Origin of the sequence: Pseudescherichia sp. (genome assembly GCF_031987975.1) — a bacterium.
Lineage (GTDB): Bacteria > Pseudomonadota > Gammaproteobacteria > Enterobacterales > Enterobacteriaceae > Pseudescherichia.
This window is the reverse complement of sequence record NZ_DALZYX010000005.1, coordinates 229,721-342,067: the sequence shown is the minus strand read 5'-3', so window position 1 is coordinate 342,067 and position 112,347 is coordinate 229,721. Positions and strand designations below refer to the sequence as shown.

Here is a 112,347-nt window from a genome sequence, read left to right as displayed (position 1 = left end):
TGATTACATCAACGGTCACCAGGCGTAAGTGAACATCTCCAGGCGGTCATTCGACCGCCTGAGTTTTATCTTTTTCTCCCACGAATCTCTTTTTTATCCCTCCCTGGAGGACAAACGTGTCTAAGCGTCGTGTAGTTGTGACCGGACTTGGCATGTTGTCTCCTGTCGGCAATACCGTAGAGTCTACCTGGAGTGCTCTCCTTGCCGGTCAGAGTGGCATCAGCCTGATCGACCATTTCGATACTAGCGCCTATGCAACGAAATTTGCTGGCTTAGTAAAGGATTTTAACTGTGATGACATTATCTCGCGCAAAGAGCAGCGCAAGATGGATGCCTTCATTCAATATGGAATTGTTGCGGGCTGGCAGGCCATGCAGGATTCTGGCCTTGAGGTTACCGCAGAGAATGCGCATCGTATCGGAGCGGCTATTGGCTCAGGTATCGGCGGTCTTGGCCTGATCGAAGAGAACCACACGTCGTTGACCAACGGCGGTCCGCGTAAGATCAGCCCATTCTTTGTGCCATCTACCATCGTTAATATGGTAGCCGGTCACCTGACGATTATGTTTGGTCTGCAGGGACCGAGCATCTCTATCGCCACGGCCTGTACCTCCGGCGTGCATAACATCGGTCATGCGGCACGTATCATTGCCTACGGCGATGCCGACGCAATGGTCGCTGGCGGCGCTGAGAAAGCCAGTACTCCGCTTGGCGTGGGCGGCTTCGGTGCAGCGCGTGCGCTCTCTACCCGCAACGATAATCCGCAGGCAGCAAGCCGTCCATGGGATAAAGATCGTGACGGCTTTGTGCTGGGCGACGGCGCAGGTATGGTCGTGCTGGAAGAGTACGAGCATGCGAAAAAACGCGGCGCGAAAATCTATGCTGAGCTGGTCGGCTTTGGTATGAGCAGCGATGCGTACCACATGACCTCACCGCCAGAAAACGGTGCGGGTGCGGCGCTGGCTATGGTTAACGCACTGCGTGATGCCCAGCTGGATCCGGCGAAGATTGGCTACGTTAACGCCCACGGCACCTCAACGCCGGCTGGCGATAAAGCCGAATCCCAGGCGGTTAAGTCCGTATTTGGCGAAGCGGCAAGCCGCGTGATGGTTAGCTCCACTAAATCCATGACCGGTCACCTGCTGGGCGCGGCGGGTGCAGTAGAGTCTATCTACTCGATCCTTGCCCTGCGCGATCAGGCGATTCCGCCGACCATCAACCTGGATAACCCGGATGAGGGTTGCGATCTGGACTATGTTCCGCATGTCGCACGCCAGGTAAGCAATCTGGAATACACCCTGTGTAACTCCTTTGGCTTCGGTGGTACCAACGGCTCACTGATCTTCAAACGGATCTAACGCCGTATGGCCGGGTAGCCTCTGCGCTGCCCGGTCTGCTCCGCACGTTTTCCCTTTCAATTCAGCTTTCTCCGCTTGTCCTGCGCTACGCATCCTGCCAGACTACCCGGTCACTGACACAGGAGCCGCTATGTTCTTGATAAATGGCTGCCAACAGCTGACGCTGGCGGCAAACGACAGGGCAGTACAGTTCGGCGACGGCTGTTTCACTACCGCCCGGATCCAGACCGGCCAGGTTCAGCTGCTTCCGGCTCATCTTGCACGCCTGCGTAAGGCCTGTGAGCGTCTGCTGCTGCCGTTTAGCGACTGGACTCTCCTTGAGCAGGAGATGGTTACCCTGGCAAGTCACCAACAGGAGGGCGTGCTAAAGGTGATTATCAGCCGGGGCGCAGGCGGACGTGGCTACAGCGCTAAAGGTTGCGAGACGCCAACGCGGATCTTAAGCCTGTCAGCCCTGCCTGCGCACTATGCCCGCTGGCGGCAGGAGGGGATTACCCTTGCGCTCAGTCCTGTCCGGCTAGGACGTAATTCCCACCTCGCGGGAATAAAGCATCTCAATCGCCTTGAGCAGGTGCTGATCCGTACTCATCTTGAGCAGACGGCAAGCGACGAGGCGCTGGTTCTTGACAGCGATGGGTTGCTTACGGAATGCTGTGCCGCGAATTTATTCTGGCGGAAAGGCAAGACGGTATTTACGCCGTGTCTTAACCATGCAGGCGTGAAGGGCATTATGCGGCAGTTTATTATCGATCGCCTGGCCGACGCTGAGTTTGCGTTTGCCGAAGTGGCCGCACGGCCAAAGGCGCTGGCTGACGCCGATGAGGTGCTGATCAGCAATGCGCTGATGCCGATTGTCCCGGTTAATGCCTGTGAAGAGTGGTGCTGGACCTCCCGCGAGTTGTATACCTTTTTATCCCCCCTTTGTGAGCATGCGAAGTCGTCATGAAGAAAATGTTTCGTTTTGTTTTACTCCTGCTAGTGGTGCTGGGCATTGCTGCGGGTGCAGGTTACTGGAAGGTTCGCCAGCTGGCGGACAGCAAGCTGCTGATCAAGGCAGAGACTATCTTTACCCTCAAAGCAGGCACGGGCAGGCAGGCGCTGGGAACCCAGCTCTATAGCGAGAAGATTATCAATCGACCCCGCGTATTCCAGTGGCTGCTGCGCGTAGAGCCGGACCTCTCCCACTTCAAGGCCGGTACCTATCGCTTTACGCCGGATATGACGGTGCGCGATATGCTGCGGCTGCTGGAGAGCGGCAAAGAAGCACAGTTCCCACTGCGGCTGGTAGAGGGGATGCGTCTTAGCGACTACCTGAAGCAGCTTCGGGACGCGCCCTATATTCAGCACACCCTGAAGGATGACAGCTACGCCACGGTGGCGGAGGTGCTCAAGTTTGACCATCCCGAATGGATCGAGGGATGGTTCTGGCCCGATACCTGGCTCTACACGGCGAACACCACCGATGTGGCCATGCTCAAGCGTGCCCACGACAAAATGGTCGCCGCGGTAAACAATGCCTGGGAAGGGCGGACAGAGGGTCTACCGTATAAGGATCAAAATCAGCTGGTCACTATGGCCTCGATCGTTGAAAAAGAGACGGCGGTTGCCAGCGAGCGGGATCAGGTTGCCTCGGTCTTTATTAACCGCCTGCGTATCGGGATGCGTCTGCAAACCGACCCCACCGTTATTTACGGGATGGGGGAGAGCTACAGCGGTAAAATCAGCCGTAGCGATCTGGAGACGCCAACGGCGTATAATACCTACACCATTAGCGGCCTGCCGCCGGGACCGATTGCCATCCCGAGCGATGCCTCGCTGCGTGCTGCCGCCCATCCGGCAAAGACGCCGTATCTCTATTTTGTTGCTGATGGCAAAGGGGGGCATACCTTTACCACCAACCTCGTCAGCCACAACCGCGCGGTGCAGGACTATCTGAAAGTGCTTAAGGAAAAAAATGGCCAGTAAATATATCGTTATCGAAGGGCTGGAAGGGGCCGGAAAGACCACCGCCCGCGATACCGTCGTGGAGACGCTGACCCAGCTCGGCGTAAACGAGATGATCTTTACCCGTGAGCCAGGCGGCACGCAGCTCGCTGAGAAGTTGCGCAGCCTGGTGCTGGATATCAAATCCGTAGGCGATGAGGTGATTACCGACAAAGCTGAAGTGTTGATGTTCTACGCTGCCCGCGTTCAGCTCGTGGAGACCGTTATCAAGCCCGCGCTGGCCCGAGGCTGCTGGGTGATTGGCGATCGCCACGATCTCTCCACTCAGGCCTATCAGGGCGGCGGACGCGGCATTGATGCGCATATGCTGGCCACCCTGCGCGACACCGTATTAGGCGATTTCCGCCCGGACCTGACGCTCTATCTCGACGTGGAGCCGGAAGTTGGCCTGAAACGCGCCCGCGCCCGGGGCGAGCTGGACCGCATTGAGCAGGAGTCCTATGACTTCTTCCATCGCGCGCGCGCCCGTTATCTGGAGCTTGCCGTGGCCGATCCGCGGATCAAAACCATCGACGCCACCCGTTCCCTCGAGGAGGTGATGAGCGATATCCGCCAGACGGTCACCGCCTGGGTGCAGGAGCAGAGCGCATGAAATGGTATCCATGGTTACGCCCCGACTTTGAACGTCTGGTTGCCAGTTACCAGGCCGGACGCGGACACCATGCGCTACTGATCCACGCTCTGCCTGGGATGGGTGACGAGGCGTTAATCTATGCCCTGACGCGCTACCTGCTCTGCCAGCAGCCCGACGGACATAAAAGCTGCGGTCGCTGTCGCGGCTGTCAACTAATGCAGGCGGGAACCCACCCCGACTACTATATGCTGGAGCCAGAGAAGGGTAAAAGCACGCTCGGCATCGATGCGGTGCGCGAGGTTAGCGAGAAGCTTTACGAGCACGCTCGCCTGAACGGCGCGAAGGTAGTATGGGTTAGCGATGCGGCCCGGCTGACCGAGGCTGCCGCTAACGCCCTGCTTAAAACGCTGGAGGAGCCGCCGGCTAACACCTGGTTCTTCCTCGCCTGTCGCGAACCCGCCCGCCTGCTGGCCACCTTACGCAGCCGCTGTCGCCTGCATCACCTTGCGCCACCGGATGAGCGCTACGCCTGCGCCTGGCTGTCGCGGGAGGTTCAGATCTCGCCCGAGGCGATCCTCACGGCTTTGCGCCTCTGCGGCGGCGCGCCGGGCGCAGCGCAAACCCTGCTCTCTACCGATGCCTGGGCGCAGCGCCAGGCGCTGTGTACCGCTGTCGATGCAGCGCTGACCAGCAGCGACTGGCTCTCACTGCTGCCTGCGCTGAACCATGACAGCGTGGCCGAGCGCCTGCACTGGCTGGCTTCGCTCTATCTCGATGCGATGAAAATTCAGCAGGGAGCCACGCTGCTTAGCAACGCCGATGCGCATTCGCTGGTGGTCCGACTGGCTAAAATTATTGCGCCTGCCCGGTTGCGCGTTATCTTAGCGGCGATCTTTACCTGCCGGGAGCAGCTGCTAACCGTGACCGGCGTCAATCGTGAACTGCTATTAACCGATTTACTCCTGAGCCAGGAGCACTGGCTGCAACCCGACGCCGTGCTGCCTGTATCCCATCTTTAAGAGAGACATTATGTTTTTAGTCGACTCCCACTGCCATCTTGATGGCCTTGATTACCAATCTCTGCATAAGAACGTGGACGACGTGCTCGCTAAAGCCGCCGCTCGCGACGTTAAGTTCTGCCTCGCCGTCGCCACCACGCTGCCGGGCTACCGCGCCATGCGTGAGCTGGTGGGCAATCGTGACAACGTTGCCTTCTCCTGCGGCGTGCATCCGCTGAACCAGGACGAGGCGTATGACGTCGAGGATCTGCGTATTCTGGCGGCAGAGGAGGGCGTGGTGGCGATGGGTGAAACCGGGTTGGATTACTTCTATACGCCGGAAACCAAACCCATCCAACAGGAGTCGTTCCGCAACCATATCCGCATTGGTCGCGAGCTGAATAAGCCGGTGATTGTCCATACCCGCGATGCCCGCGAAGACACGTTGGCGATTCTGGCCGAGGAAAAGGTGACGGATTGCGGTGGCGTACTACACTGTTTCACAGAAGACAGAGAAACGGCAGGTAAGCTGCTGGATATGGGCTTCTATATTTCGTTTTCTGGCATTGTTACGTTCCGTAACGCTGAACAGCTGCGCGACGCTGCACGCTACGTACCGCTGGACAGAATGCTGGTAGAGACGGACTCACCCTATCTGGCACCGGTGCCGCACCGGGGCAAAGAGAACCAGCCTGCAATGACCCGCGACGTGGCGGAGTACATGGCAGTGCTGAAGGGCGTATCGTTGGAAACGCTGGCGCAGCAGACCACGCAGAACTTCGCCACGCTGTTCCATATTGACCCCGCACGCCTGCAATCCCGCTGATAAGTCTGTTTTTTTAAAGCTCGTAATTAATTTGCAATGCGAGTAAAGTTCACCGCCGTAAACGGGGCGGTGAACGCCATTTTTCACGCGTCCTGGCACCTTTTTTGTAAATATGTGAAAGTTTTGCGGCGGCTGCGTTTTGAAACGTGATAGCGGTCAAACAAACTTGGGACGATTTATTTTACTCTGTGTAATAAATAAAGGGCACTTAGATGCTCTGACCAGGGCGCGGTTCTCCCCCCGCGCCAATGCGTGAAAACGTACAAAAAAGCACAAATACTCAGGAGCACTCTCAATTATGTTTAAGAATGCATTTGCTAACCTGCAAAAGGTCGGTAAATCACTGATGCTGCCCGTTTCCGTACTGCCCATTGCAGGTATCCTGCTTGGCGTCGGTTCGGCAAACTTTACCTGGCTACCAGAAGTGGTTTCCCACGTTATGGCAGAAGCGGGCGGTTCCGTTTTTGCTAACATGCCTCTGATTTTCGCTATCGGTGTTGCGCTTGGCTTTACCAATAACGACGGCGTGTCTGCGCTGGCTGCAGTGGTTGCCTATGGCATCATGGTGAAAACCATGGCCGTGGTTGCGCCGCTGGTGCTGCATCTGCCTGCGGAAGAGATCGCGGCGAAACACCTGGCGGATACCGGTGTTCTCGGCGGGATCATCGCGGGTGCGATTGCCGCCTACATGTTCAACCGCTTCTACCGCATCAAGCTTCCTGAGTATCTGGGCTTCTTCGCCGGTAAGCGTTTCGTGCCGATCATCTCTGGTCTGGCAGCGATCTTCATGGGCGTAATCCTCTCCTTCATTTGGCCACCGATCGGTACGGCTATCCAGACCTTCTCCCAGTGGGCTGCTTACCAGAACCCGGTTGTGGCGTTTGGTATCTACGGCTTCATTGAACGCTGCCTGGTACCGTTCGGTCTGCACCACATCTGGAACGTTCCTTTCCAGATGCAGATTGGTGAATACACCAACGCGGCAGGCCAGGTCTTCCACGGCGATATCCCGCGCTACATGGCAGGCGACCCGACCGCAGGTAAACTCTCCGGTGGCTTCCTGTTCAAAATGTACGGCCTGCCGGCTGCTGCGATTGCCATCTGGCACTCTGCAAAACCGGAAAACCGTGCCAAAGTGGGCGGTATCATGATCTCCGCCGCGCTGACCTCGTTCCTGACCGGTATCACCGAGCCGATCGAGTTCTCCTTCATGTTCGTTGCGCCGATCCTCTACGCAATCCATGCGGTGCTGGCAGGTCTGGCCTTCCCGATCTGTATCCTGCTGGGTATGCGTGACGGGACCTCCTTCTCACACGGTCTGATCGACTTCATCGTGCTGAGCGGTAACGGCAGCAAACTGTGGCTGTTCCCGATTGTTGGCCTGTGCTACGCGGCAATCTACTACACCGTGTTCCGCGTGCTGATCAAAGCGCTGGATCTGAAGACCCCGGGTCGTGAAGACGCAACCGAAGATTCTAAAGCTGGCGCAACCAGCGAGATGGCTCCGGCACTGGTCTCCGCCTTCGGTGGTAAAGAGAACATCACTAACCTCGACGCCTGTATTACTCGTCTGCGCGTGAGCGTGGCCGACGTGGCGAAGGTTGACCAGGCTGGCCTGAAGAAACTGGGTGCAGCGGGTGTGGTGGTTGCAGGTTCGGGCGTTCAGGCCATTTTCGGTACCAAATCCGATAACCTGAAAACCGAAATGGATGAGTACATCCGCAACAGCTAATTTGCAGTCTGGGGAGACTGAGGGAGCCGCAAGGCTCCCTTTTTTATTGCTTACCCTTTGGTAATTCATGCCCTTAAAGCGTAATCACTATGATAAGTAACGAATGGAGGCTAAGATTTTCATACCTGTCCAATGCTGAAACAGAGAGTATTTGTATGTCTAATCCCACGCTATTTACACCGCTACGCATCAGAAATCTGGAGATTGAAAACCGGATCGTCATCGCGCCTATGTGCCAGTATTCGGCTGAAGAGGGATGCATGACTGACTGGCACGCTATGCATCTGGGGCAGCTTGCGCAATCGGGTGCAGGTTTGCTTACCATTGAAGCGACAGCGGTCTCTCCTGAAGGACGCATCACTTTTGCTGACGTCGGTCTCTATGATGATAAAACTGAGGCTGCAATGGCCCGGGTTCTTGATTCCATACGTAAATGGTCGGATATGCCCATTGCGATCCAGCTGGCTCACGCAGGACGGAAAGCATCGACCTACAAACCGTGGGATAAACAGGGCCAGATACCGCCTGACCAGCAAAACGGCTGGCAAACGTTAGCGCCTTCCGCCGTTCCTTACAGCTCGGGCTATACGCCTCCTACCGCTCTGGACAGTGCCGGGCTAGACGAGATCCGCACCCAGTTTGCCAATGCCGCGAAACGCGCTGCCAAACTAAATATCGATCTGATTCAAATTCACGCCGCGCATGGCTATCTGCTGCATCAGTTCCTGTCGCCGCTATCAAACCAGCGTACTGATGAATACGGCGGCTCGCTGGAGAACCGCGCCAGATTCCCGCTGGAAATTTTTGACGTGGTTCGTGAAGCCTTCCCGGCAGAAAAAGCGATCAGCGTGCGCATTTCAGCGACCGACTGGGTTGAGGGCGGATTCGATATTGCCGAGGCTGTGGAGTTTGCCAAAATGCTTGAGGCACGCGGTGTCGATGTAATCCATGTATCCAGCGGTGGTCTTCACCCCGATCAAAAAATCGATGTCTATCCAGGGTATCAGGTCCCGCTAGCAAGAGCGGTAAAATCCGCTGTAAGCATTCCTGTTGTTGCGGTGGGATTAATCACCGAACCACAACACGCCGAGGCAATCGTCTCGAGCGGCGATGCAGATATTATCGGGATTGCACGCACGGCGCTGTACGATCCGCGTTGGCCATGGCATGCCGCTGCGACGCTTGGCGCCCAGGTGCGGGCAGCCAGCCAGTACCTGCGTTGCCAGCCGCATACGCTCAAAAATCTCTTTAAGTCCTGACCCTGCGAGGCTCGCCGCAACAGGCAGAGAACAGAAGTAGTAGAATAGCCATGGCGCTTGAGGCTTTTTGCCTCATGCAGTCGGTAGAGATGTTGGTTTGCGGAGAGGTAAAAAGCAGAAAGCCCCGTAGTTAATTTTCATTAATCCACGAGGCCACCTGTATGCCTAGACAACATCAGAGTAGCCGTTTACCCGCCGCAAGGCAAGGAGAAGAAGGCTATGAAGCTGCCACGGAACGCTCTCATCTGGTGCCTATTAATCGTGTGTTTAACACTGTTGATATTCACCTGGCTGACGCGAAAATCACTGTGTGAAATTCGCTACAGAGACGGGAGCAGGGAGGTGGCTGCTTCAATGGCTTACGAATCCGGTAAGTAGCCACCTGGGGCGGGGCAACCCCGCCTTTTCAGGACTGGTGTTGCCGGGCATATGCGTATCACGAGCGCCTTTATAAGGGTTGCTGGCTCAGGCCAGTGGCCCTTTTCTATAAGGGTGGAAAGCCATTGATTATGCTTCTCTTTTTGACTTCATTAATGATAGTGTAATACGCTAACGTTAAGAGGAGATAAATCATGATCGTCCGTACATGGCACGGCTGCGTTCCACTGAAACACGCTGAAGGCTTTGCAGAACATCTCAATAAAACGGGCGTCGAACACTCAAAAAGCGTACCGGGAAATCGTGGGGCGTTTGTTCGCAGAGAGACGCAAGGCGACTGGGAGCATTATTTCCTCGCTACCTATTGGGATGATTTATCGGCGGTGAAAGCATTTGCAGGGGAGGATTATCATGTGGCTGTGACTTACCCGGATGACGAGCAGTTTGAGTTGCTCTCCGATCCCTATGTTTTCCAGCATACGGTAGCTACGGTGTCGCCGCTTGAATAAATTGAAATGTTATCTGCCAGGGTTGCGTCTATTTTTTCTGAATATTCCACGGCATGACTGCCAATAATTTCGCCATTCCACACCAGCCCGTTGCGCCAGCAAATATCAGGCCGGCCCCTACCAATCCGGGTATAATATAAAAGGTTGAAGCTAGCGTTGCCCCAGCGAGTGTTCCCCCGAGAACCAATGCGCCAGCAGTCATCTGTACCTGTCGCATTAAAGGTAAGGGCTGAAAGCGATCGGTAGTGACAGGATAACCAGCTGCCTTCCAGGCATTTAATCCTCCTTGCATAATCAGTGCCTTAGCCGGGTAAACCGATGCGATAAGCTTTTCTGCAGATTTTTCTGTCCGCATACCACTCTGGCAGTGAAATATCACCGTATCAATTTGGCTCAGTGATCTATCACTTAAACAACCCGGTTTTATATCTTCAAGAGGCAGAGAGTGAGCGTCAGAGATATGTTCCCGACGCCATTCATCATGCCCTCTGATATCGATGATAACATGGCTATCAGATAGCGAATTGACTTCAGCTGGCGTCACAAAAATAGCCGACATATTACTCTCCCGAACAGTAGATGTTTTTTAGTGTTTTTACCACGTCCAAAACTGCTTCGTTCTTTATGTGGTAGCGTATAAATTTGGCCTCTCGCACCCCTTCAATCAGCCCTTCAGATTTCATTCGTGATAAATGCTGAGAGGCTGCAGATGCGCTAAGACCGCTTATCCTGCTTAATTCCCCAGCTTCTGTCCCGGGTTTTTCAATCAGCACACATAAAATGAGTAAGCGCTGGGGATGGCTTAATGTTTTAAGCAAAGCGGCAGCTCGCTCTGCTTGAATTTGCAATTCGGTTAAGTCAGTCATACTACTCATTTTAGGGTTTTCTAAATTTAGATTTTCCTAAACTGATAAAGGTATGTCAAGCTGCTTAAGAAGCATTCAAGCTATGTCTGAAAAGCACCGCTAACTACGCTGTGCAACCCGTTTCTAAGCTAATGGGACTCTCTTTTTTTCGTACTGCATGCGTGCCACTCGCTTATTGTAAAAGGCCAGTCCGGCAAGCGGAACCATCAGAAACAAGGCCCAGGGCAGGAGCAGAACATTCATTTTCTCCCAGCCAAATGTGCTAAGAATCTTTCCCGCGGCAAGTGAGCAAAGCAGTGTAAACACAAAAATACTCATGTCATTGATAGCCTGGGCAAATCCTTTTTCAGCCAGTGCAAACGATGTCGCCAGGAGGCTGGTCCCGCCAATATAAAGAAAATTCCAGCCCAGCCCCACGAGAAAAAGTGCGCCTGCAAACTGGATAAAGCCTGTGCCCGATACCGCCAGCAGAATATACAGAACCAGCGCACCTGCGCCTGACATCATGACGGTAATGATACCAAACCGCTCAATCAGTCGGCCTGTAAAAAAGGAGGGAAGAAACATACCCAGAACGTGGATCTGGATAACCGTGGCGCTCTGAGTCAGAGAGTAGTGATGATGCTTCATGGCCAGCGGGGTGGCCGTCATTGCCAGGACCATTATTCCAAATGCAGATGCGGCAGAGAACAGTGCCACAACATATGCCGGCTGGGTAATGACCTTCAGCCAGTGACGAGAACTGGACTCACTGGCCCCGTATGTTTCCGCTGCCGGCATCTGCAGACGACTCAGTAATGCCAGCCCTGACAGTGCCATTATACCCATTAGCAAAAAAGAACCCAGGAAAGGGACAGAAAACAGATGACTTCCCGCATTTGCCAGTAAGGGACCTATCAGTGCTGCCACGATCCCTCCGGCCATGACGAGTGAAATAGCTCGGGTACGGTACGATTTCTTCGCCGCCTCGCCTGCGGCAAAGCGATAAAACTGAGCAAAAGCCTGATAGATACCGACCATAAACGTGGCCACACATAACAGCGTGAAAGAATGAATGCTCAGGGCAATGACGGCAAGGATGCTGGCGACTACGCCCGCGCTCGCGCCAGTGCAGAATCCTCTCTTACTGCCAGCCCGACTCATCCATATAGATGCAGGAAATGTAGCCAGCACAGTACCCAGACTGACAGCAGCAATCGGCAGGGTCACAAGTGCCGGTCAGTATAAGGAGGCTTGAACCCTGGCGTGAGAAGCCCGCTAGCCAATAAACAATGAAATCGGGTCAAACCGTCCTTTATTAACTCGAAGGTATTGTATTTGCCTGAATACGTCTCTTAGCGGGAAAGCCCAAAGCCTAATGCATACAAAGGCGCTTGCAAATCATTTGGCACAGACGGATCCTGTTTGTTCACCGCATCTGTTGAAGCAGGCAAAGCAAAGGGCAGTCGGCCTGAATAAGGTGCATCCGACGTCAGGCGTGAAAATAGCACTTCATCACTCAGACCAAAGTTAGCAATAAACGCCTGAGTTTTATCAGTTACGTTTGCCAGTATGGCGGGTCTCTCCATATACATCGTCATTACCACTGGCACTTTATGCGAGACGTTGTTAAGAACATTCATGACTTCACTATCCGCTTTATACTCCAGTGAGCCTTCGTGATGGCGACGACCGAAAAAGTAATTGTAATGGGGCTGTTCAAAAGGTGCTGATGTGCGCATTACCGCTACCTGTGCATCTTCAGGACGATCAACCACTGTCAATCCCGCTTTTTTTGCCTCTGTTGCTTCGGCACCATAAAGCCAGACACGGGTACCCGGTTGGAGCGGAAGGATATGCTTGTTCTGCAGCAGGACAAGGGAGTGCATCTGCGCTTGATTGGCTTCTTTCTGAGTTTCCTCACGACCAACAATCTCTTCAGCATGCGGAGCATTCACATAGGGCTGTTCAAACAGGCCCAGCTCAAATTTTTGGATTAGGATACGTTTAGCGGATTCATCGACACGGTTTTCCGTTATGAGTCCCTTTTTAACGGCCCCCGTAATGATATCTGAATCTGTGACGCCGCCGAACTGATCGATACCCGCATGTATAGCCTTAACGAACCGCTGCTCTTTAGTTAACGATTCAACACCCCACGGCATGCCGCCGGTTACCGGTTTTTTGCCCTCTGGTGCGCCGTTAATACATTCATCATCACAGTCGTTAGTAATTAACCAGTCACTGATAATAACGCCTTTGAAATTGTACCGATCTCTTAACAAATCAGTTAAAAGAAAATGGCTGTATCCGGCCGCTACCGGCTCTGGGGATTTGCCCTTCCAGACCACGCCTTTTAGCACTGAATAGGTAGGCATAACGGCTGCAACTTGAGATTCAAAAGCGCCTTTAAAAGGAACGATATGCTGCTCAAGATTATTCGTTTTGAAAACGACATTTTTACCATACGCATTATGACCATCCAAACCGTTCTCGGCGGCGCCATAACCCACCCAGTGTTTGACCACGGCCGCCACCCCGTGCGGGTTCAGTCCTTGACTACCGTTCTGCATACCGGTGATATAACCCCGTACCAGTTTTTTGGCTAACTCAGGATCTTCACCGAAGGTTCCGCTAATGCGCGCCCAGCGCGGTTCAGTAGCGATATCGGCCTGGGGCGAGAGAGCTTCGGTGATCCCTACTGCACGGTATTCCTGACCAATTCTGCTGGCAAACTGCCTGGCGAGACGCTCGCTACCGGCAGCGCCAATCCCAATAGGTTCAGGCCACTGGCTAAATTTACCTGCTGGATTACTGATACCAGCGAGTGCCTGGTAAGAATTTCGCGGGTCGGTACTGACAGTCACAGGAATACCCAAGCGGGCGCTTTCAGCAATTTCCTGTAAGTGATTGTTCTGTTCAGCAAGACGGCGGGGTTCCTTACCGCCGAGACGCGTAAGAATGCTATTGATATGGGCATCAACGATCATTTTCCTGGCGGCACTCAAGTCGTAGAGATCACCATTGCCAAAATTATTTCCGCTTACCGGTCCCGTGCCATGCATCATAAGCCCGGCTTTTTCTTGAAGCGTCATTCGCCGTGTTAAATCTTCTGCTCGTTGCGCAGGAGACAAACGCCAGTCTTCATACTGATTAAGCTTTCCATCACGATTAAGATCTTTGAACTGATAGCCATCCTGCGACAATATTGGGGCACTGGTATGACCGAGTTCAGGCTGAATGATCTCTTGCGCATTCGCTGCTAACGCCAATGGCGTACATAACACCGCTAATAGTTTATATCTGATGAAAAGTTTGTCGTTTTGCATATACCCTGCACACATAATTTTAAGTGAAAATGATGGCCATTCGGCTGCGGTTACTACCTTATATCGAAAAGATTCTGCATTTATTTCGGAGGCTGAAACAATTCACAAAAGTTGGGTTTGTGATTGTAATCACTTTTTGAAAGGTATAATAACAATATTGACCCGATATTAACGATTTTTGGCCCGGATATTTATTACTATTTTTATTGGGTATTTTAATAAGACATTGAATTGCCTTAATCCATAAGCGGGTATTTGACATATGACAGCATAACGAGACTAAAAAAACGGCTCTCTGGTTACAGACCAAAAGCCGTATGATGATTACCGCTTATTGCCGCTTCAATCGCTAATTCTTTAAGACTGTTCGTTAATTGGAACTTAATTCAACTGCACAATTATCCGGCAAACCTGCTATTCACATTTCGCGAGAAAGCCTAAGGCGGCCGGGGAGCGTGGCATTTAGCCCGCGGGTAAAAGCGCCTCTGAATGGGGGATGAAGCAGAAACTTTGTTTTATAAGAACTGGCCTGATAACGATTCCTTTACAAATTGCCGCTTGCCCAAATACGCGTCGCTCTCTATTCTCATTGCCCATGAACATCCTGACGTATCCGACTCAACATCCCGTGGCTGTCTATCAGTATTGTGCCCGGCGTGGCGCGCTGGTTGCCTAAGCCTGGGCCGTGGATGGGAAAACTACGCCTTGCGCTGGTTCTCCTGATGCTGGGATCCTGTCTCTGGCTCATGTCGCTACTGGTTAAAGAGTGGGGGGCACGTTATGTGCTTATCGGCGGGGGAATCATGGTAGCCCTTTTTCTTTACCGATGCGCCGTATCCATGCCCCAGCACAAAGAAAATTTGCGGACGCTGGTTTTTGGCGTCCTGTTTGGTGCGGGATTGTATGCCTTTCTTGCGCCTCATCCGCAAGCAGAGAAAAGTTCTCTTCTTAACTGGCGGCCTCTTAGCCAGGCTGCGCTTAGTGAGGCGCTGGAAGCCAAAAAGAGCGTGCTTGTAGATATTACCGCTGACTGGTGCCTGAACTGCCGGGTTAATGAGGTGCCGGTATTGCATCGCCCTGAGGTGGTTGCTGCGTTAAACCGGGATGATATTGTGCTGTTGCAGGGAAACTGGAGCAAGCCGTCCGCTGAGATTGAGCAATTCCTGAGCCGCTACGGTGCCAGTGGTATTCCATTTAATGCCATTTTTGGCCCTTCAACGCCCCAGGGACATGTCCTCCCGTCACTTCTGAGTAAAGATGAGCTGCTGACCGCGCTGACAAAGGCATATTTGGCGACTTCACCTGCGTTTATTAAGGAAAAAAATGAAAAAGATTTTATCCCTGTTAACCCTGTTTGTGAGCTGCGCGACTCAGGCCCAATCCTCTGAATTACCCGAGGCTATTAAGCAAATAGAAAAGCAGGGTGTTGAAATTATTAAACCGTTCAGCGCCCCCGGGGGGGTTGAGGGGTGGTTAGGTAAGTATCAGGACATGGGAGTAACGCTTTACCTTACCCCTGATAAGAAACACGTTATTTCGGGATATATGTATGATGCGCAGGGAAATAACCTGAGCGAAAAAGTCATTAACGATGAGGTTTATGTCCCGGCCGGGCGCGAAATGTGGAAGACGCTTACTGCAGCGCAGGGGATCGTAGAAGGCAGTAAGGAGGCTAAATGTCAGGTAGTCGTGTTTGCAGATCCCTTCTGCCCCTACTGCAATAAGTTTTGGCACCAGGCCCAGCCTTTTATCAAGAATAAAAGTATCAGCACGAAAACGTTGCTGGTGGGTGTGATCCGTCCCGACAGCGGTCAGTATGCAGCGGCGATCCTCTCCGCCCAGCATCCAGAAAAAGTCTGGTATGACCTTGAAAGTTCTGACGGAAAAAATAAACCTGAACTGAAAGGGAGCACTGCGCCTGCCATATTTAAGCAGATTCAGCATAATCAGCAGCTTATGGAGAGTTTAGGGGCCAGTGGTACACCCGCTATTTACTACCTCAATAAGGATCGTGCCTTACAACAAATCCTCGGCTTGCCTAATGCTGAGCAAATGGCTAACCTGGTTGCCTGTAAATAAAATCCTCGGCCATTCGCAAGAATGGCCTTAATAGATACACGATATTGTTGCGCCGTAGGTTCTGGTAACAATTTCCACGAGCTTCAGCTCTATCATTATATTGGTTTTTCATCTGAGAGGTTTATGTGCCTGCGGTTCGCATTGTAGTGCTGGCTTATGAAGGCGTCAGCTTGTTTCAGCTTTCCGTGCCTGCAGTCGCCTTTGGCGTTGTAAACAAGCCTACTGGCTTTCCGGCCTACGATGTGCAGTATTGTGCGCAGTCCCCAGGGCTAATCATTAGCGATCAAGGGCTGCCTATTACTGTTTCATCTGGCCTTGAGGCGATGCAGGGTGCTGACATTATTATCGTTCCCGCCTGGAAAGATCCTGAAGAGGAAGTGCCTCACGACATCACTGACGCGCTTAAAGCAGCAGACGCAGAGGGTAAGCTGATCGTCGGTTTTTGCCTCGGGGCGTTTGTACTTGGCGCCGCCGGGTTGCTTGCCGGACGAGAGGCAACGACTCACTGGGTAGCTCGCGATATTTTTGCACGCCGTTTTCCTGACGCGAAGTTCCGTCCAGACGTTCTATATGTAACGGATGGAAATATTGTCACTTCCGCAGGCACCGTTGCGGCATTTGATTGCTGTCTTGAAATGATCCGACAACAGCATGGTTCTGATATGGCTAACCGGATAGCCAGGCAACTGGTCACCCCACCACACCGACAGGGGGGACAGGCGCAATATATCGAGCAACCGGTTCCGCAATTGTCCTGTGTCGGTCGTCTGGTGGAAGTGCTTGAGTGGGCCAGGGAGCATTTATCCGAACCTATAACTCTCGATATGCTGGCGAGCGTAGCAAAAATGAGTCGCCGCACGTTTACTCGTCGTTTTCGGGACACGACTGGCACAACCGTCACGAAATGGCTAAATGCCGAACGGGTTGCGCGGGCACAGCAGCTACTGGAAATTACCGAACTGCCGGTAGAGTGCATCGCTTCAGAAGTAGGTTTCGGCACTCCCATGTCGTTACGCCTGCAATTTACGGCTCATCTTGGCACCTCGCCTTCAGAATACCGGCGCACCTTCTGCCAGATGCGTAATCCATCGCCCGATCGAGAATGAGCAATTGGCCCAATAGTTTCTGATATTGTCATTCAGGTCAATTGTGCACTGTCGTTACTATCGCCAAAGGTGATAAACCGACCAATATGCATATTGTACATACCGTGCATCTTGAGTTCTCCGAGGAAGCACAACCAGAACAGAAGCAGAATGCTCAAAGTTTGCTCGAAAAGGCGGATAAGGCCTGCATGATAGGTAACCTTATAAAAAGAGTCCGGGGTTAAAATTACTATTACAGACAAAATAACAGCCTAAATATACAAGGTAGGTAAAGTTCGCTACAGAGACCGGAGCGAGCAGGGGCATCACTTATTAATACCTTTTAGACTGTAGACGCATTTATTGCTGCTCGTAATACAGGTTAATATATGTAAGGCAGGCATTGGCGTAATTGCCAGCTCACGCTAGCGCTCACTCGAATAGCGAATTTTGTATCGGAATTTACTGGAAAATCGTTTTCATAAAACGTTGAATAAACACCATATTAGGTAGTTGTCGCACTATAAACGAAGGGGTTACTATTGCCCTTGTTGTAGGAGGGCAAGTGAAAGAAATAATAATTTTTATGGTTTTATTTGTGCTGGCAATGGCTGTAGGGGTAATCGGAGATTACTTTGCCATCAACCGTTTTATTAAGTATGCCTTGATGATCGTTGCGATTATTTTCGGGCAGAAATTAATGCGAAAAGGGTGTAATTAAGCCAGCAGGTCAAAAATAGTGTTAATTTAGTAAAGGAGATTGATTATGCGTAATTTAACAGAAAAAGAATATGCCTGGATCAGCGGCGCTGGGGAGAATGGCAGCAGTTTAGGTGTATCCAAGGAGACGCTTGGCGGAGCCATTGGTGGAGCAATCGGTGGAACGTACGGTGGTATACCGGGCGCAGCGGTTGGCACGATAGTTGGAGCGGCGATCGCTAATGGTACGCGTGGTACCGGCACCGTTGGATCTACGGGTATACCGTACGGCGCATCAAACGGAGGCGGTGTGATGTGGGGTCCCAGCGCTGGCCCGAGTGCAGGTTCCAGCGCCGGTGCCGGAAACTAATAAAACGTCTCTGCACGAGCAGGTAAAAAAGGGAGCCTTTCGGCTCCCTCAGTCGTTCAGGCGCTATCAGAAACTGTAGTTAGCGCTGACGGAGAAGTTACGCGGCTCGCCATAGACAACAGTGCGGCTGTCGATGTCGGTCTCGTAGGATTTGTCGAACAGGTTGTCGACGTTCGCCTGCAGGGAGAACGCTTTGGTGACCTGGTAACGGGCAAACAGGTCCACCAGGGCGTAGCTGCCCTGTTCAGCGCGCAGGGTGCCGTCTGCGACAGCAACGTTAGACCAGACGCGGTTCTGCCAGTTGACGCCGCCGCCAACGGTCAGATCCTGAATGGCTGGCAGGCGGTAGCTGGTAAACATCTTCACGCTGGTACGCGGCAGGTTCGGGTTAACCGCGTCGCCTTCACCGTCGTTCGCTACGTAGCGGGTAGCGCCAAAGGTCATCTGCCAGTTATCTGTCAGCGCACCGTTGATCTCAAACTCAACGCCTTTGCTCACTGTGCCATCCGCTTCGCGATAGGCGGTCTCGCCGTTGCTGCCAGGAATGACCAGACCGGTAGACTGGGCCAGGTGATCCTGCTCAATGCGGAACACCGCAAGAGAGGTGGTCAGACGGCTGTTCATCCAGTCGGCCTTCACGCCAGCTTCATAGTTGTTACCGGTGATCGGTGACAGGTACTTACGCTGTGCGTCGCGCTCGGTCTGCGGCTTGAAGATCGAGGTATAGCTGGCGTAGGTAGACCAGCTGTCGTTGATATCAAACACCACCCCTGCGTAAGGAGAGGTGTTGTTCTTCTCCATCTGCTGGTTCAGCGTATCCAGGTTGTACTTGGTATAGCGCGCACCGAGGATCACGTGCAGCGGATCGGCCAGGGAGATACGGGTCGCTGCGTAAACGGATTTCTGGTGGACGGTGTCATCCTGGGCCAGGCTCAGCGGGTTCCAGTTGGTCTGCGGGAAGTTGCCGTTGTAGTCGGCGTAGTTACCCAGCTGAGTATCGCCGATGTTCTCCCATGAGCTGTAATAGATGTTGTTCTGGCGCGAGTAGTTCGTACCGATCATCAGCTCGTGCTGACGGCCAAACAGATCGTAAGAGCCGTTAGCGAAGGTATCGATAGCGTCTACTTTACGCTTGCCGGTGTTGTAGCCGGTGCCGCCCACGTAAGGGTAGGATGCGCCATACGGGCTAACCATCAAGCCGGTAGTGCGGTCAACCTGGCCATCCAGATAGAGCTGCTTGCTGTCCAGCTCCTGTTCGGTATGGGTACCGTTGACGGTCAGCTGCCAGTTGTCGCCCAGCTTCTGCTTCAGGGTCGCGAAGGTACGCTCGGACTTTTTATCGACATAGGCCCACTCCGGCGCGGTACTGAAGCTGCGGTCCGGGTTGACGCGGCCGCCATCGGTATACCAGCGCGGAATGCCGCCCCAGGTTGGGCTGTTAGAGTTGGTCTCCTGATAGTCATAGCCGACGGAGAAGGTGGTCGCGTCGGTCAGATCAACATCCAGCACGCCGTAAAAGAATTTTTTCTCCTGGCTGTAGCGGTCCAGCCAGCTGTCATTGTGCTGGTAGCCCGATACCATGCGGCCACGGATGCGACCGTCGTCGGTCAGCGGAGTAGAGAGGTCAGCCACGTAGCGCTGTTTGTTCCAGCTGCCGTACTCGGCGGAGACGTTGCCGACAAATTCACGGCTGTCGGCGTGCTTGCGCACCATGTTAATGGCGGCCGAGGGGTTACCGGAGCCGGTGGTCAGGCCGTTGGCACCGCGAACCACTTCAATACGTTCATAGAGGGCGGTATCGGAGAGGGCGTCGCCCATATTCCAGCGGGTCTCAAACAGGGTCGGAATACCGTCGACCATAAAGTTATCGATCTCAAAACCGCGGGAGTAAAAGTTGGTGCGCTCAGAGTCCGTCGCGCTTTGGGTAATACCGGTGGTGTTTTTCAGCACGTCGCCGAGGGACTCCAGCTTCTGATCCTGCATGCGCTGTTTGCTGATGATGCTCACGGACTGCGGGATATCACGCGGAACCAGCAGCATTTTGGTGCCGGAGGTGGTGGTTTTAACGCTGTAGTCCTGGCTCTCTTCATCGGCATAGCTGCTGGCGGCGGAGCCATCAACGATAACAGTATCGCCGCTGGTGGCGTCCGGCGTGGCGGCAAAGCCTGTAGCTGGCGCAAGTGCAAAGGCAATACAGACTGCCAGCAGTGACGGAGCGGCGGCAGGACATTGTCCATCCCTGGCGTGAACGGTGAAAGACATGGTGAACCCTTTTCGCAAGTTTAATTGTGCGCTCTGATCGATACGTTGCCGATGCCGAGCATGCTGTGTTTGTTCTCATGGTGCAATTGCGCATGAAAATGCAAATGCGAAATATACGCATTCATCTTAGCGCTGTAAACAGATGTAATATTTATTAAGTAAATTAGCGGAACGCCACTAACGGTGAAAAATCAGGCGTAACGGCGGCGCTTAATCCTAATGCGTGAAGAAAAGCGGCGTAATAGTTGAAACATCAGGAGATTCTCGATCATACTCTCTTGTTGAGTCCCGCAGTTATTCATTAAGGAAGACGTCATGGCCGAAGAAACGATTTTCAGTAAAATTATCCGCCGCGAAATTCCGTCGGATATCGTCTGGCAGGATGAGCTGGTCACGGCATTCCGTGATATCTCGCCGCAAGCGCCGACGCATATCCTCATTGTGCCTAACCTGCTGATCCCAACGCTAAACGACGTCTCCGAGGCGCATGAACAGGCGCTGGGGCGTATGCTCACCGTGGCCGCGAAGCTCGCAGCGCAGGAGGGGATTGCCGAAGATGGCTACCGGGTGATCATGAACTGCAACCGCCACGGCGGCCAGGAGGTGTACCATATCCACCTGCATCTGCTGGGTGGCCGTGCACTGGGTCCGATGCTGACACATAAAGGTTAAGCCAATGCTGAGAGGAGGCATAGCCGCGCTGCTGGCGCTGGCTGTATTGACCGGCTGTAGCTCACGTCCGGCGATCCCGGTGAGCGACGATCAAACGCTGGTAATGGAAGCAACCGTGCTGGCGGCAGGCATAAGCGCAGAAAAACCGGTGCTAAATAACGCTGAGATCCAGCCCTCCGCGTCCTCAACGCTCTATAACGAACGGGGCGAAACCGCCACCGTAAACTACCGTTTTTTCTGGTATGACGCCAGAGGTCTCGAGATGCATCCGCTGGAAGCGCCCCGGCGCATCACTATTCCTGCGTATTCATCGGTAACGCTCTACGGCAGCGCCAACTATCTGGGCGCACGTAAGGTGAGACTCTATCTCTATCTGTAAGGGGTGAATCTTGATTAATAAATTGGGTCGGTATGCGCTACTCACGACCGTAGCGATGATCCTTTCGGGATGTATTATGCGGGGCGAGCAGCAGCCAGCGCCGGTAGAAGAAGCCAAACCGCAGCCGCAGCAGCCGGTTGAGCAGCCACAGCCGCAGCCGGTTCCTGAAGTGCCCTCCGTGCCGACGGTTCCCGCTCAGCCGGGTCCTATTGAGCACCAGGATGAAACCGCGCAGCCTGCACCGCGTGAACGTCATTTTGACTGGAGTGGCGCGGTCTCACCAATGGTCAGCAAGATGCTACAGGCTAGCGGAGCGGGTGGCGGTAGCGTGCTGCTGGTTGATAGCGTTAATAACCGTACCAACGGCTCGTTAAATACCGCTGAAGCCACGGAGGTACTCCGCGGTGCGCTGGCTAACAACGGGAAGTTTACGCTGGTCTCTGCCCAGCAGCTCTCCATGGCCAAGCAGCAGCTGGGCCTGTCGCCGCAGGACAGCCTCGGTACACGCAGTAAAGCGATCGGTATCGCTCGCAACGTTGGGGCGCAGTATGTGCTCTACACCAGCGCCTCCGGCAACGTCAATTCCCCCGCGCTACAGATGCAGCTGATGCTGGTGCAGACGGGCGAGATCGTCTGGTCAGGTAAAGGTGCGGTTCAGCAACAGTAATCCTGAGCGTGACGAGATCCTGTCACGCTTTTTCCCCCACGCGGCGCTCGTCGCCAGCCCGGAACATAACGGGCTGAGCGGCGGGAGCTGCGTTATTGCCCACGGTCGGCAGCGCCTGGTGCTGCGCCAGCAGCACACGGCCACCACGCCAGCACCCTTTCTCCGTCAGTACCGCGCCCTGAAGCGGCTTCCGCTGAGCCTTGCGCCGCGGCCTCGGTGGCTTGGCCAGGGCTGGATGGCCGTGGACTATCTTGCGGGAGAGGTCAAAACCACGCTCCCGGATCCTCATCCTCTTGCTGAGTTGCTGTATCATCTGCACCAGCAGCCCCGTTTTGGCTGGCGCATTACCCTGCTGCCGTTGCTGGAGCGCTACTGGCAGACGTGCGATCCCGGACGCCGTGCGCCACGCTGGCTGGCATGGTTAAAGCGCCTGAGACGTGAGGGCGAGCCGGGCGTTATCAGACTGGCACCGTTACATATGGACGTGCATGCAGGTAATCTGGTGCACACCGCTTCGGGCCTGCGGCTGATCGACTGGGAGTATGCTGGCGATGGTGATATCGCCCTTGAGCTGGCTTCGGTCTGGACAGCGGATGAGGCCGAGCGCCAGCGCCTTGTTTGTACCTACGCCCGGATGGCAAACATAGAGTATGTGCTGCTGGCGCGACAGGTGCAGCGCTGGCGGCCCTGGGTGCTGATGCTGATGGCAGGTTGGTACGAGTGCCGCTGGCAGCAGACCGGGGAGCAACAATTTATTATGTTGGCAAATGAAACATGGTGTCAGCTAGAGACAAAAGGATAAGAGAGGTCATTGTGGGTCCGGTAATGTTAGATGTGGCAGGCTATGAGCTGGATGCGGAGGAGCGCGAGATTCTGGCGCATCCGCTGGTGGGGGGCCTAATCCTCTTTACCCGAAATTATCACGATCCGGCGCAGCTGCGCGAGCTGGTGCGGCAGATCCGTGCCGCCTCGCACCATCGGTTGGTGGTGGCGGTGGATCAGGAGGGGGGCCGGGTGCAGCGTTTTCGCGACGGCTTTACGCGTCTGCCTGCGGCCCAGTCGTTTGCCGCACTGCTCGGTATGGAAGAGGGTGGCGATCTGGCTGAGAAAGCGGGCTGGCTGATGGCCTGCGAGATGATCGCCATGGATATTGATATCAGCTTTGCCCCGGTGCTGGACGTTGGTCACATCAGCGCCGCTATCGGCGAGCGCTCATACCATGCCGATCCGCACAAGGCGCTGGCGATCGCCACCCGCGTGATAGACGGGATGCACCGGGCGGGCATGAAGGCCACCGGCAAGCATTTCCCGGGCCACGGGGCGGTAACGGCGGACTCCCATAAAGAGACGCCGCGCGATCCGCGTCCGGAGGGGCTGATCCGCGAGCACGATATGGCGATCTTTAGCTCGCTGATCCGCGACGGCAAGCTGGACGCGATTATGCCCGCGCACGTCATCTATAGCGAGGTGGATTCGCGCCCGGCCAGCGGCTCTCCTCACTGGTTGAAAACGGTGCTGCGCGGCGAGCTGGGTTTTGACGGCGTGATCTTCTCTGACGATCTCTCCATGGAGGGGGCGGCGATCATGGGCAGCTATGCCGAACGCGCCCAGGCCTCGCTGGATGCCGGCTGCGATATGATTCTGGTCTGCAATAATCGTCAGGGCGCGGTGAGCGTGCTGGATAACCTGTCGCCGATCAATGCAGAGCGTGTTACAGAGTTGTATCATAGAGGTTCGTTTACGCGTCAGGAGCTGGTTGCATCCGCCGAATGGAAAGCGGTAAGCAGCAAACTGGAACAGCTCCAGGCCCGCTGGCTGGAGTGGTCAGCGGCCCATTAACCCTCCCTGAAAGGGAGAGAGCACAGGGTGAGGACAGATGATCATCTACTTACACGGTTTTGATTCAAACAGTCCGGGCAATCACGAAAAGGTGCTGCAGCTGCAGTTTATCGATCCCGACGTACGCCTGCTGAGCTACAGCACGCGCCATCCGAAGCACGATATGCAGCATCTGCTGAAAGAGGTCGATAAGATGCTACAGCTCAACGTCGATGAGCGACCGCTGATTTGTGGCGTAGGTCTGGGCGGATACTGGGCCGAGCGGATCGGTTTTCTCTGCGACATCCGGCAGGTGATTTTTAATCCTAATCTCTTTCCGCAAGAGAATATGGAGGGCAAAATCGACAGGCCGGAGGAGTACACGGATATCGCTACCAAGTGCGTGACTAACTTCCGTGAGAAGAACCGCGACCGCTGCCTGGCGATCCTCTCCCGCCACGATGAGGCGTTAAACAGCCAGCGTACCGCCGAGGTACTGCACAGCTTTTATGAGATTGTCTGGGATGAAGAGCAGACGCATAAGTTTAAGAATATCTCCCCTCATCTGCAGCGCATCAAGGCCTTTAAAACCCTTGGCTAAACCCCTCTCTTATAAACCAGCCATTTTAATGGCTGGTTTTTTTTCGCCCTTCGGCTGAAACCTGGTTATCTTTTATGCATCAAAACTTGATATATATCAATTTTGGTATGACCAATGCACCGTTCATGTTATTCTCAGGGTGTATTTGAAAATTTGTGTCGCTAACTTGTTGTTAATTAAAAGCTATTTACATAACTTTTAGTTAACAATTGGTTAATATTTTAGGGGGTCGTGTTGACTACACCATTGAAAAAGATTGTGATTGTTGGCGGTGGAGCTGGCGGACTGGAGCTGGCAACCCAGCTGGGTAAGAAGCTGGGCCGGGGTAAAAAAGCCAAAATTACCCTCGTCGATCGCAACCACAGCCACCTGTGGAAGCCGCTGCTGCATGAAGTCGCCACCGGCTCGCTGGATGAGGGCGTGGACGCGCTGAGCTACCTGGCACACGCGCGCAATCACGATTTCCAGTTCCAGCTTGGCTCGGTGGTGGATATCAACCGCGAAGGCAAAACCATCACCCTGGCGGAGCTGCGGGATGAGAAAGGTGAGCTGCTGGTGCCTGAGCGCAAGCTGCCCTATGACACGCTGGTGATGGCGCTGGGGAGCACCTCCAACGACTTCAACACGCCGGGCGTGAAAGAGCACTGCATTTTCCTCGATAACCCGCATCAGGCGCGCCGTTTCCATCAGGAGATGCTGAACCTGTTCCTGAAATACTCTGCTAACCTGGGTGCCAGCGGCAAGGTCAACATTGCTATCGTTGGCGGCGGTGCGACCGGCGTAGAGCTGTCGGCCGAGCTGCACAACGCGGTGAAGCAGCTGCACAGTTACGGCTATAAGGGTCTCACCAACGAGGCGCTGAACGTGACGCTGGTAGAGGCGGGCGAACGTATTCTGCCTGCGCTGCCGCCGCGTATCTCCGGGGCGGCTCATAGCGAGCTGACCAAGATGGGCGTGCGCGTGTTGACTCAGACCATGGTTACCAGCGCAGACGAGGGCGGCCTGCACACTAAAGAGGGCGAATATATCCAGGCGGACCTGATGGTATGGGCGGCGGGGATCAAAGCGCCTGATTTTATGAAAGAGATTGGCGGCCTTGAGACTAACCGTATCAATCAGCTGGTGGTGGAGCCAACGCTGCAGACGACTCGCGATGCGGATATCTACGCCATTGGTGACTGCGCCTCCTGCGCCCGTCCGGAAGGGGGCTTCGTACCGCCGCGCGCTCAGGCTGCGCACCAGATGGCCACCTGCGCGCTGCACAACATTCTCGCGCAGATCAAAGGCAAATCGCTGAAGGCCTACGTCTATAAAGACCACGGCTCGCTGGTATCGCTGTCTAACTTCTCTACCGTGGGTAGCCTGATGGGTAACCTGATGCGTGGTTCGATGATGGTCGAGGGGCGTCTGGCACGCTTCGTCTACATCTCGCTCTATCGTATGCACCAGGTCGCCCTGCACGGCTACTTCAAGACCGGTCTGATGATGCTGGTTGGCAGCATCAACCGCGTGATCCGTCCGCGCCTGAAGCTGCACTAAGTTCGCTGCCCCGTTTCCCGACGGGGCATGTAGCATATCCTTCTGTTGATTTCTCTCAGGTGGCTCGGATTTCTCTGAATCACCTCGTTTTGCCACATAACTCCCCGTAATTTACCGCCTTTCTGATTGGCTTCTGTCGTCGCTGATTGCAGAATTATGACTATCAGAGCCAACCAGGGGGACTATTCAATGAATAAATCCATGTTAGCGGGTATCGGTATTGGTGTGGCCGCTGCACTGGGCGTTGCTGCGGTGGCGGGCTTAGACGTTTTCAATCGCGGCCCTCAGTATGCACAGGTGGTTTCTGCTACACCCATCAAGGAGACGGTGAAAACGCCGCGCAAAGAGTGCCGCAACGTGACGGTGACCCATCGTCGTCCGGTCCAGGATGAGAACCGTCTAACCGGTTCAGTGCTGGGTGCGGTTGCGGGCGGGGTGATTGGCCACCAGTTCGGCGGCGGGCGCGGTAAAGATGTCGCTACGGTCGTTGGGGCGCTGGGCGGCGGCTACGCCGGTAACCAGGTGCAAGGGGCCATGCAGGAGCGTGATACTTATACCAGTACCCAGCAGCGCTGCAAAACCGTTTACGACAAATCGGAAAAGATGCTCGGCTATGACGTGACCTACAAAATTGGCGATCAGCAGGGAAAAATTCGTATGGAGAACGATCCCGGCACCCAGATCCCGTTGGACAGTAACGGGCAGCTGGTTTTGAATAACAAAGCATAAAAAAGCAGTACCCCCGATTTGGCTCCTCATTCGCTCAGGCTGGGGAGCCTTTTTTATAAGCATAAAAAAGCCCTGCTTACGCAAGGCTTTTATTATCGCTCAGTATCAAATCATACTCTGCTGGCGGATCAGCAAACATCCCGTAATCAGCACAGAGATGAAAGCAAACAGGATCGAACCACCACATACTACCCAGAGACTAAATAACAATGTTATTACTATTAACACTTTGAATAAAGGTAATAGCAAAATCATGATCGTTATCCTTCCGCATGTGAATAGCCGTAAAACGTTCCTGAAAAACCTGCTAATCATTAGCAGGAGAATAATCACTTATTAAGCGTAGCAGAGGGTAAGACAAAAGTGTGAGAAAGATTTGGCCTATCGTTAAAATAGGCCAAGGCAAAATCAGGATTTGATGAGTTCTGGCCAGAGAGCAAGCGTCGTACGGGTAATTTGCAGCAGTTTCTCCTGCGATGCGCCTTCACGGGCGCTGACCGACATCCCCTGGATCACGCAGTTAAGAAATTGCGCCACCGAACGTAGCGAAGTCGTGTCAGGGATTTCACCGCGCTGCTGGCGCTGCTCGAGAAAGCGCAGCAGTGCCGCCTCCTGCATAGCATGGCGCGATTTGAGCGTCTGGGCAATCTCATTTGACGATGCCGCCAGCGCCGCTGAAGTACTGATCAAGAAGCAGCCTGAAGGTGTCTCTTTGCTGGTAAAGCAGTTAGCGACGGCAGTAAAGTAGTCCAGCAGCGCCTGTTCAACGCGCTTCTCATCGCAAAACAGCTCCGCCTGATACTTAGTCGCAAACTGCGAAATATAGCGGTCAAGAACGGCACGGAACAGCCCCTCTTTATTGGTGAACTCCGCGTAAAGGGTCGGCGCTTTCGCGCCCGTAGCCTCGACAAGATGGGACAGCGACGTGGCCTCGTAGCCATGCTGCCAGAAGAGGGTCATGGCTTTATCAAGCGCCGCTTCCCTGTCGAAAACTTTTGGTCGGCCACGGCTTTTTTTTGTGCAGCTGCTGACGTCGGTGGTCATAGTGGCTCCTCACCTGATGTTTAATTATTGAGCAATCATTATAAAAATAATTGCTCCCGAAGGCCAGCAGGGAATGGTTAAAAATAATTATGTTATATCCTAATGATTTTTAACGCTTTAACACCTACAGCGATTGCACGGCTGCCGCCTCATGCTGCGTGACGTCCACCGGCATGCCCGAGCGCACCGCCATGACCTCATCCATCAGCGGGGCATTAGTCTCGGCAGCGGATTTAAAGGTTTCCATGCTCGCGTTGAGTACCAGCGGCTGCGTTTTCGGATCGTCATTGATGGATTTAGAGAGCGGCTGATGAACCTCAACCAACCGCGTGCCATCCGGCTCCACCGACGCTTTTACCGGTGTGTTGATGATGTTCACTGGCGTCCCGGCGGTGACCTGGCGGAACAGCGTCGCAATGTCATTATCACGCAGGCGAATACAGCCCGAGCTGACGCGCATCCCAATGCCAAAATCGGCGTTGGTGCCATGAATCAGGTAGACGCCACCGTGAGCAGCCAGGCGGATCGCATGGTGGCCCATCGGATTATTTGGCCCGGCGGGCACCACGGCAGGGAGATCGATACCCTGCGCCTTGTAGCGCGCACGAATATTGGCTGTCGGGGTCCAGGTCGGGTTGGCGCGTTTATCGGATACCCGGGTTACCATTGTTGGCGTCAGGGTATCACCCCCCAGTTGGCCTATGCCTATGGGGTAGATCGTGACCTCGTTTCTGCCCGGCGGGTACCAGTAGAGGCGCAGCTCAGAGAGGTTAATAACGATCCCCTGACGAGGGGCATCCGGCAGCAACGTCTGGAGCGGGATGGTCAGGACGCTACCAGCGCGAGGCACATAGGGATCAACGCCGGGATTAGCCTGCAACAGTGCTAAAAAGCCGACGTTATACTTCTTCGCGATAGCCTCCAGCGAGCCGCCGTCGTTTTCAACGAGATGAAAACGGTTTTCGCCTACCAGGCGGCTGCCGTTAGCAGGAAGCGGCCAGGTATTGGCCTGAGCGGGGAGGGCAAAGAGGGCCGTCCCCGCAAGAGCCAGCAGCATGAGCCAGCGAGCGATGCGCATCTGTTTTATCATAAGACCACCGTGCTTTCAGGTTATTGTTATTTAATAGCAAATAGGAAGTATGGACGGAAGGTGTGTCTGGATGTTTCGTGAAATGCAAGGATTTGTAAAGAATAGCGCACGCCGCCATCGCAGCGTGCGCTTCGGGATCAGGCGATAGCGTTCTCTGCCAGCTCCTTCATAAAGTTACTTACCCACTCCATGCGGATTTTGCGCTCGCTTAGCTCCTGCATAAACTTCAGCCGGGTAGGGCCGTCGAGGCGGAAGTTCTGCGGCTGCTTCTGCAGCAGGCCGATAAGCCAGGCCGGATTGACATGGTTCTTTTCAGCAAACTCGATCGCGCCGCCCTTATCGTTGCTCTCCAGCTTGCGGATGCCCAGTTTCTGCGCCTGCTGACGCAGTCGGGCCACCTCGAGCAGCGTGCGGGCAGGATCGGGAAGCAGGCCAAAGCGATCGATTAGCTCAACCTTGATCTCCTCCAGCTCGCTGCTGCTCTTCGCGCTGGCAACGCGCTTGTAGAATGACAGGCGAGTGTTAACGTCCGGAATGTAATCATCCGGCAGCAGGGCGGGCATCCTTAGCTCCACCTCGGTCTGCTGACTGGTGAGATCCTCCAGCGACGGTTCACGCCCGGCTTTCAGCGCATCAACGGCGTTCTCCAGCAACTCCATATAGAGCGAGAAGCCGATGGTCTCCATGGAGCCGCTCTGATCTTCCCCGAGCAACTCGCCAGCGCCACGGATCTCAAGATCGTGGGTGGCCAGCGCAAAGCCTGCTCCCAGATCCTCCAGCGAGGCGATGGCTTCCAGTCGTTTCTGTGCATCGGTGGTCATCGCTTTCGGATGCGGTGTCAGCAGCCAGGCGTAGGCCTGGTGATGAGAACGCCCGACGCGGCCACGCAGCTGATGCAGCTGGGCGAGGCCAAAGTGATCAGCCCGCTCGATGATAATGGTGTTGGCGGTGGGAATATCGATCCCCGTTTCGATAATGGTGGTACAGACCAGCACGTTAAAGCGCTGGTGATGGAAATCATTCATTACCCGCTCCAGTTCGCGCTCGCGCATCTGGCCGTGGCCGATGGCGATCCGCGCCTCCGGCACCAGCTCCGCCAGCCGCTGAGCCGCCTTCTGGATGTTCTCTACGTCGTTGTAAAGGTAGTAGACCTGGCCACCGCGCAGGATCTCACGCAGCATCGCCTCACGCACCACCAGGCTATCGTACTCGCGCACGAACGTTTTTACTGCCAGACGACGGGCGGGCGGGGTAGCGATAATCGACAGATCGCGCATGCCGCTCATCGCCATGTTCAGGGTACGCGGGATCGGCGTGGCAGTCAGCGTCAGGATATCAACGTCGGCACGCATCGCCTTAATGCGCTCTTTGTGGCGCACCCCGAAGCGGTGCTCCTCATCGACGATCAGCAGGCCGAGATCGCGCCACTTCAGATCGCTTTGCAGCAGCTTATGGGTGCCGATCAGAATATCAACCTTGCCCTCCGCCGCATCGGCCAGCACCTGGGTCTGCTCTTTGGCGCTACGGAAGCGTGACAGCAGCTCGATACGTACCGGCCAGTTGGCGAAGCGATCGCGGAAGTTGTCGTAGTGCTGCTGGGCCAGCAGGGTGGTTGGCACCAGCACCGCAACCTGCTTATGGTTCTCCACTGCGAGGAAGGCGGCGCGCATCGCCACTTCGGTTTTACCGAAGCCCACGTCGCCGCACACCAGGCGGTCCATCGCCAGCGGCTGGCACATGTCGCTCAGCACGGCGTTGATCGCCTGGGCCTGATCCGGCGTAGTTTCAAATGGGAAGGCATCGCAGAAAAGCTGATACTGCTCCTTGTCATGCTTAAAGGCGAAGCCGGTTTTGGCTGCGCGCTGGGCATAGACGTCCAGCAGCTCGGCGGCCACGTCACGCACTTTTTCCGCCGCCTTCTGCCGCGCGCGCGTCCAGGCATCGCTACCAAGCTTATGCAGGGGAGCATTCTCCTCCGCGCCACCTGCGTAGCGGCTAATCAGATGCAGGGACGACACCGGCACGTAGAGTTTGGCATCGTTGGCATAGGTCAGCATCAGGTACTCACCTTTGATGCCGCCCGCCTCCAGGGTAGTCATGCCCGCGTAGCGGCCGACGCCGTGCTCCAGATGCACCACCGGCTGGCCAGGATGTAGCTCGGCCAGGTTGCGGATCAGCGTATCCGGATTAATGGTCCGGCGGTTGTCCTGACGGCGGCGTGCGACACGTTCGCCCAGCAGATCGCTCTCGCAGATCAACGCCCGGTTGCGCAGGGTATCAATGAACCCGCGCTCGGCCGAGCCGATCAGCAGGTAGCGTCCGCTGGCGGTGGCCTCGTCAAGGCGCAGGATCCGCTTCGGTGCGACTTTAATACGCGCCAGCAGCTCACCCAGCGCCTCACGGCGGCCCTCGCTCTCAACGGAGAAGACCACCGGGCCGGTGAAGGATTCGAGGAACTTACGCAGGCTATCGAGGGGCGCTTTCTGCTGCGCCTGCACGGCCAGATCCGGCAGCGTCTGGTAGCCAAGATTGGTATTAGCGGCTTTCTCCGCCAGCTGCTCGGTTTTCAGCTGGATGCGCGGCCAGCGCTTCAGCTCAGCAAACAGCTCGTCGCTGCGCAGCCACAGGGACTCAGGCGGCAGCAGGGGACGCATCGGATCGACGCCGCGGTTCTCGTAGCGGGCCTGGGTTTCACTCTGGAAACGCACCGCGCTGGCATCGAGATCGCCGGTGTTAATTACCAGCGTGTTGGCCGGGAAGTAGCTAAACAGCGGCGGCAGCGGCTCGCTGAAGAAGAGCGGCTGCCAGTACTCGATCCCGGCTGGCAGGGTACCTTTGCTCACCTGCTGATAGATGTGCTCGGCGTCGCGCTTCACCTCAAACGTATCGCGCCACTGGCTGCGGAACAGCTCAATGGCCGCCTTGTCGGTAGGGAACTCGTGGGCAGGCAGGAGGTTAATCGCCTCCACCTCTTCCAGCGTGCGCTGGGTATCGGGATCGAACAGCCGCAGGCTGTCGATCTCGTCATCAAAGAAGTCGATGCGGTAGGGCTGGGTGCTGCCCATCGGATAGAGATCCAGCAGCGCGCCGCGAGTGGCATATTCGCCGTGCTCCATGACCTGGTCAACGTGGCGGTAGCCAGCGGTGTCCAGCTGGGCGCGCAGGGCATCGCGGGAGAGGCGCTGCCCCTTTTTCATTACCAGCGCGTGGCCGTGCAGATAGCTGTGCGGACAGACGCGCTGCATCAGCGTATTCACCGGCATGATCAGCACGCCGCGCTGCATAGAGGGCAGCTGATAGAGCGTTGAGAGCCGGGAGGAGATAATCTCCTGGTGCGGCGAGAAGCTGTCGTAGGGCAGCGTCTCCCAGTCCGCGAGGTTCATCACCAGACTGTCGGTAAACTGTCGGATCTCATCATGCAGGCGCAGGGCATTTTGCATATCGGGTGCAATCAGCACTACCGGGCCGGCGTGACGCTCAACGATTTCTGCCACTTCTGTGGCACAGGCGCTGCCTGTAAGCTCACCCAGTTGGCGCTGGTCGCCCGCTTTCGCGGGAAGGGAGTAACGGTATTGTTCAGGCATAGCGAATATCGGGATCTCATGGGTTTATGCCCCCTGATATGGGGGCATATCACTGATACACAATGCAGTTTATTATCCTAGATCTTTCAATAGTAGCAAAGTTGCGCCGTTAGCGGTGGGCGGGGACAAGCTGCAGCTTCTCCGGCGGCGAAAAAAGCACGTCGCCAAACAAATGGACGGAGAGGCGGCGGATGCCCAGCCCGGCCAGAGTGCAGACCAGCAGGCTGAGGAGGGGGTAGACTAGCAGCAGGCCCAGTTCCAGCGTCGGCGAGAGCGCGCCCTGGCGAAAGAGCGGCAGCAGGGCGAGGCTGCTGCCTTCGATCAAAATGCGGTGGGTGGTGTAGATGGCGATAGTATTAGAGCCAATCACGTTCAGGAGCCTGTCTTCTCCAGGGGTAAAACGCTGCTCCAGCCGCCAGAAGAGGGACATAATCAGCCACGCCGAGAGCAGAGAGAGCAGCACCGGCACGTTGCAGAACCAGAGCGCCACCGCCACCAGCAGGGCAGGCATGAGGGGTAAAATTTGGCGACGCAGGGGAATGCTTTGCAGCCAGCCCATTATGGTCGCGCCGCACCAGGCCCCGAGGGCGTAGTAGATGATGTTCCGCACCACGCTGTTCATCCCCCACCAGGGGAGAGGAAGAAAGTTAATCGCCACCGAGGCCAGCAGCATCAGCGCCAGCGCGGGACGCTGCCAGCGGCTCAGTAGTTTGCAGACTACGAAGTAGATCAGCAGAGCATAGAGGTACCACAGGCTGGTGCTGGCGGTCAGCATCCCGTGCAGAAACTCACTCAACGAATCGGCGTAGGCCGCGTTAGCCGACTGGCTCAGGTCGCGATCCGGGGCCAGCCAGCGGTTGAGGAAGCCGATCCCCTGCCACTGTAAAACACCCCACAGCGCCAGCACGTAGAAGATTGACCATAGCCGCTTGTCGATACAGCTTTTCCACTCGACATCATTGATATAGCGGCGGATCAGGTAGCCAGAGATAAAGAAAAAGACCGGCATTCGGAAAGGGGCAAGGTAAAGATTCATATAGAGCCAGCATTTGGCGAGCAGGCCGGAGAGAGGGTGTTGCAGCCCTTCCAGGTGGGGATAAAAAGTGATCACAGAGTGATAGATGACGACCAGACAAATGCATAACCCCTTGATCTGGTTAATCCACAATGCTTTTTGCTTCATTGTTAATACGCCCATGTTGCAATAAATTTCGGCGTCTATAGTGGTCAGGCGGGGTGGAGCTGTAACGGGTAACGCTCTGGATTTACCGCGTTATCGGAAGTTTTCGGAAAAAGGCGAGGCCCGTTATGGGAGGCGTGGCCGATAAACTCTGCTTTAGCAAGTTGATTTTGAACAATTTTTTACCTTAATCCCCGACAATTCTTAGCGCATAAGCGATTTACCATCCCCGGTTTCGCTTATATACTCGTGAGTCTGCTAATCGCAACCAGACGGATGTTATGTATCAACCTGTCGCACTATTCATAGGCCTGCGCTATATGCGCGGGCGCGCAGCGGACCGCTTCGGTCGCTTTGTCTCCTGGCTCTCCACCATCGGTATTACGCTCGGCGTGATGGCGCTGGTAACCGTGCTCTCGGTGATGAACGGCTTCGAGCGCGAGCTGCAAAACAACATTCTGGGGCTGATGCCGCAGGCGGTACTCTCTTCTGCCAGCGGTTCGCTGAACCCGCAGCAGCTGCCGGCCAGCGCCGCGAAGCTGCAGGGCGTCAGCCGCGTCGCGCCGCTGACCACCGGTGACGTGGTGTTACAGAGCGCGCGCAGCGTCTCGGTGGGCGTGATGCTCGGCATCGATCCCGCGCAAAAGGATCCGCTTACTCCGTACCTCGTTAACGTCAAGCAGACCGATCTGCAACCTGGCAAATATAACGTGATTCTTGGCGAGCAGCTGGCCGGGCAGCTCGGCGTTAATCGTGGCGACCAGCTACGGGTGATGGTGCCCTCCGCCAGCCAGTTTACGCCAATGGGCCGCCTGCCGAGCCAGCGTCTCTTTACCGTGATCGGCACCTTTGCTGCTAACAGCGAAGTGGATGGCTACCAGATGCTGGTGAACATTCAGGACGCGTCGCGCCTGATGCGCTACCCGGCGGGTAACATCACTGGCTGGCGGCTGTGGCTGAACGAGCCGCTGAAGGTGGACGAGCTGAGCCAGCAGGCGCTGCCGGACGGCACCAAATGGCAGGACTGGCGCGATCGCAAAGGCGAGCTGTTCCAGGCCGTGCGCATGGAGAAAAACATGATGGGTCTGCTGCTGAGCCTCATCGTCGCCGTGGCCGCTTTCAACATCATCACCTCGCTGGGGCTGATGGTGATGGAGAAGCAGGGCGAAGTGGCGATCCTGCAAACCCAGGGGCTGACGCCACGCCAGATCATGGCGGTCTTTATGGTGCAGGGGGCCAGCGCGGGGATTATTGGCGCGCTGCTCGGTGCTGTACTGGGGGCGCTGCTGGCCAGCCAGCTTAACAATCTGATGCCGATCATTGGCGCGCTGCTGGACGGTGCCGCGCTGCCGGTGGCCATTGAGCCGTTACAGGTCATTATTATTGCGCTGGTGGCGATGGCCATCGCGCTGCTCTCTACGCTCTATCCCTCATGGCGCGCCGCCGCCACCCAACCCGCTGAGGCTTTACGTTATGAATAAGATCCTGTTGCAATGCGACAACCTGTGCAAACGCTATCAGGAAGGGAACGTGCAGACCGACGTGCTGCACGATGTCAGCTTTAGCGTGAACGAAGGCGAAACCGTGGCGATTGTCGGCAGCTCTGGCTCCGGTAAGAGTACGCTGCTGCACCTGCTGGGAGGGCTGGATACGCCCACCTCCGGCGACGTGATTTTTGGCGATCGCCATCTGAGCCAGCTCTCCTCAACGGCGAAAGCCGAGCTGCGCAACCGCGAGCTGGGCTTTATCTACCAGTTCCACCACCTGCTGCCGGACTTTACCGCCCAGGAGAACGTCGCCATGCCGCTGCTGATTGGCAAGCATAAACCGGCGGAGATTACCCAGCGGGCGCGAGATATGCTCCAGGCGGTAGGGCTGCTGCACCGGGCGAATCACCGTCCGTCAGAGCTTTCCGGTGGTGAGCGCCAGCGCGTGGCGATTGCCCGGGCGCTGGTGAACAATCCACGCCTGGTGTTGGCGGATGAACCAACCGGTAACCTTGATGCGCGCAACGCCGACGCGATCTTTGCCCTGCTCGGCGAGCTGAATGCCTCTCAGGGGACGGCGTTTCTGGTGGTCACCCACGATCTGCAGCTGGCGAAACGCATGAGCCGTCAAATGGAGATGCGTGACGGCCACCTGAGCGCGGAGATGACGCTAATGGGGGCGCAGTAATGGCTTCACCTTTGTCGTTACTTATTGCCCTGCGCTTTAGCCGTGGCCGTCGGCGCGGCGGCATGGTGTCGCTGATCTCGGTGATCTCCACCATCGGTATTGCGCTGGGGGTAGCGGTGCTAATCGTTGGCCTGAGCGCCATGAATGGCTTTGAGCGCGAGCTGAATAACCGCATCCTGGCGGTGGTTCCCCACGGTGAGATCGAGCCGGTCAACCAGCCGTGGAGCAACTGGCGCGAGGCGCTGAGCAAGGTTGAGAAAGTGGCGGGGATTGAAGCCGCCGCGCCCTATATCAACTTCACCGGCTTGGTAGAGAGCGGGGTCAACCTGCGCGCTATTCAGGTGAAAGGGGTCGATCCGCAGCAGGAGACGCGTCTGAGCGCGCTGCCGCACTATGTGCAGAATAACGCCTGGGCCAGCTTCAAGGCGGGCGAGCAGCAGGTGATCCTCGGTAAAGGTGTAGCCGATGCGCTGAAGGTTAAGCAGGGCGACTGGGTTTCGATAATGATCCCTAACGCCAGCGCTGACCATAAGCTACAGCAGCCGAAGCGCGTCAGGCTCCACGTCAGCGGAATTTTACAGCTTAGCGGCCAGCTCGATCATAGTTTTGCCATGATCCCGATGCAGGATGCTCAGCAGTATCTGGAGATGAACGACGGCGTGACCGGGATTGCCATCAAGGTCAACGACGTCTTTAATGCTAACAAGCTGGTGCGCGATGCCGGCAGCGTGACCGACAGCTACGTCTACATCAAGAGCTGGATTGGCACCTACGGCTACATGTATCGCGATATTCAGATGATCCGCGCCATTATGTATCTGGCGATGGTGCTGGTGATCGGCGTCGCCTGTTTCAACATTGTCTCTACTCTGGTAATGGCGGTGAAGGACAAGAGCGGCGACATTGCTGTGCTGCGCACCCTTGGGGCGAAAGATGGACTTATCCGTGCGGTCTTCGTCTGGTATGGTCTGCTGGCCGGGCTGTTCGGCAGCGTGGCGGGGGTAGTCATTGGCGTCGTAGTTGCTCTCCAGCTTACGCCGATTATCAACGGCCTCGAAACGCTGATCGGCCATCAGTTCCTGTCCGGGGACATCTACTTTATCGATTTCCTGCCGTCAGAGCTGCACGCGCTCGATGTGGTCTACGTGCTGGTAACGGCCTTAGCGCTGAGCCTGCTGGCGAGCTGGTATCCCGCCAGACGCGCCAGCAATATCGATCCGGCCCGGGTTCTTAGCGGACAATAGTTAAGCGGTCAATAGCTTAAGCGGGCAGTAACAAGGAGGGGCGATGTATTACGGGCTGGACATTGGCGGAAGTAAAATTGCGCTGGGCGTCTTTGATAGCGACAAAAAGCGACAGTGGGAGCGGCGCATTGCCACACCCCATGCAAGCTACAGCGCCTTTTTAGACGCCATCGCCGGGCTGGTGCACGACGCCGATGCCCGCACGGGTGAAAAAGGCTCGGTGGGCATTGGCATTCCTGGCATGCCCGTTACCGCCGACGGGACGCTCTACGCGGCAAATCTCCCCGCTGCCAGCGGCAGGGCGTTACGGGCCGACCTTTGCGCCCTGCTGGGACGCGAGGTGCGTCTCGACAACGACGCCAACTGCTTTGCCCTCTCGGAAGCCTGGGACGATGAGTTCGCCCGCTATCCGCTGGTGATGGGGCTGATCCTCGGCACCGGCGTGGGCGGTGGGCTGGTATTCAACGGCAGGTCCATTCCCGGCCACAGCTATATTACCGGCGAGTTTGGCCATATTCGGCTGCCCCTTGATGCCCTTGAGATCCTCGGGCGCGATATCCCCCTGATCCGCTGCGGCTGTGGCCAGCTGGGCTGCATTGAGAACTATCTTTCAGGCCACGGCTTTGCATGGCTCTACAATCACTTCTACGATCAATCTCTGAACGCACCTGAAATAATCGCTCTATGGGAACAAGGTGATGAGAGGGCGCTGGCGCACGTGGCTCGCTACGTTGAGCTGCTGGCTGCCTGCCTCGGGACGATTTTGACCATCGTAGATCCGGATCTGCTGGTGATCGGCGGCGGGCTGTCAAACTTCGCCGCGCTGACCACGCTGTTGTCCGATCGTTTGCCGTCGCGTCTGCTGCCGGTTGCCCGGGTACCGCGCATTGAACGCGCCCGGCACGGCGACGCGGGCGGCATGCGTGGCGCAGCCTTCCTCCATCTCACCGATTAAGCACAAGAGGCCGATATGCAGTCGCGTCGTTTTAGCCGACTAAGCCGTTTTCGCCGCAATAAACGCCGTTTGCGCGAGCGTCTACGCCAGCGCATCTTTTTCAGAGACAGAGTGGTACCCGACGTGATGGAAAAACCAAGAGTGGTCGTGTTGACCGGGGCGGGGATCTCCGCCGAATCGGGCATTCGTACCTTCCGCGCCGCCGACGGTCTGTGGGAGGAGCACCATGTAGAGGACGTTGCCACGCCGGAGGGGTTTGCCCGTAATCCGGAGCTGGTGCAGTCGTTCTATAATGCCCGCCGTCGCCAGCTTCAGCAGCCGGAGATTGCGCCTAACGCCGCGCATCTGGCTCTGGCGAAGCTGGAGGAGGCGCTGGGGGATCGCTTTCTGCTGATCACCCAGAACATTGATAATCTGCACGAGCGGGCAGGTAATAACAACGTGCTGCATATGCACGGCGAGCTGCTGAAGGTGCGCTGCGCCTCTAGCGGCCAGGTGCTGGAGTGGACGGGTGATGTTACGCTGGAGGACAAGTGTCACTGCTGCCAGTTCCCGGCGGTGCTGCGTCCGCACGTGGTCTGGTTTGGTGAAATGCCGTTGGGCATGGATGAGATCTACAGTGCCCTGGCGCTGGCGGATGTGTTTATCGCCATTGGTACCTCCGGACATGTCTATCCCGCCGCCGGTTTTGTACATGAGGCGAAGCTACAGGGAGCGCACACCGTCGAGCTTAATCTCGAACCGAGCCAGGTAGGCAGCGAGTTCGAAGAGAAACACTACGGGCTGGCGAGCCAGGTGGTACCGGAGTTTGTTGACCGACTGCTGAAAGGCCTGTGATCCCGTATGGGATCGCAGCCTTGCACCTTTTACAGCGCTTTTTGCAGGTTGATCACCGTGCGGGCGTTTGAAGCGCTGGTCGCCAGCACATCAATCACCCCGGTGCGCAGCGCCCCGAGGATAGCCGTCGCCTTGGTACTTTCCGAGGCAATGGCTATCACGCAGGGGATAGCCCGCAGCTGCTCCAGGCTCAGGCCAATGACCCGGTCGTTCATCACCGTATCTACCGGCATGCCCTGAATGTTGAAGAAGCTGTAGCCTGCCAGATCGCCCACCACTCCCTGCTGCTGACGGGCGGTAACGATCTCCTGCGGCGTAAACCACCCCAGCTGCACCATAAAGCTGTTTTCGTTCATATCGCCAAGACCAATCAGCGCCACGTCGGCTTTGCTGGCCTGCTCGAGGGTAGCTTTGATCAGCCGGTTCTGCATAAATGCGGCCCGCAGCTCCGGCGTCTCGACGTAGGCCGGGGCATAGAGCGTCTCCGCGAAGCCGTTAAACTTGCGCGCCAGATTACGGCTAATGTGGTCGGCGTCAATCAGCTGCCCGTCACGCTTGGTGCCGCCGATGCCGCAGATAAAACGGCACTGGCGTTCGGGAAAGATCCCTACGTGGTTAGCGACGGCGGCAACGTTGCGTCCCTGGCCAACGGTAACGGTCATATCGTTTTTCAGGATGCTGGCCAGATAGTTGCTGACCAGGGCCGCAACCTGCTGGCGCTGTTCGTCTTCATCATGATGATCGAGCGCGACAAGCGCCCGCTTAATGCCAAAGTGCTGGATGAACTGCTGTTCAATTTGTGAACTGAAGACCGGATGGTACTTAACATTAATCTCAACGATGCCTTCCAGACGTGCTCTCTTCAGCAGCCGGCCCACTTTAATGCGCGAAATACCAAAGCGCTGGGCGATCTCCTCCTGGGTCTGCTCCTGCTCGTAATACGCTACGGCAATCTCAGTCAGGAGTTCGTAATCAGAGTCTTGCTCAACCATCGCGTTCTGTTTCCTTTGCCTTAACCTCGCTAATACTACTGCGCTTTTATCACAAAATCCTGCACAACGCGTTGAACAATTGCACAATATCCTGCGGCGTCCCAGGCGGCGCGGCCAATAAAAAGGCCGTCAATGTCCGGCTGCGACAGCAGCGGCACGGCATTGTTGAGGTTCACGCTGCCGCCATAGAGCAGCACGATCTGCTGCCCGACCTCTTCGCCAAACATTCCGCACAGGGCGCGGCGCAGCAGATGGTGAATAACGGCTGCCTCCTCCGGTGAAGCGGGAGTACCGTGCTCGCCAATGGCCCATACCGGCTCATAGGCCACGATGGTGCGTCGCGCCTCTTCCGGCGTCAGCCCATACAGGGCAATCTTCATCTGCCGGATCACCGTCTCGGCGGAGACCTGCCAGCGTTTTTCATCAGCGCTGTCGCCGATGCAAACCAGCGGACGCAGACCGTGATGCAGCGCGGCGTGTACCTTGTTATTAATGGCCCCGTCGGTTTCGTTAAACGCTGCCCGCCGTTCTGAGTGTCCCAGCTCTACCAGCGATGCCCCGGTTTCCACAATCATGCTGGCGGAGATCTCTCCTGTCCATGCCCCGCACGTTTGTTCATGCATATTCTGCGCTCCGGTTAAGCAAGGCAGACTATTTTTGCGGAAAAATTCGGTTACCGGCTGGATGGCGGTAAAGGGTGGGATAAAAAATGGCTGGATTACCGGGTGTAACACCGATGGCAGCTGGGTTGCCAGGGTATCGCAGTAGGCCATTGCGTCCGACAGCGGCTTATTCATTTTCCAACTGGTACCGATCATGATGGGTTGAGCGGGCATGGGCTATCTCCTTTTTAATCAGCGGGATACCTACAATGTTATGCGCCTTTATGCTGCAAATGAACATATATTCATTGTATGAACATATGTTAGATCACACTTCTGCGCAGATTAATCGCTCAAAAAATTATCTGTGACGGACATCACTATTAATTTCCGAAACATCAGTTAACGTTATGTTCATATGATTTGCACATGAACATATGAACGATAACCGTCTCACCTGATATGCGAGGTCAAAGATGTCCGTAGAGAAAAAACCTGTTGTTGCCGTTACCATTGGCGATCCTGCCGGGATTGGTCCGGAAATCACCGTTGCGACACTGATGGATAAGGGCCTCTATGAAGAGTGCAAACCTTTTCTGATCGGCTCGGTACCCATTATCGAGCGCGCTATGAAGATCCAGGGCTGCGACTTCCCGATCAACAGGATCTCGCATCCAGACCAGGCTAAGTTCCAGTGGGGCACCCTCGACGTGCTGGAGATCGGCGACTACGACTACGATAGCATCGAGTGGGGCAAGGTACAGAAGCTGGCTGGCCAGATGTCGCTGGATTACGTAATGAAATCCATCGAGCTGGGCATGGCCGGAGCCATTGATGTGGTCTCTACTGCACCGATCCACAAAGAGGCTATCAAGCTGGCGGGCTGCAAGCTGCCAGGCCATACCGAGATCTATCAGGTTGAGACCCGCTCTGACTATGGCCTGACCATGTTCCACGTGCAGAAGCTGCGCGTCTTCTTTGTTAGCCGTCATATGGCCCTGAAAGATGCCTGCGACTATGCCAATAAAGAGCGTGTGCTGGCCTGCGTTCAGCAAATCCACCACGAGTTTAATGCCCTGAACATTAAAAACCCGCTTATTGCCGTGGCCGCTCTCAACCCGCACGGCTCAGACAACGGTCTGTTTGGCCATGAAGAGGCCGACAACCTGATCCCGGCAGTGAAAGCAGCCCAGGAGATGGGCATTAACGCCGTAGGACCAGTTCCTGCCGACTCCGTTTTCCACCTCGGCAAGCAGGGTAAATATGACGCGATTCTCTCCCTCTACCACGATCAGGGCCATATCGCCTGTAAGACGCTCGACTTTGAACGCTCAATTACCATCACCTTCGGCCTGCCGTTTATGCGCAGCTCCGTTGACCACGGCACGGCGTTTGATATCGCCGGCACCGGTAAAGCCGGGACGGTGAGTATGCTCGAATCCACGGTGGTCGCCGCGCGTTACTGGAAAATGAAACAACAGTAAACCTCCGGGCAACCGGGCAACGAGAGGCAGAGAGATGGATAAACATCTGTTAATCAGCAAAGGCAGTAAGGGGTGGGGTGGTCCGCTTACCGTCGAGATTTCGCAGCCGAAGAAGATTGCCTATATCACCGGGGGGATCCGTCCCCCGGTTGTTGACAGGCTGAGCGAGCTGACCGGCTGGCCGTCGGTGGATGTCTTTAAGCACGGCGAGCCGGCAGAAGATGAGATCGGCATTATGGTCATCGACTGCGGCGGCACGCTGCGCTGCGGGCTGTATCCGAAGCGCGGCATTCCCACCATCAACCTGCACCCGACGGGTAAAAGCGGGCCGCTGGCGGAGTACATACACGAGGCGATCTACGTCTCCGGTGTGACTCCAGCCTGTATTGAGGTGGTCTACCCGGCAGGCGAGGGCGGCAAGCTGGGGATCGTCGCCGACGACCTCACTGGGGCGACCACGGTCGGCGTCCTGCTGGCCCGCAGCGGCCTGAAGACGGCGGCCTTCTTTGACACCGACTCCTTTGCGCGCAACGACGTTGAGTATCCGGCAATGGTGGTGAGCAGCGACAGCCGTCCGCTGCCGAAAGCAGAGGCGCAGCAGCGCGTCAGCGCCGCGATGACGGAACTAAAAGCCCGGGGCGCGCAATACTTTACCAAACGCATCGATACCACTTTGCGCGGCGGGATCGGCTATGAGATCGATGCCATGCTCGATCTGCTGCCCCAGAAGACAGTAGCGATAGTGGTCCCGGCGATGCCGCAGTCCCGCCGCATTCTGGTGGGTGGCTACTCGGTGATCGACTCGGTGGCGCTCTCCTGTACCGACGTGGCCCGCGACGTGCGTACGCCAGTGACCGAGTCCTGGGTTCCCGGCCTGCTGGCTGCGCAGACTCGCCACCAGGTGGGGCATATCGATCTGGCCCAGGTGATGAAAGGCGATGCTTCCATTCAGCAGGCGTTACAGACCAGGGAGCAGGAAGGTTCCAGAGCGATCGTGGTTGACGCCATTACCCTCGATGACGTCGATGCCATTGCCCGGGCGGTAGTCTCCCTGAACTGGAACGTGCTGGCAGTCGATCCCGGTCCCTTTACCGAACGGCTGGCGGTGCATCGTGGCCTGATGCGCGAGCAGAAGCGCGTCTCCCAGCGCCCGTTAACCCGCGAAGAGCAGCAGGGTTCGATCGTGATTGTTGCAGGCAGCGCCACACCGGTGACGAAGAAGCAACTCGGTCACCTGATCGCCAATGACGATCGCGTTTGCCATATTCCCGTCGATGCCGAACTGCTGGTCGATCGGCAGAACGCGGCGGAGATTGAGGTAAGCCGTATTGTGCGCCAGGCCAGAGAGTGCGTTACCGGCCACCGCAACGCGCTGTTCGTTTTTGAATCTGCTCTCACCGGCAGGCTGCTGGATCTCAAGGAGGAGGAGAGGCGCTTCGATCTTCCTCACGGCCAGGCGGCAGAGAATATCAACTGCGGGCTGGGCAGCGTGGTGAAGGAGGTGCTCACCTGCGCGCCGCAGGAGATTAAAGGCCTTTACATGACCGGCGGCGATACCATGGTCAACGTTCTGAAAGAGCTGGGGGCAACGGGGATCGAGATGATCGATTACGTTATTCCGCAGACTGATATGGTGAGAATTATCGGCGGCGATTATGCGGGTCTGGTATGTGTCGGTAAAGGCGGCTTAACCGGCCCGGAAGATATTATTAGCACCATCGTTGAGCATATTTATAAAGAAGCATTACAAAAATAATAAAAAGATAGCAAGGCACGACGTAATGGGTTGGCCAGTACCGTTGCGTCGTAATATATAAACCTTCTGTATCCGTGTGCGAGTAACCCTATGAATATTAATATTCTTGAAAAGATGAATAAGGTCCCCGGCGGACTCATTATTATTCCGCTCGTTGCCGCTATTTTACTGAATACTTTTGTCCCACAGGCGTTAACTATCGGTGGGCCGACCACGGCGCTGTTTAAAGTTGGATCCAGCGCAATGATGGGTATATTTCTGCTGATCTGCGGCACCTCAATTAATATTCGCCAGGCCGGACTGCCGCTCTATAAGGGCGCAGTGCTGCTGATCCTTAAATGCATCGCCGGGGCGTTGGCCGTATGGGTAATGGGATCGTGGTTTGGCCCCGCAGGCTTCCTCGGCATTTCTACCCTGGCGTTTGTTGCCTGCCTCACCAGCTCCAACAGCTCGCTCTATATTGCTCTGTGCAGCAACTACGGCGACGCCAGCGATGCCGGGGCCATCTCGGTATTCTGCATTAAAGATGGTCCCTTTGTCACCATGATGGTACTGGGAGTCAGCGGCCTGGCGAACATTCCGTTTGCCGCCCTGATGTCGATGCTCATTCCGCTGCTGATCGGCATGCTGTGGGGCAACCTGGACGAGCGGTTTAAGCAGCTTTGCGCTGCCGCCCAGCCGCTGATTATCATCATTATGTCGTTCGCCATCGGCGCTAACTCCAGCATTAATACCGTGTTTACCGCCGGTCTGTCCGGGATTGTGCTCGGCGTTATCTCTGCCGTGACCGGGATTATCTTCTACTTCCTCTACAACCTGTTCCTGAAGAAGAAAACCGCGCTGGGAGCCGCACTGGGCACCACCGCCGCCAGCTCGGCGCTGACCCCGGCGATGGTCGCCCAGGCCGATCCCTCTCTGGCCGTCTATGTCGATGCAGCCACCGCCCAACTGGCAACCGCCAGCATCATTACCATGCTTACCGCACCGGTGCTGGTGGCGTGGTTCGACAAACGCCTGAAGGCCCGCACGCCGCAGCCGGAAGCCGTGCCGGAGAGCAAAGAGGCCGCGCTACCGCTCGCTTCTCAGGTGACGAAGGGACATAAATAAGATGTCATTACCGTTATATCAGCTCGAGGTAGTGTCGGTGGGCAAATTTGTCGCCGGGTATCTGCAAGAGAATAAGCTGATTTTATTTGCTGAACCGGTACCCGACGATATTGCCGACTATTGCGCCGTGCATCGGCCAGGTAAATTTAATGGTGTCCTGCTCACCGGCCAGACGGTGAGCATAAATGATGTTGAATATCGTATTAGTGCCGTTGGCAGCGTCGCAACGGCAAATTTAAAACAGCTTGGTCATATTACATTAAGTTTTGATAGCGCAGAGAGTGCGGAACTCCCCGGTACGGTCCATCTTTGTGGTGCTCGGCCACAGGTTATTTGCGTTGGAGATCGCCTCTTTTTTTACAGTTAACGTCAGCTTCTCTTTTTAATATCGCAATTAAAGGAAACCGTTATGAAAACTATCGCTATTGGTGCGGATGATGCCGCCTATGCATTTCGCGACGCCATCGTAAATTATTTAGCCGAGCAGGGCGTAACCGTTGCAGATTACAGCAGCGATAAACGCCAGGATGCCGACTATTATCCGGACGTTGCTCATCAGGTGGCAATGGCGGTGAAACAGGGTGAACACGACCGCGCTATCTTAATTTGCGGCACCGGGATTGGCATGAGCATTGTGGCTAATAAGGTTCCTGGCGTACGTGCGGCCCAGTGTCATGATACGTTCTCCGCCGAGCGCGCCCGCAAAAGTAATAACGCTCAGGTCATTACCCTTGGGGCGCGAGTGATTGGCCCGGAGCTGGGTAAAAAAATCGTTCAGGCCTGGCTGGATTCGGAATATGAAGGAGGCGGCTCGGCTGCGAAAGTGGAACGCATCGACTATTACCAGAACCAGCACGCCAGAGACTGACCTGTTGCGCCATATTGGGGAAAAGGTATGAACCAGCTAGAAGCTTTAAAACAGTTTACCGTTGTCGTAGCGGATACCGGCGACATCGACTCGATTAAAGAATTTGCCCCGCAGGATGCGACCACAAACCCGTCGCTGGTGTTGAAAGCGGCGCAGCTGCCTCAGTATCAAGGGCTGATTGCCGATGCCATCGGGAAAGCACGCCGTCAGGGCGGTAACAGCGACACCCAGCTAATTAACGCCTGCGACCAGGTTGCGGTGGATATCGGCACCGAGGTACTGCGTCACGTGCCGGGGCGCATCTCCACCGAAGTGGACGCACGCTTTGCCTGGGATCGCGGAATGTGCGTCTCCCGGGCACGCAAGCTTATCCAGCTCTATCAGCAGAACGGCGTCGATCCGTCGCGTATTCTGATTAAGCTGGCGGCGACTTGGGAGGGGATCCGCGCCGCCGAGGAGCTGGAGAGAACCGGCATCAACTGTAACCTGACGCTGCTCTTCTCTTTCGCCCAGGCGCGGGCCTGCGCGGAGGCGGGCGTCTATCTGATCTCACCGTTCGTGGGTCGCATCTATGACTGGTATCAGCAGCATCAGCCGCAGAGTGAGTATGCCGCGCAAAGCGATCCGGGGGTGAAGTCGGTGCAGGCCATCTACCAGCACTATAAAGCCCATGGCTACGAGACGGTGGTGATGGGGGCCAGCTTCCGCCGTATTGAGCAGATCCAGGCCCTGGCGGGTTGCGATCGCCTGACTATATCTCCGGCACTGCTGGATGAGCTGGCAGCCTGCGACGCGCCGCTTGACCGGGCGCTGGAGCCGGGTTGCGTCAGCGAAACGCGTCCTAGTCCGATGACCCAGGCCGAGTTCCTGTGGCAGCACCATCAGGATCCGATGGCGGTTGATAAGCTGGCCGAGGGGATCCGCCTCTTTGCCAGGGATCAGATTGCGTTAGAAAACCAGATCCGTCAGATGCTGTAATACGATAAAGCCCGACACCTGTTACGTGTCGGGCATTTCAGGCTTAACGACCGGCTTTTAGCTTCTGGTAGTAGCTTTCATAGATAGCGCTGGCATCGCCAACGTCATTCTGCCATTCGCCTTTGCTGATGGTCTCGGCATCCGGATAGAGCGACTTATCGTTAGCAACCGCCGGGGTGAGCAGTTTGCGCGCCGCCAGGTTAGGTGTCGGATAGCCGATGGTCTCAGCAACCTGTTTTGCCACCTCCGGGCGCAGCAGGAAGTTGATCAGCTTGAGCGCACCGTCAACGTTCTTCGCATTGGCCGGGATCGCAAGGCTATCCATCCAGAAGATGCCGCCCTCTTTAGGCCAGACCACCGTCAGCGGCGTACCGCTCTGGCGCGCCACGTAGGCAGAACCGTTCCAGACCATCCCCAGGTTCACTTCACCTTCCATATAGGGGTTCGCCGGGTTGTCGGAGTTGAAGGCCGCGACGTTTGGCATCAGCTTCTGCAGCTCGTGATAGGCCGCCTCAATCTCTTTTGGATCGGTAGTGTTACCGGAGTAGCCCAGCTTGCGCAGCGCCATCTGGAATACCTCCCGGGCGTCGTCGGTCAGCACCAGGCTGCTCTTATACTCCGGCTTCCACAGATCGGCCCAGCTGGTAACGCTCTTCGGATCGATAGCTTCGCTGTTGACCCCAATAGCCGTCGCGCCCCAGATATAGGGGATAGAGTAGTCGTTGCTGGGATCGAACGGCTTGTTCAATACCTCAGGGTCGAGATTGCTAAAGTTAGTCAGCTTGCTCTTATCGATCTTTTGGATCATCCCCTCTTTGCGCATCTTATCGACAAAGTAAGTAGAGGGCACAACCAGGTCGTAAGCGCCATCTTTATAGGTCTTGAGCTTGGCATACATGGTTTCGTTCGACTCATAGGTCGAATAGATCACCTTGATGCCCGTCTCCTTGGTGAACTGCTCCAGCAGGCCTGGCGGCACATACTCGGTCCAGTTATAGAAGTAGAGGGTCTTATTATCCTCGGCATGGGCGGCGCTCACGCTGAGCGCCAGTGCCCCTGCGGCGAGCAGGTGGCGTGACCAGTTTTTCATTTTAACGTCCCCTGATTGCGGAGCCGGTCTTCAGGCCCCTGGTTTTATCGCGTCCAATAAGCTGGCTGGCAATCACCAGCACCAGCGAGAGTACCAACAGAATGGTCGCCAGCGCGTTCACCTCCGGTGAGACGCCGACCTTCACCATTGAGTAGATCTTCAACGGTAGAATTTCATACCCTGGTCCGGTGACGAAGGACGAAACCACCACGTCATCCATCGACAGGGTAAAGCTCAGTAGCCAGCCAGCAGCCACGGCGGGCATCGCCAGCGGCAGAATGATCTTGCGCAGAATAGTGATTTCGCTGGCCCCCAGATCCTTCGCCGCCTCCAGCATCCGCACGTCAAAACCCTTCAGGCGCGAATAGACCGTTACGACCACAAACGGCAGGCAGAAGGTGATGTGCGAGAAGAGCAGCGACCAGAAGCCGAGCTGGATGCCGAGCAGCATAAACAGCACCAGCAGTGAGATCGCCATAACAATGTCCGGGGACATCATCACCACAAATAGCATCCCGCTGACGAATGGCTTGCCGCGAAAGCGGTAGCGGTAAAGTGCCACTGCGGTCAGAGAGCCAATCAGCGTCGCAAACGTTGCCGACAGCACCGCCATGGTCAGCGAGTGCTGGGCCGCCTGCAGCAGGCTGTCGTTGTTCATCAGCAGGCTGTACCAGCTGGTGGTAAAGCCCTGCCAGTTGATGCCAAAGCGCGCCTGGTTAAAGGAGTTCACGATCAAAATAACGATCGGAATATAGAGGTAAGCGTAAATAGCGGTCATAAAACCGCCGCGCAGCAGTCGGCCCATCAATCCAGCTCCACCTTTTTGTTCAGCAGGCGCATCGCACGCCAGTAGACCAGCAGCATCAGACCCATCACCACCGTCAGGGTGATGCTGGTGGCTGCGCCGAACGGCCAGTCGCGAATATTGAGGAACTGGCTTTTAATCACGTTGCCAATCAGCAGGTTCTTCGCGCCGCCCATCAGATCCGAGACGTAAAACAGCCCCATCGCCGGCAGCATCACCAGCAGGCAGCCAGCGATAATGCCCGGCATGGTCAGCGGTATAATGATGCGAATAAAGGTTTGCAGCTTGCTGGCGCCCAGATCCCGCGCCGCCTCCAGCAGCGGCTTATCCAGCTTCTCAATGCTGGAATAGAGCGGCATCACCATAAAGGGCAGCAGAATATAGACCAGACCAATGATTACCGCGCTGGGGGTAAACATGATGCGCAGCGGCGTATCAATGATCCCCAGCTCCAGAAGAAAGGCGTTGAGATAGCCTTTCGTGCTGAGGAAAAGCTTCAGGCCGTAGATGCGGATCAACGAGTTGGTCCAGAACGGCACGATCAGCAGGAAGAGCAGCAGCGGGCGCACCTTTTGCGGCAGCTTCGCCAGGAACCAGGCGAACGGATAGCCCAGCGCAAGGCAGGCAAGGGTAGCGATCAGCGCCATATTAAGCGAGTGCAGCAGCACCTCAAAATAGAGCGGGTCGAGCAGGCGCGTGTAGTTGTCCAGCGTAAAGACCAGCTTAACGAAGGAGACATCGTCGCGGGTCAAAAAGCTGGTTGCCACGATCATCAGGTTGGGCAGAAAGACAAACAGCACAAGCCAACCGACGACAGTGGCAATCACCACGTTCTGGAATTTACTTGTGCTCTTCATCAGCCAGTACGACCTCCCAGCTCTCTACCCAGTTGATCGCCATCTTTTGATCCAGCGAATGATCGAAGTCGGGGTCATCTTCGTTAAAGAACTCGCTGACCATCACAATCTTGCCGTTTTCCAGCTCGACCACCGACTCCAGGGTCATGCCCTTGTAGTTACGCTCGCGCACGTAGCCAATCAGGCCTTCAATGTGATTGTCGTCATTGATCTCATCGACGCGCAGATCTTCCGGGCGAAGCAGCACGTTCAGTTTCTGGCCTGGCGTGACGGCAAAGTTGACGTAGATATTGCACTCACGGCCTTCGACGCTGGCCCGCACACGCTGTTCATCCAGGCGCTCGATCACCGTCGCGTTAAAGATGTTAATTTCGCCGATGAAGCTGGCGACAAAGAGGTTTTTTGGCTCCTCGTAGATCTCTCGCGGGGTGCCGTCCTGCTCAATCTTGCCATTCTGCATCACCACGATCCGGTCGGACATGGTCAGCGCCTCCTCCTGATCGTGGGTGACGAAGACAAAGGTGATGCCGAGCTTGCGCTGCAGCGCCTTCAGCTCGTTCTGCATCTGCTTGCGCAGCTTGTAGTCGAGGGCCGAGAGGGATTCGTCCAGCAGCAGCATCCGCGGCTTGTTAACCACCGCCCGGGCGATGGCAACGCGCTGCTGCTGGCCCCCGGAGAGCTGGTGCGGCTTTCGCTGGGCAAACTCTTCCAGCTGGACCATGCGCAGGGCATCGGTAACGCGCGGGGTAATGTGATCCGCCGGGGTCTTCTGCATCCGTAGGCCAAAGGCGACGTTTTCGAACACCGTCATGTGCGGGAAGAGGGCGTAGCTTTGAAAGACGGTGTTAACATGGCGATGCTCTGCCGGAACGTTCGTTATATCATCGCTGTCGAGGGTGATACGGCCGGTATCGACGCTCTCCAGGCCTGCAATCAGGCGCAGGACGGTGGTCTTACCGCAGCCAGAGGGACCAAGCAGCGTCAGAAATTCGCCGTTATTGATGGTCAGGTTAAGATCGGAGATAACGGTTTTACCATCAAAACTTTTTCGAATCCCCGCCATTTGTACCAGCGGTGAAAGCGAACGTGATTGTGTATTCAATTTTTGACTCTGTCCCATGTAGACGCAACGGATGGCTTACCGATGCGGGGTTTGTGAGTAACCACCTTGGGTTTTGGCACATTAATAAGGCCTGGCATTCTACGGCAAACCACTGAAATCGCCAAACCTTGTTCTGATTTCTTACCCAGCCAGGTAATTTCTCAGCCACTATTAAGGGTGTAATAAAATACAGGGTTTACAAGTTAAAAGTGACCTGACGCAATACATATCTTGTCGCGCTTCTTGATAATGTTGTGACAAAAAGTGAGGGTGGCCGCATGGAAAAATTACTTGAGCGTTTTTTACACTACGTTTCATTGGATACGCAGTCGAAACCGGGTGTCAGACAGGTTCCAAGCACAGAGGGGCAGTGGAAGCTTTTAGAGCTTCTTCGCGATCAGCTGAATGAGATGGGCCTCGTCAACGTGACGCTAAGTGACAAAGGCACGGTGATGGCGACGCTTCCCGCCAACGTAGAGGGCGATATTCCCACCATCGGGTTCATCTCCCATGTCGATACCTCTCCGGACTTTACCGGTAAAAACGTCAATCCGCAGATCGTCGAGAACTACCGCGGGGGCGATATCGCCCTTGGCGTAGGGGATGAGATCCTCTCGCCAGTAATGTTCCCAGTGCTGCACCAGCTGCTGGGGCAGACGCTGATCACCACTGACGGCAAGACCCTGCTCGGCGCGGACGATAAAGCTGGCGTGGCGGAGATCATGACCGCGCTGGCGGTGCTGATTAAGCACAACGTGCCTCACGGCGAGATCCGCGTGGCCTTTACCCCGGATGAAGAGGTAGGCAAAGGGGCGAAGCACTTTGACGTCCTGGCGTTTGGCGCACAGTGGGCCTATACCGTGGACGGCGGCGGGGTAGGCGAGCTGGAGTTTGAGAACTTTAATGCTGCCTCGGTGACGATTAAAATCGTCGGTAATAACGTGCATCCCGGCACGGCAAAAGGGGTGATGGTCAACGCGTTAACCCTTGCGACGCGCATTCATGCGCTGGTTCCCGCCGATGAAAGCCCGGAGACCACCGAAGGCTATGAGGGCTTTTATCACCTCGCCAGCATCAAGGGGGCGGTCGATCGCGCAGAGATGCACTACATCATTCGTGATTTTGACCGCAAAAACTTTGAAGCGCGCAAACGCAAGATCATGGAGATTGCCAAAAAGGTCGGCAAAGGGCTGCATCCTGACTGCTATATCGAACTGACGATCGAGGACAGCTACTACAACATGCACGAAAAGGTGGCTGAGCATCCGCATATAATCGATATCGCCCAGCAGGCGATGCGCGACTGCGATATCGAGCCACAGCTCAAGCCGATTCGCGGCGGTACGGATGGTGCTCAGCTCTCCTTTATGCGGCTGCCGTGCCCGAATATCTTTACCGGCGGCTATAACTACCACGGCAAGCATGAGTTTGTGACCCTGGAAGGGATGGAGAAAGCGGTGCGGGTAATCGTGCGGATTGCGGAGCTGACCGCAAAACGGGGTTGATGGCTTAGGGTAAAGGCAGGCCCGGCAACTGTGCGCCGCCGGGCGTTATCGAGAGTTAATCCTCGAAGAACCAGTAGCCGCTGTTGACCAGCGCGGCGAGCATGGCGAGGAACGACGGGTCGTCCAGCGCGTCACCTAGCGTGTCGGCGGTCACCACAATGTGATTTGCCAGCGCGGCAAGGGCCGGGCGATGCGGAGAATCGACCTTCTCGCCGTTAACAAACACCTCTTCACCGATGCGCAGCACGCGCAGGCCGCCGAGGCGTACCAGCTTGTCACCCTGTTGCAGCGCGTCGTAGATCTCATCCGGCTGATAGGGCGGCTCCGGCGGGGAAACGTCCAGCTCGTGGCGCGACTGGGAGATAAACTCACCAAACCACTGCTGGAACTGCGCCGGCTGGTTAATCAGCTCAAGCATCATCCCGCGCAGCTTATCTAACTCCTGGGGCAGGATATCCGCCGGGTGCTCCCGCGACGGCACGTCCGGATCGCTATAGCGATGACTGCCCAGCTCACGCTGCAACACATAGTCCGCAAAGCCGCTGATCATCTCCCGACCGCTTGGCGCACGGAAGCCAACCGAGTAGTTCATTGAGTTCTCGAGGGAGTAGCCCTCGTGCGGGAAGGCTGGCGGAATATAGAGGATATCACCAGGCTCCAGCTCTTCATCAATGATCGCCTCAAAAGGATCGACCTGTAAGAGATCCGGATGCGGGCAGTGCTGCTTCATTGGCACCTTATCGCCCACGCGCCAGCGGCGACGACCGGTACCCTGAATGATAAACACGTCGTACTGATCGAGATGCGGACCTACGCCGCCCCCCGGTACCGAGAAAGAGATCATCAGATCGTCAATACGCCAGTCCGGCAGCGCCCGGAAGGGACGCATCAGCGCGGCGCTCTGCTCGTGCCAGTGATCCACCGCCTGTACCAGCAGCGACCAGTTGGTTTCGCCCAGGTGATCGTAGCTCTCAAAGGGACCGTGGCTGACGTTCCATTTACCATCCTGATGACTGACCAGGCGGCTATCGACTTCGCTCTCCATCGCCAGTCCAGCCAGCTCATCTGGCGAGAGAGGATCGATAAAGTTGGCTATGCCCCGCTTCAGCACTACCGGGCGTTTTTGCCAGTAACGCTGAATAAAATCGGCCCAGTCGAGTGTTAATTGATATTCCATATTAGTTTCCCGGTCTCGTGTCTGACTCGGATTATAACGGATGGCAACACGCCTGGGTGCTAAATTCGTTAATTATCCCCAGCGCTCTCCTGCTGACGGGCGAAAATTGCTTCCATTCGTGCACCTCCGAGCGGGCTTTCGCCAGCTACAATTTCGCCGCCGTACTGCTCGACAATTTCCCGGGCAACGGCCAGACCCACGCCCTGGCCAGGGCGCAGCGTATCGGCCCGCTGACCACGGTCGAAAATGGTCTCCCGCAGGCTGACCGGAATACCGGGACCGTCATCGTCAATGATAATATGCAGCCGATCGTCGGACTGTCGGGCAGACACCTCAACAAACTCCAGGCAGTATTTACAGGCGTTGTCCAGCAGGTTGCCCATCACCTCCATCAGGTCATTTTTTTCACCGACGAAGCTGATTTCCGGGGAGATATCGAGGGTAATAGCCACCCCTTTACGCTGGTAGACCTTATTCAACGCTGAGGTGAGACTGTCCAACAGCGCCGCGACAGGATGCAGCTCCCGGCTGAGCATGATATTGCCGCCGCGCATGCTGGCTCGGTGCAGGTAGTAGCCAATCTGCTGGGAGATACGGCTGATCTGCTCCAGCATCACCGGCTCGGCGTCGCTGACGCTCAACCTGTTGCTGCGTAGCGAGCGCAGCGTGCTCTGCAGCACCGCCAGCGGGGTTTTCAGGCTGTGGGTCAGATCGGTGAGGGTGGTACGATACTTGTCGTAGCGCTCGCGTTCGCTTTTCACCAGACGATTGAGGTTGCGCACCAGGCTGACCAGCTCACGGGAGGTCTCCGGATTCAGGCGTTCGCGATGGTGCTCTTCCAGCTCGCGCACCTCTTTAGCCAGCGCCTCTATGGGACGCAGGCTCCAGCGCGCCGCCATCCACAGCAGAGGAATAACCAGCAGCAGGTTGGCGATGACTACGTAGATAAACCAGTTCCACACCTGGTGCGCCTGCTTGAGTTCGTCGGGCACGGTGTCAATCACCACGATGGTCATTGGTGGCATATGCGCCGTTGCGGGGTAGTAGTTCACCGCCACCGAGTGGGTGGTTTCGCTATCGTGATCGTCGGCACGTAGATCGCTGAGGGCTTTTTGCGCTGAAGGATCGCCGCTGATTAAGACGCTGGTGGCGTCGGCATCGGCCTCAATCTCATGGAATCCATCGACTTTTAGCCATTCAGGGCGGATGCGCTGCACCAGCCATGGCACGCTGCGCTGGGCCCACAGTAGCTGCCCCTGCTGGTCATAGATCAGCGCCACGGTAGGGCCTTGCAGATTCAGATTTTCAGGCAGCTCAATGCTGAAGCGCTGGTTATCCCACCGCGACAGAGTGTAGAAAAGGTTGCTCTCTCCGCGCAGCAGGCGAAAAGTGGTCTTATCGAAGCTGACGCTGTAGCCCACCAGCGCTACCAGCCCGTAAGAGAGGGATAGCACCAGCACCACGGCAGCCGTGGCGAGCAGAAAGCGGACCCGCAAGGAGAGCGGCAGCAGATGCCGCCGAAGCTTCTTCATGAATGCAGTTCGAACAGGTAGCCCTGGCCGCGTACGGTATTAATCACGTCATGAGGATACTGCGCCTGGATCTTTTTCCGCAGACGACCCATTAGCACGTCGATGGTATGGCTTTCGCGTAGCTCGGCGTCGGGGTAGAGCTGCAGCATCAGAGCATCTTTACTGACCACTTTACCGCTGTTGCGGATCAGCGTTTCCATAATAGTGTATTCGAAGGCGGTCAGCTTGATTACCTCGTCATTGATGGACAGCTCCCGACGCGAAAGATCGACCTGAAACGGCGGCATAGAGATGACCTGCGAGGCGTGACCACCGTTGCGGCGCATTAGGGCCTGCATGCGGGCGGCCACCTCTTCAATATGAAACGGCTTGGTGACGTAATCATCAGCCCCGGCGCTCAGCACCTCGACCTTATCCTGCCACCCTTCGCGGGCGGTAAGCACCAGCACGGGGAGGGTAACATCATGGCTGCGCCAGCGGCGGATCAGCGACAGTCCGTCCTCATCCGGCAGGCCGAGATCGACAATAGCGATATCGGGAAGGTGCTCATTCAAGTAATAGTCCGCTTCCTTTGCATCTTCGGCGGCGTCAACCTGATGCCCCAGCTCCTGAAGCTGCACTTTCAGGTGATGGCGCAGCAAAGGGTTGTCCTCTACGACGAGTACGCGCATTGTCCGAACTCCCATATATTCTTGTTGTGAATAGTTTAACGCGAATTAGTGATTATGAGGCGATCGGAATCAACAGAGAGTAAACCAGCGGGGAAACAGCCCGCTCCCCAAATGAGAGCGGGCTAAAACAAGCAGAAGATTATTTCAGCTCATCAACCATAGTGATGGCCCGACCAATGTAGTTGGCAGGGGTCATGGCTTTAAGACGGGTTTTCTCCTCTTCCGGCAGCGCCAGGCCGTCGATAAACTGCTTCATACCTTCGGCGTCGACGCGCTTGCCGCGAGTCAGCTCTTTTAATTTTTCGTACGGCTTTTCGATACCGTAGCGGCGCATTACCGTCTGGATCGGCTCCGCCAGCACTTCCCAGTTGTGATCCAGCTCGTCGAGTAGACGATCGCGGTTCACTTCCAGCTTGCTCACGCCTTTCAGCGTCGATTGGTAGGCGATCAGCGCGTAGCCGATGCCGACGCCAAGGTTACGCAGCACCGTGGAGTCGGTGAGGTCGCGCTGCCAGCGGGAGACCGGCAGCTTAGCCGCCAGGTGCTGCAGCACCGCGTTAGAGAGGCCCAGGTTGCCTTCGGAGTTTTCGAAGTCGATCGGGTTAACCTTGTGCGGCATGGTTGAGGAGCCGATTTCACCGGCGATGGTCTTCTGCTTGAAGTGGTTCAGGGCAATGTAGCCCCAGACGTCGCGGTCAAAGTCAATCAGGATAGTGTTGAAGCGCGCCATGCAGTCAAACAGCTCGGCGATATAGTCATGCGGCTCGATCTGGGTGGTGTACGGGTTCCACTGGATCCCCAAAGAGGTGACAAACTCCTCGCTAAACTGGTGCCAGTCCACTTCCGGGTAGGCCGCGATGTGGGCGTTATAGTTACCCACCGCGCCGTTAATCTTCCCAAGGATCTCCACCTGGGCGAGCTGACGGAACTGACGCTCCATGCGGTAGGCCACGTTGGCCATCTCTTTACCCATGGTTGACGGCGTGGCCGGCTGACCGTGGGTGCGGGAGAGCAGGGGGATATCGCGATACTGCACCGCCAGATCTTTTACCGCATCGATAAGCTTGCGCCAGTAGGGCAGAACCACCTCTTCGCGAGCGGTATGCAGCATCAGGGCGTGGGAGAGGTTATTGATATCTTCTGAGGTGCAGGCGAAGTGGATGAACTCAGAGACCGCGTGCAGGGCTGGAACGTCGGCCACTTTCTCTTTCAGAAAATACTCTACTGCTTTCACATCATGGTTAGTGGTGCGCTCAATTGTTTTGATACGTGCGGCGTCTTCTTCGCTAAATTCCGCAACAATCTTATCGAGGTAACCGTTTGCGTCGGCAGCAAAAGCAGGAACTTCCTTGATAGCTGCATGTGCCGCCAGCTTTTGCAGCCAGCGTACTTCTACCTGAACACGAAACTTCAGCAGGCCGTATTCGCTGAAGATCTCGCGTAGCGCGCTGACTTTATCGCCGTAGCGTCCATCGACAGGGGAAACGGCGGTCAGTGAGGATAATTCCATAAGACAAAACTCCGGGACGTTAACAATGGGCAAGAATTTGTTTCGCCTGCGTAGACAGACGATTACGGGAAAACATCAGCTGCAGACGGCCACCGCCAACCTGGTGCCAAAGCACGGCGGCGCGGATGCCAGCGAGCAGCGAAGCGCGAACTTTAGCCTGTACCTGAGCGCTTTGCAGCACCGCCGGGGTGCCGGTGACCTGAATACGCGGGCCAAGGGGGCTAATAACATCAACATAGATTGCGGCCATCGCGCTTAACAGGGTCTCAGAGTGCAGATCGAAATGCTCGAGCTGGCGCTGTAGCCCGGCGATGCGGCTGCCAAGCTCATCCATGGCACCTTTACTCGCGGCGAGCTTACGTTCCAGCACCATCAGGCTCAGCGTATAGCGCGTCAGCTCGGCATTCAGTCCCTGGCGGCTGCTGGCGTTAAGCACGCCAAGCAGCGTTTCGAGGCCCATACGCAGGTTGGCTTCGCTGCCGCCAAACACCGCCAGGGTGGAGTCCGGATTCTGGTCAATAACGCTGTTCAGCGAGACATGCAGCGCATCGGAATCACAGGTACCCTGGTGCGCCAGCTGCTGCACCAGACGGGCCGACTGACAGATCCCTGCCAGCGCGATGGTGATATCATAATAGTTCTTCGCCACACTCACTCCTTGTATCCCCGCCACCTAAGATGCAACGGGGAGAATGTCTACGTTAAACCGGCAGCGGCAGACGCTGCTCAATAATGCCACCGCCCAGGCACACGTCGCCGCTGTAGAAAACAGCGGACTGGCCCGGCGTAACGGCAGCAACCGGCTCGTCAAAATGGACTTCGATACGATCGTCATCCAGCGCGGTGACCGTGCAGGGAATATCGGTCTGGCGATAGCGCGTCTTCACCGTGCAGTGCAGCGTGCCGGTAAAGGCTTCGCGATCGACCCAGTGCAGCTGTTGGGCAATCAGGCCCACCGACATCAGGCGCGGGTGATCATGACCCTGGGCGACGATCAGCACGTTATTTTCAACGTCTTTATCGACCACGTACCATGGATCTTCGCTGCCCTCTTTGGTGCCGCCAATGCCGAGGCCTTTACGCTGTCCGAGGGTGTGATACATCAGCCCCTGGTGCTCGCCAATCTCGTCGCCGTCAACGGTGATAATTTTACCCGGCTGGGCAGGCAGGTAACGGCCCAGGAACTCGCGGAATTTACGCTCGCCGATAAAGCAGATACCGGTGGAGTCTTTCTTTTTCGCGGTGATCAGACCCAGCTCTTCAGCGATTTTACGCACCTCAGGCTTCTCCAGCTCGCCGACCGGGAAGAGGCTCTGGGCGATCTGCTCGTGACCAAGGGTATAGAGGAAGTAGCTCTGATCTTTATTGCCGTCCAGACCGCGCAGCAGACGGCTTTTGCCGTCAACGTCTGCCCGGCGCACGTAGTGGCCGGTAGCGATGTAGTCCGCGCCGAGATCTTCAGCGGCAAACTCAAGGAAGGCTTTAAATTTGATCTCTTTGTTGCAGAGGATATCTGGGTTTGGCGTGCGGCCAGCCTTATACTCTTCGAGGAAGTGCTCAAAGACGTTATCCCAGTACTCTGCGGCAAAGTTAACGGTGTGCAGCTCAATGCCGAGCTTGTCGCACACCGCTTGCGCATCGGCAAGGTCGGCGGCGGCGGTGCAGTATTCCTCGCCGTCATCCTCTTCCCAGTTCTTCATGAACAGGCCTTCCACTTGATAGCCCTGCTGTTGCAGCAGGTAAGCGGAGACGGAAGAGTCAACACCGCCGGACATCCCGACGATCACTTTTTTTGGGCTTTCAGACATAGAATACTCGCGACATTAAACTTCAAGGCGGCGTATTCTAGCATGCAAGCGCGTCTCAGGCATCACTTGTAAAAGGCCAGTTAAATTCACCGATCAGTTCTAGCGGATAGCGCTGCCCGCTTTGGTAACAGCGGATGCTCTCGGCTACCAGCGGTGAGCGCAGGTTGGAAGCGGTTAAAATCTCATCGGCACTCACCCACAGGCAGCGATCGATATCGCCATCGTTAGGCCAGGTAGCGCACGTTTCGTTAAGCTCAATGGCAAACAGAAAGCGCAGGAAGGGGGTGTTATCCGGCGCAATCCACTGGTGCATGCGGATGAAATGCTGGGGCACGGCATCAATGCCGGTCTCTTCCCACAGCTCACGCGCGGCAGCCTGCACCAGCGTCTCGTTTGCCTCCAGATGTCCGGCAGGCTGGTTCCAGAGCGCCTTGTCGTTAATGGTCTCTTCAACAACGAGAAACTTTCCCTGGGCATGAACAATGCAGGCAACGGTAACGTGCGGTTTAAACATACTCTCTTCCTTATTCAGCAATATCTCGCCACTCACCGTTAGCGAGATTTTCCAGCGTGTAATTCCCCATAGCGTAACGGATCAGGCGCAGCGTGGGAAAACCGACGTGCGCGGTCATGCGTCTGACCTGGCGATTACGCCCTTCATAAAGAGTGATTTTCAGCCAGGCGGTAGGAATGGACTTACGCTCGCGGATCGGCGGGTTGCGTGGCCAGAGCCACTCTGGCTCGCTGACCAGCTCGACGCCAGCGGGCAGGGTAGGACCATCGTTAAGCGTCACCCCGGTGCGCAGCGCCGCCAGCGCCTCTTCGCCGGGTTCGCCCTCAACCTGGACGTAGTAGATCTTCCCGGTACGCTTGCCCGGCTGCGTCAGCCGCGCCTGCAATGCACCGTCGTTGGTCAGCACCAGCAGCCCTTCGCTATCACGATCGAGACGGCCAGCGGCGTAAACGTCGGTAACAGGAATAAAATCTTTCAGCGTGCTGCGTCCGGCCTCGTCGGTAAACTGCGGCAACACATCGTAGGGTTTATTGAACAAAATCACACGTTTTGGGTGGTTTTTGCCGCTGCGGTGAGTGGGTTGTTGTGAGCTGAATCGCTTAACCCGGTGATCTCTAAAAGAAGTTTTGCGCATGGTATTTTCAGATATTAACAATTGTCGCATTATAGCGGAATAACTTGCGCCTTTCATGCCAGCCAACAATCAGTTAGTATTGACAGGCCCATTACAATTTATTAACAAAACAGCAGAACGAAAACACGCTCGAACTCGAAGGAGAGGTGAATGGAAAGCAAAGTAGTTGTTCCGGCGGAAGGTAGTAAGATCACCCTGCAAGACGGCAAGCTGAACGTGCCTAACAATCCGATCATCCCGTTTATCGAAGGTGATGGTATCGGTGTGGACGTGACGCCGCCGATGATCAAGGTGGTCGATGCCGCCGTGCAAAAGGCCTACAACGGTGAGCGTAAAATTTCCTGGATGGAAATTTATACCGGTGAGAAATCGACCCAGGTGTATGGCCAGGACGTCTGGCTGCCGACTGAGACCCTGGATCTGATCCGTGAGTATCGTGTAGCAATCAAAGGTCCGTTGACTACCCCAGTCGGCGGCGGTATTCGTTCTCTGAACGTTGCCCTGCGTCAGGAGCTTGACCTCTACGTCTGCCTGCGTCCGGTACGTTACTACCAGGGGACGCCAAGCCCGGTTAAACACCCGGAGCTGACCGACATGGTGATCTTCCGTGAAAACTCAGAAGACATCTACGCCGGTATCGAGTGGAAAGCCGACAGCGCTGACGCTGAAAAAGTGATTAAATTCCTGCGCGAAGAGATGGGCGTGAAGAAGATTCGCTTCCCGGAACATTGCGGTATCGGCATTAAGCCGTGCTCGGAAGAGGGTACCAAACGTCTGGTGCGCGCTGCCATTGAGTATGCGATCACTAACGACCGTGACTCCGTGACTCTGGTGCACAAAGGCAACATCATGAAGTTCACCGAAGGCGCGTTCAAAGACTGGGGCTACCAGCTGGCACAGGAAGAGTTCGGCGGTGAACTGATCGACGGCGGCCCGTGGCAGAAGATTAAAAACCCGAACACCGGCAAAGAGATCATCATTAAAGATGTGATCGCCGATGCGTTCCTGCAGCAGATCCTGCTGCGTCCGGCCGAGTACGACGTGATTGCCTGTATGAACCTCAATGGTGACTACATCTCCGACGCCCTGGCAGCCCAGGTTGGCGGGATCGGTATCGCACCGGGCGCGAACATTGGCGACGAATGCGCGCTGTTCGAAGCAACCCACGGTACTGCACCAAAATACGCAGGCCAGGACAAAGTAAACCCAGGCTCAATCATCCTCTCCGCAGAGATGATGCTCCGTCACATGGAGTGGTTCGAAGCCGCAGACCTGATCGTTAAAGGCATGGAAGGCGCGATTAACAACAAAACCGTGACCTATGACTTTGAACGTCTGATGGACGGCGCTAAGCTGCTGAAATGCTCAGAGTTTGGTGACGCGATCATCGAAAACATGTAATCCAGACTCTGGATTAGATGACAACGGGAGCCAGTGTGCTCCCGTTTTTATTGCCGCTAATAACTCTTCAGCGCGTAAGGCAACGTGCTGCGCTGCCGGAACCAGGCCGCAAAGAAGCCGATGATAATGAGAAACTCGGCAAGATCGCCGCCGTAATACATCCACTGCGCGGCCGCCTGAATCTCTTCAAGGCTGGCCGAGGTTCCTTGCGGATATCCATAGCCGTACATTAGCTTGCCGAGAATCGCGTGCGCGGCGGTAGCTAAGAAAATCACTATCAGCCGGACGTTTCTCGATGGGCGATGGGGAGCAGGATCCGGCCCGGCGACGGACCAGGTAAACAGGTAGCCGGAGAGGACAAAATGCAGATGCAGGAACACAAACAGCACGGAATCGCCCATGCTCAACGCGTAAAAGGGAGTGAGGTAGAGCAGGTACATCCCGCCTATATCCAGAAACGCCGCGGTAACCGGGTGGATCAGAAAACGTATCGGGCGAATACGGAGCAAGTTCATAATGCCGCGAGCCGTTCGGGCTGGAACGCTGCGTAGCAAAAGGGAACCCGGTGCGCCAAATACCAGTCCAAGCGGCCCAAACATCCCTAAAAACAGATGCTGCAACATATGGCCGCGCAGATCGTGATGCGCCCAGCCTGCCAGAGGCGGCAGCATGGCGGCCACGATCAACAGGGTTCCAGCGGTAAAGCTGGCGATGCGCCAGCCGCTCCAGCGAGCGGTACGGCGTATACGGACGGCGGCGAAGAGATAGAAGCAGAGCAGCACCAGAGGAACAATCACCAGTAGAATGAACAGCGCGAAAGAAGGTACGCCTTCTGGATGGTGCATCATCGGCTCCACGGCTTAGCCCCTTGCCGTACGTCGCGCGCGGCGAAGTATCAGATAGCCTACAAACAGTAGCAGCAGGGCAAATCCGTTCCAAATAAGGTCGTAGAGCAGAACGTTTTCAACGTAGCGGATCTGATGCAGCCTGAGCAGCTTGTGATCGACAATGCCGTCGAACAGCTGAAAACCGCCCATGCCAAAAACGAAGCCCGCCCATGCTGCTGTCCGGTTAAGCACACCGCGACGGTAAAGATTGAAAAACATAAAAAAGCCGAGCACAAATAAGATCAGCTCAGCAGAGTGCAGCAGCCCATCTGATAGCAGGCTAAACGCCGGCGTGCCCCAGTCAAAAAAGTGATGCCAGGCGAGGATCTGATGAAATACCACCTCATCAATCGCCGCCATCATACCGATGCCAAGTGGAACGGTGGCTGTTAGAGATCGTTTTAAGTCGGAATGACGAGCAGACGTTAATGGCGGCATTGCGCTCTCCTGAGCAAGATTAAAATCTTAATTAAGAAGCGTAGTTGAAAACAACCGGGTTCCGGAGACATGTTGCTGGCAAAGGTGCTAATCTGCTGATTTGTTGAGTCTGTTTGATAATCAGAGGGAAATTATCCGCAATGGAGATTACGTTAGTAAGGCATGGCAAACCCGATTTGAAGAAGTCTGGCAGCGTCAGTACGGCGGGCATGGGAGAGTGGGTGTCGGCATACGATGCGTCCCATATTTCTGGCTCGCCAGGGTCTGCGGCCAACGCGGCGTGTCAAAGCAGTAATCTCATCGTCAGCAGTCCGCTTCCTCGGGCAATTTCCTCCCTTGAGACCCTGGGCGTGAAGCCGGATCTTATTTTACATGAGCTGAGCGAGGCTCAACTGCCCATCTTCAACGTACCGGCGATTAAACTGTCGCCATCACTGTGGCTGATACTCTTCAGGCTGCTCTGGCTGGCAGGCGCTTCGTCGAACAGTGAGTCTTACTCTGATGCGAAACAGAGAGCTAAAAAAGTCGCGGATCGCCTGAGGGCGCTGGCCGATGAACACGATCGCGTTCTCAGCATGGGGCACGGCATCATGAACAAACTGATATCCAAAGAGCTGGAACGCGCTGGCTGGAGAAAAGTTACGGATGGGAAATCGGATTACTGGGGAACGGTAAGATACTGCTATAAAACGTGAGCCAGATGAATCTTCCTTCTCATCACCGTAGCGTAAAGATTGCATAATGCGACAAAATGTCGCATATTGACTTGCGCACGCTTTGCATACAAATTTTCCACGCAAGGTGATTAAATCCGGGAGACAGGTGATATGGCCATAAGCATTCGTTTAGACGACGACTTCGTTAGCGACGTAAAGATTCATGCTGAAGCAGCAAACCGCAGCGTTCCCAGGCAAATTGAGCATTGGGCAAAAATAGGGCGGATTGCGGAGGATAACCCCGACCTTCCCTATAGCTTTATCAGTGAAACCCTGCTGGCGCAAAGCGAATTTAAAAACCAGAAGGTAACGCGATATGCCAGAAGGACAGGGCGTTCAAAAGATTGATGTTTACCAGAGTCGCCGTTTCGAAAAAGCACTGGATAAACTTCCTGCCACCTTACTGAAGGTAGTGGAGGATGAAATCGATAAAATCATTGATAACCCAGCTATAGGCGAGCAGAAGAGAGGCGACCTCAGTTTTCTCTGGGTTCATAAATTTCAGCTGAATAAACAGCAGGTGCTTCTGGGGTATAGTTGGGTCAAGGGTAAGCTGGAGCTATACCTGCTCAGCATCGGCTCGCACGAAAATTTCTATCAAAATCAGAAAAATAATCGAAAGGGCGACTTGAAGCTTATCGGTTAATCAATAAAGTAAAACGGGAGCCAGTCAGTTCCCGTTTTTATTACCTATGACAACCCGGTCTTAAACAGTGTCAAAACCAGTTGTACTTAGAAGAGAGTGTCAGAAAGAGACCCGCTGCGGCTAACACGTTCAGCAAGACTACCGTTCTGCTTGATACATTCATTGTTGCGTCCTTTCGGTTAAGTGACGGGGAGTTTAAACCAATTCAATGAAGTAAAAACTACCAAAAATAGTGTATGCCTAATGGCAGAGTCTTCACGATAGCTGCCGGGCATTTACAATGAAAAAAGTATAGACGTGACTCGCCTGACGTAAAGTATGATTCGGTATCTTTTACATAACTCTGGAGAAACCCCGTGACCATTTATGACTCCCTGCTGGCGTTTACGCTGGCTGCCGCGCTGCTTACCCTGACGCCAGGTCTGGATACCGCTCTGGTGTTGCGTACCGCCTCGGTGGAGAGCCGGGCGCAGGCGTTTAAAGTGGCGCTGGGTATCAATGCCGGCTGCTTTATCTGGGGAGCAATGGTGGCGTTTGGTCTCGGAGCGTTGATCGCCGTCTCTGAACTGGCCTACTCAATTTTGAAATACTGCGGCGCGGCATACCTCTGCTGGCTGGGGGTAAACATGCTGCTGAGCCGCGGGGGTGGGTTAACCGCCGCGGCGGAGGGCAATGCGCCAAAAGCGAAGCAGAGCGGCTTTATGGAGGGGCTGCTGGGTAATCTATTGAACCCTAAAATGGGCGTTTTCTACGTCTCCTTTTTGCCGCAGTTTATTCCCCACGGCCAGCCGTTAATTGCCTGGACCTTTGGGCTGGTGGCAATTCATGTGGTGCTGGGGCAGACCTGGTCTACGGTACTGATTCTGGCGACGCGCCCGCTCGGTCGTTTCCTGAAACGCAGCGCGGTGATGCGCTGGATGGATCGCACCACCGGCACGCTGTTTATTCTCTTCGCCGCTAAGCTGGCGCTGAGCAAACGCTAACAGGTACCATTGCGCAGCAGGCCGGGTAATTTATCCACCGCGCTGCCGTTTGCCAGCCAGGCCGGGATCTCCGCGGCAGGAATTGGCCTGGAGAAGTAGTACCCCTGCGCCTCGTCGCAGCCATACGCCTTCAGCATCATGGCTGTTTGACGATCTTCAATCCCTTCTGCAAGCACCAGATAGTTCAGTTCCTTTAGCATCATGATGACGTTGCGGGCGATAATACGGCTATCGGAGTCGGCGACAATTTGGCTAATGAGCGAACGATCAAGCTTGATAATGTCTATGGGAATGCGTCGCAGATAGCTGATATTGCTGTAGCCCGCACCGAAATCATCCAATAGAATTTTGAAGCCCTTCTTTTTCAGCTGGCCCAGCTCGTACAGCGCCTCATCGCTTTCCAGCACTTTCTCGGTCTCCAGGCATTCGATGCGCAAATCCGCTGCGGTCAGCCCCGCACGAATAAGCTTTTTCTCCAGCTCGTCGGCAAAGCCCTGGCGCGAGAAGTCACTCACCGTGACGTTAATCGAAATAGGTAGGCCAATCCCATCCCTACGCCATGCCTGAAGCTGGGAAATCACGGTCTTAATCACCCAATGGGTGATGTCCGTCATCAGGCTGGTCTTCTCTGCAAGCTGAACAATGGTGGAGGGGGGCACGTTGCCCTGTACCGGATGATGCCAGCGAAGCAGCGCTTCGCAGCCCTCCGTCAGCCCGGTATGCAGGGAAATTTTTGGCTGGTAGACCAAATAGAGCTGATCTTTCGCTTTAATCGCCTCGCTAAGATCGTGCAGCAGGCGGAAGTGGTTATTGCGTTTCTGATCGAGGATCGGATCGAACGCAAGAAGTGGAATTTGCTGGCGCATCGCCTCGTGCAGGGCGCTGATCGCCTGACGGAGGATCTCATGCGGATCGTCATCCTGCGGTCTGAAGTTGACGTAGCCGGTATGCACCTTGAGCTGAATATCGATATCGCCGCGGATCTGCGCCTCGATATCCGGCAGGGAGGCTGCCTTTTGGATCAGCGTTTGCGCATAATCGGCATTAACCAGCAAGGCGTAACGGCCAGGGGCGAAGGCAAACAGCGTCATCCGTGCGGGCAGCTTCAAGCGCAGACGTAGCAGCGGACCAAAACCGCGTAGCATCTTCTCTACTTCGGGCACACCCAGATAGCGCGCCAGCTCATAAGCACGGGGCATATCAATACAGTCCAAAAGGATCAATGACCAGCACTGCGTGTTTTGATCGAGCACCAGCTTCTCCATCTCTTTCAGCAGGAACTGGCGGTTGGGCAGCCCGGTCAGGCCGTCGATGCGGCCCAGCGAGTACCATGCTTCCAGATAAGTACTGGCAAGGGCGGCAATACGCAGGAAGTTTTCAATCTGTTCAGACGTTGGGAAGATTGTTTGAGCATGGCTTACGCACAGCGTGCCCAGTACAAATCCATCTTTTGTTTGCAGAGGAGCAGCGGCATAAAAAATCACCAGTCCACTATTGACCAGGGCGTGATTGGCAAAGCGGCTATCGGTACGGGTATCGTGGCAGATAACCGGTTCGGCGCTGGCAACGGCATATTGACACATGGTTTCAGGGATCGGTAATTTTACCTGCAGCCGAGGGACATTCTTGACATATTTAATATATTGATGCTGGTCGTCAAAAATGGTGACGAAGCAGCTGCTGACCCCCATGATATCGCTTGCCAGAGTAGCAAACTCGCCAAGGGCGGTGTCTCTCGCTTTATCTTGCTTACGTAAGAGAGCAAGCGCCGCCAATCTTTTTGTTTCGTTCTTGTTGAGTCCGCTGAACATCTATGAGCTCCTGCTCAGATTATGATCTGAACCCTTAATATAATTTTCACTGTAATATTATTTGTAACACCAAATTAACATATCAGCCACGCGTCAAAGCTTTTATGCAACATAAATGATGTTATGGGAGTAACAGCACGTGAGAAAGGTGAGTGCGAGGTACAGAATATATCGTCTGCATTTTAAAAGCAGCAGACGATATCAGTCGGTAATTAACGAGGGGGGCGTTACCACCATCCCAACTGCGTACCGGCAACGACAACAATTGCTACAATAAGCATAATCACGGTTGTTTTTTTCACGTCTTCCTCCAGAAGATCGTTCAAATAATTGATTAACGCTGATGCCGTAAGATATTAATCCAGACGAATAACGGGGCTTTTTTGCCGACTTTTTTTCTCCTGGTACATGGCAACATCGGCCATGCGCAGGGCAGTATCGGCGTCGGTCTGCGTTGGGTCAACCTCTACAATACCAATACTGGCACCGGGATAATAGATACGTACATCCCCCAGGGTATAGTTGCCGGTGATATGCCCACTCAAGCGTGCCTTAAGTTCATTAAGGTAAGTTTCATCGCTTTTTCCCCCTGCGCTGCCAGGGCAGGCAAGCATAAACTCATCGCCGCCCAGTCTTCCAGCCATGTCGTTACCGTCGCACTGGCGCATGATCCGTTGACCCACCTGAACCAGAAACAGATCGCCAACGTCATGGCCAAAGCTGTCGTTAATGGACTTAAAGTTATCGAGATCGATAAAGGCGATGATCACCGGCACCTCCAGATGGCGCGCCAGCGAGAAGAGAGTGGTGAGGTTATCAAAGATCGCCCGTCGGTTTGGCAGGCCGGTGAGGGCGTCGGTGTAGGAGTGAGCAATCAGCGCCGCGTTGGCTTCACGCAGCTGTGCCACCAGCGACTCCTTCTGGATCGCCTGGGAAATGAGTCCGGCAAAGAGCTGTAGAACCTGATTTGCCCGCACGCTTAGCACATGGGTTTCGGCGCTGGCAGCACAAAGCGTGCCGTACAGTGTCCCGTCGGCAAGATGTACAGGTGTGCTGAGATAAGTTTTGATGCCCAGCGCACGGGCAGGGGCACAGTCGCCCCAGAGTTCAGCAACGTTATTGCTGAAAAAGCATTCATCATCCAGCGCGCGCTTGCAAAGCGTGTCACCCCAGGGAACAGAGAACCCTTCGGGAATATTCATCTGTTTGCTGTTCCGGGCATACAGAATATGTTGCAGGCGGGCGTCAATATCGATTTTGGTCAGGTAGGTTGACTCCATCTCGGTCACCAGCTCAAGCATCTCCAGCAGCTGGCGAACCAGGCTTTCAACGGTTTGTTCGCTTGCGAGTGTTTCCGAGACGCGAGCCAGAATAATATCTGACATGACTATCTTTTACTCCCGTATAAAGGCAATAACCCCTTATACGTTATGGTGAATATTTGGACTATCTGTACAGTTAAACATGAAATGCAGTAGATTCATATATCATGTTTTCTCATGCACAAAAAATAGTAGGGATTTTGAGCGCGGCTATGAATTACTGTCGTGACAATAACCTATTTCTCAGAGTAAAATTTCACTTAGGAATTATCCTAATCGCAAATTCTATTTTCTGTGAACGAGAGAGCTATGTTTCAGTTAAAACCGGGCAGCCTGGCAATGATTATTGGCGCACAAACTCCAGCTGGACGCCGCAATATTGGTAAATCCGTGGAGCTGTTTGCGCTGTGCCAGCCGGGAGAGCGTTTCCTCAACCCGGTTAATGGCGTAATGACAGATATGCCGGTTACTGCCCCGCGAGCGCTATGGCTGGTGACGGGGGATGTTATAGCCTTTGACGGCCAGCAAGGGTTTGTGTTCGTTCGCGCCGAGCACCTGATGCCGCTTCTGCCTGATTCACAGCCGGAAGAGGCCGATGCCCGCGAGTGGTGCTAATCGGCATCACCCACCCATTTTAAGGTATTGTGATATCAGTAAAAGATCGGTAGTCTGAGGTTCCTTATGTTATCCGTAATTTGCCCCTGACATAAGGACTCCCTGCATGGAACACACTCCCCCAAAAGAAACGCTGCGTATTGCCCTCGTCGGCGACTATAACCCTGACGTTATTGCACATCAGGCTATCCCTCTGGCTATTGATGACGCCGCTGCCGTGCAGGAACTCACTGCCGATTATGACTGGCTGGCAACCGATGAGATCGCCAGCGCAGACGATTTAGTAGGCTATGACGCCATCTGGGTGGTGCCTGCCAGCCCCTACAAAAGTGCGGAGGGGGCGTTTACCGCCATTCGCTACGCCCGTGAGAACGGCGTGCCATTTCTCGGCACCTGCGGCGGATTTCAACATGCGCTGATCGAGTATGCCCGCAACGTCATGGGCTGGAACGATGCGGCCCACGCCGAAACGGATAGCGAGGGCCGCATGGTGGTGACGCCGCTGGCCTGTTCGCTAGTAGAGCAGACCGGCACTATCGAGCTGCGCCCCAATACGCTGATCGCTCGGGCCTACGGCAAAGATACCATTGATGAAGGCTATCACTGTAACTATGGGGTATCGCCGGAGTTTGCCGCCGAGCTGGATAAGGGCGATCTTCGGGTCACCGGCTGGGATGAAGAGGGCGAGGTACGTGCCGTTGAGCTGGTCACGCACCCGTTCTATGTTATGACCCTGTTCCAGCATGAGCGCGCTGCGCTGAGCGGACGTCCGGCTCCGCTGGTTCATGCCCTGCTGCGCGTCGCCAGCAATTAACTGTTGGCTTACCGGGCGTCGATCTCGCGATCGCGTCCGGCAAAGATGCCAAACGCGGCCATCACTACCGAGAGCAGAGCGCAGGCGATGAGTGGAATATGCCAGTCGCCGCTGGCGTCGTGGATCTTACCCATCAGCGGCGGGCCAAACGCCGCCAGCAGGTAGCCTACCGATTGCGCCATGCCGGAGAGGGCCGCCGCCTGATGCGCCGAGCTGGCACGCAGGCCAATAAAGGTGAGACCGAGGATCATTGTTGCTCCCGATCCGAAGCCAAAAATGACCGTCCACAGCACCGCATGGGTGGGAGCCAGCCATAGCCCGGCGGCGCTTACGGCGCACATCAGCGCCACCATGGCGGCGATGCTGCGCTGATCGCGCAAACGGTGGAGGATCAGCGGAATAGCAATACCCGGCGCGGCGGTTGCCAGCTGTAGCAGGCCGTGAAGGGATCCCGCCTGGGTTTCGCTGTAGCCCAGACTTAGCAGGATCGCTGGCAGCCAGCCGATAATCACGTAGTAAATCAGCGAGTTGATGCCTAAGAACAGCGTTACCTGCCAGGCAAGGGCCGATCGCCAGATCCCTCGGTTTTGCAGGCTGCCCGCCTGGGTCATGCTGCTTGCCGCCCGACGACCGGTCTGGGGAAGCCACAGCAGCAGAGCAAGAAGCGGGAAAGCCATCAGCATCAGCAGTGCACCCCGCCAGCCAAACCCGTGCAATGCCAGGGGAACAACCAGCGCTGAACCCAGTGCCGCAGCGGCCCCCATCGTCAGCGAATAGGCCCCGGTTAGCTTTGCAACCTGACCGGGAAAGTCGCGTTTAATCAGGCCGGGCAGCAGCACGTTACCCAGCGCAATCCCGCAGCCGATAGCCGCCGTACCGATAAACAACAGCGCTGAGGACGGCAGCGATCGCAGGGCTATGCCTGAACAGATAAGGATCAGAGCAGTGGCGAGACTGCGCTCCATGCCAAAACGGCGGGCAGCACCGGCTGCCAGCGGAGAGATAAGGGCAAAGGCCAGCAGCGGCAGGGTTGTCAGCAGTCCCGTTTGCGCAGTGGTCAAATTGTAGTCGGCGCGAATGGCATCCAGCAGCGGGGCGGCACCGGTAAAGGTGACCCGCAGGGTGGTGGCAATCATTAAGATCCCGGCAATCAGCAGCAGTCCCTGCTTGCGGCCGGAGGAGGTCTGGCTAGTCATTGTTTTCTCAGGTTGAATACGTTGCTGACAGGATAACGCTTTTTTGCTGCGATTAAAGCAGCGGGTGGACTCTGAATATCTTAAGCCTGTATAGCCTTATTCTATTTATGGATATGTAATGCACTTTTTGATATTTGTCTGATGCTAAAGCTTATGTGAACGTAGCGCTTAATACTTATAACAAGGGATAACAGGGATTAAGCATGGCAACTTTTACACAGACTAAAAAAGCCTGGACGTTCTCCACACTGGCGCTTCTGTCAACGCTCTCATTTGGCGCTCACGCTGACAAGCTGGCCGATATCAAATCGGCTGGCGTGGTGAAGGTCGCAACCTTTGATGCAAACCCGCCGTTTGGCGCGGTCGATCCTAAAACCCATGACATTGTGGGCTATGACGTTGACTTCGCTAAAGCGTTGGCCAAAAGCCTCGGCGTAAAGCTGGAGCTGGTCGCCACCAACCCGGCGAATCGTATTCCGCTGCTGCAGTCCGGCAAGGTAGACCTGATTGTTGCTGACATCACTATTACGCCAGAGCGTGCGCAGGTTATCGACTTCTCCACGCCGTACTTTGTTACTGGCCAGCAGTTCCTGGTTGCGGCAGACGGCGCGGATAAGCTGGACGCCTACAGCAAGTCGCGTATCGGCGCGGTGAAAGGTACTACCGGCGAGCAGGCGCTGCATCAGCGCTTCCCGCAGGCACGCGTGCTGGCCTATGACGATATCCCGCTGGCCCTGACCGCGCTGCGTAACGGCAACGTACAGGCGATCACTCAGGACAGCACCATTCTGGCGGGCCTGTTGGCGGAAGCACCGGATAAAGCGAAATTCAAAATTTTGCCGGATCTGCTCTCTAAAGAGGAGATTGGCGTTGGCGTAACCAAAGGCGAAACGGCGCTGTTGAATGCGGTGAACGATGAGCTGGTGAAGCTTGAGCAGAGTGGCGAAGCGGCTAATATTTACGATGCCTGGTTTGGTCCGCAGACCAAAACGCCCCAGCCGCGCAGCTTTAAAATAGAAGCGAAGTGATATGTTTGCTGGTATTTTCTCCGCCTCTGTGGCCAGCGCCACGGAGGCGTTTTCCGTGCAGGAAGGCACGGTCGAGTTCCGTCAGGTCAGTAAACGCTATGGCGATCATCAGGTCTTAAAGCAGATCGATCTCCAGGTTCGCGCCGGAGAGGTGCTTGCCGTTTGCGGGCCTTCCGGCTCGGGTAAATCGACCCTGATCCGCCTGATCAACCAGCTTGAGACGGTGAGCGGAGGCGAAATCTACGTTGACGGCCAACCCACCAGCACCCTGAAAGGCAAGGCGCTGCGCGAACTGCGCCGCCATGTAGGCTTCGTCTTCCAGCAGTTCAACCTCTACGCTCATCTTAATGCGCTGGATAACATCACCCTTGCGCTAACCAAAGTACATGGCCAGTCGCAGCGTGAAGCAGAGGGGACAGCGCTGGCGCTGCTGGAGCGGGTTGGATTGCGCGATAAGGCGTACCACCTCCCATCCCAGCTCTCCGGCGGCCAGCAGCAGCGGGTGGCAATCGCCCGCACGCTGGCCGCCAGGCCGCACATCATCCTGTTTGACGAGCCGACCTCGGCGCTCGATCCTGAGACGATCGGTGAAGTGTTACAGGTCATGCGCAGTCTGGCGCATAGCGGCATGACGCTTATTGTGGTGACTCATGAGATGCAGTTTGCCCGCGAGATTGCCGATCGGGTGATCTTTATCGACGGCGGCGAGATCCTTGAGCAGGCTGCTCCGGAACAGTTCTTTACCGCCCCGCAGCATCCCCGAGCGCAGCGCTTCCTGCAAAAGGTTCTCAACCCACTGCACGCCGAAAACAGGGAGTTGTAATGAATATCCATCTCGACTGGGCCGGGGTGCTTACCGGCCAGCCTGCGCAGTGGATCCTCTCTGGCTTTCTCACCACAATCTGGGTAACCGTTGTCGGCATTGTGCTGGCAACGGTGCTGACCGTGCTGCTGCTGGCTCTCAGGCTGGCAGGGGGGGCGCTGGGACGCGGAGTGGTGGCGGTATGGGTGTCGCTGTTCCGTAATACGCCGCTGTTGGTCCAGCTGCTGTTCTGGTACTTTGCCGCCTGGAATCTGCTGCCGCTGAGCTTTCGCCAGTATGTTAATGACGATCACGCCTTCAGCATCTTGCCAGGGGACGTCTGGTGGTTTACGCCGGAGTTTCTTAGCTCTGCCTGGGCGCTGGGTCTCTTCACCGCCGCCTTTCTGGTAGAGGAGATCCAGGCCGGACTGCATGCCGTGCCGAAGGGGCAGATTGAGGCGGCTAAATCGCAGGGGTTTAGCGAGCTGGCGCTGTTTCGCTGGGTACTGCTGCCCCAGGGTTTACGCAACGCCTGGCAGCCGGTGGTAGGGCAATATCTGAACCTGATGAAGCTCTCCTCACTGGCAACCGGGATTGGTTTTGCCGAGCTGACCTATCAGACCCGACAGATTGAGAGCTATAACGCCCATGCCCTGGAGGCGTTTGCCGTCGGCAGCGTGCTCTATCTGCTGCTGGGGCTGGTGATGAGCCTGCTGTTCAACGCTCCCATGTGGTGGCGTGCGGGGCGACAGGAGAGGGCGCTGATGCGCAGGGAGGTGCAGAATGATCGCTAATATTACGGTGATTACCGATAATCTGGACTATCTGCTGCTGGGTCGTGCTGCCCAGGGGGAGCCGGGCGGGGTACTGCTGTCGGTGCTAATGACTCTCGGAGCGGCGCTGCTGGCTTTTCCTGGAGGGATCGCGCTGGCTTGCTACGCCTGGCGCTTTAAGGGCTGGCCGCGCCGCGTGCTATTTGCCTGGGCGGAGATCATTCGCGGCATTCCGTTGATCTTCGTTATCTTCTGGCTGTGGTTTTTACTGCCCATGCTGACCGGGGCCGATCTGCCAGGTGCGGTGAACGTGACCCTGGCACTGGCGTGGTTCACTTCCGCCTCGGTGATGTACTCCACGCTCGCCGCCATCGGCTCCCTGCCAAAGGGACAACATGAGGCGGCACTGGCAGGAGGCTTCAGCAGTTTACAACTGCTGCGCTGGGTGCTGCTCCCGCAGGCGCTGCGCAACGCGCTCCCTTCATACGTGGGGCTGCTGATTGCTCTGCTAAAGGACACATCGCTGGCGTTTATCGTCAACGTTCCGGAGCTGACCACCGTTGCAGGGCAGGTTAACAATCGCGTGCAGGTCTACCCGGCAGCGCTGTTTATCTTTACCGGGCTGGTCTACTACCTGCTCTGTACCTTGCTGGAGCACTCGGTTAAGCGCTGGCAGCGTCGCAGCCTACTGGCGGCCAAGTAGCAGCGACACCAGCCCTGCCGCAATCAGTGGCCCAACCGGAACGCCCCGGAACAGGGCCACGCCCAACACCGTACCCACCAGCAGCCCGGCCACCAGCGAGGGCTGGGCGCTCATTAGCGCCACGCCGCGCCCGCCAAGCCATGAGACAAAGATCCCTACCGCAATGGCGATCAGCGATTTCCAGTTTACAAAGGAGTGCAGTAGGGTGGAGGGCGGAAGCGTACCGCTGGCGATGGGGGCCATCACGCCAATGGTGAGAATGATAATTCCGATGGTCAGACCCTGTTTTTCAATCCATGGAAAATAGACGTTCAGCGGGGTCATGCGGATCATAATCAACACCATGATCGACACGGCAACCGTGGTGTTGTGACTAATAAATCCGAGGGCAGTCAGCCCGAGCAGAATAAACAGAGTGGTATCGAACATAAAAGATGGTTCCAGGCAGAAATATAAGCCCGCTTACTTTACCCCATCTCCGTGTGGCAGCAGAACTTTTTCACCCCGCTACGAAAGTTCTTAAAAGTTTCACTTAAAATCAGTTTGGCTGTCATTGAATGTTCATGTCGCTCTATTATGAATGCTGTATCGCGCAGAAAAGAGACGACAAAATGAACGATCCGATGCTGACCGAGACGCTTATTATTGCCTCCTCCTTTTTAGCTATCGTCGCCGTGCTGGTGGCGTCGGTGTTTGTTCTTGAGCGGATGGGGTGAGGGAAGCCGGTAAATCGCTTTACCGGCTAGGTAGATGTTAGCTGTGAGAATCGGACGTCTGCTTATGGAACAGCTCGCGGAATACCGGGTAAATATCTTCCTGGTCACGAATATGCTGCATTGCAAAGTTCTCAAACGTCGCCTGCAGGTGCTCGTACTCACGCCATAAGGTCTGATGCGCCCGGCGAGTAATCTCGATGTAGCTATAGTAGCGCACCACTGGCAAAATTTTCTTCGCCAGAATCTCATGACATAGCGGTGAATCATCGGCCCAGTTATCGCCGTCCGACGCCTGTGCGGCATAGATGTTCCACTGCGCCGGATCGTAACGCTCCTTCACCACCTCATCCATCAGCTTCAGCGCGCTGGAGACAATGGTCCCACCGGTCTCCTGCGAGTAGAAGAACTCATGCTCGTCCACCTCCTTGGCCTGGGTATGATGGCGGATATAGACCACCTCCACGTTCTTATAGGTTCTGCTCAGGAAGAGATAGAGCAGGATATAGAAACGCTTCGCCATATCCTTGGTCGACTGATCCATCGAGCCGGAGACGTCCATCAGACAGAACATTACCGCCTGACTGGAAGGCTCTGGTCGCTTCTCGTAGTTTTTGTAGCGCAGGTCGAAAGTGTCGATAAAGGGCACACGCTCAATCTTGGCCCGCAGCTCCGCTATCTCTTTGCGCAGGCGCTCCTCTTCCAGCAGCTGCGCCGGCTCGCTATTAGCTACGCTAGAGAGATCCTCTTCCAGCGCCCGAAGCTCACGACGTTTACCCGCCGTCATCGCCGTGCGCCGTGCAAGCGAGTTTTGCAGCGAGCGCACGACGCTGATGTTGGCAGGTACGCCGTTAGCCGTGAAACCTGCACGGTGCGTTTTATACTCGTTTAGCTGTCGATGCTGGTTCTTTTTCAGGTTCGGCAACGCCAAATCTTCAAACAGCAGATCAAGATACTCATCTTTTGAGATTTGAAAGACGAACTCATCCTGACCTTCGCCATCCTGACTGGCCTGGCCCTGGCCGCTGCCCCCTCCGCCACCGCCGCCCTGCGGACGTTCGATGCGGTCATTTTGCACAAAGTGATCGTTACCAGGATGCACGCGGTTGCGCAGTCCGCCGCGCCCCTGGTGGAACATCGGTTCGCTAATATCTTCTGAAGGAATAGAGACGGACTCGCCGCTCTCGACGTCGGTCACCGAACGCTTGTTGATCGCCTCGGAGATCGACTGCTTTATTTGCGATTTATAACGGCGCAAGAAACGCTGGCGGTTAACCGTACTCTTGTTTTTGCCGTTAAGACGCCGGTCGATGAACCAGGTCATAAGCCCTCCATCCACGGTGCTTTGCCGCTCTTGTAGTAGGCCCGGTAACGCGAACGCTACCGGGCATCTGTCTTAAGACGATTTACGAACGCGCAGATACCATTCGCACAGCAAACGCACCTGTTTACGGGTATAACCTTTCTCCATCATCCGGTCGACAAAATCGTCGTGTTTTTTCTGCTCATCCGTAGAGGTTTTGGCGTTGAACGAAATCACCGGCAGCAGCTCCTCGGTGTTCGAGAACATTTTCTTCTCGATGACCGTGCGCAGTTTTTCATAGCTGGTCCAGTTCGGATTACGGCCGCTGTTGTTGGCGCGGGCGCGCAGCACAAAGTTGACGATCTCATTACGGAAGTCTTTCGGGTTGCTGATCCCGGCAGGCTTCTCGATTTTTTCCAGCTCGGCATTCAGCGATTCACGGTCGAACAGCTGGCCGGTATCCGGATCGCGATACTCCTGATCCTGGATCCAGAAATCCGCATAGGTTACGTAGCGGTCAAAGATGTTCTGGCCATATTCAGAGTAGGACTCCAGATAGGCGGTCTGGATCTCTTTGCCAATAAATTCGGCATATTTCGGGATCAGATAGCCTTTCAGGAACTCCAGATAGCGTTCGGCCTGCTCCTGTGGGAATTGTTCGCGCTCGATCTGCTGCTCCAGTACATAGAAGAGATGCACCGGGTTGGCCGCTACCTCAACGTGGTCAAAGTTAAAGACCCTGGAGAGGATTTTAAACGCGAAGCGCGTTGACAGCCCGTTCATCCCTTCATCTACGCCGGCATAGTCCCGGTACTCCTGATAGGACTTCGCTTTCGGATCGGTGTCTTTAAGGCTCTCACCATCGTAGACCCGCATTTTAGAGTAGATGCTGGAGTTCTCCGGCTCTTTCAGGCGCGAGAGAATAGAGAAGCGGGAGAGCGTCTCCAGCGTACCGGGCGCGCAAGGAGCGTGAGCCAGCTCGCTGTGGTTAAGCAGCTTCTCGTAAATTTTGATCTCTTCCGAGATGCGCAGGCAGTAGGGCACCTTCACAATGTAAACGCGGTCAAGGAAGGCTTCGTTGTTCTTGTTGTTACGGAAAGTGACCCACTCAGATTCATTCGAGTGCGCCAGGATAATACCGTTAAACGGCAGGGCGGAGATCCCCTCCGTACCGTTGTAGTTCCCCTCCTGGGTTGCCGTCAGCAGCGGGTGCAGCACCTTAATTGGCGCTTTGAACATTTCAACGAACTCCATGATGCCCTGGTTGGCCCGGCACAGTGCGCCGGAGTAGCCGTAGGCGTCAGGATCGTTCTGGGCATGGTTTTCCAGCTTGCGGATATCAACTTTACCTACCAGAGCTGAGATGTCCTGGTTATTCTCGTCGCCGGGTTCGGTTTTGGCGATGGCAATCTGTTCCAGAATCGAAGGCCATACTTTCACCACGCGGAACTTAGTGATGTCGCCACCAAACTCATGCAGCCGCTTGGCCGCCCACGGGGACATAATCGTGCCGAGATAGCGGCGTGGAATGCCGTACTCTTTCTCAAGGATCTGCGCATCTTCCTGCGGATTAAACAGGCACAGAGGATGATCGTTAACCGGGCTACGCTCGCCGTTGGCGCTCAGTACGTAGATAGGTACGCGCTGCATCAGTGATTTCAGGCGTTCAGCAAGAGATGATTTACCGCCGCCGACTGGCCCCAGCAGATAAAGGATCTGTTTCTTCTCTTCCAGCCCCTGGGCAGCATGTTTCAGATAGGAGACAATCTGCTCGATGGCATCTTCCATGCCATAAAACTCTTCAAACGCTGGGTAACGTGCGACAACCCGATTCGAAAATAGACGGGAAAGCCTGGGCTCCAGAGCAGTATCTACCATCACGGGCTCGCCGATAGCCGTAAGTAGCCGTTCTGCCGCATTCGCATAGGCACTGCGATCCTGGCGGCAAATGGTGAGAAACTCCTGCAGGGTGAACTCTTCGTCCTTGGCAGCTTCATAACGCTGGCGATAGTGATCGAATATATTCATGGCATGCCGTCCTTTCGTTTTTAGCACAAGAAAAGAGCCGTTCATATGAATAGTGGAGGCTCCCGGAAGAGATAAGCTGAACGACGCTAGCTCTACTTCAGCACCGGAATGCAGCAACCCTTATGCCAGGTTGTGAACGCCAGCAGTTAACGCGCCCGCGATACACCTTCTTAAAATTAAGCGTAGATGGCATTTGCAAAACTTGCATTCCACGCCAATCTAATTTCAATGACATATCAATAACTCATCTGAATTTATTTTCTTTATAGATAAAGGGGGTTGCGAAAGATTCATCTCTCTGTCATTTATCCTTAAGCAGGTTGTCATGCTAAAACAGCATGCTGTCGCGTTCAGTTATATAATAATCAGTGAAAAAATTTGGGATGACGGAGGCGGGCGGTTACACTGCTCCCGCTGATTATTTGACTACAGGAAGGAAAGGATTGTGACCAAACTCAAATTTCTGGCGCTTGGTGTATTTATCGCATCATGTGCCGCAACGGCAAACGCAGCGGGACCCTGGTCTGTAGGCGCGGGCGTCGGTGTTCTTGAGTCTCCTTACAAAGACTACGATCGCGAGGTCGCCCCCGTCCCGGTGATTACCTACGAAGGGGATAACTTCTGGTTCCGCGGCCTTGGCGGCGGCTACTATCTGTGGAATGACGAAAGCGATAAGCTCTCTCTTACCGCTTACTACTCCCCGTTCCACTTCCGGCCAAAAGACAGCGATGACTGGCAGCTGCGCCAGCTCGATAAGCGTAGAGCTACCCTGATGGCGGGCCTGTCTTATGTGCATAACACCCAGTATGGTTTTTTGCGCACCACCCTGGCTGGCGATACGCTGGATAACAGCAACGGCATTACCTGGGATCTGGCCTGGCTCTATCGCTACACCAACGGCGGCCTGACCCTGACCCCTGGCATCGGTGCCGAGTGGAGCAGCGAAAACCAGAACGAGTACTACTACGGTGTCTCGGGACACGAGTCCCGCAGCAGCGGTCTGCGTACTTACGATCCGGACAGCGACTGGAGTCCTTATCTGGAGCTGAGCGCCAGCTACCAGCTGAACGACAGCTGGAGCGTGTATGGCGTAGGGCGTTACACCCGTCTGGGAGATGAGATCAAAGACAGCCCGATGGTCGATAAGTCCTGGGCCGGTGCCTTCTCTACCGGTGTGACCTACAGCTTCTAACGCGTATGTGTTAATTGTTGTGCATTTGAACAGGGCGCTTGCGCCCTGTTTGTTTTAGGGTAGGACAATCATTTCCGGAGAAGTAACGCAGGATGAACCATGGCAGAAAAACGTGTGCAGTTTGCCCACGCTCAGCCGCTGGCCGCTATTGGGCAGGGCACCTGGTATATGGGGGAAAACTCCCGCCAGCGGCAAAACGAGGTGGCGGCGCTAAGGGCAGGAATCGATCTCGGCCTGACCCTTATCGACACCGCTGAGATGTATGCCGACGGCGGCGCGGAAAAGGTAGTCGGCGAGGCCATTATGGGCAAGCGCGACGAGGTTTTCCTGGTCTCAAAGGTTTACCCATGGAATGCAGGCGGCCAGAAAGCGATTGCCGCCTGTGACGCCAGCCTCCGGCGTCTTGGCACCGACTATCTCGATCTCTATCTGCTGCACTGGCGCGGTAACTACTCCCTGGCCGAAACCGTTGAGGCGGTGGAGACCCTGATCCACCAGGGCAAGATCCGCCGCTGGGGCGTCTCGAACCTCGACTATAGCGATATGCAGGAACTCTGGCAGGTTGAGGGTGGGAAAGCCTGCGTCACCAACCAGGTACTGTATCATCTCGCCTCACGCGGCATTGAGCATGATCTGCTGCCCTGGTGTCAGGAACACACGCTTCCGGTAATGGCCTACTGTCCGCTGGCCCAGGCCGGACGCCTGCGTGATGGCCTGCTGGAGAATGCTACCGTACGGGAGATCGCTCACGGACACGGCGTAAGCGCCGCCCAGGTACTGCTGGCGTGGGTTATCAGCCATCAGAGCGTGATGGCGATCCCGAAGGCCGCCAGCGTCGCGCACGTCAAGGAGAACGCCGCTGCGCTCGATTTAAACCTCACCGGGGATGAGTTGCACCAGCTGGATCGGGCCTTCCCGGCGCCGGGCCGCAAAACGCCGTTGGATGTGGTGTAAAGAAGAGTGCCCTCTCTGACGGAGAGGGCATAGCGCGCTTAGCGTTTTTGCACGCGGATAGTTTGTGCCAGGCGGGATGGCTTCTCTTCGGTAGACTTCTGCGGCACGGTCACACAGGCAGACTCCACGCAGACAAAGGTCTTATAACCGTCGTCCGGCATGTCGGTCATGCTGGCAGAGAGGGCCGGACCGGGGTTCCAGCCCACCACGTTGCTGTGGTGATGATGGATCACTTCAATTGTGCGATTCAGGGCGCTGTCGTGGATCACGCTGCACGCTTCCGGGTTCAAATAGACGCGATCGGTACGGTCCGGGAAGGTCTGCACGCCGTCGGTCAGGGCATCTTCCTGGGCGTTGTTTACCTTATCGATAAAGCGATCGCCGAGGCCGCTCACTTTCACCGCACTGATATCACCCACGTTGAAGTAGGTGTGCAGGGCAGAGGTGGTCTCAAACTCGCCGTGGGCTTCCAGTTCAATCTCACAGGTCTGGCAGAGCTTAAATCGAGCGAAGAGGGTGAAATCGTGCGGCCACTGTTCACGGGTCGCGTCGCTGCTTTGCAGTTCAAAGGTCAGCACCACGCCGTTATCATCTTCGTTATGGGCGGTCAGCGTCCACGGCAGAATACGGGCAATACCGTGGGCGGGCAGGCCCTGCTGCTGTGCCGGACCAAACCACGGCCAGCATACCGGGACGCCGCCGCGCAGCGCGACGCCTTTTTTAAACGGTGTATTATCGCTGAGCCACAGCACGTCCTCTTCCCCAGCTGGTTTAAAAGAGAGCAGGTGTGCACCCTGCAGGGCAAAAGAAGCTTTTACCTGCGGGTGATCGATCACAATCACGTCCAGCTCGTCCAGCTGGCGGCGGGAGATGACCGGCGTAATGTTTTCGACTACTGGAAGAGCAAAAATTTTATTAATCATATTCGTATTCCTCAATCCTCTGTCTTAAGCCAAAAAAAAGAGCGACCGAAGTCGCTCTTAAGTTGAGTGTCACATCTTATTTGGAGATGTGAGCAATCAGGTCCAGTACTTTGTTAGAGTAGCCGGTTTCGTTGTCGTACCAGGAGACCAGCTTAACGAAGTTGTCGTTCAGTGCGATACCAGCTTTAGCATCGAACACGGAAGTGCAGATTTCGCCGTTGAAGTCGGTGGAAACAACGTCATCTTCGGTGTAACCCAGAACGCCTTTCATGTCGCCTTCAGAAGCGGCTTTGATGGCTTTCTTGATCTCTTCGTAAGATGCTGCTTTTTCCAGACGTACGGTCAGGTCAACAACGGATACGTTCGGAGTCGGAACGCGGAACGCCATACCGGTCAGTTTGCCGTTCAGTTCCGGCAGTACTTTACCTACTGCTTTAGCAGCACCGGTAGAGGACGGGATGATGTTCTGGGACGCGCCACGGCCGCCGCGCCAGTCTTTGTGAGACGGGCCGTCAACGGTTTTCTGCGTAGCGGTAGTTGCGTGAACGGTAGTCATCAGGCCTTCGATGATGCCGAAGTTGTCGTTGATAACTTTCGCCAGCGGAGCCAGGCAGTTGGTGGTGCAGGATGCGTTAGAAACGATGTCCTGGCCTTCGTATTTGTCAAAGTTAGCGCCTTTAACAAACATTGGGGTGTTATCTTTGGACGGACCGGTCAGAACCACTTTTTTCGCGCCAGCGGTGATGTGCTTACGAGCGGTTTCGTCGGTCAGGAAGATGCCGGTAGCTTCAGCAACAACGTCAACGCCGATTTCGTCCCATTTCAGGTTAGCCGGGTCTTTTTCAGCGGTAACACGGATGGTTTTGCCGTTAACAACCAGATGGCCGTCTTTGACTTCAACGGTGCCGTTGAAACGACCGTGAGTTGAGTCATACTTCAGCATGTACGCCATGTAGTCAGCGTCTAACAGATCGTTGATGCCAACGATTTCGATGTCAGAACGTTCCTGAGCAGCACGGAAAACAATGCGACCGATACGGCCAAAACCGTTGATACCTACTTTGATAGTCATATATTCCACCAGCTATTTGTTAGTGAATAAAAGGTTGGCTGTAAAATTACAAAAACCTTACGCAGCGTCAAGCGGAATCGTGTCAATCATTGCGACAAATCAATCCTGTGCATACCTTTGCGCGTCGATGTCGGCTCACTATTCCAATCAGCTATAACCCCTATGGGGCCGCCGGCGTGGATTTTAAAGGGCATGCAGGATAAAAACGTGAAACAGATCACAATTCCTCCGCTACATTTTCGCACCGCCTAAGTTTAGAACAAAAGTCGGGACGTCACTGTTAATGTTTTGTTAGAATCAGACACAAGATGTGAATGTCCCTATAGCGAGAAGCAAGCATATGGCTAATCAATCCTCTCAGGATGACCTGAAAAAAAGCCTTACTGAAATGCAGTTTCATGTAACTCAAAACCATGGCACAGAGCCACCGTTTAGCGGTAAGCTGTTGCATAATAAGCGCGAAGGTGTCTACCACTGCCTGGTATGCAATGCCGCGCTGTTTAACTCCCAGAGTAAATATGACTCCGGCTGCGGCTGGCCGAGCTTCTACGAACCGGTCAGTGAAAATGCTATCCGGTATCTTAACGATTACTCACATGGCATGCAGCGAATTGAGATCCGCTGTGGCAATTGTGATGCCCATTTAGGCCACGTTTTTCCCGATGGCCCGCAGCCGACCGGCGAGCGTTTCTGCGTCAACTCTGCCTCACTTAGCTTCAATGACGAGGCCGACGGCGAGCAGATTAAGGGCTAAAGAATCGATTCAGCAAATTATTCCACGGGAGCGGGTGAAAGATGGAAATTAATGAGCTTGTTGCCAGCATGACACCAGAAGTCTACCAACGTCTGGTGACGGCAGTTGAGACGGGGAAATGGCCTGACGGCGTGGCCCTGACCCCGGAGCAGAAAGAGAACAGCCTGCAGCTTGTTATGCTCTGGCAGGCACGTCACAATACCGATGCGCAGCATATGACTATCGATACCAACGGACAGATGGTCATGAAGAGCAAGCAGCAGCTGAAAGAAGAGTTTGGCATCGCGCCTAAACCGATTGCCACGTTCAAGTAGGCGTGGTGTGTAGGCCCGGTAAGCGCAGCGCCACCGGGCTTTAATTATGCGTGCGTCTCTACCCAGTCTGCGAGGGTGTAGAGCGTCGCTCCCTCTGATGCCATCTCCATAAACGCCTGGGCGCTGTCCTGCTTGCCAATATTGACGCCCCGGCAGCCGTCGGTAATAACGTTGACCTGATAGCCGAGCTTGAGCGCATCCAGCACGGTAAACTTCACGCAGTAGTCGGTGGCGAGACCCAGCACAATTAACTCGGTAATACCCCGCATGCGCAGCCAGGCATCCAGCCCGGTTTTCTGCTTATGTCCATTGTCAAAAAAGGCGCTATAGCTGTCGATGATCCGGTTTTCGCCCTTGTGAAAGACCTCATCGATTGCTTTCTGCTGAAGCAAAGGGTGCAGTTCAGCACCTTCGCTTCCCTGTACGCAGTGATCGGGCCAGAAGGTTTGCGGCAAATTGTCCAGCATGCCCTGCGTATAAGGCTCTACGCCGTGCTGGCTGGCGAAGCTGCCATGATCGGCCGGATGCCAGTCCTGGCTGGCTACTACCGCATCGCCTCGGGCTTTACACCAGTCGATCAGCATATTAGCTACGTCTACCACGCTGTCGCCCTCCGGGACGGACAGCGCGCCACCGGCGCAGAAATCATTCTGTATATCTACCAGCACGAGTGCTCGTTGCGTCATCACAGGCTCCTTAATCGTCGGGGGTCAGCTCGCCACGCAGGTTCTGGGTCATCGCCTGACGAATGGCGTCGGCGTCCAGCTCCTGGCTCAGTAGCCAGTGTAGCTTAGTCAGCGTGGCTTCTACCGTCATATCCGCGCCGCCAATCACGCCCGCATGTGCCAGCGCGTTGCCGGTGGCATAGCCGCCCATATTTACCTTGCCAGACATGCATTGAGTCAGGTTGACGACCACAATGCCGCGCCCGCTGGCCGCCTCCAGCTCCCGCAGGAACTCACCGTTTTGCGGCGCGTTACCCACGCCGTAGGAGCGGAGGATCAGCGCCTTCACCGGCTGGCGCAGGAAGTTGCGCACTACGTCGGCAGAGATGCCCGGATAGATCGTTACCACACCAATTGGCTGCGGAGTAATGCGGTGGACAATCAGCTCGCCGTTGCAGCGCGGCGCACCGGGATTGCCAAGGCGACGAATATGGATCCCTGCCTCCAGCAGCGGCTGTAGGTTAGGGGAGTCGAAGGCGTTAAAGCCATCCGCATGGGCTTTGGTCGTGCGGTTGCCGCGAAATAGACGGTTATTGAAGAACAACGTCACTTCGTTAATCGGATAGTTTGCCGCCACGTAGAGGGCGTTGAGCAGGTTAATCTGCCCGTCCGATCGCAGTTCAGCAAGCGGGATTTGTGACCCTGTCACAATTACCGGTTTGCCGAGGTTCTCCAGCATGAACGATAGCGCCGAGGCGGTGAAGGCCATGGTATCGGTGCCGTGCAGGATCACAAAGCCATCGTAACGATCGTAGTTAGCTTTGATATCGTCTGCGATATGCTGCCAGTCCTCAGGCGTCATATCCGACGAATCCATCAGCGGATCGTATTCGTGGATTGTAAAGTCTGGCATCTCCGGACGATGGAACTCGGGCATCAGCGCCAGTTGACGTTGCAGATGGCCAGAGACCGGAATGTAGCCCTGCTCCGAGCGCTGCATACCAATGGTCCCGCCGGTGTAGGCGACGTAAATCGATTTTTTTTGCATGTTGTCTGTTCTTGTAACGCAAAGAAAATCCCCCCGGTTGCGGGGGGACGATAGTTAACGAATGTTGGCGCAGGTCAGGCAAAACGCGTAACGGCTTTGCGGATCGTTAAACACCGCCAGCTTGTCGGTTTCTGCTTTTACCGTGTCCGCGGCCGCTGCAAGCGGAGCGGGCAGATAAGCCTGCAGAGCCTGCGGCAGCAGGGCGCGGATCTCGCCGGAGAAGCCATCCATCATCCGGGCGAAGAAGGTTGGCTCATCCTGATAGTATTCGATATGCCACTGCTTCAGCTTCGCCAGCTCGGCGGCCTTGGCCACGGCATCGTCAAAGTCACCCAGAGCATCCACCAGGCCGTTGCTTTTCGCATCCTCACCGGTCCAGACATGGCCCTGTGCAATCTTATCAACCTGCTCCGGCGTAGATTTACGCGCCTGGGCGACCAGGGAGATAAAGCGCTGATAGCCGTTCTCGATGCTCAGCTGCATTAGCTGCTGTACCTGCGGCGGCAGGGCTTTAGTGACCGAAACGTCTGCCAGCGGAGAGGTTGCCACGCCGTCGGTGTGTACGCCCAGCTCATCGAGGCTCTTCTCTACGGTATTGATAACGCCGAAGATGCCAATGGAGCCGGTGAGCGTGCTGGGGTTAGCCACAATGTAGTTGGCTGGGGTAGAGATCCAGTAGCCGCCCGATGCCGCCATACCGCCCATGGAGACGACCACCGGTTTGCCCGCTTCTTTTGCTGCGGCCAGCTCGGCGCGGATCACCTCTGAGGCGCTCACGCTGCCGCCCGGGCTGTTAACCCGTAGCACGATGGCTTTCACGTTTGGATCGATACGTGCGTCGCGGATCTGCGCGGCGGTGGTATCACCCCCCACGTTGCCGGCCGTCTCTTCACCGTCCATGATCGCGCCGTTGGCAAAGATCACCGCCACGCTGCTGCCCATTTCGCTCGGTTTTTTCAGCGGATAGTCATACATGCTAATAGCGCGATAGTTTTTGTCCTCATCGCTCCAACCAAACTGTTTGACCAGTACTTTTTCGGCATCGGCGCTGCTGCCAAGGGTATCCACCAGCTTGTTATCCAGCGCGTATTTAGCCGTGTCGCCGCCAACTTTGCTGAGGCCATCCAGCACGCCCTGTGCGCCGGGGAAGACCTGCTGCGGGGGGAGCTGGCGGTTAGCGGCAATCGTACCAAGATAGTTCTGCCACAGCTCACCAATCCAGCGACTGTCCGCCTCGCGGGCGGCAGGGGACATATCGTCGCGGATAAACGGCTCAACGGCGGACTTATAGGTACCGACGCGGAAGACGTGGGTCGAGACCTTAAGCTTGTCGAGCAGCGATTTGTAGTAGAGACCGTTAGTGGCAAAGCCGTGCAGATCCACGACGCCCTGCGGCGACAGCCACACCTTATTGGCAAAGCTGGCAAGATAGTATTGTCCCTGGCTGTAGTTATCCCCGACGGCGTAGACCGGTTTGCCGCTGTCGCGGAACGCCTTCAGCGCTTTACCGATGTACTGCATAGAGGGCTGATCGGCCCCGGCAAAGTTTTTCAGGTCGAGGACGATACCGGTAATATTGCGATCGGCCTGCGCCTGGCGAATGGTCTCAACGATATCAAACAGGGAGTTCTCCTGCAGACGATCGGAGCTGGCACCAAACAGCTGGCGGCCTAGCGCGCTCAGCTTGCTGCTGCTGGAGGGCTTGTCCACCACTACGCCCGTGATATCAAGAAGTAATGCACCCCGACTGGTATGCTCGGCCGTGCCAGAACTCAGCTGCATCCAGATGCCGACGCCTACCAGAATCAACAAGATGAAAAAAATGTTGAACACCAGTTCACGCACAAAATTGAGCGCTCGCCACGTCCATTTAAAGAATCCGGCAATAATACGCCAAAGGGTTCGCATGTCTTCTCCCTAACCTGATTAACAACCTCCGCACCTCGTGCGGGAATGTGCGGTTATCCTAATTATCCGACGGCCTCTTGTCAGCAGGAATCACCGTCGGCGCTGTAACAAAGTTCCCACCCATGTTAATTTTATGCCCAAATTTGAAGACAGGAGTTAACTTATGGACGCACTTGAACTGCTCGTTAACCGTCGCAGCGCCTCCCGGCTGGCTGAACCCGCGCCGACAGGAGAGATTCTGGAAAACATTTTGCGTGCGGGTATGCGTGCGCCAGACCACGGCACGTTGCAACCGTGGCGCTTTTTCATCGTGGAAGGGGAAGGGCGCGAGCGCTTTAGCCAGCTGCTGACCCGCGCGGCCACCGAGGCCGGGCAGGATGAAAAGGGTATCGAAAAGGCCCGCAGCGCACCGTTTCGCGCCCCGCTGATTATTGCGGTAGTTGCGCACTGTGAAGCGCATCCGAAAGTGCCGCGCTGGGAGCAGCTACTCTCCGCAGGATGCGCGGTAATGGCGATGCAGATGGCGGCGCTGGCCCAGGGCTTTAACGGCATCTGGCGCAGCGGACCACTTACCGACAGCCCGGTAGTCCGTGAAGCGCTTGACTGCCGCGAACAGGATCAGGTGGTGGGCTTCCTCTACCTCGGCACGCCGCAGCTGAAGGCCGCTACCACGGTGAGCATACCGGACACATCCCCTTTCGTCCGCTATTTCTAAGCGCTACCATAGCGCTATTGATGAGTCAGGAACCGTATTGACAGGAGACGTCCATGAGCGAGCAGGCTATTCGTTTAACACAGTACAGCCACGGTGCAGGCTGCGGGTGCAAAATTTCGCCGAAGGTACTGGAGACCATTCTCCACAGCGAGCAGGCGAAATTTGTTGATCCTAACCTGCTGGTAGGCAATGAGACGCGGGATGACGCGGCAGTATACGATCTTGGCAACGGGACCAGCGTCATCAGCACCACCGACTTCTTTATGCCGATCGTGGATAATCCTTTCGACTTTGGCCGCATCGCGGCTACCAACGCCATCAGCGATATCTATGCCATGGGCGGCAAACCGATCATGGCGATCGCTATTCTCGGCTGGCCGATCGCTACCCTGCCGCCGGAGATCGCCCGGGAGGTGATTGAGGGCGGGCGCTTTGCCTGCCAGCAGGCGGGTATCGCCCTGGCGGGGGGGCACTCTATTGATGCTCCAGAGCCGATTTTTGGCCTGGCAGTGACCGGCGTAGTGCCTACCGCGAGGGTTAAGAAAAACAGCACCGCCGAGGCGGGGTGCAAGCTGTTCCTGACCAAGCCGCTGGGGATTGGCGTTCTGACCACTGCGGAGAAAAAATCGCTGCTGCAACCAGAGCATCAGGGACTGGCGCGGGACGTGATGTGCCAGATGAACATTGCGGGCGCGGCCTTCGCTAACATCCCAGGGGTGAAAGCGATGACCGACGTCACTGGCTTTGGCCTGCTCGGCCACCTGAGTGAGGTTTGCCAGGGGGCGGGCGTGCAGGCGCAGGTCCGCTATGAGGCCGTACCCAAGCTGCCTGGCGTAGAAGAGTACATCGCCCAGGGGGCGGTGCCGGGCGGTACGCAGCGCAACTTTGCCAGCTACGGCCATCTAATGGGACCCATGCCGCAGGCGTGGCGGGATCTGCTCTGCGATCCGCAAACCTCGGGCGGTCTGCTGCTGGCGGTCTCGCCGGAGGCGGAAGAGGAGGTGAAGGCCACCGCCGCCGAGTTTGACATCTCCCTCAGCGCCATCGGCGAGCTGGTCACAGCTCGCGCGGGTCGCCCAATGATTGAGATTATTTAAGCAATGCGGTTGTTTATTGCCGAAAAACCTAGCCTGGGCCGCGCCATTGCCGACGTGCTGCCAAAGCCGCACCGCAAGGGCGATGGCTATATCGAGTGCGGAAACGGCCAGGTTGTGACCTGGTGCATCGGTCACCTGCTTGAGCAGGCGCAGCCAGATGTCTATGACAGCCGCTATGCCCGCTGGAACCTGGCGGATCTGCCTATCGTACCGGAGAAGTGGCAGCTGCAGCCCCGAGCCTCGGTCACCAAGCAGATCAACGTTATCAAACGTCTGCTCGGTGAGGCCGGAGAGATTATCCACGCCGGTGACCCGGATCGTGAAGGCCAGCTGCTGGTGGATGAGGTGCTGGACTATCTCCAGCTGCCGGCGGAGAAGCGTCAGCGGGTCCAGCGCTGCCTGATCAACGATCTCAACCCGCAGGCGGTAGAGCGGGCCATTGGTCGCCTGCGCGCCAACAGCGAGTTTATTCCGCTCTGCGTCTCGGCGCTGGCACGCGCAAGAGCCGACTGGCTCTACGGCATCAATATGACCCGGGCATGGACGCTGCTGGGGCGCAACGCGGGCTATCAGGGCGTGCTCTCGGTAGGACGCGTGCAGACCCCGGTGCTGGGACTGGTGGTGCGTCGCGACGAAGAGATTGAGAACTTCGTCGCCAAAGATTTCTTTGAGGTGAAGGCGCATATCGTCACCCCGAAAGATGAGCGGTTTACCGCCCTCTGGCAGCCGAGCGAGGCCTGTGAGCCGCATCAGGATGAAGAGGGACGTCTGCTTAACCGCACCCTTGCGGAGCACGTGGTTAAACGCATTACCGGCCAGCCCGCCCATGTCACGCGTTATAACGACAAGCAGGAGTCAGAACCTGCGCCGCTGCCGTTCTCGCTCTCTTCGTTACAGATCGAGGCGGCGAAGCGCTTCGGCCTGAGCGCGCAGAACGTGCTGGACATCTGCCAGAAGCTTTATGAGACCCATAAGCTCATTACCTATCCGCGTTCTGACAGCCGCTACCTGCCGGAGGAGCACTTTGCCGGACGGCACTCAGTCATGAAGGCGATTGGCGTGCATGCCCCGGATCTGCTCTCACAGCCGGTTATTGACGCCGATCGACGTAATCGCTGCTGGGACGATAAAAAGGTCGATGCCCACCATGCCATTATTCCCACGGCGCGCAGCAGTACGGTGAACCTGCATGAGAATGAAGCGAAGGTCTACGGCCTGATCGCCCGTCAGTATCTGATGCAATTCTGCCCGGACGCGATGTTCCGTAAGTGCGAGATTGAGCTGGATATCGCGAACGGTAAGTTCCTGGCGAAGGCACGTTTTCTGGCCCAGGCAGGGTGGCGAACCCTGCTTGGTAGCAAAGAGCGTGACGAAGAGAACGACGGCACACCGCTGCCGGTCGTGGCGAAGGGTGACGAGTTGCTGTGTGAAAAGGGTGAGGTCGTTGAGCGCCAGACGCAGCCACCGCGCCCCTTTACCGACGCGACGCTGCTTTCAGCGATGACCGGGATCGCGCGCTTCGTGCAGGATAAAGATTTGAAGAAGATCCTGCGTGCCACCGATGGCCTGGGAACGGAAGCAACCCGCGCCGGGATTATCGAGCTGCTGTTTAAGCGCGGTTTCCTGCACAAGAAAGGGCGCAGCATTCTCTCAACCGACGCCGGACGGGCGCTGATCCACTCACTGCCGGAGATGGCCGCAAGGCCGGATATGACCGCCCACTGGGAATCGGTCCTGACGCAGATCAGTGAGAAGCAGTGCCGCTATCAAGACTTTATGCAGCCGCTGGTGGGCACGCTCTATCAGCTGATCGATCAGGCGCGTAGTACGCCAGTGAAACAGTTCCGAGGACTGGTTGCGCCAGGCGGCGGCGATAAGAAGAAGTTCACACGCCGTAAGCCCGGTAAGCGTAGCGCCACCGGGCAAGCCGAAACTTAAATCACACCCTGGCCGATCATCGCATCGGCCACCTTCACGAAGCCGGCAATGTTTGCCCCGCGCACGTAGTGGGTCTGTTTGCCTTCGCCGCCGTACTCTACGCAGGCGTTGTGAATATCCAGCATGATATGGTGCAGGCGTGCGTCCACTTTCTCCGCTTTCCAGCCCATGCGCGCGGCGTTCTGGGCCATCTCCAGACCAGAGGTAGCGACCCCGCCCGCGTTGGCCGCTTTGCCTGGCGCAAAGAGCACGCCCGCCTCAAGGAACAGATCGGTGGCTTCGATGGTGGTGGGCATATTTGCCCCTTCCGCTACCGCCTTAACGCCGTTGGCGATCAGCTGACGGGCTGCATCCTCGCCCAGCTCGTTCTGGGTGGCGCATGGCAGGGCAATATCCACCGGCACGGACCACGGCTGCTTGCCCTCCAGCCAAACCAGACCAAACTCGCGGGCGTAATCGGCCAGACGGCCATCGCGGCTGGCTTTAATTTCACACAGGCGCGCCAGCTTCTCTGTGGTAAAGCCCGCCTCATCTACTACTGTGCCGCCAGAATCGGAGGCCGTGATAACCCGGGCACCAAACGCCATCGCTTTTTCGATGGCGTACTGCGCCACGTTGCCGGAGCCGGAGACCGCCACGCGCATCCCCTCAAAGCTCAGACTATGACGCTTGAGCATCGCTTCGGTGAAGTAGACCAGGCCGTAGCCAGTCGCTTCCGGGCGGATCAGGCTGCCGCCGAAAGAGAGTCCCTTGCCGGTGAAGACGCAGGCGCTGCTGTTAGAGAGCTTTTTCATCATGCCAGCCATAAAGCCCACCTCTCGGCCGCCGACGCCGATATCCCCCGCCGGGACGTCGGTATCCGGACCCAGATGACGGTACAGCTCGGTCATCAGCGCCTGACAAAAACGCATCACTTCGCCTTCGCTTTTACCTTTGGGATCGAAATCGCTGCCGCCTTTACCACCGCCCATCGGTAGGGTGGTAAGGGCATTTTTGAAGGTCTGTTCAAAGCCGAGGAACTTAAGAATCGACAAATTTACTGAGGGGTGAAAGCGCATGCCGCCCTTGAACGGGCCGATGGCAGAGTTAAACTGCACGCGCCAGGCGCGATTGACCTGCACCTGATTTTTATCATCCAGCCAGACCACGCGAAACTGTATCACACGCTCCGGCTCTACCAGACGTTCAAGCAGCGACATCTGACGATAGCGCGGGTTCGCTTCAAGAAACGGCCAGAGGGTGGTCATCACCTCGCGAACGGCCTGCGCAAACTCGCTCTGATGCGGGTCGCGCTGTTGGACATGCGTGAGAAAAGATTCCAGAGAGCGTGCCTGATCCATAGAGATAAGTTCCTCTTATAATAAATTATGTGTGTTGTTTATGCGTTTTAGCGTCGTTTTCGACTATACCACTCGCACCGCTTTGCCAGGCAAGCGAAAATTTAACCAGCTAAGGGAAATTTATAAACCGGCTCGCGTCATAACTAAAAACGATGGGCAGATAAACTAAAGGAACCGGTGCGGTTTACCGTTATAGTGATTATCAGGATCAAAAAGGAAAAACGTCGATGAACCGTTACGTGATTGCACTGCTGGGACTGTTATCCACCGGGGCGCAGGCCGACCGTATCCGCCCGGATGTAGAGGTAAACGTCCCGCCGGAGGTCTTTAGCTCGAGCGGGCAGCGTTCGCAGCCCTGCAACCTGTGCTGTATCTATCAGGATCGGAACTATTCGGAAGGGGCAGTAATCAAGGCGGAAGGCGTGCTGTTACAATGCCAGCGCGACGAGCGCACGCTCAGCACGAACCCGCTGGTGTGGCGGCGGGTTCGGGAGTAGGCCGGGTAAGGCGTTAACGCTGTCTAAATCAGAGCGTAAAGCTGGCCCAGACCGGCGCGTGGTCGGAGGGCTTCTCCATGCTGCGGATATCGTAATCGATGCCGGTCTCCTGGCAGCGGCTCGCCAGCGACTGGCTGGCCAGCAGCAGATCGATGCGCAGCCCGCGGTTGTCATCAAACCCTTTTGAGCGATAGTCAAACCAGGAGTAGCGATCCTGGGTTTCCGGGTTGGCGTGGCGGAAGGTATCCACCAGCCCCCACTCCAGCAGGCGACCCAGCCACTCACGCTCTTCCGGCAGGAACGAGCATTTGCCGCCGCGCAGCCAGCGCTTACGACTCTCTTCACCAATGCCGATATCGAGATCCGTGGGGCTGATATTCATATCACCCATGATCAGCACCGGGCTATCCTTCTGCAGCTCGTTATCCAGATAGCTTTGCAGATCGGCATAAAACTTCTCTTTCGCCGGGAATTTTGTTGGATGGTCGCGGCTCTCGCCCTGTGGGAAGTAGCCGTTGATCACCGTGATATTGCCGAGCGCAGAAGGGATTTCCGCCATAATAATCCGGCGCTGTGCCTCGCCGTCGTCACCGGGAAAGCCCCGGCGCACCGACACCGGCGTCTCTTTAGTGAGTAGCGCCACGCCGTAATGCCCTTTCTGGCCGTGATAAAAGACGTTATAGCCCAGCTTCGCCACCTCTTCGAGCGGGAACATATCGTCGTGAACCTTTGTCTCCTGCAGGCCAATCACGTCCGGCTGGTGTTTCTCTACAATCGCCGCCAGCTGATGGGGGCGCGCACGCAGCCCGTTGATATTAAAAGAAACAAATTTCATATTTTCTGCCACATAGCCAATTGATAAGCTCAGATGTTAACAGAAAAAACGCAGCGTATCCGCCCCGGATTGCGAATACGCATTACGCCCTGAAAAAGGGCACGCCGCACCGCAATGGGGCGTAAAACGGCGGTAAGTTTCGCTCCCGATCACACTTCCAGAATTAAATTTTATTCCTGCATAAATCCTCTGCTCTCAGGCACCGCCATCGGCGTTCTTTCTAAAATTATTCACTTTTTATGCACTTTATATGAATAGCGCTCTGCTGTAACCCGTTGATATTTCGTTACCGCTCCGCCGTTATGCATTTTTATCGCTGGCTGGCACGATGCGTGCAATCTACATTCACAGGGCCAATGTTCACAATAATTAACATATTAACAACGTTTTATTTACTTGATGAGGTTGCTATGTCTCTGTCAGTAACGCGTGAGAGTTTCGATGAGTGGATGCTGCCGGTGTATGCGCCTGCGCCTTTTATTCCGGTTCGTGGTGAGGGTTCCCGCCTGTGGGATCAGCAGGGGAAGGAGTATATCGACTTTGCCGGTGGTATTGCCGTCAACGCCCTGGGACATGCCCATCCGGGACTTTGCCGCGCCCTGAGCGAGCAGGCGGGCAAGTTCTGGCATACCGGTAACGGCTATACCAACGAGCCAGCGCTGCGGCTGGCAAAACGCCTTATCGACGCCACCTTTGCCGATCGGGTCTTCTTCTGTAACTCCGGCGCGGAGGCCAACGAGGCGGCGCTGAAACTAGCACGCAAATATGCCCATGACCGCTATGGCACCCAGAAGAGCGGCATCGTCGCCTTTAAAAATGCCTTTCATGGCCGGACGCTGTTTACTGTCAGCGCCGGGGGCCAACCGGCCTACTCTCAGGATTTTGCCCCGCTGCCGCCAGATATCCATCACGCAGTGTTTAACGATATCGACTCTGTCCAGGCGCTAATTACCGATAATACCTGCGCGGTGATTGTTGAACCCATTCAGGGCGAAGGCGGCGTAGTGCCTGCGAAAGCAGAATTTTTACAGGCGCTGCGTGAACTTTGCGATCGCCATAACGCGCTGCTGATCTTTGATGAGGTCCAAACTGGAGTAGGGCGTACCGGCGAGCTGTATGCCTATATGCACTACAACGTCACGCCGGATGTGCTGACCACCGCCAAAGCGCTGGGAGGTGGCTTCCCGATTGGGGCGATGCTGACGCGTGAAGCGTTCGCCAGCGTGATGACCGTTGGCACGCACGGAACAACCTACGGCGGTAACCCGCTGGCCACCGCCGTAGCGGGTGAGCTGCTGGATAACGTCAATAACAGAGCCTTTCTTGACGGGGTGAAGCAGCGTCAGCAGGCGTTTGTCGAGCAGCTGCAGGCTATTAATACCCGTTCAGACCTGTTCAGGGAGATCAGAGGCATTGGCCTGCTGATTGGCTGTGAGCTTAATTCTTCCTGGGCAGGGAAAGCGAAACAGATCGCCCAGCTGGCCGCCGAGGAGGGTGCGATGGTGCTGATTGCCGGAGGTAACGTAGTGCGCTTCGCCCCGGCGCTGAATATCAGCGAAGCGGAGATCCGCACCGGCATGGCGCGCTTTGCCAAAGCCTGCGAACGGTTTCTTGCGGGGTACGCAACATGATGGTGATCCGTCCGATTGAACATAGCGATCTGCCCGCCCTGATGCGGCTGGCAGGTAAAACTGGCGGCGGGCTGACCTCGCTGCCCGCCGATGAGGCCACGCTTGCGGCGCGTATCACCCGGGCACGGCAGACCTGGCAGGGCGAGCTGCCGAAAAGCGAGCAGGGCTATCTGTTTGTGCTGGAGGATACCGACAGCGGCACGGTGGCCGGAGTCTGCGCCATTGAGGTGGCCGTTGGGCTGAACGATCCCTGGTACAACTACCGGGTCGGCACCCTGGTGCATGCCTCAAAAGAGCTGAACGTCTACAACGCGCTGCCCACGCTGTTTTTGAGCAATGACCACACCGGCAGCAGCGAACTGTGCACCCTGTTCCTCGACCCCGACTGGCGTAAGGCGGGCAACGGCTACCTGCTCTCTAAATCACGATTTATGTTTATGGCGGCATTTCGCGATCGTTTTAATGAGAAGGTGGTGGCAGAGATGCGCGGCGTGATCAGCGAGGATGGCTATTCGCCTTTTTGGGACAGCCTGGGGAAAACCTTCTTTTCCATGTCCTTCAGCCGCGCCGATCGCCTGTGCGGCATCGGGCAGAAGGCTTTTATCGCCGAGCTAATGCCTAAACATCCTATCTACACCCAGTTCCTGTCGGCAGAGGCGCAGGCGGTGATTGGCGAAGTGCATCCGCAAACCGCCCCGGCGCGGGCGGTGCTGGAAAAAGAGGGATTCCGCTACCGCAACTATATCGACATTTTCGACGGCGGGCCGACGCTGGAGTGTGATATTGACCGGGTGCGCGCCATCCGTAAAAGCCGCCTGGTAGAGGTGGCTGAAGGGCAGCCCGCGCCGGGCGAGTGGCCGCTCTGCATGGTGGCTAACGAGCAGTACCAGCAGTTTCGCGTCATGCTGGTAGCCGCTAACCCCGATACCGAACGGCTGGTGCTGAGCGCCGCCCAGATAGATGTTCTCAAATGTCAGCCGGGCGACAAGGTTCGCCTGGTGCGTCTCTGTGCCGAGGAGAAAACTGCATGAGCTTATGGATCAACGGTGATTGGGTGACCGGTCAGGGCATTCGGCGTGAAAAGCACGATCCGGTGAGTGGCGATCTACTCTGGCAGGGAGAGGATGCGGATGCAGAGCAGGTTGGCGAGGCATGCCGGGCCGCCCGCGCCGCGTTTCCCGGCTGGGCGTCGCAGCCTTTCGCTGCCCGCCAGGCCATCGTGGAAAAATTTGCTGCGCTGCTGGAGCAAAACAGGGGTGCACTAACGGAAATCATCGCCCGGGAGACGGGCAAGCCGCGCTGGGAAGCGGCGACCGAAGTCGGGGCCATGATTAACAAGGCTGCCATCTCGGTGAAGGCCTGGCATGTACGAACCGGCGAGCAGCACACGGCGATGGCGGATGGGGCGGCAACCCTGCGCCATCGTCCCCACGGCGTGCTGGCGGTTTTCGGTCCCTATAACTTTCCGGGACATCTTCCCAACGGCCATATCATTCCGGCCCTGCTGGCGGGCAATACGCTGGTGTTTAAGCCTAGCGAGCTGACGCCGCACAGCGGCGAGGCAGTGGTGAAGCTTTGGGCGCAGGCGGGTCTTCCTGCCGGCGTGCTTAACCTGGTGCAGGGCGGACGCGAAACGGGCCAGGCTCTCAGTAGCCTTCCGGAACTTGATGGCCTGCTCTTTACCGGCAGCGCCAATACTGGCTACCAGCTGCATCGCCAGCTGGCCGGACAGCCGGAGAAGATCCTCGCCCTTGAGATGGGGGGAAACAATCCGCTGATTGTCGATGACATAGCGGATCGCGACGCTGCCGTGCATTTGACTATTCAGTCCGCGTTCATCACTGCGGGTCAGCGCTGTACATGCGCCCGTCGGCTGCTGGTGAAACGCGGCGCAGAGGGCGACGCCTTTCTTGATCGACTGGTGGAGGTGGCGGGCCGCATCGTACCCGGCCACTGGAACGCCGAGCCGCAGCCGTTTATTGGCGGACTGATCTCTGAGCAGGCCGCGGATCAGGTTTATAAGGCGTGGCAGGCCCACGAGGCGCGCGGCGGCCGGACGCTGCTGGCACCGAAGCGCATTAAGCCCGGAACATCGCTGCTTAGCCCTGGCATTATCGATCTTACCGGCGTGGCCAACGTGCCGGACGAGGAAGTATTCGGCCCGCTGCTGGGAGTCTGGCGCTACGACAGTTGGGAAGAGGCGATTACGCTGGCGAATGCCACCCGCTACGGGCTGGCCTGCGGCCTGGTCTCGGCGGAGCGCGAGAAGTTTGACGCTCTGCTGCTTGCGGCGCGGGCCGGGATCGTTAACTGGAACAAGCCTTTGACCGGCGCGGCGAGCACCGCCCCCTTTGGCGGTATCGGGGCCTCGGGCAACCATCGTCCCAGCGCCTGGTACGCCGCTGACTACTGCGCATGGCCGATGGCAAGCCTGGAGTCAGCTGATTTGACCCTGCCGGAGACGCTCAGCCCGGGGCTGCACTTTTCAACGGAGGAGGGAGCATGAAGGCGCACGAGGTAAACTTTGACGGCCTGGTGGGGCTGACCCATCACTATGCCGGACTCTCTTTTGGTAACGAGGCCTCAACAAAGCACCGTAATCAGGTGTCCAACCCGAAGCTGGCGGCGAAGCAGGGCCTGTTGAAGATGAAAGCCTTAAGCGACGCGGGTTTTCCCCAGGCAGTGATCCCGCCCCAGGAGCGACCCAACGTTGCGGTGCTACGCCAGCTGGGATTCAGCGGCAGCGATGAGCAGGTGGTTGCCAAAGCAGCAGCGCAGACGCCGGAGCTGCTCTCCGCAGCCAGTTCGGCGTCATCCATGTGGGTCGCCAACGCCGCCACGGTTTGCCCCTCCGCCGACGCGCTGGACGGCAGGGTGCATCTCACCGTCGCTAACCTTAACAATAAGTTCCACCGTTCAAGCGAAGCGCCGACCACCGAGGCGCTGCTGCGGGCTATTTTCCGCGATGAGGGCCGCTTCGCCGTGCATCCGGCGCTGCCGCAGGTGGCGCGCTTTGGCGACGAAGGGGCGGCAAACCATAACCGTCTCGGCGGTGAATATGGCGAGCCAGGTCTGCAGCTCTTTATCTATGGGCGCGAGGAGCACGGCCACGCCGCACCCGAGCGCTATCCTGCCCGTCAGACCCTGGAGGCGAGCCAGGCGGTGGTGCGGCTAAATCAGGTCCATCCGGATCGGGTCATGTTTGCTCAGCAGAACCCCACGGTCATTGACGAAGGGGTTTTTCATAACGATGTGATTGCAGTCAGCAATCGCCAGCTGCTGTTCTGCCACGAGCGAGCCTTTGTTAAGCAGTGTGGGCTGCTAAGCCACCTGGCGGAGCGGGTGCCGGGTTTTCAGGCGATTCAGGTCCCGGAGGAGGCGGTATCAGTGAGGGATGCGGTGGCAACCTATCTGTTTAACAGCCAGCTGCTGAGCCGGGACGATGGCTCAATGGTGCTGGTGGTGCCTCAGGAGTCGCAGGAGCATGCAGGCGTCTGGCACTACCTCAACGGCCTGCTGGCAGAAGATAATCCGATCCGCGAGCTGAAAGTGTTCGATCTGCGGGAGAGCATGGCCAACGGCGGCGGTCCGGCCTGCCTGCGCCTGCGCGTGGTGCTGACGCAGGAGGAGCGGCAGGCGGTTAACCCGGCGGTGATGATGTCGGACGCACTCTTTAACCAACTTAATGGATGGGTAGATCGCTACTACCGCGATCGGCTAACCCAGGCCGATCTTGCCGACCCGCTTCTGCTGCGTGAGGGGCGGGAGGCGCTGGACCGGCTGTCACAGCTGCTGGATCTTGGATCGGTCTATCCTTTCCAGCGTTAACGGAGGCGCTATGCACGATTTTCTCGCTTTAACGCTTGCAGGGATCGCTCCAGATAAAACGTATAGTGACAGTGTCACGTTTAGCTGGCGCTGGCACGGTGAGGGTTTGCTGGAGCTGACTCCGCATCAGCCTGTAGATCGTGCCTTGGTAATCTCAACCGGGATCCACGGGAATGAGACCGCTCCGGTAGAGTTAGTCGATAATCTGCTGGTCGCGCTATTTAGCGGCTCGCTGACGCTGCGCTGGCGTGTGCTGGTGGTGCTGGGCAATCCTGAAGCGTTACGCGCTAACCGACGCTATGTATCCTACGATCTTAACCGCATGTTTGGCGAGCGTTGGCGAGGTTATCCTGAAAGTCTGGAGACCGAGCGGGCAATGCGGCTTGAGCAGGCGTTGGATCGCTTCTTTACTGATGGTGTATCTGAGACACGCTGGCATCTCGACCTGCATACCGCTATACGCGGCTCGCACCATCTGCGCTTCGGTGTTTTACCTGCCCGGGCCACGCCGTGGAATGAGCTATTCCTGCAATGGTTAGGAGACGCGGGGCTGGAGGCGTTGGTCTTTCACCAGTCACCGGGAGGCACTTTTACCCACTTTAGCAGCGAGCGCTTTAATGCCCTGGCCTGCACGCTGGAACTGGGGAAAGCGCTTCCCTTTGGCGAGAACGATCTCAGCCAGTTCGCCATGACGCGGGATGCGCTCGCTGCCCTGTTAAGCGATACGCCCTGGACGAGCCAGCATCAGCCAGTGCTGCGCTATCGTGTTGCGCAGCAGATTACCCGCCACGGGGAGGCGTTTCGTCTTTATATGTCTGACCAGACGCTGAACTTTACGTCGTTTAGCGCCGGCACGCTGCTGGCAGAGGAGGGCGAGGCGCAGTATGTCGTTCAGCATGAAACTGAATATGTATTATTTCCCAATCCAAACGTCGCGCCCGGCCTGCGGGCGGGTTTAATGCTGGTGCGGATTAAATAGAAGCGTGCCTTAAGAATTATTGCAGACTATTCTTACAAAACTGCTTTATTAATAATCGATGGAGGAGTATGCTCCTCCACATTGCCTCCAAAATCAAGGTGTTGAATATTTTTGCTACACCTCTCCATCTTTTTTCCATATTGTCTTCACAATTTCGCAGAAAATGTTTTTTATACTTTCACTGTTTTACCGTTGCACTGATTAATTGACGAAAAAGGTCGTAAAGTTAATCTCGTCAACACGGCAACGTGCCGTAAGTAAGAATAACTGAAAGAAGGATGAAGACTATGCGTAAATTAACCGCTCTGTTTGTTGCCTCTACCCTGGCGTTCGGCGCTGCTAACCTGGCTCACGCTGCCGACACCACTACCGCACCGGCTAACGGCGCAGCGATGCACCATAAAGGCAAGATGGGTCCGCATCACGACATGATGTTCAAAGACCTCAACCTGACCGACGCGCAGAAGCAGCAGATCCGTGAGATCATGAAGAGCCAGCGTGACCAGATGAAACGTCCGTCTCTGGATGAGCGTCGCGCTACCCATAGCATCATCGCCAGCGACACCTTCGACAAGGCGAAAGCCGAAGCGCAGATCGACAAAATGGCCGAGCAGAACAAAGCCCGTATGCTGGCGCATATGGAAACTCAGAACAAAATCTATAACATCCTGACGCCAGAGCAGAAAAAGCAGTTTAATGCCAATTTTGAGAAGCGTCTGACAGAACGTAAAGCGCCAGAAGGTAAAATGCCTGAACCTGCTGAGTAATTCAGCACACTTTCTTAAGACCGCCGGTCTTGTTCACATCCCCCCATCGGGATGTGGACAGGCCCGGCGGTTTTTTTATGGACTCTTAGTAACATCACTGAAGTAGCGATATTAACTCTATCTCTTTTTTCGCTATTGTCGCGATTTGTTCCAGGCGTCATCATATCTGATGTTTCCGGCAATGTAGTTCCACTCAATGGCGCGGGACCGGAGTCCAATCACCTCATGCATATTGGGTGCGGAACTCCCAGGGTAATAGACGTGAGTGAAGTCTACGGACATAATCACCACGCTATCTAAGGTGACTCTATAAATTTCGGTTTCTATGCCGGCTTCTTTAATCTCATAGTATTTGATTATTGCCTTCTGTAGTCTTTTACTTTCGCAGATAGCTACCGCAAACCAGGGGCTGGTTTTATCAAGCTGTTTATGAATTTTAAACGGGCTATGCTGTCTCGTTCCAGTCATGCTGCCTGTATGACTGTCAACGCCCTGATTTATACTATAGCTGCTATTCATTACCTCAATGGCACCCTCTCGACCCGGTGCGGTACACTCTCCTGTAATTTGCACGCCATTCTCATCGTATAAAAAGAGATAAGCAGGTAGTGACATAGGTAAATCCCTCTGTTAATTATTATCAATAAAAAACATCATCCTCGTAATTTTTGCCGTTCAGGCCATAAGAGATGACATAGCTGTAATCAGGGTTGAACTTGAATTTAATGCAGCTATTTGGGTAAGAAGTGTTGAGCTTATATTTTCCAGAATTGGCAATTTCTTCATACCCTCCGCCTTTATTAACTTCAATCCAGTAGAAGTTCAGAACATCTTTTTTGTCCACGCTGAAACAGAGCGTATCATTATAAATAAACGTGCTGCGCGTCTCCCATGCTCTTGGGCCTCCCGGACATCCTGTTAGAAAAAAACAGATAGCTATAATTGTTAAAATTTTCATCCCGGAAACCCCTTTAACACATTCTTGTATTTAGCAATTAACGAGTGGACAGATTCGCCAGGATCGTAATCACGGTATTTATACAAATTACTGTGTCTATCAAAACCGAAGTAAAGCAATAGCCAGTAATCGCTGACTATAGAAGCTTGCTGCTCAAGACCGTAATGAAGAAGATCTGCTTTATCTAAACTGTAGCTGTAATCAGCGAAGCGGGAGAACAGGCCTCTGGTTCTGACAAACATGCCTTTCTGTGTTTGCCAAACGTGCATCATTTCATGAAGAAATCGATGCCTCTTTTTAAGGCTATCTAATGAAAATTCAGGCGAGTAGGTGCCCTCCCTGAACCACATCTCACCGTTCGGACTCATGGCAATATCGTCAGGCTGCATATTAAAAGGGAGATAGCTCTCCCAATGGACCCACACGTTGCTATAACGGATGCTATAACCGTAAAGCGTAATAGCAAGGTGGATTTCGCCTACCGTTAACAACCGCACTCCACCAGGATGAATTGGCGTACCTGAGGTGGGGCTTAAATTCAAATTGACTGGCATTTTCTTTGCTCCATGCAAAAAAATACTATAGCCACACAGGTTGAATGGTTAAAGTGAGTAATATTAAACATGCTATTTATAATGCCTAAAAAACAGGCGTACATAGGCAGGGACCAAGCCTTGCCTACATCCCCATCGGGCTGTAGGCAGGCCCGGCGGTTTTTTCTTTGCTCCCCTCTTTGTTAGCCGCTAACGAAACGGTATGCTCATCCTGAACAGCAATCGATAACAAAAAAGCGTGGCGGCGTTGACCGTTGCGCGGACGCGCGTGCGTGTCATTGAGGGTGATGATGGAATACTTTGATATTCGAAAAATGCCGGTCAACCTGTGGCGCAACGGCGCAGGAGAGACCCGTGAAATCTGCTGCTTCCCGACGGCAACCCGTGATTTTGACTGGCGCGCAAGCATTGCCTCCCTTGCCAGCAACGGCGGTTTTCCGCAGTTTGCCGGCGTAGACCGGGTGATCACGCTGATTGAAGGGGGAGAGGTGACGCTCGACGGCGGCAGCGCGTTCAACCATACGCTAAAGCGACTCCAGCCCTTTACCTTTGCTGGCGAGCAGCCGGTACAGGCGCAGCTTTCCGACGGGCAGATGTCAATGGATTTTAATATCATGACCCGCCGGGATCGCTGTCAGGCAAAGGTGCGCGTCGCTGACCGTACCTTTACGACCTTTGCTTCACGGGGTGGGGTGGTTTTTGTCCTGAGCGGGGCGTGGCAGCTGGGGGATAAGCTGCTGACTGCCGACCAGGGAGCCTGGTGGCAGGAGGGGCATCATACGCTGCGGCTGTTGAAGCCTGAAGGCCAGCTGCTGTTTAGCGAAATTACCTGGCTACCGGGCCACTAACCTTTTTCCTTGCGTCTGCCGTTGCGATACGACAGACGCACATAAGCTATTCTGTCGGCCAGGGCAGCTCAATAATATCGTGCTGGCCGGTAATTAACGGCTTGCAGAGGATCTTATATCCATCCTGATCGAAGCTAGCCTGCGGGTGAGGCAGGTTAGCCGCCTCATCAAGGGAATCTACCGAGCCGAGCCACAGCCAGTTGTGAATGATATGGTACTGCGTCATCTCCCCGGTGCTCTCCTTGAGCGCCACCGGGCCGCGCCAGGGCCAGCACACCAGACGCGTACGCTCCAGGGCGTCGATCAGGCGCTGGTTATGTGCCTCCACGCTCTCCTTGCCGCAGCACGCACCGGCACAACGGTTCAGCGCAGAGCGAAAACAGCCCCGACCCCGGGTCAGCGACTCCAGCCCCAGCAGGCCGTAACAGAGCTTCTGCTCATCAGCAATACTTTGCAGCGTTTGCAGCGCCGCCCGACGATTGGCAAACAGGCCATAGAGTCCCGGCTGCGCAGAGAAGTTAACCTCTCGGGCATAGACCACCTGCGGTTTTTCACCGTCCAACAGCAGAGAGCAGAGCTGACGATTGCGCCGCAGCCGTTTGTTGAACAGCGGCTGCTGCTCTTTGATCAGCTGCGCTTCAAGCAGCAGGGCACCAATTTCACCGGCGGTACGTACCCAGGTGATACGTCGCGACTGGCGCAGCATGGCAGCCTCATCTGCGGTGCGCAAATGGGAAAGCACGCGACTGCGAATATTGATGCTCTTGCCGATATAGAGCGGCATCGCTTCACTTTCGCCATGGAAAAAGTAGACGCCGGGATGCTTAGGCAACGCCTCAAGCCACGGCCGCAAATGTTCGGGATACTCATAGATAGCCGCCGCTTCAAAATCCAGACGCGGGGCAGATTGGCGCCTCACCACTGATAAACTCCTGATACTGGTTACTTATCCAGTGTAGCAGGCTATGAGTGGTGAAAAAAGAGGCGGCTTGCGCCGCCTGAGGATTTTATTTTTTCCAGAAGTCGTCAAAAACCGTGATCGGCGGACGACGCTTGTGCTCGGTTTTCAGATACCAGCCTTCGATAATGCGGGCGGTACCTTCATCCAGCGTTTTGCCTTCCAGATAATCATCAATGTTTTCATAGGTGACGCCCAGCGCGGCTTCATCTGGCAGGGAGGGGCGATCGTCTTCCAGGTCCGCGGTCGGCGCTTTTTTATAAAGATGCTCCGGGCAGCCCAGATGAGCCAGCAGCTGTTTACCCTGACGTTTGTTCAGGCGGAACAGCGGATTAAGATCCGTACCGCCGTCACCGTACTTGGTATAAAAACCGGTTACCGCCTCAGCGGCATGATCGGTGCCGATCACCACACCACTGGTCATCCCGGCAATGCTGTACTGGGCTTTCATCCGCTCACGCGCTTTTTCATTGCCGCGAACAAAATCGCTCAGCTCAATGCCCGCTTCACGCAGAGCCTGCTCGCTGGCCAGCACCGAGGATTTAATATTCACGGTCAGCACGCGATCCGGCTTAATGAAATTAATGGCGTCCTGGCAATCCTGCTCGTCGAACTGAACGCCGTAGGGCAGGCGGACGGCAATAAATTGCAGTGCCTCGTTGCCCGTCTCCTGGCGAAGCTCGCTGATAGCCAACTGGCTGAGCTTGCCGGCGAGGGTGGAGTCCTGGCCGCCGCTGATGCCCAGCACCAGGGTTTTTAAAAACGGGTGCGCTTTGAGGTAAGCTTTGAGAAAATCTACGCTGCGGCGTACTTCTTCTTCCGCATTCACCGTTGGCTTCACGCCAAGCGCTTCAATAATGTCTTGTTGCAGAGTCATTAAACATCCTCCGTTAGTGGCCAGCTGGGCCAGTAGCAATATCACACTCTAATAAAGCTAACCCGTTGGCACTGAAACGACAAGGCTATGACCGCCAGGTGCCGTATTTTGCCGCGTTTAAACAGCTTACAGCAGTTTTATTAGAATTTTCCTAAAGTTATACCACGCAGGCCAGTGGGTTGAAAAAAGTTATTTTATATTCCAGGCTTAGATAACGCGCTGATACAACAGCGGATAACAAGAGGAAGGATTATGAATATGAAACTCGCAGGAATTATGGGTGCAGCAGCAGTTATGGCGATGCTGGCAGGGTGTACCGCTTACGATCGTACTAAAGATCAGGTCACCACGCCGGTAGTGAAAGACGTTAAAAAAGGCATGAGCCGTGCGCAGGTCATGCAGATTGCAGGCAAACCGTCCTCCGAAGTGACGATGATCCACGCTCGTGGTACCTGCCAGACCTATATCCTGGGTCAGCGCGATGGTAAAACCGAAACCTACTTTGTGGCTCTGGACGATACCGGCCACGTGATGAATTCTGGCTACCAGACCTGCGCGGAGTACGACACCGATCCGCAGGCACCGAAGCAGTAATTCTGTTTTAGCCTGAGCAAGAAAAAACCGGCGAAAGCGCCGGTTTTTTTATGGTCTGTAAGCCGTCAGGCCGGGATAGCGGCAACTTTGCTGCCCCGGGACCAGACGCGGTGGGCGGCCAACTGAGTCAGGAAATCATCGACAAAAGAACCTGACGCATCATCAGCCTCTACGATACCCTCTTCACTCTGGGCATCAATCTTCAGCGTCTGCTTAAACTGCCGCGCATCTCCCGCCAGGGCAATCACCTTCAGATGCTTATAGGCCTCCAGTAGGTAGTAAGCGGCGTCGCCGTTGTTCAACAGGTTTGTGAGATCCCCGCCGGGAACAATAACCGCATCGACGGTCACTGAGGGCGATCCGGCAAAGGTGCCCGCTACCGACAGGCTTGAACCATCGTCCGCCGTCACTTCACCCATCCGCGAATAGAGCAGTTTAGCATGTACGCCTTTCGCCCGTAGCCCCTGCAGAATGTTCAGCAGCTCGCTGGCAACCACCTTATCGTTAAGCAGAATGGCAACCACCCGGCCTTTGACGCTGGCATCCGCCTGAGCGTAGAGGCTAAGCGTCGGATCGCTGGCAACGCCATTGACCTCTTTAGGTGGGGTCACGTTAAGCTGCTCATCCGTCAGGGAGATCCCCAGGTTTTTCGCTACCGATAGCGCCAGCATAGTATCAATACACGCCAGCTGATCGACCACTCGCTCGCGAATATACTCGCGTACAACCTTGCTCAGCTCGAAGCTAAAAGCGTCAATAATGTGCTGCTGCTCGTGTGGCGTCTGGCTTTTCCAGAATAGGCGCGGATGGGCATAGTACTCACCAAACGACGGGCTGCGTTCACGAATTTTATTGCCTTCAATCCGCTGCTGATAAGACTCAAAACCGCCGCGTTTTGGACCCGGAGGCGTTTCCCGCGGCCAGTTATCGTTGATAGAGTTCGGCTCGTAGTTCGCGGGGTTGGTATCGATATCCATTCGATGCATGCCGTCGCGCTGGAAGTTATGGTACGGACAGGTTGGGCGGTTGATCGGAATTTCGTGGAAGTTTGGTCCGCCCAGACGGCTGATCTGCGTATCGGTATAGGAGAAGAGACGCCCCTGCAACAGCGGATCGTTGGTAAAATCCAGACCGGGGACGATATGACCTGGGTGAAACGCCGCCTGTTCGTTTTCGGCAAAGAAGTTATCCGGATTGCGATTCAGCACCATTTTGCCCACTCGCTGAACCGGCACCAGCGCCTCGGGAATAAGCTTAGTCGGGTCGAGCAGGTCAAAATCGAATTTAAACTCATCTTCTTCCGGGATCAGCTGTAGTCCCAGCTCATACTCCGGGAAATCGCCAGCTTCAATGGCTTCCCACAGATCGCGGCGATGAAAGTCAGGGTCGCGCCCGGTAAGTTTCTGCGACTCATCCCACACCAATGAGGCTTTACCCGCCACCGGCTTCCAGTGGAAGCGGACAAAGGTTCCTTTGCCTTCAGCGTTGATCAGGCGGAAAGTATGGATGCCAAAACCCTCCATGGTGCGGTAGCTGCGGGGAATACCGCGGTCCGACATGGCCCACATCACGTTATGCAGCGTCTCTGGCTGTAACGAGACATAGTCCCAAAAAGTATCGTGGGCGCTCTGTCCCTGAGGGATAGCCCAGTGCGGCTCCGGCTTTACCGCGTGCACGAAATCGGGAAACTTGTGCGCGTCCTGAATAAAAAATATTGGCGTATTGTTACCGACGAGATCGAAGATACCCTCTTCGGTATAGAACTTTGTGGCGAAGCCGCGGATATCACGCACGGTATCCGCGGAGCCTGCGCCGCCCTGCACGGTAGAGAAGCGAACAAATACCGGGGTGATTTTTTCAGGATCGCTGAGGAAATCCGCCTTAGTAATATCTTTCAGGCTCTTGTAAGGTTGAAAATAACCGTGCGCCGCCGAGCCGCGGGCGTGAACAATGCGCTCCGGGATACGCTCGTGGTCAAAGTGGGTGATCTTCTCCCGCAGGATAAAATCCTCCAGCAGCGTTGGGCCGCGATTGCCTGCCCGCAAAGAGTTCTGATCGTCACCGATGCGCACCCCCTGATTCGTCGTCAGGGGAAAATCTTCGCTGCCTTTGCGAAAGGTTTCCAGGGCGGTGAGTTTCTCGCTATGGATATCGGGGGCCTTAAGGCTGCCGGGGGCGGTTGGCTGCTCCCCTGGAGGGGTGGGGCGGGGATCGGCGCGGTGGGAGTTATCTTCGGGGGCCAGTGAGTCAAGGCCGGGTTGGGATTCGCTGGGATCGTGTACCGGGGATTGATGGCCGTGTGGGTTCTTGTCATTATGCGACATTGTGCTCGTCTCCTGTTTTCATTGCTGAAATGGTGGCCGATGTAACGTCAAAACCCTTATAACTATAGAGCAACCCCGTGTTTTTACCGCGAAATCGGCTATCATAGTGGCTGCCTGTATTTGCAATCTGTTTTAGTGAACTCTCGCCTATGAAACCTTTTCGTCAAAATAACCGCCCTGTTATCAGCTATATACCCCGCGTGGAGCCTGCGCCACCCGATCACGCCAACAAGGTGGAAGGGTTTCGTGACGTCTGGCTGCTGCGCGGTAAGTACGTAGCGTTTGTGCTGATGGGGGAGCATTTTCGCCGTTCGCCAGCGTTTAGCGTGCCGGAGGCAGCCCAGCGTTGGGCAGAGCAGATGCGTCAGGAAGGGGAGATTGACGAGGCGTAGACTCGCCTCAAAAGCAAAATTCCCGGCAGCGTAGGCCACCGGGAAGATGGATTTTAGCGATGCGCCAGTTCGGCACTCTCTTCGCTATTCAACACCTCTTTATCGGTCTGCTTCAGCCACTGGCTGGTGAGCGTCCCGGCGGTCATTGAGCCGTTGACGTTCAGCGCGGTACGACCCATATCGATCAGCGGCTCTACGGAGATCAGCAGCGCCACCAGGGTAACCGGCAGGCCCATCGCTGGCAGCACGATCAGCGCCGCGAAGGTCGCCCCGCCGCCCACGCCCGCTACGCCGGCAGAGCTGATGGTGACCATGCCTACCAGGGTCGCGATCCACAGCGGATCCAGCGGGTTAATTCCCACCGTAGGCGCAACCATCACCGCCAGCATCGCTGGATAGAGACCAGCACAGCCGTTCTGGCCGATGGTGGCACCAAAGGAGGCTGAGAAGCTGGCGATAGACTCCGGCACGCCCAGACGACGGGTCTGCGCTTCTACGTTCAGCGGAATAGAGGCGGCGCTGGAGCGGCTGGTAAAGGCAAAGGTCAGCACTGGCCACACTTTGCGGAAGAATCTCAGCGGGCTAACGCCGTTCACCGCCAGCAGAATACCGTGAACTACAAACATGATCCCCAGACCCAGGTAGGACGCGACGACAAAGCTGCCGAGCTTGATGATGTCCTGCAGGTTGGAGCCTGCCACGACTTTGGTCATCAGCGCCAGCACGCCATACGGCGTCAGCTGCATTACCAGACGCACCAGCTTCATCACCCAGCTTTGCAGAGTATCGATAGCGGTCAGCACGCGCTGGCCCTTCGGCGCATCGTCCTTCAGCAGCTTCAGCGCAGCCACGCCGAGGAACGCAGCAAAGATAACGACGCTGATGATGGAGGTTGGGTTCGCCCCGGTCAGATCGGCGAACGGGTTTTTCGGTACGAAAGAGAGCAGCAGCTGCGGCACGCTCAGATCCGCCACCTTGCCCGCGTAGTTGCTCTGAATGGCGTTCAGGCGCGCGGTCTCTGCCGTACCCTGTACCAGCCCTTCGGCGGTGAGGCCAAACAGGTTAGTCACCAGCACTCCGACCAGCGCCGAGATCAGCGTGGTGAACAGCAGCGTGCCGATCGTTAAGACACTAATTTTTCCCAGCTGGGAGGCGTTGTGCAAACGAGCTACCGCGCTCAAAATAGAGGCAAACACCAGCGGCATGACGATCATCTGCAGCAGCTGGACATAGCCGTTACCGACCACGTTAAACCACTGGATGGAATCTTTCAGTACCTGACTGTCTGCGCCATAGATCGCTTGCAGCGCCAGGCCGAACACCACGCCCATCGCCAGACCAACCAGCACTTTCTTTGCCAGACTCCACTGCTTATGCCGTGTCTGCGCCAGCAGAAATAGCAATGCCACGAACACCACGATGTTCGCAATTAAAGGGAAATTCATTTCAGATCTCCTGAACGGTTTTTTATAAGACGACGCGTTGCACGCCGTCCTGTTGCCGCCAAGGTTAGCAGAAGTGTGATTCAGCTCTTATATCCAAATGGAATGGGTTATAAGTAAATGTTTAAATCAGCCTGATTAATGACCGGATTGCTGGTTAATAAAGCGATTGAACTCACCCTGCACTGTATTAATAACCTGAGAAGACCAGCGCACGGCGCTGTTATCGGACACACCCTGTGGCATCCAGACCGCCCAGGTAAAGAGCACCATGCAGAGCACGCGCTCAAGCTGGTTACCGCGCTGCGGCCTAAGGATAGGCAGGCGGAAACGCCAGCGGCAGGGCCACAGCAGCGGTACGCCGGCAGGGGTAAGCATATCGGCCAGAATATGGCTCAGATAGCCCAGCACCATGCCCTGCAAAACATCGGCAGGGATAAACCAGCTATCAGGCACTTTCAGATAGAAGAGCGTTACGGCGATAAACACCGCCAGCAGGCTATGGGTGAATCCCCGATGACCAAAGGCCCGGGCGATGGGTTTGGAGATCCACTTCAGACGCTGTCCGAGGAACGATTTCGGGTGATCGATATCCGGGAGCAGGCAGGTCACAATGGCTGAGGGAACCACATGCCACCAGTCCCCCTGCGCGAGCACAGGGGTCAACTCGGCGTTCTTGGCAAACACCGCGCAGGCAATGGAAAAAAGCAGGTGTCCTTCCGCCGTCATGATCATACTCACTTAACTGTCGAAGTATACAGTATAGGGTTTTTGTACAGTAGGCGGAAGAGGTGACGGTGTAACACTTTGTCACCGATTTACTTTTATTTTCCTCAACGGGGTAAAATGCGTGCTATCCGCGCAAATCTTGTCCGGTCAGCCGTGCGAGGGAATCAAGCTTGACGTTGGCCAGCGCATACCGCGGGTCCTGACGATTCTCTTCCGCGGGCACGACGATGGCGCGCATGCGGGCGGCTTTGGCGGCAATCATGCCGTTGACCGAATCCTCTAAGGCAACGCAGGTCAGAGGATCGACGCCGAGCTTCGCCGCGCAATCCAGGTAGACCTGCGGATGGGGTTTACTGTAGGGGAGCGTCTGCGCCGAGGCGAGGGCATCGAAGTAGTCGCTCAGTTCGAAAAGCGACAGCACCTTCTCCAGCATATAGAGCGGTGAGGCTGACGCCAGGCCCACTTTTAATCCTTCGGCTTTACAGAGCGCCAGCGCCTCACCCACGCCGGCCAGCAGGGGACGTTTCTCTTCCACCAGCGAAATGGTTCGTTGAATGATCCGGTTCGTGACCTCCTGCTTATCTGGCCCGCTCCAGGGCTGCATGGCGTACCAGAGATCGACGACCATATCGATGCGCAAGCCAAGCGTATCGGGCATCTCATGACGGCGGGTGACATCAACGCCGAGGCTGGATATGACCTCCAGTTCGGCCTGGTCCCAGAGCGGCTCGGAGTCGATAAGCAGGCCATCCATATCAAAAATAGCGGCGAGGATCTGACGCGGGGTTGACATAACAACCTCTCCTTATGAGTGGAATAAATAGACAGATGAACGTTCATTATGGCTATTGCTTCAGGATAACGCTTTTAAAAATGGGCGAAAACGGTGTTCTGAGGGTAGACTTAACCAGCAAATGGAACGTCTTAAACAAGGGGAATAGATGACGTATCAACAAGCTGGACGCATTGCCGTGCTGAAGCGCGTTCTGGGATGGGTAATTTTTATCCCGGCGGTGGTCTCCACTCTGATTTCCGTACTCAAATTCATGTACGATCACAGCGAAAAACAGCCTGGTATCAACGCCGTGATGCTGGATTTTGCCCATGTCATGATTGAGATGATGCGTTTTAACACGCCGTTTCTCAACTTCTTCTGGTACAACTCGCCGACGCCGAACTTCCATCAGCAGCTGAATATTGGTTTCTGGATCATTTACGCGCTGATCTTTGTTGGGCTGGCATTACAGGCCTCCGGGGCGCGCATGAGCCGCCAGACCCGCTTCCTGCGGGAAGGAGTTGAGGACCAGCTCATCCTTGAGAAGGCGAAAGGCAGCGACGGGTTAACCCGCGAGCAGATCGAGTCGCGCATTGTCGTGCCCCGTCACACCATCTTCCTGCAGATCTTCCCGCTCTACGTGCTGCCCGTGATTATCATCATTGCCGGGTACTTCTTCTTTACCCTGCTCGGGTTTATGTAGCCGAACTTATCCAGGGCCGCGTTAATTAAGCGGCCAAAATCCTGTCCAGCGCCTGCTGGGCCGTCACCAGATGCTGCCCGCCGAAGAGGATCGCCCGGTTAAACAGCGTATAGAGCTGATAAATTGGCTGACGCTCCAGAAAGCCGTTTGGCAGAGGCATCACCGCCTGGTAGCCATCATAGATCTGCGGCGGCTGCTCCGGATGAAGCGGTAGCATCGCCAGATCGCACTCTCTGTCTCCCCAGTAGCATGCCGGGTCAAAAATATAGGGACCGTTTGGACCCAGCGCGCAGTTGTTTGACCAGAGATCGCCATGCAGTAAGGAAGGCTGTGGCTGGTGGGCGGCGAGGCGCTGCTGGATGTGCTCGACAATGGCATCGATGTTACCAAACGCGAGGCCTTTTTCTGCCGCCAGTTCAAGCTGCCAGCCGATACGCTGTTCGGCAAAAAAGGTTGACCAGCGCCGCTGCCAGGCGTTTGGCTGGGGCGTGGTTGAGAGATCGTTATCGAAATCGAGGCCAAACTGCGGCTGCTCGCTCCACTGGTGCAGGCGTGCCAGCTGCTGGCCAAGCAGAAACGCATTATGCGCATCCAGCGGGCGGGGAGGGAGATACTCCATGATCAGAAAACTGTAGTCACGATCGCTGCCTACGGCGATCGCCTCCGGAACGCTGACCGTGCGGCTGCGGGCCAGTAGTTCAAGCTGATCCGCCTCGGCGGTAAAGATGGGCAGCAGTTCGCGTT

General features: G+C 55.9%; 115 protein-coding genes (2 of these 115 only partly in view). 66 read left to right on the top strand and 49 right to left on the bottom strand.

From position 1 onward, the window contains the following. From acpP to RTN40_RS11335, 12 genes are all read left to right on the top strand, one after another. Positions 1-28: the 3' portion of an acyl carrier protein gene (acpP, locus tag RTN40_RS11390; RefSeq protein ID WP_042392766.1), read on the top strand. It extends 212 nt beyond the left edge of the window; only the last 28 of its 240 coding nucleotides appear in the window; the start codon falls outside the window, past its left edge; it ends in the stop codon at positions 26-28. An 88-nt stretch (positions 29-116) separates the two neighbouring features. Then, entirely contained in the window at positions 117-1,358 is a 1,242-nt protein-coding gene (fabF, locus tag RTN40_RS11385) for a beta-ketoacyl-ACP synthase II (protein WP_312228554.1), read from the top strand. Between the two features lie 130 nt (positions 1,359-1,488). Then, on the top strand, positions 1,489-2,304 hold the full coding sequence (gene pabC / locus RTN40_RS11380; protein WP_312228553.1) for an aminodeoxychorismate lyase: 816 nt from the start codon (positions 1,489-1,491) through the stop codon (positions 2,302-2,304). Further along, positions 2,301-3,323: a cell division protein YceG gene (gene yceG, locus RTN40_RS11375; RefSeq protein ID WP_312228552.1), complete on the top strand. Its 1,023-nt coding sequence runs from the start codon at positions 2,301-2,303 to the stop codon at positions 3,321-3,323. The genes pabC and yceG overlap by 4 nt, the downstream gene beginning before the upstream one ends. After that, on the top strand, positions 3,313-3,954 hold the full coding sequence (gene tmk, locus RTN40_RS11370) for a dTMP kinase (protein ID WP_312228551.1): 642 nt from the start codon (positions 3,313-3,315) through the stop codon (positions 3,952-3,954). The genes yceG and tmk overlap by 11 nt, the downstream gene beginning before the upstream one ends. After that, positions 3,951-4,955 carry a DNA polymerase III subunit delta' gene (gene holB, locus RTN40_RS11365; protein ID WP_312228550.1) on the top strand — a complete coding sequence of 335 codons (1,005 nt, stop codon included), beginning with the start codon at positions 3,951-3,953 and terminating at the stop codon, positions 4,953-4,955. Before tmk ends, holB begins: the two co-directional genes overlap by 4 nt. Positions 4,956-4,965: 10 nt before the next feature. Continuing rightward, entirely contained in the window at positions 4,966-5,760 is a 795-nt protein-coding gene (locus RTN40_RS11360; RefSeq protein ID WP_312228549.1) for a metal-dependent hydrolase, read from the top strand. A gap of 298 nt (positions 5,761-6,058) precedes the next feature. Then, positions 6,059-7,492, top strand: a complete 1,434-nt coding sequence (ptsG, locus tag RTN40_RS11355) for a PTS glucose transporter subunit IIBC (RefSeq protein WP_312210807.1) — start codon at positions 6,059-6,061, stop codon at positions 7,490-7,492. 155 nt (positions 7,493-7,647) lie between these two features. Beyond that, the gene (locus RTN40_RS11350) at positions 7,648-8,751 is read left to right on the top strand and encodes an NADH:flavin oxidoreductase/NADH oxidase (RefSeq protein ID WP_312228548.1); all 1,104 of its coding nucleotides are present in this window, start codon (positions 7,648-7,650) and stop codon (positions 8,749-8,751) included. A 161-nt stretch (positions 8,752-8,912) separates the two neighbouring features. After that, positions 8,913-9,065, top strand: a complete 153-nt coding sequence (locus tag RTN40_RS11345; protein ID WP_312228547.1) for a DUF5431 family protein — start codon at positions 8,913-8,915, stop codon at positions 9,063-9,065. After that, positions 9,010-9,129 (top strand): type I toxin-antitoxin system Hok family toxin, encoded by a 120-nt coding sequence (locus RTN40_RS11340; RefSeq protein WP_255211695.1) that lies wholly within the window; start codon positions 9,010-9,012, stop codon positions 9,127-9,129. The genes RTN40_RS11345 and RTN40_RS11340 overlap by 56 nt, the downstream gene beginning before the upstream one ends. Positions 9,130-9,323: 194 nt before the next feature. Further along, positions 9,324-9,638, top strand: coding sequence for an antibiotic biosynthesis monooxygenase (locus tag RTN40_RS11335; protein WP_312228546.1), 315 nt, complete (start codon positions 9,324-9,326; stop codon positions 9,636-9,638). A gap of 28 nt (positions 9,639-9,666) precedes the next feature. On the opposite strand, the gene RTN40_RS11330 is transcribed toward RTN40_RS11335, so the two are convergent. From RTN40_RS11330 to RTN40_RS11315, 4 genes are all read right to left on the bottom strand, one after another. Further along, the gene (locus RTN40_RS11330; RefSeq protein WP_312228545.1) at positions 9,667-10,197 is read right to left on the bottom strand and encodes a rhodanese family protein; all 531 of its coding nucleotides are present in this window, start codon (positions 10,195-10,197) and stop codon (positions 9,667-9,669) included. Between the two features lies 1 nt (position 10,198). Further along, complete coding sequence (locus tag RTN40_RS11325; RefSeq protein ID WP_312228544.1) at positions 10,199-10,504, bottom strand: metalloregulator ArsR/SmtB family transcription factor; 306 nt, start codon at positions 10,502-10,504, stop codon at positions 10,199-10,201. 123 nt (positions 10,505-10,627) lie between these two features. Next, entirely contained in the window at positions 10,628-11,713 is a 1,086-nt protein-coding gene (locus RTN40_RS11320) for an MFS transporter (protein ID WP_312228543.1), read from the bottom strand. 125 nt (positions 11,714-11,838) lie between these two features. Then, positions 11,839-13,812 carry a glycoside hydrolase family 3 N-terminal domain-containing protein gene (locus RTN40_RS11315; protein ID WP_312228542.1) on the bottom strand — a complete coding sequence of 658 codons (1,974 nt, stop codon included), beginning with the start codon at positions 13,810-13,812 and terminating at the stop codon, positions 11,839-11,841. A gap of 689 nt (positions 13,813-14,501) precedes the next feature. Here RTN40_RS11315 and RTN40_RS11310 point away from each other — a divergent pair. The 4 genes from RTN40_RS11310 (at position 14,502) to RTN40_RS11295 (ending at position 17,697) form a co-directional block, all read left to right on the top strand. Next, entirely contained in the window at positions 14,502-15,200 is a 699-nt protein-coding gene (locus RTN40_RS11310; RefSeq protein ID WP_312228541.1) for a thioredoxin family protein, read from the top strand. Beyond that, on the top strand, positions 15,136-15,891 hold the full coding sequence (dsbG, locus tag RTN40_RS11305) for a thiol:disulfide interchange protein DsbG (protein WP_312228540.1): 756 nt from the start codon (positions 15,136-15,138) through the stop codon (positions 15,889-15,891). The genes RTN40_RS11310 and dsbG overlap by 65 nt, the downstream gene beginning before the upstream one ends. A gap of 125 nt (positions 15,892-16,016) precedes the next feature. Beyond that, positions 16,017-16,997 carry a helix-turn-helix domain-containing protein gene (locus RTN40_RS11300; protein ID WP_312228539.1) on the top strand — a complete coding sequence of 327 codons (981 nt, stop codon included), beginning with the start codon at positions 16,017-16,019 and terminating at the stop codon, positions 16,995-16,997. Between the two features lie 544 nt (positions 16,998-17,541). Next, on the top strand, positions 17,542-17,697 hold the full coding sequence (locus tag RTN40_RS11295) for a hypothetical protein (RefSeq protein WP_312228538.1): 156 nt from the start codon (positions 17,542-17,544) through the stop codon (positions 17,695-17,697). A 414-nt stretch (positions 17,698-18,111) separates the two neighbouring features. Here RTN40_RS11295 and fhuE read toward each other — a convergent pair whose 3' ends face one another. Beyond that, positions 18,112-20,307 carry a ferric-rhodotorulic acid/ferric-coprogen receptor FhuE gene (gene fhuE / locus RTN40_RS11290; RefSeq protein ID WP_312228537.1) on the bottom strand — a complete coding sequence of 732 codons (2,196 nt, stop codon included), beginning with the start codon at positions 20,305-20,307 and terminating at the stop codon, positions 18,112-18,114. 315 nt (positions 20,308-20,622) lie between these two features. On the opposite strand from fhuE, the gene hinT reads away from it, so the two are divergent. From hinT to RTN40_RS11250, 8 genes are all read left to right on the top strand, one after another. After that, entirely contained in the window at positions 20,623-20,979 is a 357-nt protein-coding gene (gene hinT, locus RTN40_RS11285; protein WP_042392832.1) for a purine nucleoside phosphoramidase, read from the top strand. Between the two features lie 4 nt (positions 20,980-20,983). Beyond that, on the top strand, positions 20,984-21,358 hold the full coding sequence (locus RTN40_RS11280) for a YcfL family protein (protein WP_312228536.1): 375 nt from the start codon (positions 20,984-20,986) through the stop codon (positions 21,356-21,358). Between the two features lie 13 nt (positions 21,359-21,371). Then, positions 21,372-22,025 (top strand): penicillin-binding protein activator LpoB, encoded by a 654-nt coding sequence (lpoB, locus tag RTN40_RS11275; RefSeq protein ID WP_312228614.1) that lies wholly within the window; start codon positions 21,372-21,374, stop codon positions 22,023-22,025. Next, entirely contained in the window at positions 22,006-22,827 is an 822-nt protein-coding gene (thiK, locus tag RTN40_RS11270) for a thiamine kinase (protein WP_312228535.1), read from the top strand. The genes lpoB and thiK overlap by 20 nt, the downstream gene beginning before the upstream one ends. 11 nt (positions 22,828-22,838) lie before the next feature. Beyond that, positions 22,839-23,864, top strand: coding sequence for a beta-N-acetylhexosaminidase (gene nagZ / locus RTN40_RS11265; RefSeq protein WP_312228534.1), 1,026 nt, complete (start codon positions 22,839-22,841; stop codon positions 23,862-23,864). Positions 23,865-23,901: 37 nt separating this feature from the next. Beyond that, positions 23,902-24,444, top strand: a complete 543-nt coding sequence (gene ycfP / locus RTN40_RS11260) for an alpha/beta hydrolase YcfP (RefSeq protein ID WP_312228533.1) — start codon at positions 23,902-23,904, stop codon at positions 24,442-24,444. Between the two features lie 234 nt (positions 24,445-24,678). Next, on the top strand, positions 24,679-25,983 hold the full coding sequence (locus RTN40_RS11255) for an NAD(P)/FAD-dependent oxidoreductase (RefSeq protein ID WP_312228532.1): 1,305 nt from the start codon (positions 24,679-24,681) through the stop codon (positions 25,981-25,983). 189 nt (positions 25,984-26,172) lie between these two features. Beyond that, complete coding sequence (locus RTN40_RS11250) at positions 26,173-26,712, top strand: glycine zipper 2TM domain-containing protein (RefSeq protein ID WP_312228531.1); 540 nt, start codon at positions 26,173-26,175, stop codon at positions 26,710-26,712. Between the two features lie 408 nt (positions 26,713-27,120). On the opposite strand, the gene RTN40_RS11245 is transcribed toward RTN40_RS11250, so the two are convergent. The 4 genes from RTN40_RS11245 to RTN40_RS11230 all read right to left on the bottom strand — a co-directional run bounded on the left by RTN40_RS11245 (position 27,121) and on the right by RTN40_RS11230 (position 33,613). Next, positions 27,121-27,756, bottom strand: coding sequence for a TetR/AcrR family transcriptional regulator (locus tag RTN40_RS11245; protein ID WP_312228530.1), 636 nt, complete (start codon positions 27,754-27,756; stop codon positions 27,121-27,123). 124 nt (positions 27,757-27,880) lie between these two features. Further along, a complete protein-coding gene (locus RTN40_RS11240) occupies positions 27,881-28,846 on the bottom strand; it encodes a L,D-transpeptidase family protein (protein WP_312228529.1) in 966 nt (321 codons plus the stop codon). A gap of 137 nt (positions 28,847-28,983) precedes the next feature. Further along, on the bottom strand, positions 28,984-32,430 hold the full coding sequence (mfd, locus tag RTN40_RS11235; RefSeq protein ID WP_312228528.1) for a transcription-repair coupling factor: 3,447 nt from the start codon (positions 32,428-32,430) through the stop codon (positions 28,984-28,986). 109 nt (positions 32,431-32,539) lie between these two features. After that, on the bottom strand, positions 32,540-33,613 hold the full coding sequence (locus RTN40_RS11230) for an acyltransferase family protein (RefSeq protein WP_312228527.1): 1,074 nt from the start codon (positions 33,611-33,613) through the stop codon (positions 32,540-32,542). 278 nt (positions 33,614-33,891) lie between these two features. Here RTN40_RS11230 and lolC point away from each other — a divergent pair, with 278 nt between their 5' ends. The 5 genes from lolC to cobB are packed head-to-tail and all read left to right on the top strand — an operon-like array spanning position 33,892 to position 38,821. Further along, positions 33,892-35,091: a lipoprotein-releasing ABC transporter permease subunit LolC gene (lolC, locus tag RTN40_RS11225; protein ID WP_312228526.1), complete on the top strand. Its 1,200-nt coding sequence runs from the start codon at positions 33,892-33,894 to the stop codon at positions 35,089-35,091. Then, the gene (gene lolD, locus RTN40_RS11220; RefSeq protein WP_144812314.1) at positions 35,084-35,785 is read left to right on the top strand and encodes a lipoprotein-releasing ABC transporter ATP-binding protein LolD; all 702 of its coding nucleotides are present in this window, start codon (positions 35,084-35,086) and stop codon (positions 35,783-35,785) included. The genes lolC and lolD overlap by 8 nt, the downstream gene beginning before the upstream one ends. Beyond that, positions 35,785-37,029: a lipoprotein-releasing ABC transporter permease subunit LolE gene (gene lolE / locus RTN40_RS11215; RefSeq protein ID WP_312228525.1), complete on the top strand. Its 1,245-nt coding sequence runs from the start codon at positions 35,785-35,787 to the stop codon at positions 37,027-37,029. The genes lolD and lolE overlap by 1 nt, the downstream gene beginning before the upstream one ends. A 43-nt stretch (positions 37,030-37,072) precedes the next feature. Then, positions 37,073-37,984, top strand: coding sequence for an N-acetylglucosamine kinase (gene nagK, locus RTN40_RS11210; RefSeq protein ID WP_312228524.1), 912 nt, complete (start codon positions 37,073-37,075; stop codon positions 37,982-37,984). A 15-nt stretch (positions 37,985-37,999) separates the two neighbouring features. Further along, positions 38,000-38,821, top strand: a complete 822-nt coding sequence (gene cobB, locus RTN40_RS11205) for a Sir2 family NAD+-dependent deacetylase (protein ID WP_312228523.1) — start codon at positions 38,000-38,002, stop codon at positions 38,819-38,821. Between the two features lie 29 nt (positions 38,822-38,850). On the opposite strand, the gene RTN40_RS11200 is transcribed toward cobB, so the two are convergent. Continuing rightward, complete coding sequence (locus RTN40_RS11200) at positions 38,851-39,813, bottom strand: sugar-binding transcriptional regulator (protein ID WP_312228522.1); 963 nt, start codon at positions 39,811-39,813, stop codon at positions 38,851-38,853. A 35-nt stretch (positions 39,814-39,848) separates the two neighbouring features. Continuing rightward, entirely contained in the window at positions 39,849-40,649 is an 801-nt protein-coding gene (locus RTN40_RS11195) for a triose-phosphate isomerase (protein ID WP_312228521.1), read from the bottom strand. 242 nt (positions 40,650-40,891) lie between these two features. Between RTN40_RS11195 and pdxA the strand changes: the two genes are divergently transcribed. From pdxA to tal, 6 genes are all read left to right on the top strand, one after another. Continuing rightward, the gene (gene pdxA, locus RTN40_RS11190) at positions 40,892-41,899 is read left to right on the top strand and encodes a 4-hydroxythreonine-4-phosphate dehydrogenase PdxA (RefSeq protein WP_312228520.1); all 1,008 of its coding nucleotides are present in this window, start codon (positions 40,892-40,894) and stop codon (positions 41,897-41,899) included. 34 nt (positions 41,900-41,933) lie between these two features. Continuing rightward, the gene (locus RTN40_RS11185) at positions 41,934-43,655 is read left to right on the top strand and encodes a four-carbon acid sugar kinase family protein (RefSeq protein ID WP_312228519.1); all 1,722 of its coding nucleotides are present in this window, start codon (positions 41,934-41,936) and stop codon (positions 43,653-43,655) included. A gap of 90 nt (positions 43,656-43,745) precedes the next feature. Next, positions 43,746-44,762 carry a 2-keto-3-deoxygluconate permease gene (locus tag RTN40_RS11180; RefSeq protein WP_312228518.1) on the top strand — a complete coding sequence of 339 codons (1,017 nt, stop codon included), beginning with the start codon at positions 43,746-43,748 and terminating at the stop codon, positions 44,760-44,762. A gap of 1 nt (position 44,763) precedes the next feature. Then, entirely contained in the window at positions 44,764-45,129 is a 366-nt protein-coding gene (locus tag RTN40_RS11175; RefSeq protein ID WP_312228517.1) for a PTS glucitol/sorbitol transporter subunit IIA, read from the top strand. Between the two features lie 42 nt (positions 45,130-45,171). Next, positions 45,172-45,630, top strand: coding sequence for a ribose 5-phosphate isomerase B (gene rpiB / locus RTN40_RS11170; protein WP_268108319.1), 459 nt, complete (start codon positions 45,172-45,174; stop codon positions 45,628-45,630). A 27-nt stretch (positions 45,631-45,657) separates the two neighbouring features. Next, complete coding sequence (tal, locus tag RTN40_RS11165; RefSeq protein WP_312228516.1) at positions 45,658-46,608, top strand: transaldolase; 951 nt, start codon at positions 45,658-45,660, stop codon at positions 46,606-46,608. A gap of 43 nt (positions 46,609-46,651) precedes the next feature. Here the strand turns inward: tal and potD are convergent, their stop codons facing one another. Genes potD through potA form a run of 4 tightly spaced genes read right to left on the bottom strand, consistent with a single transcriptional unit; the run spans position 46,652 to position 50,480 of the window. Beyond that, entirely contained in the window at positions 46,652-47,698 is a 1,047-nt protein-coding gene (gene potD, locus RTN40_RS11160) for a spermidine/putrescine ABC transporter substrate-binding protein PotD (protein WP_312228515.1), read from the bottom strand. 1 nt (position 47,699) lies between these two features. Further along, positions 47,700-48,506 (bottom strand): spermidine/putrescine ABC transporter permease PotC, encoded by an 807-nt coding sequence (gene potC, locus RTN40_RS11155; RefSeq protein WP_312228514.1) that lies wholly within the window; start codon positions 48,504-48,506, stop codon positions 47,700-47,702. Continuing rightward, complete coding sequence (gene potB, locus RTN40_RS11150; protein ID WP_312228513.1) at positions 48,503-49,360, bottom strand: spermidine/putrescine ABC transporter permease PotB; 858 nt, start codon at positions 49,358-49,360, stop codon at positions 48,503-48,505. The genes potC and potB overlap by 4 nt, the downstream gene beginning before the upstream one ends. Next, on the bottom strand, positions 49,344-50,480 hold the full coding sequence (gene potA / locus RTN40_RS11145; protein WP_312228512.1) for a spermidine/putrescine ABC transporter ATP-binding protein PotA: 1,137 nt from the start codon (positions 50,478-50,480) through the stop codon (positions 49,344-49,346). The genes potB and potA overlap by 17 nt, the downstream gene beginning before the upstream one ends. Positions 50,481-50,740: 260 nt before the next feature. On the opposite strand from potA, the gene pepT reads away from it, so the two are divergent. Continuing rightward, entirely contained in the window at positions 50,741-51,967 is a 1,227-nt protein-coding gene (gene pepT / locus RTN40_RS11140) for a peptidase T (protein WP_312228511.1), read from the top strand. Between the two features lie 55 nt (positions 51,968-52,022). On the opposite strand, the gene RTN40_RS11135 is transcribed toward pepT, so the two are convergent. The 8 genes from RTN40_RS11135 to rluE form a co-directional block, all read right to left on the bottom strand. After that, positions 52,023-53,144, bottom strand: a complete 1,122-nt coding sequence (locus RTN40_RS11135) for a cupin domain-containing protein (RefSeq protein WP_312228510.1) — start codon at positions 53,142-53,144, stop codon at positions 52,023-52,025. Positions 53,145-53,212: 68 nt separating this feature from the next. Then, the gene (gene phoQ, locus RTN40_RS11130; protein WP_312228509.1) at positions 53,213-54,676 is read right to left on the bottom strand and encodes a two-component system sensor histidine kinase PhoQ; all 1,464 of its coding nucleotides are present in this window, start codon (positions 54,674-54,676) and stop codon (positions 53,213-53,215) included. Beyond that, positions 54,673-55,347: a two-component system response regulator PhoP gene (phoP, locus tag RTN40_RS11125; protein WP_312210855.1), complete on the bottom strand. Its 675-nt coding sequence runs from the start codon at positions 55,345-55,347 to the stop codon at positions 54,673-54,675. Before phoP ends, phoQ begins: the two co-directional genes overlap by 4 nt. 139 nt (positions 55,348-55,486) lie before the next feature. After that, positions 55,487-56,857 (bottom strand): adenylosuccinate lyase, encoded by a 1,371-nt coding sequence (gene purB, locus RTN40_RS11120; RefSeq protein WP_312228508.1) that lies wholly within the window; start codon positions 56,855-56,857, stop codon positions 55,487-55,489. Between the two features lie 19 nt (positions 56,858-56,876). Continuing rightward, on the bottom strand, positions 56,877-57,506 hold the full coding sequence (hflD, locus tag RTN40_RS11115) for a high frequency lysogenization protein HflD (RefSeq protein WP_312228507.1): 630 nt from the start codon (positions 57,504-57,506) through the stop codon (positions 56,877-56,879). Between the two features lie 52 nt (positions 57,507-57,558). After that, positions 57,559-58,665, bottom strand: coding sequence for a tRNA 2-thiouridine(34) synthase MnmA (gene mnmA, locus RTN40_RS11110; RefSeq protein WP_312228506.1), 1,107 nt, complete (start codon positions 58,663-58,665; stop codon positions 57,559-57,561). Positions 58,666-58,720: 55 nt separating this feature from the next. Continuing rightward, on the bottom strand, positions 58,721-59,179 hold the full coding sequence (locus RTN40_RS11105) for an NUDIX hydrolase (RefSeq protein ID WP_312228505.1): 459 nt from the start codon (positions 59,177-59,179) through the stop codon (positions 58,721-58,723). A gap of 10 nt (positions 59,180-59,189) precedes the next feature. After that, positions 59,190-59,843 (bottom strand): 23S rRNA pseudouridine(2457) synthase RluE, encoded by a 654-nt coding sequence (rluE, locus tag RTN40_RS11100; RefSeq protein ID WP_312228504.1) that lies wholly within the window; start codon positions 59,841-59,843, stop codon positions 59,190-59,192. A 120-nt stretch (positions 59,844-59,963) separates the two neighbouring features. Here rluE and icd point away from each other — a divergent pair, with 120 nt between their 5' ends. Next, positions 59,964-61,214, top strand: a complete 1,251-nt coding sequence (gene icd, locus RTN40_RS11095; RefSeq protein WP_144812267.1) for an NADP-dependent isocitrate dehydrogenase — start codon at positions 59,964-59,966, stop codon at positions 61,212-61,214. A 56-nt stretch (positions 61,215-61,270) separates the two neighbouring features. On the opposite strand, the gene RTN40_RS11090 is transcribed toward icd, so the two are convergent. Both RTN40_RS11090 and RTN40_RS11085 read right to left on the bottom strand, forming a co-directional pair. Next, positions 61,271-62,059, bottom strand: coding sequence for a cytochrome c oxidase assembly protein (locus RTN40_RS11090; protein WP_312228503.1), 789 nt, complete (start codon positions 62,057-62,059; stop codon positions 61,271-61,273). Positions 62,060-62,074: 15 nt separating this feature from the next. Beyond that, positions 62,075-62,539, bottom strand: a complete 465-nt coding sequence (locus tag RTN40_RS11085; RefSeq protein ID WP_312228502.1) for a DUF2243 domain-containing protein — start codon at positions 62,537-62,539, stop codon at positions 62,075-62,077. 140 nt (positions 62,540-62,679) lie between these two features. Here RTN40_RS11085 and RTN40_RS11080 point away from each other — a divergent pair, with 140 nt between their 5' ends. The 3 genes from RTN40_RS11080 to RTN40_RS11070 all read left to right on the top strand — a co-directional run bounded on the left by RTN40_RS11080 (position 62,680) and on the right by RTN40_RS11070 (position 63,901). Next, the gene (locus RTN40_RS11080; protein WP_312228501.1) at positions 62,680-63,234 is read left to right on the top strand and encodes a histidine phosphatase family protein; all 555 of its coding nucleotides are present in this window, start codon (positions 62,680-62,682) and stop codon (positions 63,232-63,234) included. A gap of 132 nt (positions 63,235-63,366) precedes the next feature. Further along, positions 63,367-63,603, top strand: a complete 237-nt coding sequence (locus RTN40_RS11075) for a TA system antitoxin ParD family protein (RefSeq protein WP_312228500.1) — start codon at positions 63,367-63,369, stop codon at positions 63,601-63,603. Beyond that, positions 63,572-63,901, top strand: a complete 330-nt coding sequence (locus tag RTN40_RS11070) for a type II toxin-antitoxin system RelE/ParE family toxin (protein WP_312228499.1) — start codon at positions 63,572-63,574, stop codon at positions 63,899-63,901. Before RTN40_RS11075 ends, RTN40_RS11070 begins: the two co-directional genes overlap by 32 nt. Before the next feature lie 70 nt (positions 63,902-63,971). On the opposite strand, the gene yncL is transcribed toward RTN40_RS11070, so the two are convergent. Beyond that, entirely contained in the window at positions 63,972-64,064 is a 93-nt protein-coding gene (gene yncL, locus RTN40_RS11065; RefSeq protein ID WP_103821162.1) for a stress response membrane protein YncL, read from the bottom strand. A gap of 193 nt (positions 64,065-64,257) precedes the next feature. Here yncL and RTN40_RS11060 point away from each other — a divergent pair, with 193 nt between their 5' ends. After that, positions 64,258-64,884: a LysE family translocator gene (locus tag RTN40_RS11060; RefSeq protein ID WP_312228498.1), complete on the top strand. Its 627-nt coding sequence runs from the start codon at positions 64,258-64,260 to the stop codon at positions 64,882-64,884. On the opposite strand, the gene RTN40_RS11055 is transcribed toward RTN40_RS11060, so the two are convergent. Both RTN40_RS11055 and RTN40_RS11050 read right to left on the bottom strand, forming a co-directional pair. Beyond that, positions 64,881-66,695, bottom strand: coding sequence for a sensor domain-containing phosphodiesterase (locus tag RTN40_RS11055; protein WP_312228497.1), 1,815 nt, complete (start codon positions 66,693-66,695; stop codon positions 64,881-64,883). The genes RTN40_RS11060 and RTN40_RS11055 overlap by 4 nt on opposite strands. Positions 66,696-67,051: 356 nt before the next feature. Beyond that, positions 67,052-68,080, bottom strand: coding sequence for a sensor domain-containing diguanylate cyclase (locus RTN40_RS11050; RefSeq protein WP_312228496.1), 1,029 nt, complete (start codon positions 68,078-68,080; stop codon positions 67,052-67,054). A gap of 246 nt (positions 68,081-68,326) precedes the next feature. Here RTN40_RS11050 and RTN40_RS11045 point away from each other — a divergent pair, with 246 nt between their 5' ends. Together RTN40_RS11045 and RTN40_RS11040 are read left to right on the top strand one after the other, a co-directional pair. After that, positions 68,327-68,632, top strand: coding sequence for a hypothetical protein (locus tag RTN40_RS11045; RefSeq protein ID WP_312228495.1), 306 nt, complete (start codon positions 68,327-68,329; stop codon positions 68,630-68,632). Between the two features lie 106 nt (positions 68,633-68,738). Next, positions 68,739-69,446, top strand: a complete 708-nt coding sequence (locus RTN40_RS11040; RefSeq protein ID WP_312228494.1) for a CTP synthase — start codon at positions 68,739-68,741, stop codon at positions 69,444-69,446. An 8-nt stretch (positions 69,447-69,454) separates the two neighbouring features. Here the strand turns inward: RTN40_RS11040 and RTN40_RS11035 are convergent, their stop codons facing one another. Further along, entirely contained in the window at positions 69,455-70,642 is a 1,188-nt protein-coding gene (locus RTN40_RS11035; RefSeq protein WP_312228493.1) for a CynX/NimT family MFS transporter, read from the bottom strand. 203 nt (positions 70,643-70,845) lie between these two features. Here RTN40_RS11035 and RTN40_RS11030 point away from each other — a divergent pair, with 203 nt between their 5' ends. Genes RTN40_RS11030 through RTN40_RS11015 form a run of 4 tightly spaced genes read left to right on the top strand, consistent with a single transcriptional unit; the run spans position 70,846 to position 73,948 of the window. Then, on the top strand, positions 70,846-71,670 hold the full coding sequence (locus RTN40_RS11030; protein WP_312228492.1) for an ABC transporter substrate-binding protein: 825 nt from the start codon (positions 70,846-70,848) through the stop codon (positions 71,668-71,670). Position 71,671: 1 nt separating this feature from the next. Further along, complete coding sequence (locus tag RTN40_RS11025; RefSeq protein ID WP_312228491.1) at positions 71,672-72,493, top strand: amino acid ABC transporter ATP-binding protein; 822 nt, start codon at positions 71,672-71,674, stop codon at positions 72,491-72,493. After that, the gene (locus RTN40_RS11020; RefSeq protein ID WP_312228490.1) at positions 72,493-73,266 is read left to right on the top strand and encodes an amino acid ABC transporter permease; all 774 of its coding nucleotides are present in this window, start codon (positions 72,493-72,495) and stop codon (positions 73,264-73,266) included. Before RTN40_RS11025 ends, RTN40_RS11020 begins: the two co-directional genes overlap by 1 nt. Then, positions 73,256-73,948 carry an ABC transporter permease subunit gene (locus RTN40_RS11015; protein WP_312228489.1) on the top strand — a complete coding sequence of 231 codons (693 nt, stop codon included), beginning with the start codon at positions 73,256-73,258 and terminating at the stop codon, positions 73,946-73,948. Before RTN40_RS11020 ends, RTN40_RS11015 begins: the two co-directional genes overlap by 11 nt. Here the strand turns inward: RTN40_RS11015 and RTN40_RS11010 are convergent. Continuing rightward, on the bottom strand, positions 73,931-74,377 hold the full coding sequence (locus RTN40_RS11010; protein ID WP_103821151.1) for a DUF441 domain-containing protein: 447 nt from the start codon (positions 74,375-74,377) through the stop codon (positions 73,931-73,933). The genes RTN40_RS11015 and RTN40_RS11010 overlap by 18 nt on opposite strands. Before the next feature lie 182 nt (positions 74,378-74,559). On the opposite strand from RTN40_RS11010, the gene yoaI reads away from it, so the two are divergent. Beyond that, on the top strand, positions 74,560-74,664 hold the full coding sequence (yoaI, locus tag RTN40_RS11005; protein ID WP_312228488.1) for a small membrane protein YoaI: 105 nt from the start codon (positions 74,560-74,562) through the stop codon (positions 74,662-74,664). Between the two features lie 37 nt (positions 74,665-74,701). On the opposite strand, the gene RTN40_RS11000 is transcribed toward yoaI, so the two are convergent. Then, positions 74,702-75,985: a YeaH/YhbH family protein gene (locus RTN40_RS11000; RefSeq protein ID WP_312228487.1), complete on the bottom strand. Its 1,284-nt coding sequence runs from the start codon at positions 75,983-75,985 to the stop codon at positions 74,702-74,704. A gap of 72 nt (positions 75,986-76,057) precedes the next feature. Further along, on the bottom strand, positions 76,058-77,992 hold the full coding sequence (gene yeaG / locus RTN40_RS10995; RefSeq protein WP_103821147.1) for a protein kinase YeaG: 1,935 nt from the start codon (positions 77,990-77,992) through the stop codon (positions 76,058-76,060). A 445-nt stretch (positions 77,993-78,437) separates the two neighbouring features. On the opposite strand from yeaG, the gene RTN40_RS10990 reads away from it, so the two are divergent. Continuing rightward, positions 78,438-79,184 (top strand): MipA/OmpV family protein, encoded by a 747-nt coding sequence (locus RTN40_RS10990; RefSeq protein ID WP_312228486.1) that lies wholly within the window; start codon positions 78,438-78,440, stop codon positions 79,182-79,184. Between the two features lie 99 nt (positions 79,185-79,283). Beyond that, positions 79,284-80,138, top strand: a complete 855-nt coding sequence (locus RTN40_RS10985; protein WP_312228485.1) for an aldo/keto reductase — start codon at positions 79,284-79,286, stop codon at positions 80,136-80,138. A gap of 38 nt (positions 80,139-80,176) precedes the next feature. Here the strand turns inward: RTN40_RS10985 and RTN40_RS10980 are convergent, their stop codons facing one another. Both RTN40_RS10980 and gapA read right to left on the bottom strand, forming a co-directional pair. Then, positions 80,177-81,061, bottom strand: a complete 885-nt coding sequence (locus RTN40_RS10980) for a D-hexose-6-phosphate mutarotase (RefSeq protein ID WP_312228484.1) — start codon at positions 81,059-81,061, stop codon at positions 80,177-80,179. A gap of 76 nt (positions 81,062-81,137) precedes the next feature. Then, entirely contained in the window at positions 81,138-82,133 is a 996-nt protein-coding gene (gene gapA, locus RTN40_RS10975; protein ID WP_042392940.1) for a glyceraldehyde-3-phosphate dehydrogenase, read from the bottom strand. A gap of 340 nt (positions 82,134-82,473) precedes the next feature. Between gapA and msrB the strand changes: the two genes are divergently transcribed. Further along, positions 82,474-82,887 carry a peptide-methionine (R)-S-oxide reductase MsrB gene (msrB, locus tag RTN40_RS10970; RefSeq protein ID WP_312228483.1) on the top strand — a complete coding sequence of 138 codons (414 nt, stop codon included), beginning with the start codon at positions 82,474-82,476 and terminating at the stop codon, positions 82,885-82,887. Positions 82,888-82,928: 41 nt separating this feature from the next. Next, on the top strand, positions 82,929-83,201 hold the full coding sequence (locus RTN40_RS10965; protein WP_312228482.1) for a YeaC family protein: 273 nt from the start codon (positions 82,929-82,931) through the stop codon (positions 83,199-83,201). A gap of 44 nt (positions 83,202-83,245) precedes the next feature. Here the strand turns inward: RTN40_RS10965 and pncA are convergent, their stop codons facing one another. The 3 genes from pncA to sppA are packed head-to-tail and all read right to left on the bottom strand — an operon-like array spanning position 83,246 to position 86,822. Further along, the gene (gene pncA / locus RTN40_RS10960) at positions 83,246-83,887 is read right to left on the bottom strand and encodes a bifunctional nicotinamidase/pyrazinamidase (RefSeq protein WP_312228481.1); all 642 of its coding nucleotides are present in this window, start codon (positions 83,885-83,887) and stop codon (positions 83,246-83,248) included. A 10-nt stretch (positions 83,888-83,897) separates the two neighbouring features. Next, complete coding sequence (ansA, locus tag RTN40_RS10955) at positions 83,898-84,914, bottom strand: asparaginase (RefSeq protein WP_312228480.1); 1,017 nt, start codon at positions 84,912-84,914, stop codon at positions 83,898-83,900. A gap of 54 nt (positions 84,915-84,968) precedes the next feature. Continuing rightward, positions 84,969-86,822, bottom strand: coding sequence for a signal peptide peptidase SppA (gene sppA, locus RTN40_RS10950; protein WP_312228479.1), 1,854 nt, complete (start codon positions 86,820-86,822; stop codon positions 84,969-84,971). A gap of 163 nt (positions 86,823-86,985) precedes the next feature. On the opposite strand from sppA, the gene RTN40_RS10945 reads away from it, so the two are divergent. From RTN40_RS10945 to RTN40_RS10935, 3 genes are read left to right on the top strand one after another with little or no spacing between them, the layout of a single operon-like run. Further along, entirely contained in the window at positions 86,986-87,537 is a 552-nt protein-coding gene (locus RTN40_RS10945) for an NAD(P)H nitroreductase (protein WP_312228478.1), read from the top strand. A 53-nt stretch (positions 87,538-87,590) separates the two neighbouring features. Continuing rightward, entirely contained in the window at positions 87,591-88,634 is a 1,044-nt protein-coding gene (gene selD / locus RTN40_RS10940) for a selenide, water dikinase SelD (protein ID WP_312228477.1), read from the top strand. 3 nt (positions 88,635-88,637) lie between these two features. Continuing rightward, a complete protein-coding gene (locus tag RTN40_RS10935) occupies positions 88,638-90,572 on the top strand; it encodes a DNA topoisomerase III (protein WP_312228476.1) in 1,935 nt (644 codons plus the stop codon). Here the strand turns inward: RTN40_RS10935 and gdhA are convergent. After that, entirely contained in the window at positions 90,569-91,912 is a 1,344-nt protein-coding gene (gdhA, locus tag RTN40_RS10930; RefSeq protein ID WP_312228475.1) for an NADP-specific glutamate dehydrogenase, read from the bottom strand. The two genes, RTN40_RS10935 and gdhA, sit on opposite strands and share 4 nt — an antisense overlap. 227 nt (positions 91,913-92,139) lie before the next feature. On the opposite strand from gdhA, the gene RTN40_RS10925 reads away from it, so the two are divergent. Beyond that, positions 92,140-92,409 (top strand): DUF1496 domain-containing protein, encoded by a 270-nt coding sequence (locus RTN40_RS10925; RefSeq protein WP_312228474.1) that lies wholly within the window; start codon positions 92,140-92,142, stop codon positions 92,407-92,409. 28 nt (positions 92,410-92,437) lie between these two features. On the opposite strand, the gene xthA is transcribed toward RTN40_RS10925, so the two are convergent. Beyond that, a complete protein-coding gene (xthA, locus tag RTN40_RS10920; RefSeq protein ID WP_312228473.1) occupies positions 92,438-93,244 on the bottom strand; it encodes an exodeoxyribonuclease III in 807 nt (268 codons plus the stop codon). 410 nt (positions 93,245-93,654) lie between these two features. On the opposite strand from xthA, the gene RTN40_RS10915 reads away from it, so the two are divergent. The 6 genes from RTN40_RS10915 to spy all read left to right on the top strand — a co-directional run bounded on the left by RTN40_RS10915 (position 93,655) and on the right by spy (position 100,449). Next, the gene (locus tag RTN40_RS10915) at positions 93,655-94,875 is read left to right on the top strand and encodes an aspartate aminotransferase family protein (protein ID WP_312228472.1); all 1,221 of its coding nucleotides are present in this window, start codon (positions 93,655-93,657) and stop codon (positions 94,873-94,875) included. Further along, the gene (gene astA / locus RTN40_RS10910; protein ID WP_312228471.1) at positions 94,872-95,906 is read left to right on the top strand and encodes an arginine N-succinyltransferase; all 1,035 of its coding nucleotides are present in this window, start codon (positions 94,872-94,874) and stop codon (positions 95,904-95,906) included. Before RTN40_RS10915 ends, astA begins: the two co-directional genes overlap by 4 nt. Then, a complete protein-coding gene (gene astD, locus RTN40_RS10905) occupies positions 95,903-97,381 on the top strand; it encodes a succinylglutamate-semialdehyde dehydrogenase (protein ID WP_312228470.1) in 1,479 nt (492 codons plus the stop codon). Before astA ends, astD begins: the two co-directional genes overlap by 4 nt. Beyond that, positions 97,378-98,703, top strand: coding sequence for an N-succinylarginine dihydrolase (gene astB, locus RTN40_RS10900; RefSeq protein WP_312228469.1), 1,326 nt, complete (start codon positions 97,378-97,380; stop codon positions 98,701-98,703). Before astD ends, astB begins: the two co-directional genes overlap by 4 nt. Positions 98,704-98,713: 10 nt before the next feature. Next, entirely contained in the window at positions 98,714-99,682 is a 969-nt protein-coding gene (gene astE, locus RTN40_RS10895; protein WP_312228468.1) for a succinylglutamate desuccinylase, read from the top strand. Between the two features lie 287 nt (positions 99,683-99,969). Beyond that, complete coding sequence (gene spy, locus RTN40_RS10890) at positions 99,970-100,449, top strand: ATP-independent periplasmic protein-refolding chaperone Spy (RefSeq protein WP_312228467.1); 480 nt, start codon at positions 99,970-99,972, stop codon at positions 100,447-100,449. Between the two features lie 132 nt (positions 100,450-100,581). Here spy and RTN40_RS10885 read toward each other — a convergent pair whose 3' ends face one another. The 3 genes from RTN40_RS10885 to RTN40_RS10875 are packed head-to-tail and all read right to left on the bottom strand — an operon-like array spanning position 100,582 to position 101,961. After that, on the bottom strand, positions 100,582-101,064 hold the full coding sequence (locus RTN40_RS10885) for a type VI secretion system tube protein TssD (protein ID WP_312228466.1): 483 nt from the start codon (positions 101,062-101,064) through the stop codon (positions 100,582-100,584). A gap of 25 nt (positions 101,065-101,089) precedes the next feature. Further along, positions 101,090-101,407, bottom strand: a complete 318-nt coding sequence (locus RTN40_RS10880; RefSeq protein WP_312228465.1) for a putative T6SS immunity periplasmic lipoprotein — start codon at positions 101,405-101,407, stop codon at positions 101,090-101,092. Beyond that, positions 101,404-101,961 carry a type IV secretion protein Rhs gene (locus RTN40_RS10875; RefSeq protein ID WP_312228464.1) on the bottom strand — a complete coding sequence of 186 codons (558 nt, stop codon included), beginning with the start codon at positions 101,959-101,961 and terminating at the stop codon, positions 101,404-101,406. The genes RTN40_RS10880 and RTN40_RS10875 overlap by 4 nt, the downstream gene beginning before the upstream one ends. Before the next feature lie 290 nt (positions 101,962-102,251). Here RTN40_RS10875 and ves point away from each other — a divergent pair, with 290 nt between their 5' ends. After that, the gene (ves, locus tag RTN40_RS10870; protein ID WP_312228613.1) at positions 102,252-102,809 is read left to right on the top strand and encodes an environmental stress-induced protein Ves; all 558 of its coding nucleotides are present in this window, start codon (positions 102,252-102,254) and stop codon (positions 102,807-102,809) included. Positions 102,810-102,855: 46 nt separating this feature from the next. Here the strand turns inward: ves and cho are convergent, their stop codons facing one another. Beyond that, complete coding sequence (gene cho / locus RTN40_RS10865; protein WP_312228463.1) at positions 102,856-103,731, bottom strand: excinuclease Cho; 876 nt, start codon at positions 103,729-103,731, stop codon at positions 102,856-102,858. An 85-nt stretch (positions 103,732-103,816) separates the two neighbouring features. After that, positions 103,817-104,644, bottom strand: coding sequence for an ammonia-dependent NAD(+) synthetase (gene nadE, locus RTN40_RS10860; protein WP_312228462.1), 828 nt, complete (start codon positions 104,642-104,644; stop codon positions 103,817-103,819). 252 nt (positions 104,645-104,896) lie between these two features. On the opposite strand from nadE, the gene osmE reads away from it, so the two are divergent. Continuing rightward, complete coding sequence (gene osmE, locus RTN40_RS10855; RefSeq protein WP_312210934.1) at positions 104,897-105,238, top strand: osmotically-inducible lipoprotein OsmE; 342 nt, start codon at positions 104,897-104,899, stop codon at positions 105,236-105,238. A gap of 65 nt (positions 105,239-105,303) precedes the next feature. Here the strand turns inward: osmE and katE are convergent, their stop codons facing one another. Then, entirely contained in the window at positions 105,304-107,562 is a 2,259-nt protein-coding gene (katE, locus tag RTN40_RS10850; protein WP_312228461.1) for a catalase HPII, read from the bottom strand. Positions 107,563-107,711: 149 nt separating this feature from the next. On the opposite strand from katE, the gene cedA reads away from it, so the two are divergent. Next, positions 107,712-107,954, top strand: coding sequence for a cell division activator CedA (gene cedA / locus RTN40_RS10845; RefSeq protein ID WP_312228460.1), 243 nt, complete (start codon positions 107,712-107,714; stop codon positions 107,952-107,954). 53 nt (positions 107,955-108,007) lie between these two features. Here cedA and RTN40_RS10840 read toward each other — a convergent pair whose 3' ends face one another. From RTN40_RS10840 to hxpB, 3 genes are all read right to left on the bottom strand, one after another. Beyond that, positions 108,008-109,399, bottom strand: a complete 1,392-nt coding sequence (locus tag RTN40_RS10840; RefSeq protein WP_312228459.1) for an L-cystine transporter — start codon at positions 109,397-109,399, stop codon at positions 108,008-108,010. Positions 109,400-109,534: 135 nt separating this feature from the next. Then, positions 109,535-110,125: a metal-dependent hydrolase gene (locus RTN40_RS10835; RefSeq protein WP_312211026.1), complete on the bottom strand. Its 591-nt coding sequence runs from the start codon at positions 110,123-110,125 to the stop codon at positions 109,535-109,537. Positions 110,126-110,249: 124 nt separating this feature from the next. Next, positions 110,250-110,918 carry a hexitol phosphatase HxpB gene (gene hxpB / locus RTN40_RS10830; protein ID WP_312228458.1) on the bottom strand — a complete coding sequence of 223 codons (669 nt, stop codon included), beginning with the start codon at positions 110,916-110,918 and terminating at the stop codon, positions 110,250-110,252. 148 nt (positions 110,919-111,066) lie between these two features. Between hxpB and RTN40_RS10825 the strand changes: the two genes are divergently transcribed. Next, positions 111,067-111,603 (top strand): YniB family protein, encoded by a 537-nt coding sequence (locus RTN40_RS10825; protein ID WP_312228457.1) that lies wholly within the window; start codon positions 111,067-111,069, stop codon positions 111,601-111,603. A 25-nt stretch (positions 111,604-111,628) separates the two neighbouring features. On the opposite strand, the gene RTN40_RS10820 is transcribed toward RTN40_RS10825, so the two are convergent. Next, positions 111,629-112,347, bottom strand: the 3' portion of a protein-coding gene (locus tag RTN40_RS10820; protein ID WP_312228456.1) for a fructosamine kinase family protein. Its footprint extends 142 nt past the window's final position; the window shows 719 of its 861 coding nt (coding positions 143-861); the start codon falls outside the window, past its right edge; its stop codon occupies positions 111,629-111,631.

What these genes read in the sequence shown, in the direction of transcription:
- cedA (WP_312228460.1), top strand. Translation starts at nt 107,712, where the DNA reads ATGAAACCTTTTCGTCAAAATAACCGCCCTGTTATCAGCTATATACCC.
- dsbG (WP_312228540.1), top strand. Translation starts at nt 15,136, where the DNA reads ATGAAAAAGATTTTATCCCTGTTAACCCTGTTTGTGAGCTGCGCGACT.
- rpiB (WP_268108319.1), top strand. Translation starts at nt 45,172, where the DNA reads ATGAAAACTATCGCTATTGGTGCGGATGATGCCGCCTATGCATTTCGC.
- RTN40_RS11105 (WP_312228505.1), bottom strand. Translation starts at nt 59,179, where the DNA reads ATGTTTAAACCGCACGTTACCGTTGCCTGCATTGTTCATGCCCAGGGA.
- RTN40_RS11360 (WP_312228549.1), top strand. Translation starts at nt 4,966, where the DNA reads ATGTTTTTAGTCGACTCCCACTGCCATCTTGATGGCCTTGATTACCAA.
- tmk (WP_312228551.1), top strand. Translation starts at nt 3,313, where the DNA reads ATGGCCAGTAAATATATCGTTATCGAAGGGCTGGAAGGGGCCGGAAAG.
- yceG (WP_312228552.1), top strand. Translation starts at nt 2,301, where the DNA reads ATGAAGAAAATGTTTCGTTTTGTTTTACTCCTGCTAGTGGTGCTGGGC.
- RTN40_RS11330 (WP_312228545.1), bottom strand. Translation starts at nt 10,197, where the DNA reads ATGTCGGCTATTTTTGTGACGCCAGCTGAAGTCAATTCGCTATCTGAT.
- astE (WP_312228468.1), top strand. Translation starts at nt 98,714, where the DNA reads ATGCACGATTTTCTCGCTTTAACGCTTGCAGGGATCGCTCCAGATAAA.
- nadE (WP_312228462.1), bottom strand. Translation starts at nt 104,644, where the DNA reads ATGACTCTGCAACAAGACATTATTGAAGCGCTTGGCGTGAAGCCAACG.
- hinT (WP_042392832.1), top strand. Translation starts at nt 20,623, where the DNA reads ATGGCCGAAGAAACGATTTTCAGTAAAATTATCCGCCGCGAAATTCCG.
- phoP (WP_312210855.1), bottom strand. Translation starts at nt 55,347, where the DNA reads ATGCGCGTACTCGTCGTAGAGGACAACCCTTTGCTGCGCCATCACCTG.
- RTN40_RS10840 (WP_312228459.1), bottom strand. Translation starts at nt 109,399, where the DNA reads ATGAATTTCCCTTTAATTGCGAACATCGTGGTGTTCGTGGCATTGCTA.
- RTN40_RS11230 (WP_312228527.1), bottom strand. Translation starts at nt 33,613, where the DNA reads ATGAAGCAAAAAGCATTGTGGATTAACCAGATCAAGGGGTTATGCATT.
- mfd (WP_312228528.1), bottom strand. Translation starts at nt 32,430, where the DNA reads ATGCCTGAACAATACCGTTACTCCCTTCCCGCGAAAGCGGGCGACCAG.
- RTN40_RS11025 (WP_312228491.1), top strand. Translation starts at nt 71,672, where the DNA reads ATGTTTGCTGGTATTTTCTCCGCCTCTGTGGCCAGCGCCACGGAGGCG.
- RTN40_RS11015 (WP_312228489.1), top strand. Translation starts at nt 73,256, where the DNA reads ATGATCGCTAATATTACGGTGATTACCGATAATCTGGACTATCTGCTG.
- RTN40_RS11195 (WP_312228521.1), bottom strand. Translation starts at nt 40,649, where the DNA reads ATGCCCGCTCAACCCATCATGATCGGTACCAGTTGGAAAATGAATAAG.
- RTN40_RS10935 (WP_312228476.1), top strand. Translation starts at nt 88,638, where the DNA reads ATGCGGTTGTTTATTGCCGAAAAACCTAGCCTGGGCCGCGCCATTGCC.
- pdxA (WP_312228520.1), top strand. Translation starts at nt 40,892, where the DNA reads ATGTCCGTAGAGAAAAAACCTGTTGTTGCCGTTACCATTGGCGATCCT.
- RTN40_RS11310 (WP_312228541.1), top strand. Translation starts at nt 14,502, where the DNA reads ATGGGAAAACTACGCCTTGCGCTGGTTCTCCTGATGCTGGGATCCTGT.
- RTN40_RS10980 (WP_312228484.1), bottom strand. Translation starts at nt 81,061, where the DNA reads ATGATTAATAAAATTTTTGCTCTTCCAGTAGTCGAAAACATTACGCCG.
- RTN40_RS11350 (WP_312228548.1), top strand. Translation starts at nt 7,648, where the DNA reads ATGTCTAATCCCACGCTATTTACACCGCTACGCATCAGAAATCTGGAG.
- RTN40_RS11280 (WP_312228536.1), top strand. Translation starts at nt 20,984, where the DNA reads ATGCTGAGAGGAGGCATAGCCGCGCTGCTGGCGCTGGCTGTATTGACC.
- RTN40_RS11185 (WP_312228519.1), top strand. Translation starts at nt 41,934, where the DNA reads ATGGATAAACATCTGTTAATCAGCAAAGGCAGTAAGGGGTGGGGTGGT.
- RTN40_RS11055 (WP_312228497.1), bottom strand. Translation starts at nt 66,695, where the DNA reads ATGTTCAGCGGACTCAACAAGAACGAAACAAAAAGATTGGCGGCGCTT.
- RTN40_RS11050 (WP_312228496.1), bottom strand. Translation starts at nt 68,080, where the DNA reads ATGTCAGATATTATTCTGGCTCGCGTCTCGGAAACACTCGCAAGCGAA.
- RTN40_RS10835 (WP_312211026.1), bottom strand. Translation starts at nt 110,125, where the DNA reads ATGACGGCGGAAGGACACCTGCTTTTTTCCATTGCCTGCGCGGTGTTT.
- purB (WP_312228508.1), bottom strand. Translation starts at nt 56,857, where the DNA reads ATGGAATTATCCTCACTGACCGCCGTTTCCCCTGTCGATGGACGCTAC.
- RTN40_RS11035 (WP_312228493.1), bottom strand. Translation starts at nt 70,642, where the DNA reads ATGACTAGCCAGACCTCCTCCGGCCGCAAGCAGGGACTGCTGCTGATT.
- pepT (WP_312228511.1), top strand. Translation starts at nt 50,741, where the DNA reads ATGGAAAAATTACTTGAGCGTTTTTTACACTACGTTTCATTGGATACG.
- astD (WP_312228470.1), top strand. Translation starts at nt 95,903, where the DNA reads ATGAGCTTATGGATCAACGGTGATTGGGTGACCGGTCAGGGCATTCGG.
- astB (WP_312228469.1), top strand. Translation starts at nt 97,378, where the DNA reads ATGAAGGCGCACGAGGTAAACTTTGACGGCCTGGTGGGGCTGACCCAT.
- RTN40_RS11080 (WP_312228501.1), top strand. Translation starts at nt 62,680, where the DNA reads ATGGAGATTACGTTAGTAAGGCATGGCAAACCCGATTTGAAGAAGTCT.
- icd (WP_144812267.1), top strand. Translation starts at nt 59,964, where the DNA reads ATGGAAAGCAAAGTAGTTGTTCCGGCGGAAGGTAGTAAGATCACCCTG.
- RTN40_RS10945 (WP_312228478.1), top strand. Translation starts at nt 86,986, where the DNA reads ATGGACGCACTTGAACTGCTCGTTAACCGTCGCAGCGCCTCCCGGCTG.
- RTN40_RS11335 (WP_312228546.1), top strand. Translation starts at nt 9,324, where the DNA reads ATGATCGTCCGTACATGGCACGGCTGCGTTCCACTGAAACACGCTGAA.
- RTN40_RS11040 (WP_312228494.1), top strand. Translation starts at nt 68,739, where the DNA reads ATGGAACACACTCCCCCAAAAGAAACGCTGCGTATTGCCCTCGTCGGC.
- msrB (WP_312228483.1), top strand. Translation starts at nt 82,474, where the DNA reads ATGGCTAATCAATCCTCTCAGGATGACCTGAAAAAAAGCCTTACTGAA.
- RTN40_RS11045 (WP_312228495.1), top strand. Translation starts at nt 68,327, where the DNA reads ATGTTTCAGTTAAAACCGGGCAGCCTGGCAATGATTATTGGCGCACAA.
- phoQ (WP_312228509.1), bottom strand. Translation starts at nt 54,676, where the DNA reads ATGAAGAAGCTTCGGCGGCATCTGCTGCCGCTCTCCTTGCGGGTCCGC.
- ansA (WP_312228480.1), bottom strand. Translation starts at nt 84,914, where the DNA reads ATGCAAAAAAAATCGATTTACGTCGCCTACACCGGCGGGACCATTGGT.
- RTN40_RS10880 (WP_312228465.1), bottom strand. Translation starts at nt 101,407, where the DNA reads ATGAAAATTTTAACAATTATAGCTATCTGTTTTTTTCTAACAGGATGT.
- RTN40_RS11075 (WP_312228500.1), top strand. Translation starts at nt 63,367, where the DNA reads ATGGCCATAAGCATTCGTTTAGACGACGACTTCGTTAGCGACGTAAAG.
- yeaG (WP_103821147.1), bottom strand. Translation starts at nt 77,992, where the DNA reads ATGAATATATTCGATCACTATCGCCAGCGTTATGAAGCTGCCAAGGAC.
- RTN40_RS10825 (WP_312228457.1), top strand. Translation starts at nt 111,067, where the DNA reads ATGACGTATCAACAAGCTGGACGCATTGCCGTGCTGAAGCGCGTTCTG.
- gdhA (WP_312228475.1), bottom strand. Translation starts at nt 91,912, where the DNA reads ATGGATCAGGCACGCTCTCTGGAATCTTTTCTCACGCATGTCCAACAG.
- RTN40_RS11000 (WP_312228487.1), bottom strand. Translation starts at nt 75,985, where the DNA reads ATGACCTGGTTCATCGACCGGCGTCTTAACGGCAAAAACAAGAGTACG.
- RTN40_RS11250 (WP_312228531.1), top strand. Translation starts at nt 26,173, where the DNA reads ATGAATAAATCCATGTTAGCGGGTATCGGTATTGGTGTGGCCGCTGCA.
- RTN40_RS10885 (WP_312228466.1), bottom strand. Translation starts at nt 101,064, where the DNA reads ATGTCACTACCTGCTTATCTCTTTTTATACGATGAGAATGGCGTGCAA.
- holB (WP_312228550.1), top strand. Translation starts at nt 3,951, where the DNA reads ATGAAATGGTATCCATGGTTACGCCCCGACTTTGAACGTCTGGTTGCC.
- RTN40_RS11070 (WP_312228499.1), top strand. Translation starts at nt 63,572, where the DNA reads ATGCCAGAAGGACAGGGCGTTCAAAAGATTGATGTTTACCAGAGTCGC.
- RTN40_RS10925 (WP_312228474.1), top strand. Translation starts at nt 92,140, where the DNA reads ATGAACCGTTACGTGATTGCACTGCTGGGACTGTTATCCACCGGGGCG.
- ves (WP_312228613.1), top strand. Translation starts at nt 102,252, where the DNA reads ATGGAATACTTTGATATTCGAAAAATGCCGGTCAACCTGTGGCGCAAC.
- selD (WP_312228477.1), top strand. Translation starts at nt 87,591, where the DNA reads ATGAGCGAGCAGGCTATTCGTTTAACACAGTACAGCCACGGTGCAGGC.
- tal (WP_312228516.1), top strand. Translation starts at nt 45,658, where the DNA reads ATGAACCAGCTAGAAGCTTTAAAACAGTTTACCGTTGTCGTAGCGGAT.
- potD (WP_312228515.1), bottom strand. Translation starts at nt 47,698, where the DNA reads ATGAAAAACTGGTCACGCCACCTGCTCGCCGCAGGGGCACTGGCGCTC.
- hxpB (WP_312228458.1), bottom strand. Translation starts at nt 110,918, where the DNA reads ATGTCAACCCCGCGTCAGATCCTCGCCGCTATTTTTGATATGGATGGC.
- RTN40_RS11090 (WP_312228503.1), bottom strand. Translation starts at nt 62,059, where the DNA reads ATGCACCATCCAGAAGGCGTACCTTCTTTCGCGCTGTTCATTCTACTG.
- lolD (WP_144812314.1), top strand. Translation starts at nt 35,084, where the DNA reads ATGAATAAGATCCTGTTGCAATGCGACAACCTGTGCAAACGCTATCAG.
- spy (WP_312228467.1), top strand. Translation starts at nt 99,970, where the DNA reads ATGCGTAAATTAACCGCTCTGTTTGTTGCCTCTACCCTGGCGTTCGGC.
- RTN40_RS11200 (WP_312228522.1), bottom strand. Translation starts at nt 39,813, where the DNA reads ATGGTTGAGCAAGACTCTGATTACGAACTCCTGACTGAGATTGCCGTA.
- xthA (WP_312228473.1), bottom strand. Translation starts at nt 93,244, where the DNA reads ATGAAATTTGTTTCTTTTAATATCAACGGGCTGCGTGCGCGCCCCCAT.
- RTN40_RS11245 (WP_312228530.1), bottom strand. Translation starts at nt 27,756, where the DNA reads ATGACCACCGACGTCAGCAGCTGCACAAAAAAAAGCCGTGGCCGACCA.
- RTN40_RS11020 (WP_312228490.1), top strand. Translation starts at nt 72,493, where the DNA reads ATGAATATCCATCTCGACTGGGCCGGGGTGCTTACCGGCCAGCCTGCG.
- pabC (WP_312228553.1), top strand. Translation starts at nt 1,489, where the DNA reads ATGTTCTTGATAAATGGCTGCCAACAGCTGACGCTGGCGGCAAACGAC.
- astA (WP_312228471.1), top strand. Translation starts at nt 94,872, where the DNA reads ATGATGGTGATCCGTCCGATTGAACATAGCGATCTGCCCGCCCTGATG.
- yncL (WP_103821162.1), bottom strand. Translation starts at nt 64,064, where the DNA reads ATGAATGTATCAAGCAGAACGGTAGTCTTGCTGAACGTGTTAGCCGCA.
- RTN40_RS11315 (WP_312228542.1), bottom strand. Translation starts at nt 13,812, where the DNA reads ATGCAAAACGACAAACTTTTCATCAGATATAAACTATTAGCGGTGTTA.
- lolE (WP_312228525.1), top strand. Translation starts at nt 35,785, where the DNA reads ATGGCTTCACCTTTGTCGTTACTTATTGCCCTGCGCTTTAGCCGTGGC.
- RTN40_RS10915 (WP_312228472.1), top strand. Translation starts at nt 93,655, where the DNA reads ATGTCTCTGTCAGTAACGCGTGAGAGTTTCGATGAGTGGATGCTGCCG.
- osmE (WP_312210934.1), top strand. Translation starts at nt 104,897, where the DNA reads ATGAATATGAAACTCGCAGGAATTATGGGTGCAGCAGCAGTTATGGCG.
- RTN40_RS11345 (WP_312228547.1), top strand. Translation starts at nt 8,913, where the DNA reads ATGCCTAGACAACATCAGAGTAGCCGTTTACCCGCCGCAAGGCAAGGA.
- potA (WP_312228512.1), bottom strand. Translation starts at nt 50,480, where the DNA reads ATGGGACAGAGTCAAAAATTGAATACACAATCACGTTCGCTTTCACCG.
- RTN40_RS10965 (WP_312228482.1), top strand. Translation starts at nt 82,929, where the DNA reads ATGGAAATTAATGAGCTTGTTGCCAGCATGACACCAGAAGTCTACCAA.
- RTN40_RS10875 (WP_312228464.1), bottom strand. Translation starts at nt 101,961, where the DNA reads ATGCCAGTCAATTTGAATTTAAGCCCCACCTCAGGTACGCCAATTCAT.
- pncA (WP_312228481.1), bottom strand. Translation starts at nt 83,887, where the DNA reads ATGACGCAACGAGCACTCGTGCTGGTAGATATACAGAATGATTTCTGC.
- RTN40_RS11180 (WP_312228518.1), top strand. Translation starts at nt 43,746, where the DNA reads ATGAATATTAATATTCTTGAAAAGATGAATAAGGTCCCCGGCGGACTC.
- katE (WP_312228461.1), bottom strand. Translation starts at nt 107,562, where the DNA reads ATGTCGCATAATGACAAGAACCCACACGGCCATCAATCCCCGGTACAC.
- rluE (WP_312228504.1), bottom strand. Translation starts at nt 59,843, where the DNA reads ATGCGACAATTGTTAATATCTGAAAATACCATGCGCAAAACTTCTTTT.
- RTN40_RS11085 (WP_312228502.1), bottom strand. Translation starts at nt 62,539, where the DNA reads ATGCCGCCATTAACGTCTGCTCGTCATTCCGACTTAAAACGATCTCTA.
- nagK (WP_312228524.1), top strand. Translation starts at nt 37,073, where the DNA reads ATGTATTACGGGCTGGACATTGGCGGAAGTAAAATTGCGCTGGGCGTC.
- RTN40_RS11175 (WP_312228517.1), top strand. Translation starts at nt 44,764, where the DNA reads ATGTCATTACCGTTATATCAGCTCGAGGTAGTGTCGGTGGGCAAATTT.
- gapA (WP_042392940.1), bottom strand. Translation starts at nt 82,133, where the DNA reads ATGACTATCAAAGTAGGTATCAACGGTTTTGGCCGTATCGGTCGCATT.
- lolC (WP_312228526.1), top strand. Translation starts at nt 33,892, where the DNA reads ATGTATCAACCTGTCGCACTATTCATAGGCCTGCGCTATATGCGCGGG.
- RTN40_RS11010 (WP_103821151.1), bottom strand. Translation starts at nt 74,377, where the DNA reads ATGTTCGATACCACTCTGTTTATTCTGCTCGGGCTGACTGCCCTCGGA.
- sppA (WP_312228479.1), bottom strand. Translation starts at nt 86,822, where the DNA reads ATGCGAACCCTTTGGCGTATTATTGCCGGATTCTTTAAATGGACGTGG.
- cobB (WP_312228523.1), top strand. Translation starts at nt 38,000, where the DNA reads ATGCAGTCGCGTCGTTTTAGCCGACTAAGCCGTTTTCGCCGCAATAAA.
- potB (WP_312228513.1), bottom strand. Translation starts at nt 49,360, where the DNA reads ATGAAGAGCACAAGTAAATTCCAGAACGTGGTGATTGCCACTGTCGTC.
- RTN40_RS11030 (WP_312228492.1), top strand. Translation starts at nt 70,846, where the DNA reads ATGGCAACTTTTACACAGACTAAAAAAGCCTGGACGTTCTCCACACTG.
- ycfP (WP_312228533.1), top strand. Translation starts at nt 23,902, where the DNA reads ATGATCATCTACTTACACGGTTTTGATTCAAACAGTCCGGGCAATCAC.
- RTN40_RS11240 (WP_312228529.1), bottom strand. Translation starts at nt 28,846, where the DNA reads ATGATAAAACAGATGCGCATCGCTCGCTGGCTCATGCTGCTGGCTCTT.
- yoaI (WP_312228488.1), top strand. Translation starts at nt 74,560, where the DNA reads ATGAACGATCCGATGCTGACCGAGACGCTTATTATTGCCTCCTCCTTT.
- fhuE (WP_312228537.1), bottom strand. Translation starts at nt 20,307, where the DNA reads ATGTCTTTCACCGTTCACGCCAGGGATGGACAATGTCCTGCCGCCGCT.
- RTN40_RS10985 (WP_312228485.1), top strand. Translation starts at nt 79,284, where the DNA reads ATGGCAGAAAAACGTGTGCAGTTTGCCCACGCTCAGCCGCTGGCCGCT.
- RTN40_RS11325 (WP_312228544.1), bottom strand. Translation starts at nt 10,504, where the DNA reads ATGACTGACTTAACCGAATTGCAAATTCAAGCAGAGCGAGCTGCCGCT.
- mnmA (WP_312228506.1), bottom strand. Translation starts at nt 58,665, where the DNA reads ATGTCTGAAAGCCCAAAAAAAGTGATCGTCGGGATGTCCGGCGGTGTT.
- ptsG (WP_312210807.1), top strand. Translation starts at nt 6,059, where the DNA reads ATGTTTAAGAATGCATTTGCTAACCTGCAAAAGGTCGGTAAATCACTG.
- RTN40_RS11135 (WP_312228510.1), bottom strand. Translation starts at nt 53,144, where the DNA reads ATGGAATATCAATTAACACTCGACTGGGCCGATTTTATTCAGCGTTAC.